The sequence below is a fragment of the Burkholderia sp. RF7-non_BP4 genome, from assembly GCF_001521935.1.
GTDB classification, from domain to species: domain Bacteria; phylum Pseudomonadota; class Gammaproteobacteria; order Burkholderiales; family Burkholderiaceae; genus Burkholderia; species Burkholderia diffusa.
Map to the genome: position 1 here is coordinate 1 of NZ_LOTA01000002.1, position 111,295 is coordinate 111,295.

106 protein-coding genes and 1 pseudogene (1 of these 107 cut by a window edge) are annotated in these 111,295 nt (G+C 68.8%); 47 read left to right on the forward strand and 60 right to left on the reverse strand.

Annotated elements, in window-relative coordinates; translation table 11 throughout:
• The 3 genes and pseudogenes from WS49_RS01570 to WS49_RS35905 all read right to left on the reverse strand — a co-directional run.
• Nucleotides 1-702, reverse strand: a pseudogene (locus tag WS49_RS01570) (glutamine synthetase family protein); the annotation flags it as partial.
• Nucleotides 703-731: 29 nt separating this feature from the next.
• Nucleotides 732-1,517, reverse strand: coding sequence for a gamma-glutamyl-gamma-aminobutyrate hydrolase family protein (locus WS49_RS01575; RefSeq protein ID WP_059523851.1), 786 nt, complete (start codon nt 1,515-1,517; stop codon nt 732-734).
• Nucleotides 1,518-1,802: 285 nt separating this feature from the next.
• Nucleotides 1,803-1,985, reverse strand: coding sequence for a hypothetical protein (locus tag WS49_RS35905; protein ID WP_006402789.1), 183 nt, complete (start codon nt 1,983-1,985; stop codon nt 1,803-1,805).
• Nucleotides 1,986-2,453: 468 nt separating this feature from the next.
• On the opposite strand from WS49_RS35905, the gene WS49_RS01580 reads away from it, so the two are divergent.
• Together WS49_RS01580 and WS49_RS01585 are read left to right on the forward strand one after the other, a co-directional pair.
• Nucleotides 2,454-3,005: a cupin domain-containing protein gene (locus WS49_RS01580; protein WP_014895828.1), complete on the forward strand. Its 552-nt coding sequence runs from the start codon at nt 2,454-2,456 to the stop codon at nt 3,003-3,005.
• Between the two features lie 85 nt (nt 3,006-3,090).
• Nucleotides 3,091-4,581 carry an aldehyde dehydrogenase gene (locus WS49_RS01585; RefSeq protein ID WP_059523853.1) on the forward strand — a complete coding sequence of 497 codons (1,491 nt, stop codon included), beginning with the start codon at nt 3,091-3,093 and terminating at the stop codon, nt 4,579-4,581.
• A 52-nt stretch (nt 4,582-4,633) separates the two neighbouring features.
• Here the strand turns inward: WS49_RS01585 and WS49_RS01590 are convergent, their stop codons facing one another.
• Nucleotides 4,634-4,834 carry a heavy-metal-associated domain-containing protein gene (locus tag WS49_RS01590; RefSeq protein ID WP_006754615.1) on the reverse strand — a complete coding sequence of 67 codons (201 nt, stop codon included), beginning with the start codon at nt 4,832-4,834 and terminating at the stop codon, nt 4,634-4,636.
• Between the two features lie 333 nt (nt 4,835-5,167).
• Here WS49_RS01590 and WS49_RS01595 point away from each other — a divergent pair, with 333 nt between their 5' ends.
• Together WS49_RS01595 and WS49_RS01600 are read left to right on the forward strand one after the other, a co-directional pair.
• Entirely contained in the window at nt 5,168-5,500 is a 333-nt protein-coding gene (locus WS49_RS01595; protein WP_011353437.1) for a cupredoxin domain-containing protein, read from the forward strand.
• Between the two features lie 12 nt (nt 5,501-5,512).
• Nucleotides 5,513-6,349, forward strand: coding sequence for an FTR1 family iron permease (locus tag WS49_RS01600; protein ID WP_059523855.1), 837 nt, complete (start codon nt 5,513-5,515; stop codon nt 6,347-6,349).
• 87 nt (nt 6,350-6,436) lie between these two features.
• Here WS49_RS01600 and WS49_RS01605 read toward each other — a convergent pair whose 3' ends face one another.
• From WS49_RS01605 to WS49_RS01645, 9 genes are all read right to left on the reverse strand, one after another.
• Complete coding sequence (locus tag WS49_RS01605; protein ID WP_059450688.1) at nt 6,437-6,655, reverse strand: hypothetical protein; 219 nt, start codon at nt 6,653-6,655, stop codon at nt 6,437-6,439.
• Nucleotides 6,655-7,125, reverse strand: a complete 471-nt coding sequence (locus tag WS49_RS01610; RefSeq protein WP_059523857.1) for a hypothetical protein — start codon at nt 7,123-7,125, stop codon at nt 6,655-6,657. The genes WS49_RS01605 and WS49_RS01610 overlap by 1 nt, the downstream gene beginning before the upstream one ends.
• 88 nt (nt 7,126-7,213) lie before the next feature.
• Nucleotides 7,214-7,534 carry a helix-turn-helix domain-containing protein gene (locus tag WS49_RS01615; RefSeq protein ID WP_059523859.1) on the reverse strand — a complete coding sequence of 107 codons (321 nt, stop codon included), beginning with the start codon at nt 7,532-7,534 and terminating at the stop codon, nt 7,214-7,216.
• Nucleotides 7,527-7,892 (reverse strand): type II toxin-antitoxin system RelE/ParE family toxin, encoded by a 366-nt coding sequence (locus WS49_RS01620; RefSeq protein WP_059523861.1) that lies wholly within the window; start codon nt 7,890-7,892, stop codon nt 7,527-7,529. The genes WS49_RS01615 and WS49_RS01620 overlap by 8 nt, the downstream gene beginning before the upstream one ends.
• A gap of 130 nt (nt 7,893-8,022) precedes the next feature.
• A complete protein-coding gene (gene glmS / locus WS49_RS01625; protein ID WP_059523863.1) occupies nt 8,023-9,840 on the reverse strand; it encodes a glutamine--fructose-6-phosphate transaminase (isomerizing) in 1,818 nt (605 codons plus the stop codon).
• 54 nt (nt 9,841-9,894) lie between these two features.
• Nucleotides 9,895-11,256: a bifunctional UDP-N-acetylglucosamine diphosphorylase/glucosamine-1-phosphate N-acetyltransferase GlmU gene (glmU, locus tag WS49_RS01630; RefSeq protein ID WP_059523866.1), complete on the reverse strand. Its 1,362-nt coding sequence runs from the start codon at nt 11,254-11,256 to the stop codon at nt 9,895-9,897.
• Nucleotides 11,257-11,390: 134 nt separating this feature from the next.
• Entirely contained in the window at nt 11,391-12,386 is a 996-nt protein-coding gene (ttcA, locus tag WS49_RS01635) for a tRNA 2-thiocytidine(32) synthetase TtcA (protein ID WP_059523868.1), read from the reverse strand.
• The gene (locus WS49_RS01640) at nt 12,383-12,787 is read right to left on the reverse strand and encodes a dihydroneopterin aldolase (protein ID WP_059450683.1); all 405 of its coding nucleotides are present in this window, start codon (nt 12,785-12,787) and stop codon (nt 12,383-12,385) included. The genes ttcA and WS49_RS01640 overlap by 4 nt, the downstream gene beginning before the upstream one ends.
• A 78-nt stretch (nt 12,788-12,865) precedes the next feature.
• The gene (locus WS49_RS01645; protein WP_059523870.1) at nt 12,866-13,609 is read right to left on the reverse strand and encodes an SDR family oxidoreductase; all 744 of its coding nucleotides are present in this window, start codon (nt 13,607-13,609) and stop codon (nt 12,866-12,868) included.
• Nucleotides 13,610-13,622: 13 nt separating this feature from the next.
• Between WS49_RS01645 and WS49_RS01650 the strand changes: the two genes are divergently transcribed.
• Entirely contained in the window at nt 13,623-14,813 is a 1,191-nt protein-coding gene (locus tag WS49_RS01650) for a class I SAM-dependent methyltransferase (protein ID WP_059523872.1), read from the forward strand.
• A gap of 13 nt (nt 14,814-14,826) precedes the next feature.
• Nucleotides 14,827-15,021 carry a DUF2905 domain-containing protein gene (locus WS49_RS01655; protein WP_059523874.1) on the forward strand — a complete coding sequence of 65 codons (195 nt, stop codon included), beginning with the start codon at nt 14,827-14,829 and terminating at the stop codon, nt 15,019-15,021.
• Nucleotides 15,022-15,098: 77 nt separating this feature from the next.
• Here WS49_RS01655 and WS49_RS01660 read toward each other — a convergent pair whose 3' ends face one another.
• The 6 genes from WS49_RS01660 to WS49_RS01685 form a co-directional block, all read right to left on the reverse strand.
• A complete protein-coding gene (locus WS49_RS01660; RefSeq protein ID WP_059523876.1) occupies nt 15,099-15,320 on the reverse strand; it encodes a hypothetical protein in 222 nt (73 codons plus the stop codon).
• 98 nt (nt 15,321-15,418) lie between these two features.
• Nucleotides 15,419-16,327 carry a carbohydrate kinase family protein gene (locus WS49_RS01665; protein ID WP_059523878.1) on the reverse strand — a complete coding sequence of 303 codons (909 nt, stop codon included), beginning with the start codon at nt 16,325-16,327 and terminating at the stop codon, nt 15,419-15,421.
• On the reverse strand, nt 16,324-17,604 hold the full coding sequence (locus WS49_RS01670) for an AGE family epimerase/isomerase (RefSeq protein ID WP_059523880.1): 1,281 nt from the start codon (nt 17,602-17,604) through the stop codon (nt 16,324-16,326). Before WS49_RS01670 ends, WS49_RS01665 begins: the two co-directional genes overlap by 4 nt.
• Complete coding sequence (locus WS49_RS01675) at nt 17,601-18,620, reverse strand: LacI family DNA-binding transcriptional regulator (RefSeq protein WP_059523882.1); 1,020 nt, start codon at nt 18,618-18,620, stop codon at nt 17,601-17,603. The genes WS49_RS01670 and WS49_RS01675 overlap by 4 nt, the downstream gene beginning before the upstream one ends.
• 322 nt (nt 18,621-18,942) lie before the next feature.
• On the reverse strand, nt 18,943-20,781 hold the full coding sequence (locus WS49_RS01680) for an EAL domain-containing protein (protein WP_059523884.1): 1,839 nt from the start codon (nt 20,779-20,781) through the stop codon (nt 18,943-18,945).
• A gap of 231 nt (nt 20,782-21,012) precedes the next feature.
• Nucleotides 21,013-22,056, reverse strand: coding sequence for a bile acid:sodium symporter family protein (locus WS49_RS01685; RefSeq protein ID WP_059523886.1), 1,044 nt, complete (start codon nt 22,054-22,056; stop codon nt 21,013-21,015).
• Nucleotides 22,057-22,402: 346 nt separating this feature from the next.
• Between WS49_RS01685 and WS49_RS01690 the strand changes: the two genes are divergently transcribed.
• The 3 genes from WS49_RS01690 to WS49_RS01700 all read left to right on the forward strand — a co-directional run bounded on the left by WS49_RS01690 (nt 22,403) and on the right by WS49_RS01700 (nt 25,459).
• The gene (locus WS49_RS01690; protein ID WP_059524030.1) at nt 22,403-22,900 is read left to right on the forward strand and encodes a hypothetical protein; all 498 of its coding nucleotides are present in this window, start codon (nt 22,403-22,405) and stop codon (nt 22,898-22,900) included.
• 346 nt (nt 22,901-23,246) lie between these two features.
• Entirely contained in the window at nt 23,247-24,323 is a 1,077-nt protein-coding gene (locus WS49_RS01695; protein ID WP_059523888.1) for a porin, read from the forward strand.
• Nucleotides 24,324-24,496: 173 nt separating this feature from the next.
• Nucleotides 24,497-25,459 (forward strand): LysR family transcriptional regulator, encoded by a 963-nt coding sequence (locus tag WS49_RS01700; protein ID WP_059523890.1) that lies wholly within the window; start codon nt 24,497-24,499, stop codon nt 25,457-25,459.
• Nucleotides 25,460-25,572: 113 nt separating this feature from the next.
• Here the strand turns inward: WS49_RS01700 and WS49_RS01705 are convergent, their stop codons facing one another.
• Nucleotides 25,573-26,532 carry an NAD(P)H-dependent flavin oxidoreductase gene (locus WS49_RS01705; protein WP_059523892.1) on the reverse strand — a complete coding sequence of 320 codons (960 nt, stop codon included), beginning with the start codon at nt 26,530-26,532 and terminating at the stop codon, nt 25,573-25,575.
• 279 nt (nt 26,533-26,811) lie between these two features.
• On the opposite strand from WS49_RS01705, the gene WS49_RS01710 reads away from it, so the two are divergent.
• Nucleotides 26,812-27,708: an alpha/beta fold hydrolase gene (locus WS49_RS01710; RefSeq protein ID WP_059523894.1), complete on the forward strand. Its 897-nt coding sequence runs from the start codon at nt 26,812-26,814 to the stop codon at nt 27,706-27,708.
• Nucleotides 27,709-27,756: 48 nt separating this feature from the next.
• On the opposite strand, the gene WS49_RS01715 is transcribed toward WS49_RS01710, so the two are convergent.
• Nucleotides 27,757-28,251: an Lrp/AsnC family transcriptional regulator gene (locus tag WS49_RS01715; RefSeq protein WP_059523896.1), complete on the reverse strand. Its 495-nt coding sequence runs from the start codon at nt 28,249-28,251 to the stop codon at nt 27,757-27,759.
• A 113-nt stretch (nt 28,252-28,364) separates the two neighbouring features.
• Between WS49_RS01715 and WS49_RS01720 the strand changes: the two genes are divergently transcribed.
• Nucleotides 28,365-29,267 (forward strand): DMT family transporter, encoded by a 903-nt coding sequence (locus WS49_RS01720; protein ID WP_059523898.1) that lies wholly within the window; start codon nt 28,365-28,367, stop codon nt 29,265-29,267.
• Between the two features lie 233 nt (nt 29,268-29,500).
• Here WS49_RS01720 and WS49_RS01725 read toward each other — a convergent pair whose 3' ends face one another.
• Genes WS49_RS01725 through WS49_RS01745 form a run of 5 tightly spaced genes read right to left on the reverse strand, consistent with a single transcriptional unit; the run spans nt 29,501 to nt 32,578 of the window.
• On the reverse strand, nt 29,501-29,707 hold the full coding sequence (locus WS49_RS01725) for a DUF1289 domain-containing protein (RefSeq protein ID WP_059523901.1): 207 nt from the start codon (nt 29,705-29,707) through the stop codon (nt 29,501-29,503).
• Nucleotides 29,704-30,210 (reverse strand): YbaK/EbsC family protein, encoded by a 507-nt coding sequence (locus WS49_RS01730; protein WP_059523903.1) that lies wholly within the window; start codon nt 30,208-30,210, stop codon nt 29,704-29,706. Before WS49_RS01730 ends, WS49_RS01725 begins: the two co-directional genes overlap by 4 nt.
• 22 nt (nt 30,211-30,232) lie before the next feature.
• Nucleotides 30,233-31,165 (reverse strand): hydroxymethylglutaryl-CoA lyase, encoded by a 933-nt coding sequence (locus WS49_RS01735; RefSeq protein ID WP_059523908.1) that lies wholly within the window; start codon nt 31,163-31,165, stop codon nt 30,233-30,235.
• Between the two features lie 29 nt (nt 31,166-31,194).
• Nucleotides 31,195-32,136, reverse strand: a complete 942-nt coding sequence (locus tag WS49_RS01740; RefSeq protein ID WP_059523909.1) for a 2-hydroxyacid dehydrogenase — start codon at nt 32,134-32,136, stop codon at nt 31,195-31,197.
• Between the two features lie 4 nt (nt 32,137-32,140).
• Nucleotides 32,141-32,578 (reverse strand): VOC family protein, encoded by a 438-nt coding sequence (locus WS49_RS01745; protein ID WP_044846155.1) that lies wholly within the window; start codon nt 32,576-32,578, stop codon nt 32,141-32,143.
• 233 nt (nt 32,579-32,811) lie between these two features.
• Between WS49_RS01745 and WS49_RS01750 the strand changes: the two genes are divergently transcribed.
• Entirely contained in the window at nt 32,812-33,435 is a 624-nt protein-coding gene (locus WS49_RS01750) for an RBBP9/YdeN family alpha/beta hydrolase (RefSeq protein WP_059523910.1), read from the forward strand.
• A gap of 54 nt (nt 33,436-33,489) precedes the next feature.
• On the opposite strand, the gene WS49_RS01755 is transcribed toward WS49_RS01750, so the two are convergent.
• The 3 genes from WS49_RS01755 to WS49_RS01765 form a co-directional block, all read right to left on the reverse strand.
• Entirely contained in the window at nt 33,490-35,610 is a 2,121-nt protein-coding gene (locus WS49_RS01755; RefSeq protein WP_059523911.1) for a phosphocholine-specific phospholipase C, read from the reverse strand.
• 51 nt (nt 35,611-35,661) lie between these two features.
• Nucleotides 35,662-35,946: a hypothetical protein gene (locus WS49_RS01760; RefSeq protein ID WP_059523913.1), complete on the reverse strand. Its 285-nt coding sequence runs from the start codon at nt 35,944-35,946 to the stop codon at nt 35,662-35,664.
• Nucleotides 35,947-36,106: 160 nt separating this feature from the next.
• The gene (locus WS49_RS01765) at nt 36,107-37,027 is read right to left on the reverse strand and encodes a LysR substrate-binding domain-containing protein (RefSeq protein ID WP_059523915.1); all 921 of its coding nucleotides are present in this window, start codon (nt 37,025-37,027) and stop codon (nt 36,107-36,109) included.
• Between the two features lie 114 nt (nt 37,028-37,141).
• Between WS49_RS01765 and WS49_RS01770 the strand changes: the two genes are divergently transcribed.
• Nucleotides 37,142-37,780, forward strand: a complete 639-nt coding sequence (locus WS49_RS01770; protein WP_059523917.1) for a glutathione S-transferase family protein — start codon at nt 37,142-37,144, stop codon at nt 37,778-37,780.
• 97 nt (nt 37,781-37,877) lie between these two features.
• Here the strand turns inward: WS49_RS01770 and WS49_RS01775 are convergent, their stop codons facing one another.
• Nucleotides 37,878-39,134 (reverse strand): MFS transporter, encoded by a 1,257-nt coding sequence (locus WS49_RS01775; RefSeq protein WP_059523920.1) that lies wholly within the window; start codon nt 39,132-39,134, stop codon nt 37,878-37,880.
• Nucleotides 39,135-39,242: 108 nt separating this feature from the next.
• Between WS49_RS01775 and WS49_RS01780 the strand changes: the two genes are divergently transcribed.
• The 3 genes from WS49_RS01780 to WS49_RS01790 all read left to right on the forward strand — a co-directional run bounded on the left by WS49_RS01780 (nt 39,243) and on the right by WS49_RS01790 (nt 40,983).
• Entirely contained in the window at nt 39,243-40,289 is a 1,047-nt protein-coding gene (locus tag WS49_RS01780; RefSeq protein WP_059524032.1) for a LysR substrate-binding domain-containing protein, read from the forward strand.
• Nucleotides 40,290-40,393: 104 nt separating this feature from the next.
• Nucleotides 40,394-40,603: a hypothetical protein gene (locus WS49_RS01785; RefSeq protein WP_059523921.1), complete on the forward strand. Its 210-nt coding sequence runs from the start codon at nt 40,394-40,396 to the stop codon at nt 40,601-40,603.
• Nucleotides 40,603-40,983: a type II toxin-antitoxin system VapC family toxin gene (locus WS49_RS01790; RefSeq protein ID WP_059523923.1), complete on the forward strand. Its 381-nt coding sequence runs from the start codon at nt 40,603-40,605 to the stop codon at nt 40,981-40,983. The genes WS49_RS01785 and WS49_RS01790 overlap by 1 nt, the downstream gene beginning before the upstream one ends.
• A gap of 53 nt (nt 40,984-41,036) precedes the next feature.
• On the opposite strand, the gene dapA is transcribed toward WS49_RS01790, so the two are convergent.
• Nucleotides 41,037-41,930, reverse strand: a complete 894-nt coding sequence (gene dapA, locus WS49_RS01795) for a 4-hydroxy-tetrahydrodipicolinate synthase (RefSeq protein ID WP_059523925.1) — start codon at nt 41,928-41,930, stop codon at nt 41,037-41,039.
• Nucleotides 41,931-42,382: 452 nt separating this feature from the next.
• Between dapA and WS49_RS01800 the strand changes: the two genes are divergently transcribed.
• Both WS49_RS01800 and WS49_RS01805 read left to right on the forward strand, forming a co-directional pair.
• Nucleotides 42,383-43,402, forward strand: coding sequence for a sulfate ABC transporter substrate-binding protein (locus WS49_RS01800; RefSeq protein ID WP_059523927.1), 1,020 nt, complete (start codon nt 42,383-42,385; stop codon nt 43,400-43,402).
• Between the two features lie 156 nt (nt 43,403-43,558).
• The gene (locus tag WS49_RS01805; protein WP_059523929.1) at nt 43,559-44,527 is read left to right on the forward strand and encodes an ion channel; all 969 of its coding nucleotides are present in this window, start codon (nt 43,559-43,561) and stop codon (nt 44,525-44,527) included.
• Nucleotides 44,528-44,601: 74 nt separating this feature from the next.
• Here WS49_RS01805 and WS49_RS01810 read toward each other — a convergent pair whose 3' ends face one another.
• Nucleotides 44,602-45,216, reverse strand: coding sequence for a glutathione S-transferase family protein (locus WS49_RS01810; RefSeq protein ID WP_059523931.1), 615 nt, complete (start codon nt 45,214-45,216; stop codon nt 44,602-44,604).
• A 382-nt stretch (nt 45,217-45,598) separates the two neighbouring features.
• Between WS49_RS01810 and WS49_RS01815 the strand changes: the two genes are divergently transcribed.
• The 3 genes from WS49_RS01815 (at nt 45,599) to WS49_RS01820 (ending at nt 51,716) form a co-directional block, all read left to right on the forward strand.
• Nucleotides 45,599-46,156, forward strand: coding sequence for a sugar O-acetyltransferase (locus WS49_RS01815; RefSeq protein WP_059523933.1), 558 nt, complete (start codon nt 45,599-45,601; stop codon nt 46,154-46,156).
• A gap of 470 nt (nt 46,157-46,626) precedes the next feature.
• A complete protein-coding gene (locus tag WS49_RS34675) occupies nt 46,627-47,340 on the forward strand; it encodes a hypothetical protein (RefSeq protein ID WP_156441314.1) in 714 nt (237 codons plus the stop codon).
• Nucleotides 47,341-48,143: 803 nt separating this feature from the next.
• Nucleotides 48,144-51,716: an indolepyruvate ferredoxin oxidoreductase family protein gene (locus tag WS49_RS01820; protein WP_059523935.1), complete on the forward strand. Its 3,573-nt coding sequence runs from the start codon at nt 48,144-48,146 to the stop codon at nt 51,714-51,716.
• 90 nt (nt 51,717-51,806) lie between these two features.
• Here the strand turns inward: WS49_RS01820 and WS49_RS01825 are convergent, their stop codons facing one another.
• The gene (locus WS49_RS01825) at nt 51,807-53,474 is read right to left on the reverse strand and encodes a Na+/H+ antiporter (protein ID WP_059523937.1); all 1,668 of its coding nucleotides are present in this window, start codon (nt 53,472-53,474) and stop codon (nt 51,807-51,809) included.
• A 291-nt stretch (nt 53,475-53,765) separates the two neighbouring features.
• On the opposite strand from WS49_RS01825, the gene WS49_RS01830 reads away from it, so the two are divergent.
• On the forward strand, nt 53,766-55,052 hold the full coding sequence (locus tag WS49_RS01830) for a sensor domain-containing phosphodiesterase (protein ID WP_059523940.1): 1,287 nt from the start codon (nt 53,766-53,768) through the stop codon (nt 55,050-55,052).
• A gap of 76 nt (nt 55,053-55,128) precedes the next feature.
• Complete coding sequence (locus WS49_RS01835; RefSeq protein WP_059523942.1) at nt 55,129-55,854, forward strand: copper homeostasis protein CutC; 726 nt, start codon at nt 55,129-55,131, stop codon at nt 55,852-55,854.
• A gap of 96 nt (nt 55,855-55,950) precedes the next feature.
• Here the strand turns inward: WS49_RS01835 and bioB are convergent, their stop codons facing one another.
• From bioB to aceK, 9 genes are all read right to left on the reverse strand, one after another.
• Entirely contained in the window at nt 55,951-56,970 is a 1,020-nt protein-coding gene (gene bioB / locus WS49_RS01840; protein WP_059523944.1) for a biotin synthase BioB, read from the reverse strand.
• 36 nt (nt 56,971-57,006) lie between these two features.
• The gene (gene bioD, locus WS49_RS01845; RefSeq protein WP_059523946.1) at nt 57,007-57,726 is read right to left on the reverse strand and encodes a dethiobiotin synthase; all 720 of its coding nucleotides are present in this window, start codon (nt 57,724-57,726) and stop codon (nt 57,007-57,009) included.
• Nucleotides 57,723-58,955, reverse strand: a complete 1,233-nt coding sequence (gene bioF / locus WS49_RS01850) for an 8-amino-7-oxononanoate synthase (protein WP_059523948.1) — start codon at nt 58,953-58,955, stop codon at nt 57,723-57,725. The genes bioD and bioF overlap by 4 nt, the downstream gene beginning before the upstream one ends.
• Before the next feature lie 23 nt (nt 58,956-58,978).
• On the reverse strand, nt 58,979-60,325 hold the full coding sequence (gene bioA / locus WS49_RS01855) for an adenosylmethionine--8-amino-7-oxononanoate transaminase (protein ID WP_059523950.1): 1,347 nt from the start codon (nt 60,323-60,325) through the stop codon (nt 58,979-58,981).
• Between the two features lie 524 nt (nt 60,326-60,849).
• Nucleotides 60,850-62,109 (reverse strand): dienelactone hydrolase family protein, encoded by a 1,260-nt coding sequence (locus WS49_RS01860; protein ID WP_059523952.1) that lies wholly within the window; start codon nt 62,107-62,109, stop codon nt 60,850-60,852.
• A gap of 107 nt (nt 62,110-62,216) precedes the next feature.
• Nucleotides 62,217-62,654: a YchJ family protein gene (locus WS49_RS01865; protein ID WP_059523953.1), complete on the reverse strand. Its 438-nt coding sequence runs from the start codon at nt 62,652-62,654 to the stop codon at nt 62,217-62,219.
• A gap of 39 nt (nt 62,655-62,693) precedes the next feature.
• On the reverse strand, nt 62,694-63,371 hold the full coding sequence (locus WS49_RS01870; RefSeq protein WP_059524034.1) for an SDR family oxidoreductase: 678 nt from the start codon (nt 63,369-63,371) through the stop codon (nt 62,694-62,696).
• Between the two features lie 116 nt (nt 63,372-63,487).
• Nucleotides 63,488-64,255 (reverse strand): carbonate dehydratase, encoded by a 768-nt coding sequence (can, locus tag WS49_RS01875; protein ID WP_059524036.1) that lies wholly within the window; start codon nt 64,253-64,255, stop codon nt 63,488-63,490.
• A 67-nt stretch (nt 64,256-64,322) separates the two neighbouring features.
• Entirely contained in the window at nt 64,323-66,143 is a 1,821-nt protein-coding gene (gene aceK, locus WS49_RS01880) for a bifunctional isocitrate dehydrogenase kinase/phosphatase (protein WP_059523956.1), read from the reverse strand.
• Nucleotides 66,144-66,470: 327 nt separating this feature from the next.
• Between aceK and WS49_RS01885 the strand changes: the two genes are divergently transcribed.
• Nucleotides 66,471-67,550 (forward strand): MBL fold metallo-hydrolase, encoded by a 1,080-nt coding sequence (locus WS49_RS01885; RefSeq protein WP_059523958.1) that lies wholly within the window; start codon nt 66,471-66,473, stop codon nt 67,548-67,550.
• Nucleotides 67,551-67,566: 16 nt separating this feature from the next.
• On the opposite strand, the gene WS49_RS01890 is transcribed toward WS49_RS01885, so the two are convergent.
• The 6 genes from WS49_RS01890 to argS form a co-directional block, all read right to left on the reverse strand.
• A complete protein-coding gene (locus WS49_RS01890) occupies nt 67,567-69,207 on the reverse strand; it encodes an ABC-F family ATP-binding cassette domain-containing protein (protein ID WP_059523960.1) in 1,641 nt (546 codons plus the stop codon).
• Nucleotides 69,208-69,397: 190 nt separating this feature from the next.
• Complete coding sequence (locus WS49_RS01895; protein WP_059523962.1) at nt 69,398-70,993, reverse strand: ABC transporter substrate-binding protein; 1,596 nt, start codon at nt 70,991-70,993, stop codon at nt 69,398-69,400.
• Nucleotides 70,994-71,402: 409 nt separating this feature from the next.
• The gene (locus WS49_RS01900; RefSeq protein WP_059465877.1) at nt 71,403-72,176 is read right to left on the reverse strand and encodes an SDR family oxidoreductase; all 774 of its coding nucleotides are present in this window, start codon (nt 72,174-72,176) and stop codon (nt 71,403-71,405) included.
• A 19-nt stretch (nt 72,177-72,195) separates the two neighbouring features.
• Complete coding sequence (locus WS49_RS01905; protein ID WP_059523964.1) at nt 72,196-72,837, reverse strand: thiol:disulfide interchange protein DsbA/DsbL; 642 nt, start codon at nt 72,835-72,837, stop codon at nt 72,196-72,198.
• A 69-nt stretch (nt 72,838-72,906) separates the two neighbouring features.
• Entirely contained in the window at nt 72,907-73,791 is an 885-nt protein-coding gene (locus WS49_RS01910) for an SPOR domain-containing protein (RefSeq protein ID WP_059523967.1), read from the reverse strand.
• Between the two features lie 95 nt (nt 73,792-73,886).
• Nucleotides 73,887-75,668, reverse strand: coding sequence for an arginine--tRNA ligase (gene argS, locus WS49_RS01915; protein WP_059523968.1), 1,782 nt, complete (start codon nt 75,666-75,668; stop codon nt 73,887-73,889).
• A 201-nt stretch (nt 75,669-75,869) separates the two neighbouring features.
• On the opposite strand from argS, the gene WS49_RS01920 reads away from it, so the two are divergent.
• Complete coding sequence (locus tag WS49_RS01920) at nt 75,870-76,193, forward strand: DUF1840 domain-containing protein (RefSeq protein WP_059523970.1); 324 nt, start codon at nt 75,870-75,872, stop codon at nt 76,191-76,193.
• A 116-nt stretch (nt 76,194-76,309) separates the two neighbouring features.
• Here the strand turns inward: WS49_RS01920 and metH are convergent, their stop codons facing one another.
• The 5 genes from metH to WS49_RS01945 form a co-directional block, all read right to left on the reverse strand.
• Nucleotides 76,310-79,027: a methionine synthase gene (gene metH, locus WS49_RS01925; protein WP_059523972.1), complete on the reverse strand. Its 2,718-nt coding sequence runs from the start codon at nt 79,025-79,027 to the stop codon at nt 76,310-76,312.
• A 46-nt stretch (nt 79,028-79,073) separates the two neighbouring features.
• Nucleotides 79,074-80,141, reverse strand: coding sequence for a homocysteine S-methyltransferase family protein (locus WS49_RS01930; protein WP_059523975.1), 1,068 nt, complete (start codon nt 80,139-80,141; stop codon nt 79,074-79,076).
• A gap of 180 nt (nt 80,142-80,321) precedes the next feature.
• Nucleotides 80,322-80,579: a BTH_I0359 family protein gene (locus WS49_RS01935; protein ID WP_006477667.1), complete on the reverse strand. Its 258-nt coding sequence runs from the start codon at nt 80,577-80,579 to the stop codon at nt 80,322-80,324.
• Between the two features lie 245 nt (nt 80,580-80,824).
• Nucleotides 80,825-82,075, reverse strand: a complete 1,251-nt coding sequence (locus tag WS49_RS01940) for a DUF3108 domain-containing protein (RefSeq protein WP_059523977.1) — start codon at nt 82,073-82,075, stop codon at nt 80,825-80,827.
• Nucleotides 82,076-82,192: 117 nt separating this feature from the next.
• Nucleotides 82,193-83,068 (reverse strand): IclR family transcriptional regulator, encoded by an 876-nt coding sequence (locus WS49_RS01945; RefSeq protein WP_059523979.1) that lies wholly within the window; start codon nt 83,066-83,068, stop codon nt 82,193-82,195.
• A gap of 126 nt (nt 83,069-83,194) precedes the next feature.
• On the opposite strand from WS49_RS01945, the gene WS49_RS01950 reads away from it, so the two are divergent.
• The 6 genes from WS49_RS01950 to rfaE2 all read left to right on the forward strand — a co-directional run bounded on the left by WS49_RS01950 (nt 83,195) and on the right by rfaE2 (nt 89,249).
• Nucleotides 83,195-84,187, forward strand: coding sequence for a fumarylacetoacetate hydrolase family protein (locus tag WS49_RS01950; protein WP_059523981.1), 993 nt, complete (start codon nt 83,195-83,197; stop codon nt 84,185-84,187).
• 140 nt (nt 84,188-84,327) lie between these two features.
• Nucleotides 84,328-85,155 (forward strand): enoyl-CoA hydratase/isomerase family protein, encoded by an 828-nt coding sequence (locus tag WS49_RS01955; protein WP_059523983.1) that lies wholly within the window; start codon nt 84,328-84,330, stop codon nt 85,153-85,155.
• A 79-nt stretch (nt 85,156-85,234) separates the two neighbouring features.
• Entirely contained in the window at nt 85,235-85,987 is a 753-nt protein-coding gene (locus tag WS49_RS01960; protein ID WP_059523985.1) for a PhaM family polyhydroxyalkanoate granule multifunctional regulatory protein, read from the forward strand.
• Nucleotides 85,988-86,011: 24 nt separating this feature from the next.
• Nucleotides 86,012-87,238 (forward strand): patatin-like phospholipase family protein, encoded by a 1,227-nt coding sequence (locus tag WS49_RS01965; protein WP_059523987.1) that lies wholly within the window; start codon nt 86,012-86,014, stop codon nt 87,236-87,238.
• 484 nt (nt 87,239-87,722) lie between these two features.
• A complete protein-coding gene (locus tag WS49_RS01970; RefSeq protein ID WP_059451551.1) occupies nt 87,723-88,601 on the forward strand; it encodes a ferritin in 879 nt (292 codons plus the stop codon).
• Nucleotides 88,602-88,763: 162 nt separating this feature from the next.
• Nucleotides 88,764-89,249 carry a D-glycero-beta-D-manno-heptose 1-phosphate adenylyltransferase gene (gene rfaE2, locus WS49_RS01975; RefSeq protein WP_059451616.1) on the forward strand — a complete coding sequence of 162 codons (486 nt, stop codon included), beginning with the start codon at nt 88,764-88,766 and terminating at the stop codon, nt 89,247-89,249.
• Between the two features lie 16 nt (nt 89,250-89,265).
• Here the strand turns inward: rfaE2 and WS49_RS01980 are convergent, their stop codons facing one another.
• From WS49_RS01980 to WS49_RS02000, 5 genes are all read right to left on the reverse strand, one after another.
• Nucleotides 89,266-89,508, reverse strand: a complete 243-nt coding sequence (locus tag WS49_RS01980; RefSeq protein ID WP_059511893.1) for a hypothetical protein — start codon at nt 89,506-89,508, stop codon at nt 89,266-89,268.
• 174 nt (nt 89,509-89,682) lie between these two features.
• Nucleotides 89,683-90,471 (reverse strand): type III pantothenate kinase, encoded by a 789-nt coding sequence (locus WS49_RS01985; protein WP_059523989.1) that lies wholly within the window; start codon nt 90,469-90,471, stop codon nt 89,683-89,685.
• Nucleotides 90,468-91,388 carry a biotin--[acetyl-CoA-carboxylase] ligase gene (locus tag WS49_RS01990; RefSeq protein WP_059523991.1) on the reverse strand — a complete coding sequence of 307 codons (921 nt, stop codon included), beginning with the start codon at nt 91,386-91,388 and terminating at the stop codon, nt 90,468-90,470. Before WS49_RS01990 ends, WS49_RS01985 begins: the two co-directional genes overlap by 4 nt.
• Before the next feature lie 286 nt (nt 91,389-91,674).
• Nucleotides 91,675-92,520 carry a tetratricopeptide repeat protein gene (locus tag WS49_RS01995; RefSeq protein ID WP_059523992.1) on the reverse strand — a complete coding sequence of 282 codons (846 nt, stop codon included), beginning with the start codon at nt 92,518-92,520 and terminating at the stop codon, nt 91,675-91,677.
• Nucleotides 92,521-92,534: 14 nt separating this feature from the next.
• A complete protein-coding gene (locus tag WS49_RS02000) occupies nt 92,535-94,598 on the reverse strand; it encodes a bifunctional 2',3'-cyclic-nucleotide 2'-phosphodiesterase/3'-nucleotidase (protein ID WP_059523994.1) in 2,064 nt (687 codons plus the stop codon).
• Nucleotides 94,599-94,917: 319 nt separating this feature from the next.
• Here WS49_RS02000 and WS49_RS02005 point away from each other — a divergent pair, with 319 nt between their 5' ends.
• The 10 genes from WS49_RS02005 (at nt 94,918) to WS49_RS02050 (ending at nt 104,013) form a co-directional block, all read left to right on the forward strand.
• A complete protein-coding gene (locus tag WS49_RS02005; RefSeq protein WP_059523996.1) occupies nt 94,918-96,042 on the forward strand; it encodes an MlaE family ABC transporter permease in 1,125 nt (374 codons plus the stop codon).
• Nucleotides 96,039-96,980, forward strand: a complete 942-nt coding sequence (locus WS49_RS02010) for an ABC transporter ATP-binding protein (RefSeq protein WP_059523998.1) — start codon at nt 96,039-96,041, stop codon at nt 96,978-96,980. The genes WS49_RS02005 and WS49_RS02010 overlap by 4 nt, the downstream gene beginning before the upstream one ends.
• A 27-nt stretch (nt 96,981-97,007) precedes the next feature.
• A complete protein-coding gene (locus WS49_RS02015; RefSeq protein WP_059524000.1) occupies nt 97,008-97,940 on the forward strand; it encodes an MlaD family protein in 933 nt (310 codons plus the stop codon).
• Between the two features lie 62 nt (nt 97,941-98,002).
• Complete coding sequence (locus WS49_RS02020) at nt 98,003-98,626, forward strand: ABC-type transport auxiliary lipoprotein family protein (RefSeq protein WP_059524039.1); 624 nt, start codon at nt 98,003-98,005, stop codon at nt 98,624-98,626.
• A gap of 19 nt (nt 98,627-98,645) precedes the next feature.
• Nucleotides 98,646-99,797 carry a VanZ family protein gene (locus tag WS49_RS02025; protein WP_059524002.1) on the forward strand — a complete coding sequence of 384 codons (1,152 nt, stop codon included), beginning with the start codon at nt 98,646-98,648 and terminating at the stop codon, nt 99,795-99,797.
• 157 nt (nt 99,798-99,954) lie between these two features.
• Nucleotides 99,955-100,272, forward strand: coding sequence for a (2Fe-2S) ferredoxin domain-containing protein (locus WS49_RS02030; protein ID WP_011694422.1), 318 nt, complete (start codon nt 99,955-99,957; stop codon nt 100,270-100,272).
• A gap of 13 nt (nt 100,273-100,285) precedes the next feature.
• Nucleotides 100,286-100,930, forward strand: a complete 645-nt coding sequence (locus WS49_RS02035) for an alpha/beta hydrolase (protein ID WP_059524004.1) — start codon at nt 100,286-100,288, stop codon at nt 100,928-100,930.
• Between the two features lie 483 nt (nt 100,931-101,413).
• A complete protein-coding gene (locus tag WS49_RS02040) occupies nt 101,414-102,730 on the forward strand; it encodes a D-alanyl-D-alanine carboxypeptidase family protein (RefSeq protein ID WP_059524006.1) in 1,317 nt (438 codons plus the stop codon).
• Nucleotides 102,731-102,778: 48 nt separating this feature from the next.
• Nucleotides 102,779-103,705 carry a D-amino acid aminotransferase gene (locus WS49_RS02045; protein ID WP_059524008.1) on the forward strand — a complete coding sequence of 309 codons (927 nt, stop codon included), beginning with the start codon at nt 102,779-102,781 and terminating at the stop codon, nt 103,703-103,705.
• Nucleotides 103,705-104,013, forward strand: coding sequence for an HP0495 family protein (locus tag WS49_RS02050; RefSeq protein WP_059524041.1), 309 nt, complete (start codon nt 103,705-103,707; stop codon nt 104,011-104,013). Before WS49_RS02045 ends, WS49_RS02050 begins: the two co-directional genes overlap by 1 nt.
• 285 nt (nt 104,014-104,298) lie before the next feature.
• Here WS49_RS02050 and WS49_RS02055 read toward each other — a convergent pair whose 3' ends face one another.
• Nucleotides 104,299-105,270 (reverse strand): transcriptional regulator GcvA, encoded by a 972-nt coding sequence (locus WS49_RS02055; RefSeq protein WP_059524010.1) that lies wholly within the window; start codon nt 105,268-105,270, stop codon nt 104,299-104,301.
• A gap of 102 nt (nt 105,271-105,372) precedes the next feature.
• On the opposite strand from WS49_RS02055, the gene WS49_RS02060 reads away from it, so the two are divergent.
• The 6 genes from WS49_RS02060 (at nt 105,373) to WS49_RS02085 (ending at nt 110,596) form a co-directional block, all read left to right on the forward strand.
• Nucleotides 105,373-105,699: a DUF2917 domain-containing protein gene (locus WS49_RS02060; protein WP_059524043.1), complete on the forward strand. Its 327-nt coding sequence runs from the start codon at nt 105,373-105,375 to the stop codon at nt 105,697-105,699.
• Nucleotides 105,700-105,782: 83 nt separating this feature from the next.
• Nucleotides 105,783-106,538: a lipoyl(octanoyl) transferase LipB gene (lipB, locus tag WS49_RS02065; RefSeq protein ID WP_057928547.1), complete on the forward strand. Its 756-nt coding sequence runs from the start codon at nt 105,783-105,785 to the stop codon at nt 106,536-106,538.
• Entirely contained in the window at nt 106,531-107,523 is a 993-nt protein-coding gene (gene lipA / locus WS49_RS02070) for a lipoyl synthase (protein ID WP_057928546.1), read from the forward strand. The genes lipB and lipA overlap by 8 nt, the downstream gene beginning before the upstream one ends.
• A gap of 257 nt (nt 107,524-107,780) precedes the next feature.
• Complete coding sequence (gene tauA / locus WS49_RS02075; protein WP_059524012.1) at nt 107,781-108,797, forward strand: taurine ABC transporter substrate-binding protein; 1,017 nt, start codon at nt 107,781-107,783, stop codon at nt 108,795-108,797.
• Between the two features lie 48 nt (nt 108,798-108,845).
• On the forward strand, nt 108,846-109,643 hold the full coding sequence (locus tag WS49_RS02080) for a taurine ABC transporter ATP-binding protein (protein WP_059524014.1): 798 nt from the start codon (nt 108,846-108,848) through the stop codon (nt 109,641-109,643).
• Nucleotides 109,643-110,596 carry an ABC transporter permease subunit gene (locus tag WS49_RS02085; RefSeq protein WP_059524016.1) on the forward strand — a complete coding sequence of 318 codons (954 nt, stop codon included), beginning with the start codon at nt 109,643-109,645 and terminating at the stop codon, nt 110,594-110,596. Before WS49_RS02080 ends, WS49_RS02085 begins: the two co-directional genes overlap by 1 nt.
• Before the next feature lie 43 nt (nt 110,597-110,639).
• Here WS49_RS02085 and ggt read toward each other — a convergent pair whose 3' ends face one another.
• Nucleotides 110,640-111,295, reverse strand: partial view of a gamma-glutamyltransferase gene (gene ggt, locus WS49_RS02090; RefSeq protein WP_059524018.1) — the 3' portion only. Its footprint extends 1,228 nt past the window's final position; only the last 656 of its 1,884 coding nucleotides appear in the window; the start codon falls outside the window, past its right edge; it ends in the stop codon at nt 110,640-110,642.

Genomic DNA, 111,295 nt, shown 5'->3' on the forward strand with positions numbered 1-111,295 from the left:
GTGACGCAGCGCGGCCTCGCGCACCGTGCGCTTGAACAGGAACACCTGGTCGGCGAGCGACAGCGCGTCGCCGTGCATGAAGTTGATCTCCATCTGCGCGGCGCCGACTTCGTGGATCAGCGTGTCGATGTCGAGGTTCTGCGCTTCGCAGTATTCATAGATGTCCTCGAACAGCGGGTCGAATTCGTTGACCGCCTCGATCGAATACGACTGGCGGCCCGTTTCGGGGCGGCCCGTGCGGCCGACCGGCGGACGCAGCGGCAGGTCCGGGTCCTTGTTCATGTCGACCAGGTAGAACTCGAGCTCCGGCGCGACGACCGGCTTCCAGCCCTTCGCCTTGTAGAGGTCGAGCACGCGGCGCAGCACGTAGCGCGGCGAGATCTCGACCGGCGAGCCGTCGAAGTGCACGCAGTCGTGGATCACCTGCGCGGTCGGATCGACGGCCCACGGGATCAGGCGAATGGTCGACGTGTCGGGCACGCACACCATGTCGGGATCGGTCACGCCGGTCAGCGAGCCGTCTTCCGGATAGTCGCCGGTGACGGTCTGCACCATCACGGCCTGCGGCAGGCGCATCGATTCGCCGGAAGTGAACTTGTTGCGCGGCGTGATCTTGCCGCGCGCGATGCCGGCCATGTCGGGAATGATCGCTTCGATCTCGGTGATCCGGTGTTGCTTCAGAAAGTCTTCGATGTCTTGCATGTCTGTTCTCGTTATGTGGGTCGGCGCGCTCAGGCGAGCGCGGCGGCGGCCGCGGCGCGCGTGCGGGCGTTGCGGTGCGCGCGGCAGGCGTCGCCGAAGGCGCGGAAGATCGCGCTCGACAGCGGGTCGTGCGCATGCCGCCATTCCGGGTGCCATTGCACGGCGAGGGCGAAGGCCGGTGCATCGACGACGCTGACGGCCTCGATCAGGCCGTCCGGCGCGACGGCTTCGACGGCGAGGCCGGAACCGAGCTGCGCGATGCCCTGCTTGTGCAGCGAGTTCACGTGTACGTCGTCGCGGCCGCCGGCGAGCGTGTGCAGCACGCCGCCGGGCGTCAGGCGCACGACGTGCGCGGGGCCGTATTGCGTGTCCATCGGCGCGTCGTCGTCCTCGCGGTGATCGGCGAGGCCGGGCACTTCGTGCACGCGCTGATGCAGCGTGCCGCCGCAGACGACGTTCAGCTCCTGGAAGCCGCGGCATACGGCCAGCACGGGCACGCCCGCGACGATCGCCGCGCGCAGCAGCGGCAGCGTCGTCGCGTCGCGTGCGGGATCGTGCTTCGTGCCGGGGGCGCTCGGCTCGCCGCCGTACAGGTGCGGCTCGACGTTCGAATAGCTGCCGGTAAACAACAGGCCGTCGACCGTGGCGAGCACGTCGTCGGTCGACTGGCGATCGCCGAGCGCGGGCAGCACCATCGCGAGCGCGTGCGCGCCGTCGACGATCGCCGCGACGTACTTGTCGCCGACCGTGTGCGACGCATGTGCGCCGATTTGCGTGAGGTCGGCGGTGATGCCGACGAGGGGTTTCCTTTCCATGACGTCAATCAGTTGTCCGTAGGGCCATGACGTGCGTTGCGCGGGAAAATCGCGAAATGCAGGCGCGACACGGCCCCGCAGCCTGGCGAAATGCGCAAGGCCGCTGGTGAATGGGCGCAACGGGTTCGCGTGGCGATCCGCGCTGCGCGCGACGGTCAGGCCGTCGTTCGTTTCGTTGTGCTGCGCGACGCGGCAATGGATGCGCGAACGCGTTCCGTCACCGCGCGGACGGCGCGGCTAACGAGCAGGCAATTGAAACGAACGACGAGAAAAGGAGGAGAGGCGCTATGGCAGCAGCGACGCGACTTCGTCGGTATCGACGGCCACGAACGCACGTGCGGAAACGGCGTTGTGACGGCGAACGGAACGACGGGACAGGATGGTGTAGATCGACAGGTGAAGCAGGCGAGGACTATGCCAGCCGCAACTGCCATCGGAAGCGGGAGCAGCGCTGCGCAAACTTCGCACATCGCCTCGATCCCACCTCACCAGAGGGCCACGGACTCTCACGATTACACTCGACTGGTTTGTTGAAAGTATTGAACACCTGATCGTTTCGGCGCGCGAGGCGTTTAAAATAATCGAGGTGCCGGGCCGGCGTCATTTACATCGAAGGGCATCAATTTTTACGTTGGAATAACGTTTTTCGGTGCCGATGAATGGCCAATGACGCTGACCTGAGAGCCAGCATATACGAGCCAAAAACGGCGTCAAATGTTTTTTGACGGTCTCATGTCAGGGCTTTCCCGAGGCACTCCGAACAAAAGATTCGCAAACGGAATGATTCGCGGGGTGTTCATTATTTCGAACGCCTTTCAGGGTTTTCCCCGCTGATGCGCGGCATAAAGTGATTAGAATATTCAACGGCTGCGTAATGCCGTTCAACGCATCGTTTCACTTTTTCACCGCACTCCTATCGTGTCCGAAACCGAATCGATGTCCACCGAAGTCGCCGAGCGCCTGCGTTTCGTGCGCAACAAGCATGGCCTGTCGCAGCGCGAACTCGCGAAGCGGGCCGGCGTGACCAACGGCACGATCTCGCTGATCGAACAGGGGCGTGTGAGCCCGTCGGTCGGCTCGCTGAAGAAACTGCTCGAATGCATTCCGATGAGTCTCGCGGAGTTCTTCACGTTCGAACTCGTCGAATCGCGCTCGGTCGTATCGCGCCGTGACGAGATGCCGAATCTCGGCAACGACGCGCTCGCGTTTCATCTCGTCGGCGCGGGCGTGAAGGACCGCAACATGTGCATCATGCGCGAGATCTACCAGCCGCTCGCCGACACGGGGCCCGAGATGCTCGTGCACGCGGGGCACGAGGGCGGCGTGGTCGTGTCGGGCCGGCTCGAGCTCACCGTCGACGGCGCGACGTGGCTGCTCGACCCCGGAGACGGCTACTACTTCGAAAGCCGTTTGCCGCACCGTTTTCGCAATCCCAGCGCGGAACAGCTCTGCGAGGTCGTGTCGGCGAATTCGCCGGCCACCTTCTGACCGCGCATCACCGCATTCGCCGCCGGCAGCGTTGCCGTTGCGCGGCGTGCCGCAGCGCGAATGCCACGACAATTGAGGCATCCTGATGAACAAGTTGACTTTGGCTGACTGGCAGGACAAGGCGGCGTCGCTCGCGATCGACGGGCGCGCATTCATCGACGGCGCGTCGCGCGACGCGCACGGCGGCAGGACGTTCGACTGCGTGAGCCCGATCGACGGCCGCGTGCTCGCGAAGGTGGCCGATTGCGGCGAGGCCGACGTGAACGCCGCCGTCGCGGCCGCGCGCCGCGCGTTCGACGCCGGCGTGTGGGCCGGACTGAACCCGCGCGCGCGCAAGGCCGTGCTGCTGCGTTGGGCCGCGCTGATGCGCGAGCATCTCGACGAACTGTCGCTGCTCGAGACGCTCGATGCGGGCAAGCCGATCGGCGACACCACGACGGTCGACGTGCCGGGCGCCGCGTATTGCGTCGAATGGTTCGCCGAAGCGATCGACAAGGTCGGCGGCGAAGTCGCGCCGGCCGACCATCATCTCGTCGGTCTCGTCACGCGCGAGCCGGTCGGCGTGGTGGCGGCCGTCGTGCCGTGGAACTTCCCGCTCCTGATGGCCGCATGGAAGTTCGGCCCGGCGCTCGCGGCCGGCAACAGCGTCGTGCTGAAGCCGTCGGAGAAATCGCCGCTGACCGCGATCCGCGTCGCGCAGCTCGCATACGAGGCCGGCATCCCGGCCGGCGTGTTCAACGTCGTGCCGGGCGCGGGTGAGCCGGGCAAGCTGCTCGCGCTGCATCGCGATGTCGACTGCATCGCGTTCACCGGCTCCACCGCGGTCGGCAAGCTGATCATGCAGTACGCCGCGCAGTCCAACTTGAAGCGCGCGTGGCTCGAACTCGGCGGCAAGTCGCCGAACATCGTGCTGCCGGATTGTCCGGACCTCGACCGCGCCGCGCAGGCCGCGGCCGGCGCGATCTTCTACAACATGGGCGAGATGTGCACGGCCGGCTCGCGCCTGCTCGTGCATCGCGACATCAAGGACGCATTCATCGAGAAGCTGGTCGCGGCGGCGCGCGCGTACGTGCCGGGCAACCCGCTCGATCCGTCGGTATCGATGGGCGCGATCGTCGACGGGATCCAGCTCGAGCGCGTGCTCGGCTACATCGATGCCGGGCGCAAGGAGGGCACGCTCGTCACGGGCGGTGCGCGCGTGAAGGAGGAGACGGGCGGCTTCTACGTGGAGCCGACGGTGTTCGAGGTGAAGCCCGACGCGAAGATCGCGCGCGAGGAGATCTTCGGCCCGGTGCTGTCGGTGATCGTGTTCGACGATGTCGACGAGGCCGTGCGGATCGCGAACGATACCGAGTACGGGCTCGCGGCGGCCGTGTGGACGTCCAGCCTCACGACCGCGCACGACGTGTCGCGCCGGCTGCGGGCGGGCACGGTGTGGGTGAACTGCTACGACGAAGGCGGCGACATGAACTTCCCGTTCGGCGGCTACAAGCAGTCGGGCAATGGCCGCGACAAGTCGCTGCACGCGCTCGAGAAATACACCGAGCTGAAGTCGACGCTGATCCGGCTGCGCTGACGCGCGGCCGATGTGCGGGGCGCGGTGCCGACGGGCGCCGCGCCCGCGCGCGTCAGGCCGAGCGCAGTGCCGGGTGGAAGCCCGCGGCTTCGATGATCGACTGCACGCGTTCGGCGCCTTGTGCCGACTCGACCTTGACCGTCTTCGCGGCCACGTCGATGTCGAGCTTCGCGGCGGGGTCCGCTGCCGTCACGGCGCGCGTGATGGCATTGGCGCAGCCGCCGCAGGTCATGTCCTGGACTTCGAATTCCATCGTGTTCTCCTGGGTGGATGGGCGATTGAGAAACATGAGCAGCATGAAGCTTGCCATGGTGGGAAGGTCAAGCCTCTTCGATGCGTTCGGCGCCGCATAAGCAATTTGTAAAACTGAAGTCAGACGAATCGCAATCCGCCCGTCTGCGTCAGTCCGAATTTTTCCCGATTGACGCTCGGGTATTGTCGGCGAAATCTGGCGGAGCCTTGCGCGACAAGGTGCATGTCATGTCGGCGATGCACGATGTCCATGCCGTCAGTAAGGGTACTTGAAGAGGGAAATGCGAATCGATCTTACTATCGGTTCCCCTCGATATTTCATTTCGTTACCCGTATGAATCGCTTCGCTTTCGGTTTCGCACTGGCCCTGCTGGGCGCATCGGCAACGTCCGCATTCGCTGCCGACGACGTCGTCAACCTGACCCTGAAGGACCACAAGTTTTCGCCCGACGGCGTGACGATTCCGGCCGGCAAGAAGGTGAAGTTCGTCGTGAAGAACCTCGACGCGACGCCCGCGGAATTCGAAAGCGACGATTTCAAGGCAGAGAAGGTCGTGCCGGCCGGCAAGTCGGTCGAGATCCTGGTCGGGCCGCTGAAGGCCGGCACCTACGAGTTCCACGACGAGTATCACGAAGCGCAGTCGAAAACGCACCTGACCGTCAAATAAGCGGATATCGCCATGCTGTCTACCGCCCTGATCGTCTTTCGTGAAGTGCTCGAGGCCGCGCTGGTGGTTTCGATCGTGATGGCCGCGACGAAGGGCGTGCCGAGGCGCGGCTGGTGGGTCGGCGGCGGGCTCGTCGGCGGCGTGATCGGCGCCGGCCTGATCGCCGCGTTCGCCGACGTGATTTCGCAGTGGGCCTCCGGCATGGGGCAGGAAGTCTTCAACGCCGGCGTGATGTTCGTCGCGACGCTGATGCTGGCGTGGCACTGCATCTGGATGAGCCGCCACGGCCGCGAGATGGCGCTGCACATGGGCGAGGTCGGCCGGGCCGTCGCGGCCGGCAGCCGGCCGCTGACGGGGCTCGCGATCGTCGTCGGTGTCGCGGTGCTGCGCGAGGGCTCCGAGGCCGTGCTGTTCCTGTACGGCATCGCGGCGGGCGATCCGGGGCAGACGCCGCAGATGATCGTCGGCGGGCTGCTCGGCGTGCTGGGTGGCGCCGGGCTCGGCTACGCGATGTATGCGGGCCTGCTGCAGATTCCGCTCAAGCGCCTGTTCTCCGTCACCAACGCGCTGATCGTGCTGCTCGCGGCGGGGATGGCGAGCCAGTGCGTCGGCTTCCTGCTCGCCGCCGGCCTCGTGCCGTCGTGGGGCGATGCGGTCTGGGATACCTCGTGGCTGCTCAAGGAATCGAGCATCGTCGGCAAGGCGCTGCATACGCTGATCGGCTACACCGCGCGTCCGGCGGGGATCCAGATCGCGGCGTACGTCGTTACGCTGGTCGCGATCGTCGTGCTGGCACGGCTCGTCGGCCGGCCCCGGACGGTGGTGCCGCCGCCGCGGCCCGTTGCGTGAGCGGGCCCAGGCCGAATGCAGAAAGGGGCGTCATGGACGCCCCTTTTTTCTTGCGTTGATGACGGCGCGCGCAGCCGCGCGGCGCGTTCAGCGATGGTTGTCGATCCATGCGCGGGCCCATTCGAGCCCCGCTTCGCGCGCTTCGTCCTCGGTGTCGAACACGCCGAGCACGCCCGACGCTTCGACGAGCCGATTGTTCTGCGTGATCGTGCCGCTCGCCGCGAAGCGTTCGGGCTGCAGGATTTCGTCCTGCTGCAGGATCGAATGGCCCCAGATCTGGTAGCCGTGATAGGTCTGCGCTTCCATTATCGCGTCACCTCCGCGGAACGGCTGCCCGTGCCGACACGCAGCACATTGCCGTCCGGCGTGTATTGCCGCGGGATGTCCGAGAACTTGAGTGCGTGCGGCGTATCGGGCATGGCCGGCTGCATCACCGTGAGCCGGCCCGGCGCGGGCTGCGCGACCGGGCGCGGTGCGGCCGGGGTTTCGACCGTCGCGGCGGTCGGTCGATGCGGCGCGGTTTTCACGGCTTGTGCGACGCGGCGCTTGTGCGGCTTGACCGCAGCCTTCGGCTGCACGCTCGCGTGCTTTTCCACGGTCTTGCCGCCCGCGTGCGCGTCGGCACCCGGGCGCGCTGCCGGCGTACGGGCGTCCGGCGTACGCGCCGCCGGCAACCGTGCCTCGGGCGGGTTCCAGACTTCGACGTAGTGCTCGGCCGCCCAGCCCGTCGACGCGAAGCTCAGCGCCAGCAATCCGCATCCAAACAGTCTTACCATGGTCTCTCCGTCATCTTGCGTGCGGCTCGCGTCGCGTTGCGGTGCCCGGTGAGAAGGCGGCCGCTCATCCGTGCTCGGGGAGCACGTTTCACGAAAATACCTCGAGCCCGTGTTTCTCGACGATCTGCAACATGCGCGCGGCGATACCGCTCGGCCGCTTGTCGCCCTGTTCCCATTGGCGAATCGTCGACGTCGTCGTGTTCAAGTAGAGCGCGAACACGCTCTGGCTGACATTGACCGACTTACGGATGCGTGCGATCGCTTCCGGATCGAACTTCGGCGCCGCTTCGATGCAAAGGACGTCGTATTCGCGCATTGTCTTCTTGTCGATCTGCCGTGCGCGATAGAGACCCGACGCAGCGCTGTGGACCGCCTCCGTCGCGTCGCTCTTGAATCGGCTCTTAGCCATTGCAAATCTCCACCCACTCGTTCAGTGCGACCAGTGTCGCGATGTCGACGTCGGTGCGTCGACCGACATCCGCTGCGAGCTTTTTGAAGGCGCGCAGTTCGTGAGCGTCGATGTTGTCGCGGTCGCACTTGGCGAACAGGAACACGAACACCCACGTATGCCCGACCTTGCCCAGCACGATGCCGCGCTGGCGATTCCCGTCCAGACGCTTCTTCCAGACGTTGCCTCCGAGATCGACGCCCTGGCCCCGTGCCAGCTGTCGCACTGCGCGGCACAGTTCGCCATCGGCGATTCCCGCTTTTCCTGCTGCCTTGTGAAACCACTTCGTCTTGAATACGCGTCGTACGGAAGCAGACATGTCGAGCCAGTCAAGTTAGCACAGGATTATATACCACCAAGTGGTATATATTTTGACCTGGCCGAATGGCCTGCTTCACGCGGATACTCAGCCCCGACGGGCCGCTGGCCTCCCTCGCGGGAGGCACGCGTCATTCCACCGTCACCGACTTCGCGAGGTTGCGCGGCTTGTCGACGTCGGTGCCGCGCGCGCATGCGGTGTGATACGCGAGCAGCTGCAGCGGCACGACGTGCAGGATCGGCGACAGCTGCCCGTAGTGTTCCGGCATCCGGATCACGTGCAGGCCGTCGTCGTTGACGATCTGCGTGTCGGCATCCGCGAACACGTACAGCTCGCCGCCGCGTGCGCGCACTTCCTGCATGTTCGACTTCAGCTTCTCGAGCAGCGTGTCGTTCGGCGCGACCGTCACGACCGGCATCGCTTCGGTGACGAGCGCGAGCGGCCCGTGCTTCAGTTCGCCGGCCGGATAGGCCTCGGCGTGGATGTACGAGATTTCCTTCAGCTTCAGCGCGCCTTCGAGCGCGATCGGGTAGTGCAGCCCGCGGCCGAGGAACAGCGCGTTTTCCTTGCGTGCGAATTCCTCCGACCACGCGATGATCTGCGGCTCGAGCGCGAGCACGCTGTTCAGCGCGGCCGGCAGGTGGCGCAGCTCCTTCAGGAATTGCGCTTCCTGCGCGGCGTCGACGTGCCCGCGCAGCTTGCCGAGCGTCGCGGCCAGCACGAACAGCGCGACGAGCTGCGTCGTGAACGCCTTGGTCGACGCGACGCCGATCTCGGTGCCCGCGTGCGTCAGGAACTGCATCTCGGTGAGGCGCACCATCGCGCTCGTCGCGACGTTGCACACCGCGAGCGTATGCGTGTGGCCGAGCGACTGCGCGTGCTTGAGCGCGGCGAGCGTGTCGGCCGTCTCGCCCGACTGCGAGATCACCAGCACGAGCTGGCGCGGGTTCGGCACCGACTCGCGGTAGCGGTATTCGCTCGCGATCTCGACCTGGGTCGGGATCTTCGCGATCGATTCGAGCCAGTACTTCGCGGTGAGGCCCGAGTAGTAGCTCGTGCCGCACGCGAGGATCAGCAGGCTGTCGATGTTCGCGAACGCGGCGGGGGCCGCCTCGCCGAACAGCGTCGCGTCGAACGCTTCGGTTTGCGGCACGGTGTCGCCGATCGCGCGCGGCTGCTCGAAGATTTCCTTCTGCATGAAGTGGCGGTACGGACCCAGCTCGACCGCGCCGCCGTATGCGCTGACGACGCGGATCTCGCGCTGCGCGAGCGCGCCGTGGCGGTCGACGATCTTCACGCCGTCGAGCGACAGTTCGCACACGTCGCCTTCCTCGAGGAACGTGAAGCGGTCGGTGCTGCCGGCCAGCGCCAGTGCGTCGGATGCGAGGAAGTTCTCGCCGTCGCCGTGGCCGACGACGAGCGGCGAACCCTGGCGCGCGCCGACGACGGTGTGCGGCTGGTCCTTGTGCGTCACCGCGATCGCATACGCGCCGTGCAGCTGCTGCACGGCTTCGCGCACGGCCGCGAACAGGTCGCCGCGATACAGGCTGTGCACGAGGTGCGCGATGACTTCGGTGTCGGTCTGCGACACGAACTCGTAGCCCTTCGCGCGCAGCGCTTCGCGCAGCGTCTCGAAGTTCTCGATGATGCCGTTGTGCACCAGCGCGAGCGCGTTCGACGAGAAGATCGGGTGTGCGTTGTGCGTGACGGGCGCGCCGTGCGTCGCCCAGCGCGTGTGCGCGACGCCGGTCGTGCCTTCGAGATGCGATTCCTGCACCTGCGCGTCGAGATCGGCGACGCGCGCGACGCTGCGCGCGCGCTTCGGCGCGCCCGGCTCGAGCACGGCGACGCCGCACGAATCGTAGCCACGGTATTCGAGGCGCCGCAATCCTTCGATCAGCACCGGAACGATATTACGCTGCGCAACTGCGCCGACAATGCCGCACATGAATGGTCAATCCTGTAAGTCGACGCGGGCGCCGTCCGGGCGCCCGCTAAAGGTTCAGCTCTTCTTCTTGACCGGGCGGACGTAGCCGCTCTTCGCGGTCTGCGTCTTCTCGTTCAATGCGAGGACGCCTTCGGCGACGTCCTTCCAGATCGTCGTGCCGGCCGCGATCGTCACGCCGCGGCCGACGCGCACCGGCGCGACGAGCTGCGTGTCGGAGCCGACGAACACGTCGTCCTCGATCACGGTGCGGAACTTGTTCGCGCCGTCGTAGTTGCAGGTGATCGTGCCCGCGCCGATGTTCACGCGCGCGCCGATGTCGGCGTCGCCGATGTAGGTGAGGTGGTTCGCCTTCGAGCCGTGGCCGATCACCGCGTTCTTCACCTCGACGAAGTTGCCGACATGCGCTTCGTCGGCGAGCTGCGCGCCCGGACGCAGCCGCGCGTACGGGCCGATCACGGTGTTCGCGCCGAGCTCGGCGCCGTCGATGTGCGTGAACGCGTCGATGCGCGTGCCCGCGCCGATCGACGCGTTGCGGATCACGCAGTTCGCGCCGATCGTCACGTTGTCGGCGAGCGTCACGTTGCCTTCGAACACGCAGTTCACGTCGATCGACACGTCGCGGCCGCAGCGCAGCGTGCCGCGCACGTCGAGCCGCGCCGGATCGGCGAGCGTGACGCCGTCGACGAGCAGCGCATCGGCGACGTTGCGCTGATGGATGCGCTCGAGCTCCGCGAGCTGCGCCTTGCTGTTCACGCCGAGCGTTTCCCATTCCTCGTCGGGCTGCGCCGTGACGATCTCGAAGCCGGCCTCGATCGCGAGCTCGACGACGTCGGTCAGGTAGTACTCGCCCTGCGCGTTCTCGTTCTTCAGCGCGCCGAGCCACATCGACAGCTGCGCCGTGGGCGTGACGATGATGCCGGTGTTGATCTCGGCGATCCTCAGCTGCTCGGGCGACGCGTCCTTCTGCTCGACGATGCGCGTGACGAAGCCGGACGCGTCGCGCACGATGCGGCCGTAGCCGGTCGGGTCGTCGAGCGTGACGGTCAGAATTCCGTAGCGGCCGTCGCGCGCGGCGTCGACGAGACGCCGCAGCGTCGACGCGCGGGTGAGCGGCACGTCGCCGTACAGCACCAGCGTCGGTTGCGCGGGATCGAGCAGCGGCAGCGCCTGGCGTACCGCGTGGCCGGTGCCGAGCTGCTCGGCCTGCACCGCGAACTGGACGTCGGGCGCGGCGACGGTGGCCTGGACCTGCTCGGCGCCGTGACCGACGACGACGACGAGCCGCGACGGCTGCAGCGTGCGCGCGGTGGCGATGACGTGGGAGAGGAGCGGCCTGCCGGCCAGGGGATGGAGCACTTTCGGCAGCGCGGAACGCATGCGCTTGCCGGTGCCTGCCGCCAAAATCACGATATTCATGGCGCCAGCTTGTCAGAGGAGTTCGAAGCCGTCCATTTTAGCATGCGGCCCCCGTCGTTCCGGGCCTGTCGCGGCGGGGCGACAGCGCCGGAACGAGGCCGCGGCCCCGGTTCCGGCGGGTGTTCGGACCCCGCTTACAGGTCGTCGAACTGGACGATCGAGATCGGTTTCGCCGAGCCCGGCGCGGCGGTCTCGTCGCCGGACGCGCACGGCTCCTCGTCGAACGCGATGTCGCCCTGCGGATCGGCCTCGCCGGTCGCGCGCAGCGACGCGAACGGGAACTGGGTCGTATCCATCAGGTGCGACGGCACGACGTTCGCGAGCGCGCTGAACATGTTGTCGACGCGGCCCGGGAAGCGCTTGTCCCATTCGCGGATCAGCGCCTTCATTTCCGCGCGCTTCAGGTTCGGCTGGCTGCCGCACAGGTTGCACGGGATGATCGGGAATTCGCGCAGCTCGGCGTATTTCTCGAGATCGGTTTCCTTCACGTAAGCGAGCGGGCGGATCACGACGTTCCTGCCGTCGTCCGACTGCAGCTTCGGCGGCATTCCCTTCAGCTTGCCGCCGTAGAACATGTTGAGCAGCAGCGTCTGCAGGATGTCGTCGCGGTGGTGGCCGAGCGCGATCTTGGTCGCGCCGAGCTCGCCGGCCACGCGGTACAGGATCCCGCGGCGCAGCCGCGAGCACAGCGAGCAGGTCGTCTTGCCTTCGGGCACGAGCCGCTTGACGATGCTGTAGGTGTCCTGGTTCTCGATGTGGAACGGCACGCCGACCTGCGTCAGGTATTCGGGCAGCACGTGCTCGGGGAAGCCCGGCTGCTTCTGGTCGAGGTTGACCGCGACGATGTCGAAGTCGATCGGCGCGCGCTCGCGCAGGCGCAGCAGCACGTCGAGCATCGCGTAGCTGTCCTTGCCGCCCGACAGGCACACCATCACCTTGTCGCCCTGCTCGATCATGTTGTAGTCGCCGATCGCCTGGCCGACCTGGCGCACGATCCGCTTGAACAGCTTGTTGTTCTCGTACGCTTCCTTCTGCTCGCGGCGCGTCAGCGCGCGGCGGCCGGTGTCGGCGGCGGTGGCTTCGATGGCGGCGCCATCGGCCGCCGTGTCGTTCATGTGGGGGGCGTTCATGCGCGCTCCTCGTCCTTGATGCGAAAGACTTCGACGCCGACGGCGTCGCAGTCCGGATAGGCGTCCGGTTTCTCGGTACAGACGCGTACCGCGCGCACGGCGTCGTGCGCCAGCAGGTTCGCGGCGATCGCGTCGCACAGCGTTTCCTGCAGGTGGATGTGGCCGCGCGCCACGCACTGCGCGACGCTCTGCTTCATCAGGTCGTAGTCGACGACTTCATGCAGCCGGTCGTCGACGGGGGTGGACAGCGCGAGCGGCACGAACAGGTCGACGTTGATGACGACGCGCTGCTCGCCGCGCTTCTCGTGTTCGAAGGCCCCGATGTTGATGTGCACCTCGTAGTCGCGCAGGTAGAGCCTGCGGCAGTCCGCGAGGCGGGGGTGCAGGAGAGCGGAAAACATGGTCGTCCCAGTCAAATTGGCGTGCGCGCACGCAAAGCGGCGCGGGCGGCGGCGATCAGGCCGCGCGATCCGCGCAGTTCATTCATTCGGGCCGGCGGCGTGCGGCACCAGGTGCTCGCCGCCGTCGACGGTCAGCGTCGCGCCCGTGACGCCGGGCGCGCTCGCGAGATAGCAGGCCGCCGCCGCGATGTCGTTCGCGTGCGGCGCATGGCCGCGCACGAGCGCCGCGACGCGCACTTTCGGCGCGAGGGCCAGCGCCAGCGCGGCGGTCGCGCGGTTCAGCGCGGCCTGCATCAGCGCATGCGACAGCTGCGCCGGCGCCGGGTGAAACAGGGCCTGATCCAGCACGTGGATCGCGCACGCGCGCAGCGATTCGTCGTCGCGCGCGGCGTCGGGCGTCGCGTCGGCAAGCGCCCGGGCCAGCGCGAGCGGCGCCGTCACGTTGCGCGCGAGCGCAGCGGCGAGCGATGCGCCATCCACGGTGTGCGCGTCGTCGGTGCCGGCGCAGGCACTCACGAACACCGCGCAGGCGGGCCGTCCGAGCGCCGCGCCGCACGCGGCGACGAGCGCGGCCGCGTCGGTTTCCAGGGCCAGATCGGCGTCGAGCACGGCTGCACGGCGGCCGTGGGCGGCGACTTCGGCGACGAGCGCGTCGGCGGCCGCGCGCGGCGCGCCGGGGCTGCGCTGCAGCGCGACGTCCCAGCCGCGCTGCGCGAATCCGGTCGCGAGCGCACGACCGAGCGACGCGGCGTCGGCCGCGCTGCCCAGCGCGCCGGCGACGAGCGCGATGCGCGGGGTCGACGTATCGGCTGAAACGGTCATTTACAATGCCGGGATGAACCCGAAAGCTCACGAACCCGCTAGTTTACCTGCTCCCGGCCCTGACGCGCTCGCGCAGTCCGAAACCCTTGCCGCGCAACTGCGCGACGAGATCGCGGCGGCCGGCGGCTGGCTGCCGTTCGACCGCTTCATGGAGCGCGCGCTGTATGCGCCCGGCCTCGGCTATTACAGCGGCGGCGCGCGCAAGTTCGGCCGCCGCGCCGACGACGGCAGCGACTTCGTGACGGCCCCCGAGCTGTCGCCGCTGTTCGCGCAGACGCTCGCGAATCCCGTCGGGCAAGCGTTGACGGCAAGCGGCACGCGCCGCGTGATGGAGTTCGGCGCGGGCACGGGCAAGCTCGCGGCCGGGCTGCTCGCGGCGCTCGATGCGCTCGGCGTCGAACTCGACGAATACCTGATCGTCGACCTGTCCGGCGAGCTGCGCGAACGCCAGCGCGACACGATCGCGGCGGTCGCGCCGACGCTCGCCGGGAAGGTGCGCTGGCTCGACGCGCTGCCCGAGCACTTCGACGGCGTCGTGGTCGGCAACGAGGTGCTCGACGCGATGCCGGTGCGCCTCTTCGCGAAAGCGGACGGCGCGTGGCTCGAGCGCGGCGTCGCGCTCGACGCGCGGCACGCGTTCGTGTTCGACGACCGGCCCGCCGGTGCGGCCGGCCTGCCGCCGGTGCTCGCGACGCTCGACGTCGACGACGGCTACGTGACGGAGACGCACGAAGCCGCGCTGGCGTTCACGCGTACCGTCTGCACGATGCTCGGACGCGGCGCGGTGCTGCTGGTCGACTACGGGTTCCCCGCGCACGAGTACTACCATCCGCAGCGCGACCGCGGCACGCTGATGTGCCACTACCGCCACCACGCGCATGACGACGCGTTCCTGTATCCGGGGCTGCAGGACATCACCGCGCACGTCGAATTCACCGGCATCTACGACGCGGGCGTCGCGACCGGCGCGGACCTCCTCGGCTACACGTCGCAGGCGCGTTTCCTGTTGAACGCGGGCATCACCGACGCGCTGGCCGCGATCGATCCGTCCGACATCCACCAGTTCCTGCCGGCCGCGAACGCGGTGCAGAAGCTGATCTCGGAAGCCGAGATGGGCGAGCTGTTCAAGGTGATCGCATTCTCGCGCGGGATCGACGGCACGCTCGACGCATTCGCGCGCGGCGACCGCTCGCACGCGCTCTGACGGGGCGCCCGGGATGCTGCGCTGGCTGATGGCGTCGTTCGTCGCGGTGATGATCCTGACGCGCTGCTGGCCGTGGCTCGGCAAGGTCGGCATCGGGCGGATGCCGGGCGACGTCACGCTGACGCTCGGCGGGCGGCGCTACCCGTTCCCGTTCATGTCGACGCTGGTGCTGACGATGCTGGTGTCGATGGTGGCGCGGCTGCTCTGAGCCGCGCCGAATGCGGCGGCGCGCCGCGACCGGGCCGCGGCGCGCGTGTGATGATTCGGCGCGTCACGGTTCGCGCGTCACAGCTCGATTTCGCCGAGGATCCGGTGCGCGAGCGCCTTCGCTTCGTTGAACGCCTCTTCCTCGCTCGGACTCGTCGTGTGGACGTCGTAGCGCATGTTTTCCGTCTCGTCGCCGTCGTCCCGGGCGAGGATCACGTAACCCTGGAACTGTCCGTTGGCGGCGTGCTGCGTGTGCGCCTTGGCCGTGTAGATGCCTTTCGTGAACGTGTTCGTGTCCATCGTGCCTCTCCCGCAATAGGACACTTCATCGTAGCACTGCGGCGCAGCATGTACAGCGCCGCTAATCGGCGACCGATCAGCGCGCCGTCATCGTCCCGTCACCGTTCGAGCAGCGCGACGACCTCGTCGAGCGTCGGCGCATGCGCGCCCGTATGCCGGCACGCGGCGGCGCCCGCCGCGAGCGCGAACGCGAGATGCTCGCGCCACGACCGCTGCGGCGCGGCCATCAGGCTGAACAGCATGCCGCCGATCGACGCGTCGCCCGCGCCGACGGTGTCGACCACCTCGACGCGCGGCGGACTGGCTTCGAGCACGTCGCCGTCCGCGTAAAGCGTCGACGGCTGCGCGCCGCGCGTGACGAGCACCGCCGCGCGCGGATTCAGCGCGCGCACCGCGGCGACCGCATCGGGGCCGTCGCCGCCGAACAGGTGGCGCAGGTCCTCGTCGGACACCTTGATCAGGTCGGCGAGCGCGGCCATCTTCTCGAGCGTCGGCCGGTACGCGGCCGTCATCAGGTTCCGGTAGTTCGGATCGAAGCTGATCTTCACGCCGCGCGCGTGCAGCTCCGCCGCGAGCGCGACGAGCGTGCCCGCGAGCGGTTCGCGCACGAGGCTGATGCAGCCGAAGTGCGCCCACTTCACGTGCCCGGCCCAGCCGGCCGGCAGCCGCGCCGGGTCGAACGCGAGATCGGCGCTCGCTTCGCCGATGAAGAAGTACGCGGGCGGCCGCGTCTCGTGGACGATCGCGAGCAGCGGCGCACGCGGCACGCGCTGCAGGAAGCGCAGGTCGAGCCCGGCCGCCTCGCTGGTGCGCCACAGCACGTCGGAGAAGCAGTCTTCGCCGATCGCGCCTGCGAGCGCGCTCGGCACGCCGAGCCGCGCGACCGCGCGCGCGACGTTCCAGCCGGCGCCGCCCGGCACCGAGGTCCACTGCGCGTCGCCCGCGCGCACCATGTCGGTCAGGATGTCGCCCGCCGACACGAAGGCCGGAAAGGTGCCGCCGCTCATTGCGTCGGCTCGCTGCGCGCCGCGCGCGCGAGGGTCGCGAGCACGTCGTAGCATGCGCCCATCGTGTGATAGTCGGTCTTGCCGGCCGGGCTTTTCTCGTCGCTGTACTTGCGGTTGTCGCAGGTGAGGATCCGGTACCACGCGCCGTAGCGGTGATCGACGAAATGCGCCCAGCTGTAGCGCCAGATCTCGTCGTACCAGTCCCAGAAGCGCTCGCTGCCGGTGCGCGCGCCGAGCATCGCGGCCGCCGCGAAGGTTTCCGCCTGCACCCAGAAATACTTGTTGTGGTCGCAGATCGTGAAGTCGGGGCCGAAGCCGTAGCAGAGGCCGCCGTGATCGGCGTCCCACGCATGCGTGAGCGCCGCATCGAACAGCTCGGCCGCGCGCGGCACGAGCCAGTCGAGCGGGCGGTGCCGCTCCAGGATCAGCAGCAGCTTCGCCCATTCGGTCTGGTGCCCGGGCTGGAAGCCCCACGGACGGAAGATGTTCGAGCTGTCTTCCTTGTTGTAGTCCCAGTCGACCGACCAGTCCGCATGGTAGTGCTCCCACACGAGGCCGCCCGACAGCGAAGCCTGGCGCTGCGTGATGTGGGTCGCGAGTTTTTCCGCGCGATCGAGATAGGTGAGATGGCCGGTCGCCTCGTATGCCGCGAGCAGCGCTTCCGTCATGTGCATGTTCGCGTTCTGGCCGCGGTACGACGACACGTTCCAGTTCGGCGTCGCGTCGTCCGCGTAGAGGCCGGCGGCCGCGTCCCAGAAGCGGTGCTCGGCGAGCTCGTAGGTCGACGCGATCAGCGCGCGCGCTTCGTCGATGCCGGCCATCGTCGCGTGCGCGGCGGCCAGCAGCACGAACGCGAGCCCGTAGCAGTGGCGCGTGCCGTCGAGCGTCGCGCGTTTCGTGCCGTCGCGCCAGTCGAGTTCCCAGTCGTAGCCCTGCAGCGCTTCGTCCCAGTGCGCGTCGCGCAGGAAGCGCAGCCCGTGGCGGGCGTAGTCGAGGTGGCGCGGATCGCCGAAATGCCGGTACGCCATCGCGTAGTTGAAGACGAACCGGCAGCTGCTGACCAGGTGCCGCGACGTGCGGTTGTAGATGCTGCCGTCGTCGCGGAAGTAATGGTAGAAGCCGCCCGTCGGGTCGAACGCGTTCTGCGCGTAGAAGCGCAGCGTGTCCTCGATGTGCGACAGCAGGAACGACGGATCGCGGAAGCTCGCGACGAACGGTGCCGTTTGCGCGTGGGCGGCCGGCGCGGCCGTGCGGGATTGGACCGGGGGCATGTTCATGATTCGGTGACCGTGGCGGTATCGAGTGCCGGTGAGCCGGCGGGCTGGCTGCTGGCCCGTACGATCAGTTCGACGGGCAGGGAGATCTCGGTGTGCTCGGGCGATTCGGCGAGCAGCAGTTCGACGCCGCGGCGGCCGAGCGCTTCCTTGTCGACGGCGAGCGTCGTGAGCGGCGGATTCGCGTGCGCGGCGGCCGGGATGTCGTCGAAGCCGACGATCGCGATGTCTTCCGGAATCCGCACGCCGCGCGCGATGCACACGCGCTGCGCGGCCAGCGCGGCGGCGTCGTTGTACGCGAACACGGCGTCCGGGCGCGGGCCGGGCGCGTCGAGCAGTTGCTGCATCGCGCGCGCGGCGCCGGTGTCGGGGTCGAGCCCGGCGTCGATCGTCACTTCGTACGCGGGATCGAACAGCCGCCCGGCCTCGAAGAACGCGCGGCGATAGCCGATCGCGCGCTGCGCGATGCTGAAGTGCGCGGCCGAGCCGCCGATGAACGCGATCCGCGAGCGGCCGATGGCGAGCAGGTGGCGCATCGCGAGCGCCGCGCCCGTCGCGTTGTCGATGTTCACCGAGCGCAGGCCGGGCGCCCACAGGTCGATCAGCACGAGCGGCCGGCCGGTCGCGGCGAGCGCCTCGATCGTCTCCGGCTCGATGAAGCCGGCCACCGCGATCGCGTCGGGCGCGTGCGGGCGCATCTGGCGCAGCACGTCGTCGTTGGGGCCGACCGTGAGCAGCGTCGGCACGATGCCGCGCTCGCGGCACGCGTCCTCGACGCCGTGCAGCACGTGCGAGAAGAACGGGCTCGCGGGAAAGCGGTTGTGCTGGCGGTGCAGCAGGAAGGTGAGCCGGCGGATGCGCGGGCGCAACTGGGCCGGGTCGTAGCCGAGCTGCTGCGCGATCTCGACGATGCGCGCCCGCGTGGCTTCCGACAGGCCCGGCTGGTTTTTCAGCGCGCGGGAGACGGTGCCGATCGAGACCTCTGCCGCCCGCGCTACGTCGCGAATGGTGGTGCCCATCGTTCGGGTCCGGTTTGTTTAGGGTGACGGCGATTGTATAGTAAAACGCCGAGCCAAATTCGGGCCGGATAACCGGGGAATACCCGGAAATAACGGGTTTTTACGCGCTAATCTGCGAAAACGACGTTACTAAAAATACTAAACAAAACGCGGAAAAGGCAAGGTGATCGCACGGAAAGGGGCGCACGCGTTCGGATGCCTGGTCCGCGAGGGGCGGGCCAGGCGAACGGCAGGCCGTTGCCGGCAATCGGGCGCGCGCGACACCGTCGTCGCCGTTCTTGCCGGCCGGCAGCGCGCTTGCATCCGGCAACCGCCTGCCGGTTCAGCCCGCCGCCGCGTGCGGCGGCCCGCCGCGATCGCGCAGCGCCGCGCGGCCGGCATCGAGATCGACGACCGCGAGCCCGCCCGGCTGCTGTTTCGCGCGCCGCTTCGCGAGCGCCGCGACCGACGCGATCTCGTCGCTGCCGTAGCGCATCGCGCCGTTCGCACCGGCCGGCACGCCGACCGCGCCGATCGCCATCGTGACGAAGCCGAAGAATGCGGGGTTGCCGTGGCGGTCCTCGCCGCGCAGCCCGCCCGCCAGCCGGTCGGCCTGCGTGTAGAAACGCCGCGCGCCGTCGTTGAAGTGCGCGATCGCGTCGGCCGCGCGCGCGTGCCAGTCGTCGCGCTGGAACAGCACGAGGAAATCGTCGCCGCCGACGTGCCCGAGAAAGTCGCGCTGCGGATCGCACACGCCGGCCAGCACCGTCGCCGCGAACTTCAGCACTTCGTCGCCCTGCCAGTAGCCGTACTGGTCGTTGAACGGCTTGAACTGGTTCAGGTCGACGTAGCACGCGTGGAAGCCGGCGTCGCGCGCCAGCAGGCGCTCGATGTGCGCGCTGATCGGGATGTTGCCGGGCAGGAAGGTCAGCGGATTCGCATAGCGCGCGGCCTCGATGCGCATCTCGGTCACCGCGCGCACGAGGCTCTCGCCGGTGCCGAGCCCGACGTAGCGGCCGTGCTCGGTGATCACGAAGCCGTCCGCGAGGTAGCGCTGGTCGTGGCTCGCGAGCAGCATCGCGAGCTGCTCGACCGTCGTCGCGTTGTCGATCATCAGCGGCGCGTCGTTCGCGAACTGCAGGCACGGCTTCTTTCCGAACACCTCGCGGTGGTAAGGCAGCGTGAAGCGGTCGATGAAGCCGCGCCGGTTCACGAGCGCGACCGGCCGCCCGCATTCGACGAGCGCGACCGCGTGCAGGCCGGGCATCCGGTTGAACAGGTCGAGCACGTCGTTGCTGGTCGCGTCGCGCGGCAGCGCCGGCGCGGGGACGAGCATCTTCGCCGCGATCGTGCTTGCGGGCCGCACGGCGCGGGTCGCACCGGGGAACACCGCGATGTGCGGTGCGCGGATCGCGTCGCGCGCGGCCGGCGCGACGACCCGCGACGGTTGCGCGTCCGGCCGGCCGAGCAGGAAGCCCTGCACGCAGCAGATGCCCATGTCGCGCACGACGATCAGGTCGCACTCGTTCTCGATCCCCTCCGCGATCAGCTTCGCGCCGCTCGCGTGCGCGAAGTGCTGCATCGCCCGGACCGCCTCGAACTTGAGCGGATCGCGCGCGATGTCGTGGATGAAGAAGCGGTCGATCTTCACGACGTCCGGGTGCAGGCGCAGCCACAGGTTCATGCTCGCGTTCGCGGTGCCGTAGTCGTCGAGCGCGAACTGGATGCCGGCGTCGCGCAGCGATGCGACCGCCGGCCCGATGTGCGCGACGTCCGGCATCGCGGTCTGCTCGGTCAGCTCGATCACGATGCGCTCCGCGCCGACCCGCGCGCGGCCGAGCAGTTGCCGCGCGCGCTCGCGTTCGCGCGCGAGTTGCAGGATCGTGTTCGCGCTGAAGTTGAGGAACAGCTTGCCGTCGCAGCCGAGCGCCGCGAACGCGTCGAGGCAGGTGAGGGCGGCTGCCTGTTCGAGCGCGACGGTCGCGCCGTCGCGGGCGGCCTGCGCGAACAGCGCGGCCGGCGTCTCGAGGTCGGTGCCGCGCGGGCCGCGGATCAGGCCTTCGTAGCCGACGACCATGCCCGACCCGAGGTCGACGATCGGCTGGAACACGGCCGCGAGCGCACGCTCCGCGATCAGGCGCGTGGTGGAGACGGCGGGCGGGACGGAATGAGGCGCGGGCATGGGCGAGGGCGGCCGAGGCGACGGGACGCCCGACTTTAACGGCAGCGCGCGCGGAGAATTGAATGAAGATTTCGTGACGCGATGCGCGTCGATGGTGCATGCGTCGCTTTGGGAGGGCGGTGGGGCGGCGGAGAAAGCGGACGAAGCGGAAAGCGGAAAGCGGAAAGCGGAAAGCGGAAAGACGCGAATCCACCCGCGCGGCCAGCCATGCCGGCCGCGCAGCCTCCCGCGTCAGCGTTTGCCCGCGCTCAGCGCACCGCGTCCGCGTGCGGCACCGGCCGCACCCTCGTCGCCGTCACGCTCGCCGCGCATGTCGCGCGCGCCCCAGCGCTGCGCGAGCGCCGCGCACGCCATCAGCTGGATCTGGTGGAACAGCATCAGCGGCAGCACGATCGCGCCGACCGCCTGCGCGGAGAAGATCACCTTCGCCATCGGCACGCCGGCCGCGAGGCTCTTCTTCGAGCCGCAGAAGATGATCGTGATCTGGTCGGCGCGGTTGAAGCCGAGCCGCTTGCTGACGAACGTGGTCAGCACCAGCGCGATCGCGAGCAGCACGACGTTGACGACCAGCAGGCCGCCGAGCGCGCGCGCCGGCATCTGGTGCCAGAGCCCCTGGTTCACGGCCTCGCTGAACGCGACGTAGACGACGAGCAGGATCGAGCCCTGGTCGACGAAACGCAGCACGCCGCGATTGCGTTCGATCCAGCCGCCGATCACGGGCCGCAGCAGCTGGCCGGCGACGAACGGCACGAGCAGCTGCATCACGATGCTCCCGACGGTGCTCCACGGCGACGCGGCCGCGGCCGACTGCGACGTGATCATCAGCCCGACGAGCGCCGGCGTCACGAAGATTCCGAGCAGGCTCGACGCGGATGCCGCGCACACGGCGGCCGGCACGTTGCCCTTCGCGATCGACGTGAACGCGATCGACGACTGGACCGTCGACGGCAGCGTGCACAGAAACAGCACGCCGGCGTAGAGCGCCGGCGTGACGAGCGGCTGCAGCACGGGCTTCAGCGCGAGGCCGAGCAGCGGGAACAGCGCGAACGTGCTGAGCAGCACGACCGCATGCAGCCGCCAGTGGGTCGCGCCCGCGACGACGGCTTCGCGCGACAGCTTCGCGCCGTGCAGGAAGAACAGCAGGCCGACCGCGATGTTGGTCGCCCAGTTGAACGCGTGGGCGGCCGGGCCGCGGCACGGCAGCAGGCTCGCGAGCACGACGGTGCCGACCAGCGCGAGCGTGAAGTTGTCGGGAAGGAAACGGGGACGGGCCATCGGGAACTCGATTCGGAAACGGCAGGCGCGCATGTCGCGCGCGCGAAGCCGATATTGTCCCGGTTGGTCATTCAATACACAAATTCATTGTGCGAATCGATTGATGAATCGACGGCATAGGGCGGCGGGCGCCAGAGAGGGGCGGCCGATGCGCAGAACGGCAGAAGAATGTTCTGCCGCGATTGCGCCCTGAAGTGAAAAAACCTAGCAGTAACATGGTGTTACACCGATGCCCGCGACCTAACACTTTTTGGCTCGACACCGTTTCGGGCCGCTCATAAATTACTGCTGAAAGGCTTGCGTCGGCCGGAAACGCCCGGCGGCGAGCGGTAACAGGCACTGAATGATGACGGAACGGGTGAAACGGAAGGTCGGACGATGGGTGGCAGGCGTGCTCGGCGCACTGCTGATGCCGCTCGCGCTCGCGCAACCGCCGCACGGCGGTCAGGCGTTCGGCGGCGGTCACGGCTTCGGTCACGGTTTCGGTGGCGGCGACATGCGCGCTTTCGGCCAGCCGGCCGGCAACGCGCCGGTCTGGCGCCGGACGCTGCCGCCGGGCGGCGCGCGTGCCGGCGGCGTGAGCGGTTACGGTTCCCGCTGGGGGCTGCGGCCGACGCCGTCCTACGGCCATTACGCCGCGCAAAGCCCGTATCGTCCGATCAGCGCCGACTCCCGCCAGATGCCGCGCCCGCAGGCCGGCGGCAACGTACCGCTGCGCGCCGGCTCGATCCGCGCCGACGTCGCGCGCTACAACGAGGAGCGCGGCGGCCGTCCGATGCCGCCCCCCCGCGCGCAGGAAGAACCGTCGCACTCGCCGTTTTTCTCCCCGTTCTACCGAAACTGAGCGCCCCGCGCGTTCGTCCCCCCGCCGGCTGTGATGCGAATTCGCCACAGTCGCGCGCATATTTCCGCTGATTTTCCCGCCGCATTGCGCTATCTTTCGCGCCCGGCACGCGCGCGCCCTGCGGCCGTCCCGTCGCGTGCCCGCTCCGCGCGCGGCCGCTGCGGCGCGCCTGGCCATGTGCCGATGCCGCGAAGTTAATGCCGCTGCTATACCCGCAATAAGTGTGCGCAATTTTGACCGGACGCACGATCCGTAAAGATGGCTGCGCCCCGAACGACGCAAGCAATCGGCTCCAAAAAACAACGCTCGCGCCACTCATCGACATTCGACAAAACCTGGAGATCCCATGAAAGCATTCGCTCGCCGTGCGTCGCGCACGTCCGTCAAGCTGATCGCCGCGGCCGCCTGCGTGGCCGCAACCGCACCCGTCCACGCGCAGTCGAGCGTCTCGCTCTACGGTCAGGTCGACGAATGGGTCGGCGCAACCAAGTTCCCGGGCGGCGATCGCGCATGGAACGTGTCGGGCGGCGGGATGTCGACGTCGTACTGGGGCCTGCACGGCGCAGAGGATCTCGGCAACGGCTACAAGGCGATCTTCACGCTGGAGAGCTTCTTCCGTGCGCAGAACGGCCAGTTCGGCCGCTTCCAGGGCGACACGTTCTTCGCGCGCAACGCATACGTCGGCGTCAGCTCGCCGTACGGCACGGTGACGGCGGGCCGCCTGACGACGCACCTGTTCCTGTCGACGATCCTGTTCAACCCGTTCTACGACTCGTACACCTTCTCGCCGATGGTGTACCACGTGTTCCTCGGCCTCGGCACGTTCCCGACCTATCCGAGCGACCAGGGCGCGGTCGGCGATTCGGGCTGGAACAACGCGCTGTCCTACACGTCGCCTTCGTTCGGTGGCCTGAATTTCGCGGCGATGTACGCGCTCGGCAACACGGCCGGCGACAACCGCTCGAAGAAGTGGAGTGCGCAGTTCAACTACGCGAACGGCCCGTTTGCCGCGACCGCCGTCTACCAGTACGTGAACTTCAACAACGGCCCGCAGGACCTGAGCTCGCTCGTGACCGGCATGAAGAGCCAGGGCATCGGGCTGGTCGGCGCGACCTACGACCTGAAGTACGTGAAGCTGTTCGGCCAGTACATGTATACGAAGAACGACCAGGTTGCCGGCAGCTGGCACGTGAACACCGCGCAGGGCGGCGTGTCGGTGCCGCTCGGCGTCGGCAACGCGATGGCGTCGTATGCATACTCGCGCGACGGCGGCGGCCTCGACCAGACGCGCCAGACCTGGGCCGTCGGCTACGACTATCCGCTGTCCAAGCGCACCGACGTCTACGCTGCCTACATGAACGACCACATCAGCGGCCTGTCGAGCGGCAACACGTTCGGCGCGGGCATTCGCGCGAAGTTCTGACGATTCGTTCGCCGGACGCGCACACGCAGTGCGCGTCCCGCCTGCCGGTCTTCCGCCCCCGAAACGGCGCCGCTTCCCGCGGCGCCGTTTTGCCTTTGTTGACCTTCTTGTTTCCTTGCCTTTGTTACCCTATCTCGTAATTGCATGATTACCAGGAATTGCGAGCTAGTTCGATGGATACCCTCGTCAGCATGAATGTGTTTCGCTACGTCGTCGAAGTGGGCAGCTTCGTCGGCGCGGCCGAGCGCATGCAGATGTCGGCCGCGATGGCGAGCAAGCACGTGATGCATCTCGAGCAGCAGCTCGGCGCGCGGCTGCTGCATCGCACGACACGACGTGTCGCGCCGACCGAGGCGGGACGCGAATACTATGAGCGCCTCGTGCAGGCGCTGTCGGAACTCGACGAAGCCGGACAGGCGGTCGGCGCCGCGAGCGTCGTGCCGCAGGGCCGCCTGCGCGTGACGTCGCTGTCCGCGTTCGGATTGCGGCACGTGATGCAGGCCGTCACCGATTATGCGGGCCGGTTCCCGGACGTGACCGTCGACATGACGCTGTCCGATCGCGTGGTCGACCTGATCGAGGAAGGCTACGACGTCGCGGTGCGCGCGGCGCCGAACGGGCTGAAATCGTCGTCGCTGGTCGCGCGGCAGATCGCCACCGCACACATCCTGCTGGTCGCGTCGCCCGAGTATCTGGAGAAGCACGGCACGCCTCAGACGATTGCCGATCTCGCGCATCACAATTACCTGCGCCGCGATTCGAATTCGACGATGCTCGATTCGCTGGTGATCGACGCGGCCGCCGCGTCGCGCGTGAACCTGAACGGCAACCTGATCGTGAACCATCTCGAGGGGCTGCGCGCGGCGGTGCTCGCCGGCGCGGGCATCGCGCTGCTCGGCACCGAGGTGATCGGCGACGACATCGAATCCGGCCGTCTCGTGCCGGTGCTGCTCGACTCGGTGCCGCCGCACGAAGCGCCGATCTACGCGGTGTATGCGAGCCGCCGTCATGTATCGGCGAAGGTGCGCTCGTTCGTCGACTTCCTCGCCGCACGTTTCGAAGGTCAGTCGCTGTGCCCGTCGATCGAGGCGCGCCTGCGCGTGCTGCCGATCACGCGGATCAAGCGCGCGGGCTGACCGCCGTCTGCCGCCCGCGCGGCGGACATGAAAAAAGCGCGAGCCGTTGCGGTTCGCGCTTTTTTGTTTTTGCCCGACGTCATGCGCGGCGGCGGCGCAACCCGCCGCCCGCATCAGCGTGCGATGCCGAGCCGTGCCTTCGCGTCGTCGTATTCGCGCTTCAGCCGCTCGACGAGCGCGCCGACGCTCGGCAGGTCGTCCATCAGGCCGACGCCCTGGCCGGCACCCCAGATGTCCTTCCACGCCTTCGCCTTGTCGCCGCCGAAATTCATCTTCGACTTGTCCGATTCCGGCAGCGCGTCCGGATCGAGGCCGGCCTTCTCGATGCTCTCGCGAATGTAGTTGCCGTGCACGCCGGTGAAGAGGTTCGTGTAAATGATGTCGGACGATTTCGCATTGACGATCGCGCGCTTGTAGTCCTCGGCCGCGTGCGCTTCCTGCGTCGCGATGAAGCGCGTGCCCATGTACGCGAGGTCGGCGCCCATCGCCTGCGCGGCGAGGATCGAGCCGCCGTTCGCGATCGAGCCCGACAGCACGATCGGCCCGTCGAACATCTTGCGCACTTCGCCGACGAGCGCGAACGGCGACGTCGTGCCCGCGTGGCCGCCGGCGCCGGCCGCGACGAGGATCAGCCCGTCGACGCCGGCTTCGAGCGCCTTCTGCGCGTGGCGCAGGTTGATCACGTCGTGCAGCACGATGCCGCCGTAACCGTGCACCGCGTCGACGATCTCGCGCGCCGGCGCGCGCAGGCTCGTGATGAAGATCGGCACCTTGTGGTCGACGCACACGCGCACGTCATGCTCGAGCCGTACGTTCGACTGGTGGACGATCTGGTTGACCGCGATCGGGCCGATCACCGCATCCGGGTGCTTCGCCTTGTGGTCGGCGAGCTCGGACTGGATCTGCGTGAGCCACTCGTCGAGCAGTTCGGCCGGACGGGCGTTGAGCGCGGGAAATGATCCGACGATACCCGCCTTGCACTGCGCGAGCACGAGTTCGGGGTAGCTGACGATGAACATCGGCGACGCGATGACGGGCAGCGTCAGGTTCTGCAGGACGGCGGGCAATGCCATGTGATGTCTCCAGTCTCGAGGGGCGGCCGGATGCGGCGCGGTCGCGCCGATGCCGGCATCAATGCGTGGCGGTCGAACGGTGCTTCGAGTGTAGCGGTGCAGCGATGCGCTCATATTAATACGAACGGTCGTGCGATTCTACGCGAGCTTAGCAAACGGCGCGGCATGGCGACAATCGAGTGAGTGTTCTCTTTCTACGCATTCGGGCATCTGCCGCGCGCAGCAGTCGGCCGGGCGCTCCTACAATAGCCGCCATAACAAACCAATGAGAAACAAACCATGTCGTTTGAGGCGTTTGCACCGTTTCGCGTGACGGTGCAGGACACCGACATCTTCGGTGTCAAAGGAGGCGCGGGGCCGCCGCTTCTGTTGCTGCACGGCCATCCGCAAACCCACATGATCTGGCATCGCGTCGCCGCGACGCTGGCGAATCATTTCACCGTGATCGCGACCGACCTGCGTGGCTACGGCGCGTCGGGCAAGCCGCCGAGCGACGCGCGGCATGCGCCGTATTCGAAACGCGCGATGGCGGCCGACCAGGTCGCCGTGATGCGGCATTTCGGCTTCGAGCAATTCCACGTCTGCGCGCACGATCGCGGCGCGCGCGTCGCGCACCGGCTCGCGCTCGATCATCCGGCGGCCGTCGAACGGATGATGCTGCTCGACATCGCGCCGACGCTCGCGATGTACGAGCAGACCGACCGCGCGTTCGCGACCGCATATTTCCACTGGTTCTTCCTGATCCAGCCGGCGCCGCTGCCCGAAACGCTGATCGAAGGCCGCACCGATGCGTACATCGAGCGCGTGATGGGCAACCGGTCCGCCGGGCTCGCGCCGTTCGCGCCGGAGGCGCTCGCCGCGTATCGCGCCGCGCTCGCGCAGCCGGGCGCGGTGCATGCGATGTGCGAGGACTACCGCGCGTCGGCGACGATCGATCTCGAGCACGACCGCGCTGATCTCGAGCGCGGCAACAAGGTCGCGTGCCCGCTGCGCGTGCTGTGGGGCGAAAACGGGATCGTCGGGCGCTGCTTCGATCCGCTCGACGAATGGCGGCGCGTCGCGCGCGACGTCAGCGGCCGCGCGCTCGATTGCGGGCACTACATTCCGGAGGAGGCGCCCGTCGCGCTGATCGACGAGCTGCTGGCGTTCTTCGAGGCGCGCGACGCGGCCGCGTGAGCGACGCCGGCCGCCGCGGCCCGCGCGATGCTTGCCGCGCGGCGACGATCAGCGGCGCGTGGCGGCATCGTCGTCGACGAGCGGCGGCAGGCGGCGCGGCACCGGCGTCGATTTCACGATCGCCGTGCTCGTTTCGGCGCGCTCCGTCACCTTCGACAGGATGTCGTCGAGGTGCTCGATCGTGCGTAGATAGAGCCGGCAGATGAAGCAGTCCTCGCCGGTCACCTTGTCGCATTCGACGAACTCCGGAATCCGCCGCAACACTTCCTCGACGAGATGCAGCTGCCCCGGCAGCGGCTTCACGCGCACGATCGCCTGCAGCGTGTAGCCGAGCGCGCGCGGGTCGAGCTCCACGGTGAAACCCGCGATCACGCCCTGCGCTTCGAGCCGTCGCACGCGGTCGGCGGTCGCGGGCGCCGACAGCCCGATCTGGCGCGCCAGTTCGCTGGTGGCGATGCGCGCATCCTCGGCGAGCGCCGCGAGGATCGCGCGGTCGGTCGCGTCCAGCGACGCGACGGCGGGCGGGGAAAGGCGTTTCGACATGATCGCTTTGCTTTCGAAGGTGAATCGGTGTTTTCGCTTCAGTTTAGTCGTGGATGCGCGGAAAGCAAGTTCCTAGAATCGAAGTCATCCCCTCTCGTCAAACGGAGTCCATGATGGCCTCGAACGAAATCCGCCGCGGTGCCGCCGCGATGGTCGTCGCGATGATGATGTCCGGCACGATCGGCTGGCTCGTGATGTCGTCGCAGCAACCGCTCACCAACGTTGTGTTCTTCCGCTGCCTGTTCGGCGCCGCGACGCTCGCGATTGTCTGCGCGGCGCTCGGCTTCCTGCGCCGCGCGCTGTTCTCGCCGCGCATGCTCGTGCTCGCGGCGCTCGGCAGCGTCGCGATCGTCGCGAACTGGCTGCTGCTGTTCGCCGCGTATTCGCGCGCGTCGATCTCGATGGCGACCGCCGTCTACAACACGCAGCCGTTCATGCTCGTCGCGCTCGGCGCGATCGTGTTCCGCGAACGGATCAGCGCGTCGACGATCGCGTGGCTCGCGCTCGCCTTCATCGGGCTCGTGTGCGTGGTGCGCGTCGAGCCGGCCGTGCTCGCGGTGCCCGGCGAATATCTCGAAGGTGTCGCGCTGTCGCTCGGCGCGGCGTTCCTGTACGCGGTGTCGTCGATCGTCACGAAGCATCTGAAGGGCACGCCGCCGCACCTGCTCGCGCTGCTGCAGGCTGGCCTCGGCATCGTGCTGCTCGCGCCGTTCGCGCACTTCGACACGTTGCCCGCGACGGCCGCGCAGTGGGTCGATCTCGTCGTGCTCGGCGTCGTGAACACCGGCGTGATGTATGTGCTGCTGTACGGTGCGATCCAGAAGCTGCCGGTCGCGATGACGGGCGCGCTGTCGTTCGTCTATCCGGTCGTCGCGATCGTCGTCGATCGCGTCGCGTTCGGGCAGACGCTCGCGTGGACGCAGGTGCTCGGCGCGCTGCTGATCCTGCTCGCGGCGGCCGGAGTGAACCTCGGCTGGCGTATCGTGCCCGCGCGTCGCGCGGCGGTCGGCAACTGAAACGGTCGTGCGATTCGGCTTGCCGCTACGGCCTGCCGCTCCGGCAGGTTGCCGACACCTGTCGGCGGCGCGTCCGGGAACGAAGGTTGCGCACGCAAACCGCTGTAAGAAGTTGTAGGGAAACACCCGATGCGACGCTGCAGCGTCGCTCGTATGATGCGGGCTGTGACGTTGATCACGTTCACAGGATTCCGATCTCATGCCGTTCGCCAAGCAGGCCGAACGGCATTTTTTTATGCGCCGCTCCGCGCGAGCAGGCGCCGCCGCGCGTCGAGCCGTGCGAGCAACGCGCGCCTCGCGTCGTCGTCCGACGCGCGCCATCCCTTGATCTCGTCGCGCGTGCGCAGGCAGCCCGCGCACCAGTCGGTGCGCGGATCGATCCTGCATACGTCGGTGCACGGCGACGCGACCGTGCCGACCGGTATCGGCACGTCGCTCATGCGTCGTTGCGCAGCGCGACGTCGGCGACCGGCGCGCCGGTCAGCGAGACGAGTTCCTGCGGCGACAGGTTGAACACCGCGTGCGGATGGCCGGCGGCCGCCCACAGGCTGTCCAGTTCGAGCAGGTCGGCGTCGATCAGCGTGACCGGTTCGACGAGATGGCCGATCGGGCAGACGCCGCCGATCGCATAGCCGGTGTTGTCGCGCACGAACTTCGCATCGGCGCGGCCGACCGCGCCAACTTGCGCGGCGACCTTCTTCTCGTCGACGCGGTTCGCGCCGCTCGCGACGACGAGCACCGGCAGGCCGTCCGATTCGCGGCGAAACAGGATCGACTTCGCGATCTGCGCGACCTCGCAGCCGAGCCCGGCCGCGGCTTCGGCGGAAGTCTTGCCGGTTTCGGCGAGCATCACGATCCCTTTCGCGTGCCCGCGTTCGCGCAGCAGCAGCGCGACGCGTCGCGCGGAATCGGGGAGAGAGTCGAATGAAGCGGGTGTCGTCATGGAGAATCCGTCAGTGTCGGGGTCAGACGCAGCTCGGCGTGTCGGCCGCGCTCTGCGCCTTGGCGAGCAGTGCGCGACCGGCGCGCGACACGTTCGCGCGGCCGATCGCATTGGAGATGAAGTCGCCGGCGGCGACCACCTGCGCGAGGTCGATGCCGGTGTCGATGCCGAGGCCCTGCATCAGGTACAGCACGTCCTCGGTCGCGACGTTGCCGGTCGCGCCCTTCGCATACGGGCAGCCGCCGAGGCCGGCGACCGACGCGTGAAAGATCTCGATCCCTTCGAACAGCGCCGCGTAGATGTTCGCGAGCGCCTGGCCGTAGGTGTCGTGGAAGTGGCCCGACAGCCGCTCGCGCGGAAACACCCGCGTGACGGCCGACAGCACTTCGCGCGTGCGCTTCGGCGTGCCGACGCCGATCGTGTCGGCGATGTCGATCTCGTCGCAGCCGAGCGCGGCGAAGCGTTCGACGACGTCGACGACCGAGGCGACCGGCACCTCGCCCTGATACGGGCAGCCGAGCGTGCACGACACGCTGCCGCGCAGCCGCAGGCCGGCATCCTTCGCGGCCTTCGCGACCGGTTCGAAGCGCGCGATGCTCTCGGCGATGCTGCAGTTGATGTTCCGCTGCGAGAACGCCTCGCTCGCCGCGCCGAAGATCACCACTTCGTCGGCGCGTGCGGCGAGCGCGTTCTCGAAGCCCTTGAGGTTCGGCGTGAGCACCGAATACACGGTGCCCGCGCGCCGCTCGATGCCGGCCATCACGTCGGCGCCGTCGGCCATCTGCGGCACCCATTTCGGCGACACGAACGACGCCGCCTCGATATTGCGGAAACCGGCGCGCGACAGCCGGTCGACGAGCGCGATCTTCACGTCGGTCGGCACGAAGGTCTTTTCGTTCTGCAGCCCGTCGCGCGGGCCGACTTCGACGATCTTGACGGCGGTGGGGAACGTCATGGTTGTCTCCAGTTTCGTATAGGCGGAATTCAGTAGCCGCGCGCGTAGTCGACGATGCCGCCGACGCGCTCGCCGCGCTCGAGCGCGCGGATCTTGCCGGCGATCTGCTCGACGGCTTCGTCGCGCAGCGTCTCGGCCGAGCTGTGCGGCGTGATCGTGATGCGCGGCGCGTGCCAGAACGGGTGATCGACGGGCAGCGGCTCGTGCTGGAACACGTCGAGCGTCGCGGCGGCGATTCGGCCGCTCGCGAGCGCGTCGAGCAGGTCGGCCTCGACGAGATGCGCGCCGCGTGCAACGTTCACCAGGTACGCGCCCGGCGCCAGCCTCGCGAAGGTCCGTGCCGACAGGATTCCGTCGGTATCGCGCGTGCTCGGCAGCAGGTTCACGAGCACCTTCGCGCCGTCGATGCACGCGTCGAACGCGCCGTCGCCCGCGAAGGTCTCGACACCGTCGAGCCGTTTCGGGCTGCGGCTGTACCCGCGCACCGGCAGGCCGAGCGCCGCGAGCGCCTGCGCGACCTGCGCGCCGAGCACGCCGAGACCGAGCACCGCGACGGTGAAACTCGCGCGCGGATGCGGCTCGAGCACCTGCCAGCGGCGCTCGCGCTGCAGCGCGTCGTATTCGTCGAAGCGGCGCAGGTAGCGCAGCACCGCGTGCGTCACGTATTCGATCATCTGCCGCGCCATGCCCGAATCCTCGAGACGCACCAGCGGCACGTCGCGCGGCAGCGTGCCGGGATGCGCGCGGTCGAGCGCGAGCAGCGCGTCGACGCCCGCGCCGAGATTGAAGATCGCGCGCAGGCCGTCGCGCGGCGCGAACAGCTCGCGCGGCGCGCGCCAGACGAGCGCGTAGTCGGCGGCGCCCGCGTCGCCCGGCTGCCACGCGCGCAGCTCGGCCTCGGGCAGCGCCCGCGCGATCGCGTCGCGCCATGCGTCGGCTTCCTGATGCGGCGAGTAGAACAGGATCTTCATGCGCCTACTTCGCGAACAGCTGGCCGATGTCGGCGAACGCCTTGAACTCCAGCGCATTGCCGCACGGATCGAGGAAGAACATCGTCGCCTGCTCGCCGACCTCGCCCTTGAAGCGGATGTGCGGCTCGATCACGAAGCGCGTGTGCGCGGCCTTGAGCTTGTCGGCGAGCGCATGCCATTCATCCATCGACAGCACGACGCCGAAATGGCGCACGGGCACGTCGTCGCCGTCGACTGGGTTCACCGCGCTCTTGCCGGTTTCGTCCGGCGCGAGGTGCGCGACGAGCTGGTGCCCGAAGAAATCGAAGTCGACCCAGTGTTCCGAGCTGCGGCCTTCGGGGCAGCCGAGCAGGCCGCCGTAGAACGCGCGCGCGCCGGCGAGGCTCGACACGGGAAAGGCGAGATGGAACGGGCGCAGCGCGCCGGCGGGCGTAGCGGACATCGGGCGTCTCCTGTCGATCGGAACCGGCGCGGCGGCGCCCGGTTCGATCCGATGCAAGGCAAGCGGGAAGCCCACATTCTACGGTTTCGTGGCGCGTTGCGCCGCCGCGAGGCGGCCGGCTCGCGCCGCGCGGCCGTCCCGCGCAAAAGCAAAGCACAAAATATTGGTTCGGCCGCCGCGCGCGGCACGCCACAATCGAATCCCGTCTTCAAGCAAAGCAAGCGAGGGCAATCATGCGCGCATGCAGCAAATCGGCGTGGCCGCCGCGGCTCGTGACCGTTCCGGGCCTGCACGGCAGCGAAGGCGCCCACTGGCAGACCTGGCTCGAGCGGCAGTTCCCGCGTTCGCTGCGGGTCGAACAGGCCGACTGGGATGCGCCGGATCTCGCGCGCTGGGCGCAGTCCGTACGCGCGCTGCTCGACCGCGAGCGCGGCCCGTTCGTGCTGGCCGCGCACAGCTTCGGCTGCCTCGCGGCCGCGCATGCGCTCGCGCAATGGCCGCCGACGGCCGACGTCGCGGGCGTGCTGTTCGTCGCGCCGGCCAGTCCGAAGAAATTCACCTTTGCCGGACCGTTCGACGCGCGCCGGCTCGCGGTGCCGTCGATCGTGATCGGCAGCGAGACCGATCCGTGGATGCCGCTCGCCGATGCGCGCACGCTCGCGCGGCGGCTCGGCAGCGCATTCGTCAATCTCGGCGACGCGGGACACATCAACACCGCGGCCGGCTTCGGGCCCTGGCCGCGCGCGAAGTACTTCATCGACACATTGGTGCATTGCGCGGCGCCGCTGCGCTTTCGCGACGCGGACGACGGCTTCGACGCCGCGCTCGTCGACCGCGCGCTCGCGCACGCGATCTGACACTCACGCGCACGCGCTGCGCGGCCGTGGCCGCGCACCGCCGTGCCGCCGCGCTTACGACGCGGAAACGGGCCGCACCGCGGCCGGATCCGAGTAGCTCGGCCGGCCGTTCTCGACGTGGCCCGCGAAGCGGCGCGAGAACGTGCCGTTCGCGCCGTCGCTCACCGTCACGTCATACCAGTGATGGCTCGACGCGAGCGCCCATTGCTCGACGTGTTCGTCGCCGCCGTGCAGCGTCACCTGGCGCGCGGGCGTGCCGTATGCGTTGTCGGCCAGCGTCAGCGTCACGTGGCCCGCGCCATGGTTGCGCAGCTTCAGGTACAGGTTGCCGTTCGCGATGTCGTAGCCGGCCTTCACTTCCGGCTGCGCATGGTTGCGGCGGCGCGCCGTCGCGGCCGACACGTTGCCCGCGAACATCCGCACGAAGCCGTTCGGCCCGTACACCGAGAACGCATACGCGCCGTTCGTCTCCGTCAGGTCGAAGTCCGCGTGCAGCACGCGGCGCGCGCCGACCGTGTAGCGCCACGGGCCGTCGGTGCGGTTCGTCGCGTACACCTGGAAGTGCGCGCCCTGGTTGCCGCGGTTCGCGAACTCGATGCGCAGCGTGTTGCCGCCGTAGAGGCTCGCGTTCACGTGCAGTTCGTACGGCAGCGCGCGCGCGGGCCGCACGCCGGGTTCCTGCGGATCGATCGGCGACGGCGTCGCGGGCACGGTCGGCGCGGGTTGCGACGTGCATTGCTGGTCGGCGATCGAGCGGTACTGGCTCGTGTCGGGCAGCGTCGGGAACGACGCGTCGGACGAGCGGAAGTCGAACGCGGCGGTGAGGTCGCCGCAGACGGTCCGGCGCCACGGCGTGATGTTCGGTTCGTCGACGCCGAAGCGCTCGCCGATGAAGCGGATCACCGACGTGTGGTCGAACACCTGCGAGCACACGAAGCCGCCCTTCGACCACGGCGACACGACCGTCATCGGCACGCGCGGCCCGAGGCCGTACGGCAGGCCGTCGGCCGTGTAGCTGCCGCCGCGGCCGGGATTCACGACCGTGTGCAGCTCGCCGTCGGTGGTCACGGTCGATGCGCCCTGCGCGGCCGACGTCGGCGGCTGCGGCGGCACGACGTGATCGAAGAAGCCGTCGTTCTCGTCGTACATGATGAACAGCACCGTCTTCGCCCACACGTCCGGATTCGCCGTGAGCGCGTCGAGGATCTGCGACGTGTAGTTCGCGCCGTATGCCGGCGTGTATTTCGGGTGCTCGGAGAACACGGCGGGCGGCAGCAGCCACGACACCTGCGGCAGGCGGTCGTTGATCACGTCGTCCTTCAGGTTGTCGAGCGTGCGCACCGTCTGCGCGCGCTGGTACAGCGACGAGCCCGGCTTCGCGTTGATGAAGTTCGTGAAGTTCTGCAGGATGTTCGTGCCGTAGTTGCCGTTGTACGGATCGGCCCACGTCAGCCCCTGCTGGTAGATCTGCCACGACACGCCGCGCGCCTCGAGCCGTTCGGGGAAGGTCGTCCACGACAGCAGCTGGTACGCGGGCGGCAGGTCGCCGTCGACGTAGTCGGCGTTGTCGAGCAGCGGGCCGCCGAACTTGCCGGTCGGGTCGACCGTGCCCGTCATCAGGTACGAGCGGTTCGGGTGCGTCGGCCCCGGCAGCGAGCAGAAGTAGTTGTCGCACACGGTGAACGCATCGGCGAGCGCGTAGTGGAACGGGATGTCCTCGCGCACGTGATAGCCCATCGTCATGTCGGTCTTGTTCGCGGGCCACTGGTCGTAGCGGCCGCCGTCGATCGCCGCGTGGGTCTTCGCCCACGAGTGGTCGAGCGCGCCGAGGCACTGCGCGCTGGTCGTCTTCGTGTCGAGCCGGAACGGCAGCACGGGCTTCGCCGGGTCTTCCTTCGACGGCTGGTACCACACCGGCTTGCCGTTCGGCAGCGGGATCGGGAAGCGGTCGTTGTAGCCGCGCACGCCGCGCAGGTGTCCGAAGTAATGGTCGAACGAACGGTTTTCCTGCATGAACACGACGATGTGCTCGACATCGCGGATCGTGCCGGTGCCGCGCGCGGCCGGAATCGCGAGCGCGCGGCGGATCGACTCGGGGAACGCGTTGAGCGCGACGGCCGCGCCCGCGGATTGTGCGACGGTATGCAGGAAACGGCGGCGGCTGGATGACGTCATGTTATTTCACCTCGGTTCTGCGATCGGGGGGCAGGGACGGGAACGGCGGGATCAGTGCGCCGACGATGCGGCGACGCCGGACGCGCCCGCGTTCGCCGCGGGCTTCGTGTCGTCGTCATCGTCCGGCGGGTAGTGGACGACCGGCGGCGCGAGCGGTGCGGCATCGGACGCGGCGGCGTGCGCGCCCGCATCGCTGTTGAACGCGCTCGCGGAGCCGGGCGATGCACCGGCCTGTTGCGAGGCGTCGGCCGCGTGCGCGTCGTGCGGCGCGTCGTCGCTGCAGGCGGCGACGACGGTGGCGGCACATAGAACGACGACGAGGGCAACGCGACGCATGACTTCTCTCCTGGCAGGCGGATCGGGAAACGTTTTCGAGTATGCCGGTGCGATGCGACGATTCGGTGAATCGTTTGCGACCGGAGCATGATCGCGAACGGCTTTCGTCGAGCCGACTAAATGCTTTCGCGCGCTTCGCCGCGCAGGCGGGCGCCGTGTGTCAGCGGCGCGGCGTCCGGCGCCGCACTTCGCTGCGCAGCCAGTCGAGCCACGTACGGATCGCCGCTTCGCGCGGATGATCGGGGCGCCACACCACATAGTGCGCATACACGTCGGTCACGCGCACCGTCGACACGCGCACGAGCGTGCCGGCCGCGAGTTCGGGTTCGATCAGCGAGCGGCGTGCGAGCGCGACGCCGCGTCCTTTCAGCGTCGCGTCGATCAATGCGTTCGCGTCGGTGAAGCGCGGCGCGCGCGCGGATTCGGTCAGGTCGAGCCGCGCGGCCTGGAACCACGGTTCCCAAGGCTGCGCGGGATGGCGCAGCAGCGTCGCGCGCACGAGATCGGCAGGCGCGCGCGGCGCGATGCCGTCGCGATTGCGATACGCGGGGCTCGCGACCGGGAATACCGTCTCGTTCATCAGCTTCTCGGCGACGACGCCCGGCCAGCTGCCGGGCCCGTAGCGCAGCGCGACGTCGATGCGGTCGCGCTTGCGCAGCGGCGCGAGCGCCGCGTCCGGATGCAGCACGATCGAGATGTGCGGATGCGCGGCCGCGAAGCGCGGCAGGCGCGGCACGAGCCAGCGCTCGGCGACGCTCGGCAGCACGCTCACGTTCAGCGTGACGTCGCAGGTACGCGGGCGGCTGCGCGCGGCGAGCGCCGGCTCGAACGCGCGTTCGAGCACACTCAGGCCCTGGCGCACCTGCAGCACGAGCGCATGCGCGGCATGTGTCGGCGTCGCGCCGCTGCGCTCGCGCGTGAACAGCGGATGGCCGAGCTGCGCTTCGAGCGCGCGGATGTGCTGGCTGACCGCGCCCTGCGTGAGCGCGAGTTCGTCGGCCGCGCGCGTGAAGCTCTGCAGCCGCACGGCGGCTTCGAACGCACGCAACGTCTGCAGCGGGGGAAGGTGAATGCGTCGCATCGCGCATTAGTATCACTAATACCCGAGCACGACAATTCATCGTTTGCGGCGGCGGTCGATGCGTTCCTACACTCGGTGCCGTCTTTCAACAGGGGCCCACCGGGCAACGCCATCATGAACGCCTATCGTCTCTATCTTTCTCCGGGCGCATGTTCGCTCGCCGCTCACATCGCGCTCGAGGAAACCGGCGCGCCGTTCGACATCGAGATCGTGTCCGTGCGCGAGCAGCAGAACCTCGATGCGCGTTATCTCGCGATCAACCCGAAGGCGCGCGTGCCCGTGCTCGCGATTCCGGGCGAGCCGCGCGTGCTGACCGAAACGCCCGCGATCCTCACGTATCTCGCGCGTCGTCATCCGGACGCGCGGTTGCTGCCGCTCGACGATCCGTTGCGCGAGGCGCGCTGTCACGAATGGCTCGCCTGGCTGGTCGGCTGGGTGCATGGCGTCGGCTACGGCACGCTGTGGCGGCCGGGGCGCTTCATCGGCGATCCGGCGCTGCACGGTGCGGTCAGCGCGCACGGGCGTGACGTGATCGACGCGGCGAACGCCACGATCGAAGCCGCGCTCGCCGACGGACGCACGTGGGCCGAGCCGGGCGGCCATTCGATCGTCGATCCGTTCCTGCTGGTGCTGTATCGCTGGGGCGTCGCGATCGGGCTCGACATGGCGCGGCATCCCGCGTGGACCGCGCACGCGCAGCGCGAGGCCGAGCGGCCGGCCGCGCGGCGTGCGCTGGCGCGCGAGGCGGCATGACGGTGGGCGGACGTCGTGGCATGCGCGCGATGGGCTGCACGCATGTGCCGCAAGCGGGACGGCGTCCGCGCGTGCCGCGCGCTGGCGATCGTGGTCGTTACCGCGCGAACAGCGGCCAGGTCGCAGCCGCGATCAGCGCGGCCGCGAGCCAGACCACGCTCCACGAGCTGACGGCGAGCAGCGGCGGAATCGCGAGCGGCGTCGCGAACAGCCCGAGATAGACGATCGTGTTCGCCATCCCGAGCGCGGTGCCGGCGTGGTTCGCGCCCGCGAGCGTCGCGAGTTCGGTGTACGCGACGCCGTGCCACGCCGACACGCAGATGCCGGCGAACACGAGGATCGCCACGATCGCGGCGAGCGGCACGTGCGGGCTGCCGGCGGTGGCGGCCGCGAGCAGCGCGAACGAACCGGCCGCGACGCACACCGACCCGCGCAGGTACGCCCGTCGGTTGCCGTGCCGGTCGGTATGGCGGCCGCTCCACACGCGCATCACCATCGCGCCGAGCTGCAGCGCGACCATCGCCGCGCTGATGCCGGCCAGTCCGAGCCGGCCGAAATCGTGCAGGAACACGGTCGCGAACGTGAGCACCGCGAACTGCGGCGCACACAGCGCGCCGATGCCGAGCACGATGCGCCACACGCGGCCGCTCGCAAGCGGGCTGCGCGCGGGCGCGGCCGGCGGTTGCTGCGCGACGGGGCGGTGCGCGCCGGCCGGCGCCTCGGGCGGTTCGTGCAGCCAGCGCCACGTCAGCGCGGCCGATCCGGCGCACAGCAGCATCAACGCGCCGTACACCGCGGCGAAGCCCGCATGCGACGCGAGCGACGGCAGCAGCGCCGCGCCGACGCCGCCGCCGAGCGGCACGGCCGTCTGGCGGATGCTCATCGCGAGGCCGCGTTCGCGCTCGCCGAACCAGCGCATCACCGCGCGTCCGCTCGATCCGTTCACGCTGCCGCCGAGCAGGCCGACGCAGCACATCGCCGCGACGACCCGCATGAGCGGCGGCACCGCGTGCGCGGTCGGGACGATCGTGGCCACCATCAGCGCAAGCATCGCGGCCGTCGCGACGAGGCCCGTGAGGAGCACGCGGCGATCGCCGAAGCGGTCGGCGGCGATGCCCCACGGCAACTCCGACAGCGCGACGCCGAAGCCGAGCGCGCCGAGCACGAGGCCGAGCGCGCCGTTGTCGAGGTGATAGGCCGAGCGCATCCACACGGCGGTGGTCGGAATGCCGGCCGCGGCTGCGGAAAAGCTCATGTTCGCGGCGACGCCGGCCGCGAGCACGCGCCAGCGATGGGCCGGGCCGCGCGCGGCGTGCGCGGGCGAGGACGGGGAAGCGAGGCAGGAGGTATCCATGGCGACAGGGCCCGTTCGGGAAATTGACATCGCCAGTGTGGCGACCTACATTCATCCTGAAAATCGGAAAGTTTTTGATGAATAGTTCGATAAAACGGGATGATTGAAATGTCCGGACAAGACAATGCCCACGGCGCGGCGGCGCTCGCGGCATCCGACGCCACGCTGGGCCGGCCGAACTTCGACGTCGCGGCGTTGCGCAGCCTGGTGGCGGGCGTGGATCTCGGCAGCTTCGCGAAGGCCGCCGATCGCGTCGCGCGTTCGTCGTCGGCGGTGAGCGCGCAGATCCGCAAGCTCGAGGAACAGGCCGGCACGCCGTTGTTCGTGAAGGCCGGACGCAGGCTCGCGCTGACCGACGCCGGCGACGCGATGCTGCGCTATGCGCGGCGGATGATCGAGCTGAACGACGAAGCGGCCGCGGCGGTGCGCGGCGTGAATCTCGACGGCTGGGTGCGGGTCGGCCTGCAGGAGGACTTCGGCGAAGCGATCCTGCCCGACGTGCTCGGGCGTTTCGCGCGGGCGCATCCGAAGGTGAGGATCGAGGCGCGCGTCGCGCGCAACGCCGAGTTGCTCGAGCGGCTGGACGCGAACCAGCTCGATCTCGCGCTCGTGTGGGGCGACCCGGCGTCGGCGACGCTGGTGTCGCGCGCGGGCATCGACAGCGACGCGATCGCGCAGGTGCCGATGCAGTGGATCGCGGCGGTCGGCGCGAGCGGCTTCGGGATGCCGGACGGCGACGGGCCGGCGGACGCGGCCGACGACGACGGCGCGCGTCTTCGTGCGATGCGCGCGTCGGGCGAGCCGCTGCCGCTCGTGGTGTTCGACCGGCCGTGCCGCTTCTTCGGCGCGGCGACCGATGCGCTCGATCGCGCGGACGTGCCGTGGCGCGTTGCGTTCACGACGCCGAGCCTGGCCGGGCTGTGGGCCGCGGCGGCGGCCGGCCTCGGGTTGACGGTGCGCTCGCACTACGGGCTGCCCGCGTCGGTGCGCGTGCTCGACGCGGCGGCGTCCGGGCTGCCGGCGCTGCCGAGCCTGCCGTTGATGCTGCTGCGGCGTACGTCGTCGGCGACGCCGACCGTCGAGCGGCTCGCGCGGATCGTCACGCAGGCGGTGCGGGACGCGACGGCGGGGGAGGGGGTGGCGCTGGCGGCGTGACGAAACCTTTCGTGGCAGCGCGTCGGCGTCCCTCTGCTGATCGGCCGAATGGAACGATCGGGTGAACCCGACTACAGTGATGGACACCTGTACCGGAGGTCATCATGCAAAACGCGAAGCTGCCTAATGGATTTTCGATCGCCTCGTCCCAACTGGGCGACGTATCGAGCCCGGCTGACGGAATTCCCGTCGATCCCGTCGAATCGGCGAAGCTGCCGGTGCGATTCGGCGTCCTGCAAGGTCAGGCCTGGATCGCGAACGACTTCGATGCACCGCTGCCGGATTATCTGCTGGACGCATTCGAGGGACGCTGATGCGCTTGTTGCTCGATACGCACATCTTTCTATGGATCGTGACCAATGACCCGAAGCTGAGCACGCGGGCGCGCAAACTGATTTCCGCAGCCGACGAGCGCTTCGTCAGCAGTGCGAGCATCTGGGAGGCCGCCATCAAGGCGGGCCTCGGGAAGCTCGACATCGACGTGGGGCGATTGATCGGCTCGATCGGCACGAGCGGGGTGCGCGAACTGCCGGTTCGTGCCGTGCACGGGGCCGCAGTGCGTGATTTGCCGCACCATCATCGCGACCCGTTCGATCGCTTGCTCGTCGCGCAGGCGCGGCATGAACCGCTGAAACTCGTGACGGCCGACGCCCAGCTTGCACGCTACGGCCTGTCGGTGGTTCTGACTGTTTGAAACAATTCGGGTGCAGAACTCGTTGGTTGCCGAGCCGCGCAGCGCGTCGCTGCCTATGCCACGGCAATGTCCGGCTCGATCTCGTCGAGTGCAGCAAGCGTTGCTGCCAGCCTCTCCCGCAACCCCTCGCTCGCCGGCACGAACGGCAACCTCAGCCCGTCCTCGCACCACCCCTGCGCAGCCAATACCGCCTTCACCGGCGCCGGATTCGGCTCCGCGAACAGGGCCGCGACGAGCGGCTGCAGCGCGACCGACAGCCGTCGCGCGTCGGCGAGGCGGCCGTCGCGCAGCAGCGCGTGAATGCGCACATGCCATTCGGGCAGCACGTGCGCACTGCTGGCGATCGCGCCGTGCGCGCCGGCACATAGCGCGGCGAAGTTCTGGTTGTCGTCGCCGGAGAGGATCGCGAGCGGCGTGTCGTGCACGAGCCGGCTCATCCGGTCGAGCGTCCCGCCGCACTCCTTGATGCCGGCGACGCGCGGATCGCGCGCGAGCGCCTGCAGCGTTTCCAGTTCGACGTTCACGCCGGTGCGGTACGGGATGTTGTAGACGAGGACCGGCAGGTCGGCCGCATCGACGATCGTTTCGACGTGGCGGCGGATTCCGTCCTGCGTCGGCCGAACGTAGACGGGCGGCGTGACGAGCAGCCCGTCGGGTCGCAGCGCGGCGAGTTCGCGTGCGCGGGCGGCCGCGAAGTGCGTCGCGCTCGCGGTGAGCCCGACGACGATCGGCAGGCCGGGCACGGCATCGCGCAGCGTCGCGAACACGGCGTCCTGTTCGCGCGCGTCGAGCAGCACGCCTTCACCGGTCGTCGCGCCCGCGACGAAACCCGCGATGCCCGCCGCCGCATAGTGACGCGCGAGCCGTGCGAGCGCACCGTGGTCGACCTCGCCGTCGTGGAACGGCGTGATGATCGGCAGCCAGATACCTTCGAAACGTGTGTGCATGAAAAGCCTCAAGGTGGAAACGGAGTGGGAAGGAACCGTTCCGCCGGCGGTGTGCCGGAGCGAGGCATGCGAGCAAGGAGAATGAAACGGCCTGCGTGCATCCCGTCCGGCATTCGCCTGACGGGACGCGACGTCCCCGTCAGTCGAGGAGTCGTTTTTTCAGTTTCAGCCCGGCCGCGCGCGCACCGGCCGCGATGGCGGCAAGGATCGAGGGCGAGCGCAGGGCAGCGGACATGGATGAACCGTGAAATGGGCTGAGCGGCGATCTTAACATCGGATCCGGCGCGTACGCGAGCGACGCGCGCCGTTTAGCAGAATTCGAGATTTGCTTTGCACGACAGATTGGAAAGCGCGCGGCGCCCGGCCGCTAGAATGCCCGCTTACGTTTCGATGACAGCGCGTACGCGTGCCGTCACGCACATTCACCACCACTGGAAACGGGGCATATCACGATGGCAAGCATCAACGGGATCGGCCGCTGGCTGCATACGGGCGCCGCGGCGGCGCTGGTCGTGGCGGCAACGGCCGCGCACGCGGACACGTCGATCCTGAACGTGTCGTACGACGTGACGCGCGAGCTGTACAAGGACATCAACACGAGCTTCGCCGCCGCGTACAAGCAGCAGACAGGCGAAACCGTGACGATCAAGCAGTCGCACGGCGCGTCGAGCGCGCAGGCGCTGTCGGTGCTGCAGGGGCTGCAGGCCGACGTCGTGACGATGAACCAGCCGAACGACATCGACCTGCTCGCCGAGCGCGGCCAGCTGCTGCCGAAGGACTGGCGCGCGCGCTTCCCCGACGGCAGCTCGCCGTACTCGACGACGATGGTGTTCCTCGTGCGCAAGGGCAATCCGAAGGCGATCAATGACTGGAGCGATCTCGCGAAGCCGGGCGTGCAGGTGATCATCGCGAACCCGAAGACGTCGGGTAACGGCCGCTACGCGTATCTCGCCGCGTGGGGCTACCAGAAGCAGAAGGGCGCGACCGACCAGCAGGCGCTCGACTTCGAGAAGGCGGTGTTCCGCAACGTCCCGGTGCTGGACTCGGGCGGCCGCGGCGCGACGACGACCTTCACGCAACGCGGCATCGGCGACGTGCTCGTCACGTTCGAGAACGAGGTCGCGCTGATGGACACGGGCGCGTCGGGGGCGGAATTCGACGCCGTGTACCCGTCGGCGAGCATTCTCGCGGAGCCGCCCGTCGCCGTCGTCGACAAGGTCGTCGACAAGAAGGGCACGCGCAAGGTCGCGCAGGCGTATCTCGACTACCTGTACACGCCGCAGGCGCAGGAGATCATCGCGCGGCACCATCTGCGTCCGCGCGACGCGAACGTGCTGAAGAAGCATGCGGCCGAGTTCAAGCCGCTGAAGACGTTCAGCGTCGAGCAGGTTTTCGGCAGCTGGGCGAACGCGCAGAAGACCCACTTCGCCGACGGCGGCACGTTCGACCGCGTGATCGTCGACCGCAAGTAAGCACGCCGCGCGCCGCGCGCGTGCCGGCGGGACGACCACGAAACCGGCCGCCCATGCGGCCGGCTTTTTGCGCCTCAGGCGAAAAGCCTGCGCCGCATCCCCGGCCGCCGCCTTCGCGTGCTACGCTCATCGCCTTCCTGCTTCAGGCCTCGCGCGATGAACGACGATCCGTCCACCCCAGCTTCCCGCGGCCGCGGCCGCAAGATCTGGTCGGGCACCCGCCCCGTGGTTGCATACGGGATGCCGCCGCTCGGCTGGCGCGACCTCTATCACCGCGCGCTGACGGTGAGCTGGCCCGTATTCTTCCTGTCGCTCGCGGTGCTGTTCCTGCTGCTCAACGGCGGCTTCGCGACGCTTTACCTGCTCGGCCACGCGCCGATCGCGAACCAGTCGCCGCCCGGGTTCGTCGGCGCGTTCTTCTTCAGCGTCGAGACGCTCGCGACGGTCGGCTACGGCGACATGCATCCGCAGACCGTCTACGCGCACCTCGTCTCGACCTTCGAGATCTTCATCGGGATGTCGGGCATCGCGCTGGCGACCGGCCTCGTGTTCGCGCGCTTCTCGCGGCCGCAGGCGAAGATCCTGTTCGCGCGTTACGCGATCGTGCGCCCGCTGAACGGGCAGATGACGCTGATGGTGCGGGCCGCGAATGCGCGCCAGAACGTGATCGCCGAAGCGCAGGCAAAACTGCGGCTGATGCGTCTGGAAGGCACGCACGAGGGCTATACGCTGCGCAAGATCCACGACCTGCCGCTCGTGCGCAGCGAGCATCCGATCTTCCTGCTCGGCTGGAACCTGATGCACGTGATCGACGAAACGAGCCCGCTGTTCGGTGAAACCGCCGAGTCGCTCGCCGCGCACGACGCGTCGCTGCTGATCACCATCGAGGGTTCCGACGAGACGACCGCGCAAGTCATGCAGGCGCGCTACTCATGGGCGCATGCGGAAATCCGCTGGCGTCACCGTTATGTCGACCTGATGCACGACGAAGGCGGCATCACGCACATCGACTACACGCATTTTCACGAAATCGTGCCGGTCGACGCCGATACGGACGAGCGCGGCTCGCCGGGCGTGGTGGTCGGGGCCGATGCGGCGACGCAGGCGCCCGGGCCGGCTGCATGACACTGGCGAGCGGCGCGAACCGGCGCCGGCATTCGGTCGCGGCAGCCGCGATCGAATGCCGTGCCGTTCATGCGTCACGCATGCAGCAGACGCGCCGCTTCCCGCTGTTCGACCGCGACCGCGCGGCGATGGCCGTCGCGATCCTCGGCGCGCGCGACATAGTCGCCGAGCACGCCTTCGTGCGGCAGCAGGTGCGCGTCGAACGCGATCTTCAGCGTGCTGGCGAGCAGCAGGTCGGCCGCGGTGAAATGATCGCCGACGAGCCAGCGGCTGTGGGCGAGCGTTTGCGCGAGCGCACGCTGCACGCGCGTGATGTTGCCCCAGCCGAAGGCGACGGGATTGCCCGACGCACCGGTGAATTTCTCGGCCATGGCGGGTTCGAGGCAGGTGGGTGTGAAGAACATCCATTGCAGGAAGCGACCGCGCAGCGGATCGTCCGGCGCGATGCCGAGCCCGGCGTCCGGGCAGCGATCGGCGAGATAGAGCAGCACGGCGCCGGATTCGGCGAATGGTTCGCCGCCGTCGTCGAGCGCGGGCAGCTTGGCCATCGGATTGACCTGGACGAACGCGTCGCTGCCCTGTTCGTGCGAATGCAGGTCGATCGGCACGAGCTCGTAGACGGCGCCGATTTCCTCCAGCATCCACAGCGCCCGGAATGCCCGGGTCTTCGGCCAGTAGTAGAGCTTCATCGCGCCTCCGCGTCTCGGTGTGCGTGTCGGGTCGGTGGATGCTCAAGCGTACCCGAGCGGGAGAGGTTCGGACAGGGGCGAAAGGCGGAAGCGGGTAACGAATTTCCCGCAAAGCCCGGTGCTGCCGAAGTTCATGAAATAACTAGTTATTGATTAACTAGTTATGAATTGATGTGTGGGCGCCCGGCCGATGCGGCAGCATCAGTGACGGGGCGCGCGAGCCCGGACGAGGTTCGTCGACCGCGCGCGAAACACGAAAACCGGGTCACCCCGCGCGGGGCGACCGAGGGATTGAATTCAGGCCAGGCGATCGCATTCGGCGAGTCAGGTGCTGCGTGATGCGCAGCGTGCCGGTGCGATCGCGCACGGAGAACAGCAACGAATGGCGAACGACGATCGCACCACGATCATTCCGCGACGCACGCCGGAATCGGCCGCGATGCGCGCGGAGCTCAAGCGGACGATGGCGATCACCGCGCGGCTCAACCGTCTGACCTTCGACGATGCGGACGAAGTCCGGGCATTGTTCGGAGAACTGATCGGCAAGCCGTTGGACGACGGCTTCCTGCTGATCCCGCCGTTCTATGCGACGGGTGGTGCCGATACGCGGATCGGCCGCAACGTGTTCGTCAACCAGAACTGCACGTTCTACGACCTCGGTGGCCTCGACATCGGCGACGACGTGATGATCGGCCCGAACGTCAGTCTCATCACGTCGGGTCATCCGGTCGAGCCGTCCCGCCGACGCGACGCCGTCGTCGCCCGGCCGATCGCGATCGGCCGCAACGTATGGATCGGCGCGGGCGCGACGATCATCGGCGGCGTGACGGTTGGCGAGAACGCGGTCGTCGGCGCGGGTTCCGTCGTGACACGCGACGTTCCGCCGAATACGCTGGTCGGCGGAAACCCGGCGCGGATCATCCGTTCGATTGCCGAATGACGGCGCTTGCGGGTGCGGCCCGCTGCGCAGCGAATGTGGACAACCGGCCGCGCCGTTCACTCGAAATGCTGTGGATTCGACCGGTGAGCGTGCACCCGGAGGTCGAATTTGCAGGGCTTTCCGGCATGTGACGCCGATCGCTGGCAGGGGCAGGAGCCGACGCGTTGTGAATGCGCCGGCGGAAAAAGTTCGCGCCGGGCCGGTTGTGGATATCCCGGCCTCGAAACCACTCGGCATGCTGTGCATTCCACCGGTGAGTGCGACGTCGTGCGACCGGATGCGCGGGGCAGGGTGTGGACAACCGGGCTCCCGACGACGAAAAAAGCTGTGCCCTCGAACGGTGAGTGCCGTCGACCGATTGCGCGTGAGGCTTGCCGGGTGTGGACTTCCGGGCGTCGCGCGAAATCCGGAACGCCGCGCATTCTAACGGCGCGTGCGGATCGGCGATAGCTCCGCACGCGTATCGCGGTGTGGATATCCTGCCGCACGATCCACTCGAAGCGCTGTGTATTTCAATGGTGAGCGTCGCGCCCGGTCGAACCGGGTGTCGGCTTGCGCGCTTGTTCGTGATCGTCGATCGCGGCTTCGAGGGTCGCGCATTCTACCCGCACTCGCGATCGCGCGTTTCATTCGAGTATGTGCCGCGATGTGGATATCCGGTCGCCGAAACCAGTCGACGTGCTGTGTATTTCAGCGGTGAGCGCGGGCGCGTACGGCTCGGCCATGTCGGTGCGAGCCCCGACCGACGGGCCTCGGCGGGGTTGCGGGCACCGCTGTTCACGCCCGAATCGGCGACTGCGTGCGACACCGTGCCGACGCTCACCATTGAAATACACAGCGTTTCGAGTGGTCGTGGGTCGGGCCATCCACACCCGGGGCGGCGTCCTCGCTCGATCGCCATGCATCGCTCACCATCGGAATTCACAGCGTTTCGAGTGGTCGTGGATCGCGCTGTTCACACCGGGATCGGCGCGCTTTTTCGATCGAGGGCCGTCGCTCACCGTCGAATTTCACAGCGTTTCGATTCGTCGCGAGTTGGGCTGTCCACACCTGAATCGGCATATTCGTTCGGTCGCGTGCCGGCGCTCACCATCGAAATTCACAGGGTTTTTAGTGTCTGGCGGCGACGATATCCACACGCGGATCTGCGCCGCGTTCAGTTGCGCGACGGCATGTTCCGGTGAACGCCAAAGCCGCGCCAGTGCTCGCGCAGGGACGCCCATCCGCGCAGAAGCCGGCACCCGACGCGAGCCCGCCGCACCCATGCCTGCATTGCCGTGACGACCGGACCGCCGTTCCCGAGCAACGCGAGTGCGGACAGCGGTGTGGATATCGCACCGCCGAATCGACTCGCAAATCTGTGCATCCGACAGGTGAGAGCGAACGTCGCAGTGGCCGGGCGGGAATCCGGCGGTGTGGATATCTCCCGCCGACATCGACTCGTCGCGCTGTGAATTTCAACGGTGAGCGTCGGCATCCGCTCGAACCGCGGAGCGATCGAGGTGTGGACATCCGGCCTCCGACGCGACTCGAAACCCTGTGCAATCGACCGGTGAGCACGCCCACCCGCTTCGCCCGCAGCCCGCGGTCCCCGGCATTGTGGACATCCCGCATCCGCGACCAATCCGAACGCTGTGCATCCGACGGGTGAGGACGCGCCCGTTCCGCCGCGCGAACCCCTGCCGCGCGGCCCGCGAGCGCCCATCGCCGGGCCCGCGGGCCGCCTCCCGCATGTCCCCGCGTTTTCGACGCAACCGCTTCGTCCACGCCGATGCGCTTCCGGAAGCCGTCCGCCACCCCGCGCGAAAACTCACTCAATTCCCGGCCAAAACCTGCGCAGTTTTTCTCACTCCGGCGTCGCCCGAGCAAGATGAGAAAAAAATTTCTCGCCTTCCCGCGAAAAAATAGAGCCATCCAGTTGCTCCCCGGCCGGCGTCGCCCGACGCCCCGGTGCACGGCATAGAACACACAATCAGGAGACATCCCCATGACCGCCCGACTGCCTGTCGACGGCACGCCCGCTCTGTCCGACTACCGCCTGACCGACAACCTGACCGCCACGCGCGGCCGGATCTTCCTGACCGGCACGCAGGCGCTGGTGCGCCTGTTGCTCATGCAGCGCGCGTCCGACACCGCGCAGGGCCTGAACACGGCCGGCTTCGTCAGCGGCTACCGCGGCTCGCCGCTCGGGATGGTCGACCAGCAGCTGTGGAAGGCGAAGAAACTGCTCGACGGCGGCGGCGTGCGCTTCCTGCCCGCGATCAACGAGGAACTCGGCGGCACGGCCGTGCTCGGCACGCAGCGCGTCGAGGCCGACCCGGAGCGCACCGTCGATGGCGTGTATGCGATGTGGTACGGCAAGGGCCCCGGCGTCGACCGCGCCGGCGACGCACTGAAGCACGGCAACGCATATGGCTCGTCGCCGCACGGCGGCGTGCTGGTGGTGGCGGGCGACGACCACGGCTGCGTGTCGTCGTCGATGCCGCACCAGAGCGACTTCGCGATGATCGCGTGGCACATGCCGGTCGTGAACCCGTCGAACATCGCCGACATGCTCGAGTTCGGCCTGTACGGCTGGGCGCTGTCGCGCTTCTCGGGCGCGTGGGTCGGCTTCAAGGCGATCTCGGAGACCGTCGAGTCGGGCTCGACCGTCGATCTCGACGCGCTGCAGACGCAATGGCCTGCGCCGGCGGGCTTCACGCCGCCGGCGGGCGGCCTGCACAACCGCTGGCCCGACCTGCCGAGCCTGACGATCGAGGCGCGTCTCGCGGCGAAGCTCGCCGCGGTGCGCCATTTCGCGCGCACCAACAGCATCGACAAGTGGATCGCGCCGAGCGCGCACGCGAACGTCGGCATCGTCACGTGCGGCAAGGCGCACCTCGACCTGATGGAAGCGCTGCGCCGGCTCGACCTCACCGTCGCCGACCTGGAAGCAGCCGGCGTGCGGATCTACAAGGTCGGCCTGTCGTATCCGCTCGAGATGACGCGGATCGAAACCTTCGTCGACGGCCTGTCGGAAGTGCTCGTCATCGAAGAGAAGGGCCCGGTGATCGAGCAGCAGATCAAGGACTACCTGTACAACCGCGCGGACGGTGCGCGCCCGCGCGTGCTCGGCAAGCACGATGCCGAAGGCGCGTGCCTGCTGTCCGAGCTCGGCGAACTGCGCCCGTCGCGCATTCTGCCGGTGTTCGCCACGTGGCTCGCGCGCCACAAGCCGGCGCTCGATCGCCGCGAGCGCGTCGTCGATCTCGTCGCGCCGCAGATCCTGTCGAACGAGGCGGACGCGGTGAAGCGCACGCCGTACTTCTGCTCGGGCTGCCCGCACAACACGTCGACGAAGGTGCCGGAAGGCTCGATCGCGCAGGCCGGCATCGGCTGCCACTTCATGGCGTCGTGGATGGAGCGCGACACGACGGGCCTGATCCAGATGGGCGGCGAGGGCGTCGACTGGGCCGCGCACGCGATGTTCACCAACACGAAGCACGTGTTCCAGAACCTCGGCGACGGCACCTACTTCCATTCGGGCATTCTCGCGATCCGCCAGGCGGTCGCTGCGAAAGCGAACATCACGTACAAGATCCTCTACAACGATGCGGTCGCGATGACGGGCGGCCAGCCGGTCGACGGCAGCATCTCGGTGCCGCAGATCGCGCGGCAGGTCGAGGCGGAAGGCGTGTCGCGCTTCGTCGTGGTGTCCGACGAACCGGAGAAGTACGACGGCCATCACGGCCTGTTCCCGAAGGGCACGACGTTCCATCACCGCAGCGAGCTCGACGCGGTGCAGCGCGAGCTGCGCGAGACGCCGGGCGTCACCGTGCTGATCTACGACCAGACCTGCGCGGCCGAGAAGCGCCGCCGCCGCAAGAAGGGCGAGTTCCCCGACCCGGACAAGCGCCTGTTCATCAACGACGCGGTGTGCGAAGGCTGCGGCGACTGCGGCGTGCAGTCGAACTGCCTGTCCGTCGAGCCGCTCGAGACGCCGCTCGGCCGCAAGCGCCGCATCGACCAGTCGTCGTGCAACAAGGACTACTCGTGCGTGAACGGCTTTTGCCCGAGCTTCGTGACGGTCGAAGGCGCGGCGCTGAAGAAGGCCGCGGGCGCGGCGTTCGACGAGGCGGCGCTCGCCGTGCGCGTCGACGCGCTGCCCGTGCCCGCGACGCATCTCGGCGCGGCGCCGTACGACATGCTCGTCACAGGCGTGGGCGGCACGGGCGTCGTGACGGTTGGCGCGCTGATCAGCATGGCCGCGCACCTCGAAGGCAAGAGCGCGTCGGTGCTCGACTTCATGGGCTTCGCGCAGAAGGGCGGCTCGGTGCTGTCGTTCGTGCGGATCGCGTCGAGCGACCGGTGGCTGAACCAGGTGCGCATCGACACGCAGCAGGCCGACGTGCTGCTCGCGTGCGACATGGTCGTCGGCGCGAGCGCCGAGGCGCTGCAGACGGTGCGCCACGAGCGCACGCGGATCGTCGTCAACACGCACCGGATTCCGAACGCGTCGTTCGTGCAGAACCCGGACGCGAACCTGCACGCGGATGCGTTGCTCGAAAAAATGCACCATGCGGCCGGTGAAGGCTACCTGTCGAGCTGCGACGCGCAGGCGCTCGCCGCGAAATTCCTCGGCGATTCGATCGGCGCGAACATCCTGATGCTCGGCTACGCATGGCAGCTCGGCCTCGTGCCGGTGTCGCTCGCCGCGATGATGCGCGCGATCGAGCTGAACAACGTCGCGGTGCCGATGAACAAGCTCGCGTTCGCGATCGGCCGGATGGCGGCCGGCGACGCGGCGGGCCTCGATGCGTTGTGGAACGCGCGTCACGCGGTGGCCGCGGCGGTCGCGCCCGAGACGCTCGCCGAACTGATCGCCGATCGCGAAGCGCGCCTCGACGCATACGGCGGCGCGCGATACGTCGAGCGCTACCGCGCGCTGGTGAGCGCGGCGCGCGCGAAGGGCGACGATGCGCTGACGCGTGCCGTCGCGACGACGTTCTACCGGCTGCTCGCGGTGAAGGACGAATACGAAGTCGCGCGGCTGTATGCGGACGGCGCGTTCCGCACGGCGCTCGAAGCGCAGTTCGAAGGCGTGCCGGGGCAGGACTATCGCGTGAAGTTCAACCTGGCGCCGCCGACGGTCGCGAAGGCCGGGCGCGACGGCAGCGCGCCGAAGAAGCGCGTGTTCGGCCAGTGGATGTGGCCGGTGCTCGGCACGCTCGCGCGCGTGCGCGGCCTGCGCGGCACGTGGCTCGATCCGTTCGGCCGCACCGCCGAGCGCAGGATGGAGCGCGCGCTCGCGGACGACTACGAGACGACGCTCACGCGCGCGCTCGCCGCGACGACCGCCGGCAACGCGGCGCAGGTCGCGGAGCTTGCGGATCTTCACGCCCGCGTGCGCGGCTTCGGTCACGTGAAGGTGCGCAACCTCGCGGGCGTGAAGCGCGCGGAGCGCGAGCTCGCGCTGCAACTCGGCATCGACGCGGCGACGAGCGCGGCCGTGCAGCACGCGCTCGACGAGATGAAGGGCGCGGGAATGCTGAAGGGAATCCCGGTCGTGATCGCGAAGTGACGCGAACACGTGCGGATGTGAAAACGGCGACGCCTGCGCGTCGCCGTTTTTTTATCGGCAAGCCGTGCAATCGCGCCGCGGCGCGGCCGCTCAGATGATCCCTTTCTTGCGCGTCGACAGCGCCGTTTCCGACAGATCGATCTCGCGGATCAGCTTCGTCAGCGTCTCGTCGGAAATCCTGCTTTCGCTGCGCAGCCGGTACAACACCGAACGTTCCGCGCGCACCGCCGCGATCCGCATCTGCAGCTCCATCGTTTCGGTCTGCTTGGCTTCCGCGCGCGGCGTCGGGCCGTCCTCGGCGAGCGCGGCCAGGCGGCGGCGATACTGGTCCATCACGCGCGCGGAGATGTCCGCGCAGCGCGCGGCGCCCGATTCGTCGAGATCGGCCGAGATCGCGTCGTGCGACGAGTCGATCGCGCGGATCGCGGCCTGCGCGGCGGCCGCGCGCGCGGTGCGCTCCTCGTCGGCGAGCGGATTGCGCGTCGAGCGCACGCCGCGCAGCAGCAACGGCAGGCCGATCACCGCGACGACCAGCGAACCGAGGATCACCGCCGACGCGACGAAGATCGCGGTGTCGCGCCCGGGCAGCGGCGCGCCGTCGGACAGCGCGACGGGGATCGACAGCACGCCCGCGAGCGTGACCGCGCCGCGCACGCCGCCGACCGTCATCACCGCGATCGTGCGCACGCCGGCCATCGTGCCCGCGAGGCCGTGGCGGGCGGCGCGGCGGCTCGCGATCCAGCGCAGCAGCCAGACCCACAGGAAGCGGATCGCGTACAGCGCGAGCATCATCGCGCAGACGTTGAAGATCATCCGGCCGACGAGCGCGTCGCTCGTGTGATGCGCATCGACGAGCGCGCGGCCGATGATGTGCGGCAGCTGCAGCCCGAGCATGATGAACACCATGCCGTTGAACACGAACTCGATCATCGCCCACGTGCTCTCGGCGCGCACGCGCGACGCGACCGTGCTTTTGCGGGAGAAGCTCGTGTAGTTCATCATCATCCCGGCCGACACGGCCGCGAGCACGCCCGACAGCTCCAGGTGCTCGGCGAACAGATAGGCGGCGAACGGCACGAGCAGCGTCATCACGATGCCGGGGGCCGGGTCGCCTTCCTGCTCGGCGTTCAGGAAGCGCGTCGACAGCGCGCTGAACACCCACGACACGATCGCGCCCGTCGCGAGCCCGCCGGCGGCGACGATCACGAACGTGATCGACGCATCGCGCAGCGAGAACACGCCGGTGAGCGCGGCCGCGACCGCGAACTTCAGCGCGACCAGGCCGGACGCGTCGTTCATCAGCGCCTCGCCTTCGAGGATGTGCATCAGTTGCGGCGGAATCCGCCCCTTGCCGGCGATGCCCGACAGCGCGACCGCGTCGGTGGGCGACAGCACGGCCGCGAGCGCGAACGCGATCGGCAGCGGCAACTCGGGTATCAGCCAGTGCGCGAAGTAGCCGACTGCGAGTACCGTCATGAACACGAGCCCGAACGCGAGCATCAGGATCGCGCGGCGCTGCAGGTACAGCTCGCGTTTCGGAATCCGCCAGCCGTCCGCGAACAGCAGCGGCGGAATGAACAGCAGCATGAAGATTTCGGGATCGAACGCGACGTGCAGGTTCAGCTTCGGCCATGCGAGCATCGCGCCGAACGCGATCTGCATCAGCGGCAACGGCAATTGCAGTGGCAGGATGCGCGTGACCGCGCCGGACAGCGCGACGGTCAGCAGCAGGATCAGGACTGTGAAGACGATTTCCATCGATACGGCGATTGCGGAGAATGAAACGACCGTACGGAGTTTAGCGTGGCGACGCGACGGGTGCGTTCGAGTGCGCCGGTGCGCATGCACGCGAACGGTGCATCCGGCCTGCGCCACGCTGGTGCGGCGGCGCCGCACGCAGGCGTGGCGCGCGTGTTCGGCCCTTGCACGGACCTTGCTTGATGCTTGCCTACCGTCCGGCACCGGCCGGACAACCGAGGATTCCACCATGACATTGCGCGCGCCGTTTCAAGCACTCGCTGCGTTCGGCTGCATCGCCAGGAGGGCGCCATGACGATCGTGCAACAGGAGCGTCCGGCCACCGCTTCGCCGTATCGTTTCGAGCGGGAGATGAGCTCCGGCCTCGAACGCCTCGCGACGCAGCATCGCGACCTGACGCTCACGACCGTGTTCCAGCCGATCTTCAGCCTGTCGCACCAGCGTGCGGTGGGCTACGAGGCGCTATTGCGGGCCCATGACGCGCTCGACCGGGCGGTGTCGCCGCTCGACGTGTTCGGCGAGGCCGCGCGCCAGGGCGAACTGCTGCAGCTCGACCGGCTCGCGCAGGCGCTGCATCTCGAGAACTTCGCGCTGCTCGGCGCCGAGCGCGAGTGGCTGTTCCTCAACGTGCATCCGGGCGTGCTCACCGACCCGTTCCAGGCCGCCGCGCTGCTCGCGAACCTGAAGCGGATCGGCATGCCGCCGCGCCGCGTCGTGCTCGAAGTGCTCGAGCAGCGCGCGGAGGACATCGAGCGGCTCGCCGAAGCCGTGCGCGAATTCCGCGCGCAGGGTTTCCTGATCGCGCTCGACGATTTCGGCGCCGGCCACTCGAACCTCGAGCGGATCTGGCAGCTGAACCCGGACATCGTGAAACTCGACCGGATCATGCTGTCGCACGCGGCGCACCGCACGGGGCTCACCGCGATCCTGCACGGGCTCGTCACGCTGCTGCACGAGGCCGGCAAGCTCGTGCTCGTCGAGGGGATCGAGACCGAGCACGACGCGCAGATCGCGCTGTCGTGCGAGGCCGATTTCGTGCAGGGCTATTACTTCGGCCGTCCGGCGCCCGGGCTGCCCGACAGCGCGACGGCGACCGGCTGCATCGGCGAGCTGACCGAGCGTTTTCGGCAACAATCCGAAGCGCGCGAGCGGCGCGACGCGCAGCGGCTCGCGCCGTACCTGCGCGCGTTCGAGCGTGCGGCCGAGCGGGTGGCGGCCGGCGAGCCGCTCGACGAGGTGTGCTGGAACTTCCTCGCGCTCGACGCCGCCGCGCGCTGCTTCCTGCTCGATGCGCGGGGCCGCCAGGCGGGCCGCAACGTCGTGCTGCGCGCGGACCGCGCGCTCGCCGAGGCGCGTTTCTCGCCGCTGTCCGATGCGCAGGGGGCGAACTGGTTGCGCCGGCCGTATTTCCGCACGGCGATCGCCGAGCCCGGACGCGTGCAGGTGACGCGCCCGTACTTGTCGATCAACGAGGCGCAGCCCTGCGTGACGCTGTCGGTGGCCGTGCGCATCGGCGATGCGCAGCACGTGCTGTGCGGCGATATCGACTGGTTCGACGACGAAGCGGACGGCGCATAGCGACGGCGTCGCGCTGGCGCCGTTCACGCCGCTCGGCTAGGATGCGCGAATTGTCCTGACGATTCGCGAGCCGCCGATGAACCGAACCGCCGCTTCCTCCGTCCTCCTCGAAGTGATCGCCACCACCGTCGGCGACGCGAAGGCCGCCGCCCGCGCGGGCGCCGACCGCCTCGAACTCGTGACCGCGATCAGCGAAGGCGGGCTGACGCCGAGCGTCGGCCTGATCGAGGCCGTCGTGGCCGCCGTGGCGATTCCGGTGAACGTGATCGTGCGGCCGCACAGCCGCTCGTTCGTCTACGATGCCGACGACCTGCGCGTGATCGAGCGCGACGTGCGCGCGGCCGTTGCGGCCGGTGCGAACGGCGTCGTGTTCGGTGCGCTCGATGCGCGCGGCGACGTCGATCTCGATGCGCTCGCGCGCGTCGCGGCGGCAGCGGACGGACGCGACCTGACGTTCCATCGCGCATTCGACGTATCGCGCGACCTCAACGCCGCGTTCGACGCGCTGCTGCGCGTGCCGGCCGTCACGTCGGTGCTGACTTCGGGCGGCCATCCGTCGGTGCTCGACGCGGTCGCGACGATCACGCGGCTGGTCCGGCAGGCGGCGGGCTCGACCTGCACGGTGCTGGCCGGCTCGGGGCTCACGATCGACGCGGTCGGTGATTTCGTTCGCGCCACCGGCGTGCGCGCGGTGCATTTCGGCTCGGGCGTGCGGCCGCGCGGCGAAGTGCTGGCGCCCGTCGACGAACAGCGCGTCGAGCGCGTGCGCGCGGCGCTCGACGGTGCGGCGGCGCATGTGTGACGGGCGGCGCTGAAAGCCGCGCGCCGACGAGCGGGCGAAAAAAAGCCGGGGCATGCCCCGGCTTTTTCGTCTGCAAGCCAAACGCGCTGCAGTCGCTTACGCGTTCTCCGCCAGCGCGTCGGCCTGGCTCGCGCGGATGCCGAGGCGCTCGAACAGCGCGCGGTCGCGCTGCGTCTGCGGGTTGCTCGTGGTCAGCAGCTGGTCGCCGTAGAACATCGAGTTCGCGCCCGCGAGGAAGCACATCGCCTGCATCGCGTCGTCGAGCTGCTCGCGGCCGGCCGACAGGCGCACGACGGCCTTGGGCATCGTGATGCGCGCCACCGCGATCGTGCGCACGAACTCGAACGGGTCGAGCGGTGCGGTGCCTTCGAGCGGCGTGCCTTCGATCGCGACGAGGTTGTTGATCGGCACCGACTCCGGATACGGATTCAGGTTCGCGAGCTGCGAAATCAGGCCCGCGCGTTCGCGGCGCGATTCGCCCATCCCGATGATGCCGCCGCAACACACGTTGATGCCGGCATCGCGCACGCGGTCGAGCGTGTCGAGACGATCCTGGTACGTGCGCGTCGAGATCACCTGGCCGTAGAACTCCGGCGACGTGTCGAGGTTGTGGTTGTAGTAGTCGAGGCCCGCGTCGGCGAGCTGCTGCGCCTGCTCGTTTTCCAGCATGCCGAGCGTCATGCAGGTCTCGAGGCCCAGTTCCTTCACGCCGCGCACCATCTCGGTCAGCGCCGGCATGTGGCGCTCCTTCGGGTTGCGCCAGGCGGCGCCCATGCAGAAGCGGCTCGCGCCGTTCGCCTTCGCCGCGCGCGCGGCGTCGAGCACCGTGTCGACGTCCATCAGCTTCTCGGCCTTCAGGCCCGTTTCGTGATGCGACGATTGCGAGCAGTAGCCGCAATCTTCCTCGCAGCCGCCCGTCTTGATCGACAGCAGCGTCGACAGCTGCACCGCGTTCGCGTCGAAGTGCTCGCGATGCACCTGCTGCGCGCGGAACATCAGGTCGTTGAACGGCAGCTCGAACAGCGCGACGACGTCGGCGACGCGCCAGCGCTGCGGCGCCGGAGCGGCCACGGGGATCGCGTCGGGTTGCACGGCGGCGGTCTGGGCTTGGGTCATGGTGGTTTTCCTGTCGTGGATGCGGGGATCGTGAGGTCAATGCCGCGCGTGGCGCAGCGTGTCGACGAGCGTGGCGATGTCGAGCATCGCCGCCGCGGATTCGGGGGCGGCCGGCGCCAAGTGCGCGATGCGGCCGAGGAGCGGCGCGCGGTGCTCGCGCGCGAGCCAGTCGCGGATCGTCGCGACGTTCTCGTCGGCGTACGACATGGCCGGGTCGACGTGGTTCGCGACCCAGCCGGCGAGCGTGAGGCCACGCTGGCGAATCGCGTCGGCCGTCAGCAGCGCGTGGTTGATGCAGCCGAGCCGCATGCCGACGACGAGCACGACGGGCAGGCCGAGCGCGACCGCGAGATCGGCCGTGTCCTGCGTGTCGTTCAGCGGCACGCGGAAGCCGCCGACGCCTTCGACGACGACGACGTCCGCGCGCGTCAGCGCTTCGCGGTGGCTCGCGACGATCGTGTCGAGGTCGAGCGTCACGCCTTCCTGCGCGGCGACGATGTGCGGTGCGGCGGGCGCCTTCAGCAGGAACGGCGTGCGCAGTTCGGGCGGCAGCGCGACGTTCGCGGCCGCGTCGAGCTGGTCGGCGTCCTCGTTATGCCAGACACCGTCGCGTTCGTACGCGCCGGCGGCGACGGGCTTCAGCGCGGCCGCGCGCAGCCCGTGCCGCGCGAAGCCGTGCAGCATCGCGGCCGACACGAAGGTCTTGCCGATCTCGGTGTCGGTGCCGGTGACGAAGAGGGAAAGCGGGGCCGTCATGCCGCGGCTTCCTCGGGGGGCAGCGAACGCGCGTGAGCGTCGGGGTGGTCCGCCGCGTCGCTGGCCTCGATCAGCGCGGTTTCGAGCCGTGCGAGATCGTCGAACGAATGCGCGGCCGACAGCGAGATGCGCAGCCGCGACGTGCCGGCGGACACCGTCGGCGGCCGGATCGCGGGCACCCACAGGCCGTGCGCGTCGAGCGAGCGCATCGCCGCGAGCGTCGCGTCGTTGCTGCCGATCACGAGCGGCTGCACGGCCGTGTGCGAGTCGACCGGCTGCCAGCGCGTCATGCGCAGCAGCGCGCGCGTGCGCTCGATCAGCGCGGCGAGGTGCGCGCGTCGCGCATCGCCTTCGTCGCCGCCGATCACCTTCAGGCTCGCCGAGACCGCGTGCGCGACGGCCGGCGGCGCGGCCGTCGTGAAGATGTAGCTGCGCGCGCGCTGGATCATCCATTCGATCACGGTCTCGTGCGCGACGACGAACGCGCCCGCGACGCCGGCGGCCTTGCCGAGCGTGCCGACGTACACCAGGTTCGGCGAGCGCAGCGCGGCGGCCGCGAGCGCGCCGCGGCCTTGCGGGCCGAGCACGCCGAAGCCGTGCGCGTCGTCGACGACGAGCCACGCGCCGTGGCGTTCGGCGAGCGCGACGAGTTCTGCGAGCGGCGCGATGTCGCCGTCCATGCTGAACACGGTGTCGCTGACGATCAGTTTCGTTTCGGCGTCCGATGCATCGAGCAGCGCGGCGAGCGCGGCCATGTCCGCATGCGGGTAGACCTGCACGGTCGCGCGCGACAGCCGGATCCCGTCGATCAGCGACGCGTGGTTCAGCGCGTCCGAGAAGATCGTCGCGTGTTTGCCGGTGAGGGCCGTCATCGCGGCGAGGTTCGCCATGTAGCCGGTGCTGAAGTACAACGCGCGCGGTGCATCGGAGAAGCCGCCCGCGAAGGCGGCGAGTTCGTCCTCGAGCGTCGCGTGCGCGCGCGAATGGCCGCCGAGCAGATGCGAGCCGCCGCTGCCGGAGCCGTAGCGCTGCGCGCCTTCGGCGAACGCGGCGACGAGCGCGGGGTGCGCGGCGAGGCCGAGGTAATCGTTGCTCGCGAAACCGACGATGTCGCGGCCGTCGACGCGCATGTGCGCGTCGCACGCGGTGTCGGCGGTGCGGCGCACGCGTCGCAGGCCCTGCGCGTCGAGTTCGGCGAGGCCGCGCTGCAGCGTGTCGAGCAGGGGCATGGTCGTTTCCCGTGAGGATTGCTTCATCGCGCCACCTCCGCGAGCGTCGCGTCGAGCGTGTCGCGCGTGCGTTGCGCGAGCCACGCGATATCGTCGTCGCTCATCACGTATGGCGGCATCAGGTACACGGTCGTGCCGATCGGGCGCAGCAGCAGCTCGCGTTCCAGCGCGCGTTCGAAGAAGCGCCGCGAGAAGCCGCGTGCCGCGTCGCCGTCGAGCGCGACGTCGAAGGCGAACAGCGTGCCGCGCTCGCGCAGGTGACGCACCTGCGGGTGCGCGTCGAGCGGCGCGAGCGCGGCGCGCATCGCGGCCGACTTGCGCGCGTTGCTCGCGAGCACGTCGTCGCGCGCGAACAGGTCGAGCGTCGCGACCGCCGCGCGGCACGCGAGCGGGTTGCCGGTGTACGAATGCGAATGCAGGAAGCCGCGCGTCGTGTCGTCGTCATAGAAGGCCGCGAACACGTCGTCGCGCGTGAGCACGAGCGACAGCGGCAGGTAGCCGCCGCTGATGCCCTTCGACAGGCACAGGAAATCGGGCCACACGCCGGCCTGCTCGCAGGCGAAGAAGGTGCCGGTGCGGCCGCAGCCGACCGCGATCTCGTCGGCGATCAGGTGCACGCCGAATTCGTCGCACAGCGCGCGCAGGCCGCGCACGTACGACGGATCGTGCATCGCCATGCCGGCCGCGCATTGCACGAGCGGCTCGACGATCAGCGCGGCGATCCGGTCGGCGCGTTCGGCGAACAGGCGCCGCACGTCGTCGAGCGCGCGGCCCGCGACGTCGGCGGCCGTCTCGCCCGGCAGCGCGCCGCGCGCGTCGGGCGACGCGACCACGTGTGCATGGCGGATCAGCGGGTCGTACGCATCCTTGAACAGCGCGACGTCGGTCACGCCGAGCGCGCCGATGGTCTCGCCGTGATAGCTGTTCGCGACGCACACGAATTCGCGCTTGTCCGCGCGGCCGCGGTTGCGCCACGCGTGGAAGCTCATCTTCAGCGCGATCTCGACCGCCGACGCGCCGTCCGACGCGAAGAACGCATGGCCGAGCGTGCGCGCGGTGAGCGCGTGCAGCCGCTCGGCGAGCTCGATCGCCGGCTCGTGCGTGCAGCCGGCGAGCATCGCGTGCTCGAGCGTGTCGAGCTGGTCCTTCAGCGCCGCGTTGATGTCCGGATTCGCATGGCCGAACAGGTTCACCCACCACGAGCTGATCGCGTCGAAGTAGCGGCGCCCGTCGCGGTCGTACAGCCACAGGCCCGCGCCGCGCGCGACGGGAATGAGCGGCAGGCGCTCGTGGTGCTTCATCTGGGTGCAGGGATGCCAGACCGCGCGCAGGCTGCGCGCGACCCAGTCGTCGGTGGCTGGCGTACTCAAGGCAACTCCGGGGGTAAAACGGCGGCGGGCATCGAACGGGATGCCGCGCGGCGACGGACGGAAAACGCGCTGAGATTAGCGTGTTCCGCCGCACGTTGCACTACCGGTTACAAACACCGCAAAGCCTTGCCGGACGGGAGTTCGGCGCAGATGCGGGGTGCTCGGGACGGTACGCGCCAGAAGCCCAGAAATGACCGCAGATGACGACGTTCGAGTGAGACCCCCCGACAGAAAAAAATCGTGGGCAGGCGGATGCCGACGGGCGAAAAATCGGGGCGGGAAGCGCGATGCGACGTGCACGGTCGCCGGCGAATGGCACGCAGACTCCGGCGCGGCCGAGGTTCAGGAAACGCCCGAAAACGACCCCGGACGGCGTTGCGGGCCAGGCGCTCGTCGGCGGCTCATGCAGCCGCGTGAGCGGGCGTGCGAACGCCGCCGCGGGCCGCGGCGCGCGTTCATGAAACGGAGAAGGGAGAAGGGGGAGACGCGGGCAGCGCCCGCCCCGGAGCGCCGCGGCTCGCGCGTCAGCGCGAAGCCAGTGCGCGCGGGTTGGCGCTGCCGTCGTCGGCCGTCTGCGTCGCGTTCGCGTTCCACACGACGCGGTCGTTGACCGCATACAGCCGGCATGCGCCCGCACCCTGCTTCGAGCAGTTGTCGAGCGCGAGCGCCATCGGATCGTCGCCGCCTTCGGCCCACGACCATGCGCCTTCGGCGGACACCGCGAATGCACGGCTCGGATGCTGGTTCAGGAAGCGGCGATAGCCTTCGCGGCCGGCCTCGTCGAGGAACGGCACCGCATCGACCGCATCGATCGACGCATAGCCGGTCGCATTCGGTTCGTGCGGGTTGGCGACCGCGTAGCGCACCGAGGTCGGCAGGTTCAGATCCGCGAGGAACGCATTGACGGCCGGCCACCACACGGGCACGCCGTCGCGATCGACGATCAGCCGGTGCGCGTCGTCCTTGTAGCGGCCGAAATCGATGAACTGCGCCTGCGTGCCGTGCGACACGTACGCGTCGTGCATCTGCGCGACGAGCGCGGGCGTCCATACCGAATCGTTGTCGCCGTACAGCCACAGCGAACGTACGGCCGTATGCGCGCCGTAATGGTCGAACGCATCGACGAGATTGCGCTGCCAGCCGTCGCACAGATCCTGGCGCAGCCCGCCGGAGAAGTTGATGATGCCGCGCACGCCGGGCGCCGCTTCGGTGCCGTACGCGACCGACACGAGGCCGCCGTGCGACGTGCCCGCGACGACGATGCGCGACGCATCGACGTACGACTGGTGCGACATGTAGCGAACCGTCGCGTCGACGTCGGCGGCCTGCGTGAGCCCGTTCTTGCCGACGTTGCAGCCTTCCTGCTGGTACGAGCCGCCCGACCCCGCGAAACCCTGGCGGTTCGGCGCGATCACCGCATAGCCGCGGCGCACGAATTCGCGCGCGAACGCGAGCGGCCGGCTGCGCGGCTGCTGATGGAGGTCACCGGTGTTCTTGCCGTGGTTGAAGACGACGAGCGGGAAGGGGCCGGGGCCGTTCGGCTTGAACAGCGTGGCCTCGAGCATCACGGCGCCCGAGGCATCGGCCGGAATGCTGACGATTTGTTCGTTGAGGTTGGCGGCGACCTGCGGGAGGCCCGAATCGCCGTAATCGAAGCGCTCGGCGTGGGCGAGCGAGCCGCCGGCCGTGGCCGCGCCGGCGTTTGCGCCCGGCAGCGCACCGGCCTGAGCGGCCGACAGCGCACAGGCCGCCATCCATCCCACCAATACCTTGCTGAACGCCATTCGTAAGCCCTGCCATGCAACATGACCAATCTGAGGGCCATCCTAGCCCGACAAATTCAGGTTGTGCAATGCGGGAATTACCCGGCGTCTGACATGGCAACTATTTGTCAGCGTTCACTTACTTCTCCGTCGACATAGCGCCAGAAACCGTGCTCGTCGCGGGTGAACCGGCTCGTCTCGTGGAGCCGGTACGCCCGCCCGCCGACCTTGTAGCGGGCCACGAATTCGACCTCTGCGTGCCGTTCGTCGAGCGGCGCGTAGCGCTTGATCGCGAGGCCGAGCCAGCGCGGCGCGTCGGGCGCATCCGGGTCCGCATCGAGATCGGCCGGGCAGGTGCGCGCGTCCCAGGTCGCGCGCAGGTAGTCGGTCGCGCCGAGCACGTACGCGCTGTACCGCGAGCGCATCAACTCGAGCGCGGTCGGCGCGGCTTCGCCGCCGTCGATGAAGCGGCCGCAGCAGGCCGCATAGCGCGGCGCCGGGGCTTTGCCGGCAGGCGCGGGGGACGCGCCGCCGCACGGGCACGCGTCAGGTCGGTTCAAAATCATGCGAATCGTGAATTAACGACGTCGGGTTGTGACGCCGGCTCACCAGCTGAGCTCGACGCCGTCGTACTGGAAGAAACGGCCGTTGGCCTGCGACACGTCCGCGCCGGCTTCGGCGATCACGCGGCGCATGCCGGTCACACTGGTTTCCGGATCGATCGCGGCCTGCGCGCCGCCCATGTCGGTGCGCACCCAGCCGGGATGGAGCGAGATGCATGCGGCGTGGCGCGTCTGCAGCGACGCGATGCGCAGCACGTCGTTCAGCGCGGCCTTGCTCGCGCGGTACAGCCAGCCGGTCGTGCCGGTCGCCTCGGCGATGCTGCCCATCCGGCTCGAGACGACGGCCAGCACGCCGCGCGCGTCTTCGACGAGCGGCAGCAGGATCGGCAGCAACTGCATCGGCCCGCGCACGTTCGTGTGCATCACCGCGTCGAAATCCTCGGCGCCGATGGTTTCGACGCCTTCGGTGCGCGGCCCGTACACGCCCGACACGAGCACGGCGGCGTCGAGCCGTTCGCCGTCAAGCTTCCAGCCGAGCGCCGCGATCTGTTCGGGTTGCGCGATGTCGAGCGCGTGCGCGTGCGCGCCGAGTTCGCGCAGCGCGGCGAGCGACGCGTCGTCGCGCGCGGTCGCGATCACGTTCCAGCCGTCGCGCCGGTATTGCCGGACGAATTCGCGTCCGAGGCCGCGCGATGCGCCGACGATCAATACGGTTTTCATGTTCGCCGCTCCTTCGCAGTGCACCGCCGTCGCGGCAGTGTCGGTGTCAGATCAGTTCGATGCCCGTCGCGGCCGGGCGCGCGATGCGTCTTCGGCCGCGACGGCGCGGGCGCACGTTACTTCGCGTCGTCGCACGGCTTCAGCGTATCGGCGACCGCCTGCGCGACGTCGTCGAGCCGCGCGGCATCCGCCGCGACCATGTCGTTGTCGGGCGCGTGCTGGCCCCGCGCGGTCAGCGCAGCGACGCAGCGCTTGTAGGTCGCATCGAGCGCGTTGAAGTTCGACACCGACATCCCGAGGTTGCGCATCCGCCCGTCGTGCACGCCGTACACGAGCCCGTGCACCGTGAGCGACTGGCCGCGCGCCCACGCGTCGTTGACGATCGTCGTGCGGCACACGTTGACGACCTGCTCGATCGAGTTCAGCTCGATCAGGCGGCGATAGCGCGCCTCGCCGACCGGCCATTCGTCGAGCAGCGCCGCGTGGCGCTCGCGCACGTCCTGCACGTGATGCAGCCAGTTGTCCGCGAGGCCGACGCGGCGGTTGTGGAGCGCCGCGTTCACGCCCGAGCAGCCGTAGTGGCCGACGACCATGATGTGCTTCACGCGCAGGATGTCGACCGCGAACTGGATCACCGACAGGCAGTTCAGGTCGCTATGGACGACGACGTTCGCGATGTTGCGGTGCACGAACACTTCGCCCGGCGGCAGGCCGATGATCTGGTTCGCGGGCACGCGCGAATCCGAACAGCCGATCCACAGATATTCCGGCGCCTGCTGGTCGGCGAGACGCGCGAAGAAGTCGGGATCGTCGGCGAGCTGGCGCTTGACCCAGGCGTCGTTGTTGTCGAACAGATGTGAAAGCGGATTGTCTTGGGTATTCATCGGTGTGGATTCCGTTGGCGGAAAGCGGGTCGATAACGGGTTCGATTCGATTGGATCCGGTCGCGTGTCACGCGGCGCGCTGCGCGTCGCCTGCGTCGTCACCGGCGTCCGGCGTCGCGTCGAAGCGCGCGGGGTAGCGCACGCTGAAGCGCAGCGACGCGTCGTACGGGAAAAAGTCGGGCAACTCGCCCTGCAGCAGCTTGTCCTTGCTGGCCTGCCACAGCGCGGGCTCGAAAAAGTCCGCGTGATGCTTCATGAAGACCGTCCGCACGCGCGGGTCGCCGAGCAGGAACGGTCCGTAGGTTTCCGGAAAGATGTCGTGCGGGCCGACGGTATACCACGGCTCGCCGGACAGTTCGTCTTCCTCGTTGCGCGGCGGCGGTACGCGCCGCACGTTGCAGTCGGTCAGGTATTCGATCTCGTCGTAGTCGTAGAACACGACGCGGCCGTGACGCGTGACGCCGAAGTTCTTGTACAGCATGTCGCCCGGGAAGATGTTGGCCTTCATCAGCTCCTTCACCGCGTTGCCGTATTCCTTCACGCCGTGCTCGATGTCCGCGTCGGTGCCGTTCTGCAGGTACAGGTTGAGCGGCGTCATCCGGCGCTCGATGTACAGGTGCTTGATCACGAGATTGCCGTCCTCGTATTCGAGCAGCGACGGCACTTCCTTCTCCAGCTCGCGCACCAGCGCATGGTCGAGCCGCGACAGCGGCAGCGCGACGCTCGAATACTCGAGCGTGTCGGCCATCCGCCCGAGACGGTCGTGGCGCTTCACGAGCTGGTACTTCTCCATGATCTGCGCGCGCGTCGTTTCCTTCGGCGGCGGGAAGTGATCCTTGATGATCTTGAACACGTACGGGAACGACGGCAGCGTGAACACGAGCATCACGAGGCCCTTGATCCCGGGCGCGATGATGAAGCGGTCGCTCGAATGCGACAGATGGTGCAGCAGGTCGCGGTAGAAGAGGTTCTTGCCTTGCTTCTGCAGGCCGACCGACGTGTAGATCTCGGCCTTCGGCTTGCCCGGCATGATCGTGCAGAGGAAGTCCACATACGCGGACGGCACGCCCATGTCGACGAGGAAATACGAATGCGAGAAGCTGAAGATGATCTGCAGCAGGTCGCGGCGCAGCAGCACGGTGTCGAGCGCGAGCAGGCCCGGGCGCACGTGGCGGATCGGCACCGCGAACGGCAGCACGCGATCGGCGTTGATGATGCGGCCGACGATGTACGCGCTCTTGTTGCGGAAGAAGAGCGACGACAGCACGTGGATCTGGAAATTCGGCGCGGCGTCGAACTCGCCGAATTCGTCGGTGATCGCCTGCATCACGCAGCCGATGTCGCGCGTGAGATCCTCGAACGGCGGCTCGAGCTGGAAGTTCGTGACGATGCGCTCGAGCGTGGCCGCGAGCCCGTCGGTGCCCGGGTAGTACGCGCGATAGGTCGGCTTCGCGGCCGGCTCGTCGTTCTCGAGGTATTCGGTCGAGATCGCGGGGCGCACGAAAATGAAATCGTTGCTGAAATACGAGCGGTGCAGGATCTTGCAGCACACCGAATTGAAGAACGTCTCCGCGCACTCGGGCTGGCGGTGCGACGTGAGCAGGCCGATGTAGTGCAGCTTGATCTGCTGCCATACTTCGTCGTCGATGTTCTCCGCGTCGTATTCGTCCTCCAGCACCTCGACGCATTCCTGCACGCGATCGTCGTACGACGTGATCCGCTCGCGCGCCAGCCGCTGCAGGCCGTGCCAGTCGCCGCGCTCGAATAGCGTCTTCGCCTCGACGGCGGCTTCCCGGAAGATCCGGTAGTGGCGGTCGAAGTATTCGAGCATCGTCTGTGCGACGTCGAAACCGATCTGCGACGACAGCAGTTTGGGGAAGTGATTCATCGCGTGCAGGCTCGTTCGAGAGGGACTGTAAGCACTCGCCATTTTAGCGCCCAAGTCGGCGTTTCAATGACTTTCGGGGGCCGGCGCCAAGCGCCTTCAATGCGCGGGTTGTGCGCCGTTACATGCCGTTCGGTGCATCTTCGCGTAAAGATACGGGTACGGAATCGATTCTGGCACGAACTTTTTTTGACCGTCCGGCGCCCCGCCGGGCACGCGTTTCGCGCGACGGCGATAGAATCGACGCGATGCCCGCCGCGGCCTGCCGCCCGCGCGCGCGCCCCGCATTCGCACGGGCATTTGCCCTGACAACGACGAGACGCCCCACCGATGAACGCACTGGAACACCAACTCGACTATCCCTTCGCCGACACGCTGCCCGCCGCGGGCGACACGTTCGAGGTCGCGCCCGGCGTGCGCTGGCTGCGCATGCCGCTGCCGTTTTCGCTGGATCACATCAACCTCTGGCTGCTGCGCGACGAGATCGACGGGCAGGCCGGCTGGACGATCGTCGACTGCGGGATCTCGTCGGATGCGATCCGTACGCACTGGGAACGGATTTTCGACACGCATCTCGACGGGCTGCCGGTGCTGCGCGTGCTCGTCACGCATTGCCATCCCGATCACTTCGGCCTCGCGAACTGGCTCTGCGAAGGCGGCGACAAGGGCCGCTGGAACGTGCGGCTGTGGATGACGCTCGGCGAATACATGTTCGGCTGCCTGATGGCGGCCGGCAACGGTTCGAACGCCGGCGGCGCGGCCGCGGCCGATCATTTCGCGCGCCACGGCCTGACCGATCCGGTCGCGCTCGAGAAGCTGCGCAGCCGCCGCAGCTACTACTCGGACCTCGTGCCGGCCGTGCCGCCGCGCTACCGGCGCCTGCGCGAAGGCGACGCGGTGAAGATCGGCGCGCGCACGTGGCGCGTCGTCACCGGCTACGGTCATTCGCCTGAACATTGCGCGCTTCACAGCGAAGCGGACGGCGTGCTGATCTCCGGCGACATGGTGCTGCCGCGCATCTCGACCAACGTGTCCGTGTTCGACCTCGAGCCGGAAGCCAACCCGCTCGCGCTGTACCTGGAATCGCTCGGCCGCTACGAGACGATGGCGCCCGATACGCTCGTGCTGCCGTCGCACGGCAAGCCGTTCCGCGGCGTGCGCACGCGCATCGCGCAACTGCGCGCGCATCACGACGCGCGGCTCGACGAAGTGCGCGTCGCCTGCGCGGAAAAGCCGGCGAGCGCGGCCGACATCGTGCCGATCATGTTCCGCCGCCGCGAGCTCGACATCCACCAGATGACCTTCGCGCTCGGCGAGGCGCTCGCGCACCTGAACCTGCTGTGGCTCGCGGGCGAGCTCGTGCGCGAGCAGGGCGACGACGGCGTGCTGCGTTTCCGTTGCGCGCGCTGAGCGCGCGTCGTCGCCGTCACGCGACGGGTTCGTAACGCCACCCGTCGCGCTGCCATTGCATCGTGTGCGTCGGCGCGAGCGCCGCGAGAAACGCGTCGTCGTGCGACGCGACCACGAGCGCACCGGGGAAGCCGGCCAACGCGGCTTCGATCGCGCGCACCGATTCGAGATCGAGGTGATTGGTCGGCTCGTCGAGCAGCAGCAGCTGCGCGGGCGTGCCGCGCCACAGCGCACACGCGAGCGCGGCCTTCAGCCGTTCGCCGCCGCTCAGGCGGTGCACCGGCTGCGTCGCGCGCGCGGCATCGAGCTGCAGCAGCGCGAGCCGGCTGCGCAGGTCGCCTTCGGCGAGCGGCGTATCGAGGCGTCCCAACTGCTCGACGATCGAGCGTTCGGGATCGAGCAGCGCGAGCCGCTGATCGAGATACGCAGCGCTCACGTGCGTCGTGCATGTCCCGGCGCGCGGCGCGAGTTCGCCGGCGAGCATGCGCAGCAGCGTCGATTTTCCGCAGCCGTTCGGGCCCGTCAGCGCGATGCGCACGGGGCCGCTGGCCGACCACGTGATCGCGTCCGCGCGGCCCGCGGTGCGCCACGGCAATTGCGCGCGCTCGAGCGCGAACAACTGGCGGCGCGCGCTCACCTCGGTGCCCGGCAGCGACACGAGCACCGGCGCGTCGGCTTCGACGCGCGCGGCGGCTTCCTGCACGCGCGCATCGAGCGTCGCCTTGCATTCGCTCTGGTGACGGCGGACCGTCCCCATGATGCTGCGAGCCGCCCCCTTGCGGCTCTGTCGCGCCATCGACGACAGGTTGGCCGTTTTCGCGTCGCGCAGCGAGCCGGCCGCGTGGCGCTGGATCGTGTCGTGTTCCTGTTCGAGCCGGCGCCGCGCGCGCCCGCGCTCGGTGCGCGCATGCTCGAGCGCGGCCTGCGCGGCATCGTGTTGCGCATCGCGTTGCGCGCGATACAGCGCGTAGTTGCCGCCGTATGCGCGCACGCCGTGCGGCGTCAGCTCGACGATGCGTTGCACGTGCGCGAGCAACGCACGGTCGTGACTGACGACGACGACACCGCCGCGCCAGCCGTCCAGCGCGCCGCGCAGCCATGCACGGCCCGGCGCATCGAGGTGGTTGGTCGGTTCGTCGAGCACCAGCAGCCCGGCTTCCGACAGCAACGCGCCGATCAGCGCGACGCGCGCCATCTGGCCGCCGCTCAACGCATGCGCGGGCGTGTCGGCGCGCACGTCGTGCAGGCCGGCCGCGTCGAGCGCCGCGCGCAGCCGCTCGGCCAGGTCCCAGCGATCGCCGATCAGGTCGATGTCGTGCGCCGTCGCGCGCCCGTCCGCGAGGCGCGCGAGGGCCGCGAGCGGCGCGTCGAGCGCGGCGATTTCCGCGACGCTCCGCGTGCCGGCCCGCGCGTCGTCGTGTTGCTGCGCGACGTAGACGACCGGCGTCTGCCGGTCGATCGTGCCCGCGCTCGGCGTGCGCCGGCCCGCGATCAGTTGCGCGAGCAGGCTTTTGCCGACGCCGTTGCGGCCGACGATGCCCGTCGGCGTGCGATCGATGGAAAGGTCGAGCGAATCGAACAGCGTGACGCCGTCGTCGAAGCGGAAAGAAACGTGATGAAGCGCGACGAGCGCGCCGGTCGGCGTGGCAGCAGCCATAAGCACCTCCGAAAATGCGTGAAACCCTTCGCGCGGCGTGCGTGGCACGGCGGCGAAAACATTTTTTGGAAGGCTTAGTTGTTCACTTTGGCTGGCGTCCGGTATGAGGAATAAGCGCGCAGTGTAGCAAGCGCGGCGCGCGGGCCGCAAGCGACGGGCGGGCGTGCCGTCGCTTGCGCGCCACGTGCGGTTACTGCACGGCGACCGCCGCGAAGTTCTGGCGGCCGAACGGGCTGACGTGATAGCCGCTTACGTTCGCGCGCGTGAGCGCGGCCGCGGTCGGGTAGCCGAGCGGAATCCACAGCGCCTGGTCGTGGATGATCTTCTGCGCGGATTCGTACAGCTTCGCGCGCCTGGCCTGATCGGCGGTCGCCTTGCCGTCGGCGATCAGCTTGTCGAGCTGCGCGTCGCAGAAGCGCGCGAAGTTGATGCCCGACTTCACCGCGTTGCAGCTGAACAGCGGCGACAGATAGTTGTCCGGATCGCCGTTGTCGCCGGCCCAGCCCATGAACAGCATGTCGTGCTGGCCGAGCTTCGCCTGCTTGATCAGCTCACCCCATTCGATCACCTTCACCTCGGCCTTCACGCCGATCTTCGCGAGGTCGGCTTGCAGCAGTTCCGCGCCGGCCTTCGGGTTCGGGTTCAGCACGCTGCCTGTCGGGCGCGTCCAGATCGTCGTCGAGAAGCCGTTCGGGAAACCGGCCTGCGCGAGCAACTGCTTCGCCTTCGCGGGATCGTACGCATACGGCGCGACGTCCTTCGCGTAGCTCCACGTGTTCGGCGGATACGGGTTGTTCGCGGCCGTCGCCGTGTTGTCGAACACCACCTTCAGGTAGGTCGCGCGATCGAACGCGAGGTTCAGCGCCTCGCGCACCTTGTTGTTGTCGAGCGGCTTCTTCTGCGTGTTCAGCGCGACGAACGCGGTCATGAACGCGGGCGTCTGCACGACCTTCAGCGCGCTTTCGCCCTTGGCCGCGAGCACGTCCTGCGGCTTCGGCGACAGCGCGATCTGGCATTCGCCGGCCTTCACCTTCTGCATGCGCACCGACGCGTCGGGCGTGATCGCGTAGATCAGCCGGTCGACCTTCGGCTTCGTGCCCCAGTAGGCCGGGTTCACGTCGTAGCGGATCAGCGCGTCCTTCGTGTAGCTCTTCAGCACGAACGGGCCGGTGCCGATCGGCTTCGCGTTCAGGTCGGCCTGCTTGCCGGCCTTCAGCAGCTGGTCCGCGTATTCGGCCGAGTAGATCGACGCGAAGCCCATCGTCAGGATCGGCACGAACGTCGCATTCGGCTCGTTCAGCACGAACTTCACCGTGCTGTCGTCGACCTTCGCGACCGACTTCACGAGCTTCACGAGGCCCATCGACTGCGCGTGCGGGAAGCCGCTCGCGCCGGCGACCTTGTGCCACGGGTTCGCATCGTCGAGCATCCGCGAGAACGTGAACACGACGTCGTCCGCGCTCAGCGGGCGGCCCGGCTTGAAGTAGTCGGTGGTCTGGAACGCGACGTTCGGGCGCAGGTGGAACGTGTACGTGAGGCCGTCGGCGCTCGCTTCCCATTTGTCGGCGAGCGCGGGTACGACCTTCTTCGCGGCTTCGTCGTACGACACGAGCGTGTTGAAGATCACGTCGGCCGATGCGTTGGTCGTGACGAGCGAGTTGTACTGCACGACGTCGAAGCCGTCCGGGCTCGATTCCGTGCAGACGGTGAGCGGCTTGGCGGCGGCGAGGCCGGGAGCGGCGAGGGCGGCGGCGAGCGCGGCCGCGGCGAACAGCTTGACCTGCATAGGTTCTCCCATGTGACTTGTGATTTTTTGCCGGGTGTCGGAATGCGGGCGCGGCCCGACAGCGAGCAGGCCGGCGCGGCTGGCGGATAGCATACCGTCAAAGCGTGCCGCGCGTGAAAAAAGGCGCCGGAACGCGGCGAGTTGAGCGAAAAACGGCTGCGTTCGCGACGGAATGCGTGTTGGGGCGGCGCAGCGGCGGGGGAGGCGAAGGCAGGTGCGGCAGTGAATGGCGGGCGGGCGAGGCGGTTGCGGGGAGACTGCAAATTGAGACGGGCCGGCGCGAATTTGCTGGGGCGGCGGAAGCGGAGAAGCGGAAGGATCGCGGCGTGCGATCCGTGATACGGCCGACAGAAGGAAGCGCCGCACGCGGGCGGGGCGGCGCGACAGACGCGCCGGACACCCGATGCACTCAGTGCGCGCCGGCCTTCGGCTTGCGCGGCGCCTTTTCGAACAGACGGTCGTAGAGCCAGCGCGGCAGCACGTGCAGCACCTTCGCGACGACGCCCATTTGCCACGGAATCACGCGGAACGCGTGCTGCCGGGCGATCGCGCGTGCGGCGCGGGCCGCGAAGCGGTCGGCGTCCATCAGGAACGGCATCCGGTACGGGTTGTGCGCGGTCATCGGCGTGCGGATGTAGCCGGGCGCGATCGTCACGACGCCGACGCCGGCCGGGCGCAGCTCGACGCGCAGCGCCTCGAGATACTTGATCGCGGCCGACTTGGACGCGCTGTACGCGCCGGAACCGGGCAGGCCGCGCACGCCCGCGACGCTCGCGACGCCGACCAGCGTGCCGTGGCGCGCGGCCGTCATCGGGCCGACGAACGGCTCGAACGTCGCGACCATCCCGTAATAGTTGATGTCCATCACGTTGCGGAACGTGGCGAGATCGCCTTGTCCCGTGACGGCGCCCTGGCTGATGCCGGCGTTCGCGATCACGACGTCGGGGCAGCCGTGCGCGGCGATGAACGACGCGGCGGCCGTGGCGAGCGCATCGGCGTCGCGCACGTCGGCGGAGTAGACGGAGACGGACAGCTTGGGAAAGCGTCGCGCGAACGCATCGAGGGCCTCGGTGCGGCGCGCGACGAGGGCGAGCGTGGCGCCCTGGCGGGCGTATTCCTCGGCCATCGCGAGGCCGAGGCCGCTCGACGCGCCGGTGATGAAGACCTTCAGCGGAGTAGTCATGCCGGCGCGCGGGCGGGGATCAGAGCTTCTTGTCCTGAACCTGCTTCACGAGGTAATCGAGCACCTGCGCGGTACCCGGAATGCTGTTCGTGTAAGCCGGGCCCGTCTTGTACTTGCCCTGGACGATGACCGTCGGCACGCCGTCGATCGCGTAGTTCTTCAGCAGCTCGGCCGACTGCTTCACCTGGCCCTGCACGCTGAACGAGTTGTACGCGTCCATGAACTGCTTCTTGTCGACGCCTTGCGTCGCCAGGAAGTCGGCTTGCGCCTGCGGCGTCAGCAGGTAGTTCTTCTGCTTGTGGATCGCGTTGAAGATCGCCGGCGTGACCTTCTCCGAGATGCCGAGCGCCGACACCGCGTAGAACAGCTTCGAGTGCGGGACGAAATCGTCGCGGAAGGCGACCGGCACGCGCTTGAAGTCGATGTTGTTGCCCTGCTTCTTCACCCAGGCCTCGATCGTCGGCTCGAATTCGTAGCAGTGCGGGCAGCCGTACCAGAAGAACTCGATGACCTCGACCTTGCCGGCCGGCGCGGACACCGGCTGCGGCGACTTCATCACCTCGAAGTCCTTGCCGGACACCGGTGCGGCCGGCGTTGCCTGGGCGAAGCCGGCGGCGGCCAGGCCCAGGGACAGAAGGAGCGTGCTAAGCAGTTTTTTCATGTTGTAGACGTCGAATCAGTTGCTCGGGTTACGAAACGTAACGGGTTCTGCGTGGGCGCGGCCGGTTGCTTACTGCTTCGTGAAACGGATCACCGCCGTGTCGACACCTGCATCGGACAGGCGCTGACGGGCCGAGTTCATATCCTCGAATTTCGAGAACGGGCCGACGCGCACGCGGAAATAGGTCACGCCGCTGACATCGCGCTTCGACACCTTCGACTCGAAGCCCTGGAAGCCCAGGCGCGCGCGCTGCTGCTCGGCGTCGCCTTCCGTCTTGTACGCGCCGACCTGCAGGAAGTAGCCGGTGTTCGCGTCGTTCGCGGTCGGCGGCTTCGCTGCCGCGGAGGACGTCGCGGACGGCGCCGGCTTCGGCGTGTTCGCGGCCTGTTGCTGCTGTTTCTGCGCGGCAGCCTGCTGCGCCTGCTTCTGCGCGGCGAAGCGCGCGAGGTCGTCCTCGCCGCCTTGCTGCTGTTGCTGCGCCTGCTGCGTCTTCTTCGGCGGTGGCGTGTTGTCGGCCGGCTTCGGCGCGACGGCGACGCCGTTGCCCGACGACGCATTGTTCGACGCGGTGGTGTTGCTCGAGCCGGTCGTGCCGTTCGTGTTGCCCGACGGCGGCACTTCGACGATCTGCGGCTCGGGCAGCAGGCCACCCTGGGTCTGGTTCGCGGCCTGGCCGGGCGCGGTATTGGGCGGCGCGGGCTGCGCGGCCTGCGGCACCGGCTGGCCGGGCGTCTTGCCTTGCAGCGCGCGGTTCGGGTCGAACTGCTGCGGCTGGCTCGCGCCGTTGTCGGCGGGCGGCGGCGCGACCTTCGACACGAACGGCGACGGCGAACGCGTGATGTAGAGCGCCACCACCACCGCGATCGCGAGGCCGACGATCAGGCCCAGCACGATTCCAAGAAATGTCCCTCCGGCTTGTTTCGATTGCTTCGAAGTTCGGCGTGGTTGTGCCATTGCTTGAGTCACCTGCAAAAAGAATCGTGAAAAGGCCGCGGCGGGCATCCGACGGCGGCGCCCGCCGCGGCCATTCGCAGCCCGGTTCGGGCCGCTTACATCTTGGCGGGCGCGGACACGCCGAGCACCGCCAGACCATTCTCGAGCACCTGCCGGGTCGCGGCGAGGAGCGCGGCGCGCGCGTTGCGCGGCGCTTCGTCGTCGACCAGCACGCGCTCCGCATTGTAGAACGAGTGGAATTCACCAGCGAGATCGCGCAGGTAGAACGCGACCGCGTGCGGCGCCAGTTCGTTCGCCGCGTGCGTGAGCATGTCCGGATACTCGGCGAGCTTCTGCATCAGCGACACGGCCTGCGGGCTCGTGAGCTGCGACAGGTCGGCGCCCGGCAGCTGCGCCGCCTCGACGTTGTAGCGCGACTTCAGTTCGTTGAGCACCGAGCAGATCCGCGCGTGCGCGTACTGGACGTAATAGACCGGGTTCTCGTCGTTCTGTTTCAGCGCGAGGTCGATGTCGAACACGAATTCGGTGTCGGCCTTGCGGGAGATCAGGAAGAAACGGACCGCGTCGCGGCCGCGCGTGATGGTCGCCTCGTCGATCAGGTCGGGTGCCGCTTCCTGGCCCGGCGCCGCGCCGCCCGACCATTCGATCAGGTCACGGACCGTCACGTAGCTGCCCGCGCGCTTCGACAGCTTCACTTCCTGGCCGTCGCGCATCACGGTGACCATCTTGTGCAGCACGTAGTCGGGATAACCCTTCGGAATGCCGACGTGCAGGCCCTGCAGGCCCGCGCGCACGCGCGCGATCGTGCCGTGGTGGTCCGAGCCCTGGATGTTGATCACCTTCGTGAAGCCGCGCTCCCATTTCGTCACGTGGTACGCGACGTCCGGCACGAAATACGTGTACGTGCCGTCCGACTTGCGCATCACGCGATCCTTGTCGTCGCCTTCGTCGGTCGTGCGCAGCCACAGCGCGCCGTCCTGCTCGTAGGTCATGCCGGCCTTGATCAGCGCGTCGACCGTCTTCTCGACCCGGCCTTCGCTGTACAGCGACGACTCGAGGTAGTACTGGTCGAATTTCACGCCGAACGCCTGCAGGTCCATGTCCTGCTCGTGACGCAGGTACGCGACCGCGAACTTGCGGATTGCGTCGAGATCGTCGATGTCGCCCGCGCCGGTGACCGGCTCGCCGTCCTTCGCGGCCACCGTCTCGCGGTTCAGGTAATCGCGTGCGATGTCGGCGATGTATTCGCCGTTGTACGCGGCTTCCGGCCAGCCCGCGTCGCCCGGCTTCAGGCCGCGCGCGCGCGCCTGCGTCGAGATCGCGAGGTTGCCGATCTGCACGCCGGCGTCGTTGTAGTAGAACTCGCGGTGCACCGCGTAGCCCTGGCTCGCGATCACGTTCGCGAGCACGTCGCCGAGCGCCGCCTGGCGGCCGTGGCCGACGTGCAGCGGGCCGGTCGGGTTGGCCGACACGAACTCGAGCAGCACCTGCTTGCCCTTTTCGCGCTCCGACGTGCCGAATGCGCGGCCCTGGTCGAACACGGCGGCGATCACCGCCTGTTTCGCGGCGGCCGTCAGGCGCAGGTTGATGAAGCCGGGGCCGGCGATTTCGGCCGCGTCGACGAGCCCTTGCGCGGCCGGCTGGGCCGTGAGGGCGGCGACGATCTTCTCGGCGAGCTGGCGCGGGTTCGTGCCGAGCGGCTTGGCGAGCTGCATCGCGACGTTGCACGCGACGTCGCCGTGCGCGGCGACCTTCGGGCGCTCCAGCGTGATGGCCGGGGTGACGAATGCCGCGTCGGCGCCTTTCAGCGCGTGTGCGACCTGCGTGACGCTATCCGCGAGCAGGGCTTCGAGGGTCTGTTTGTGTGCTGGCAGCATGCTGGTAGAAGGCTTCGTTGGTGGCGGCCGGAAACGCCGGCCGGCCGGCGCGCTTTTTAAGCGCGCGTTTCAGGGATCGCAGAATTTTAACAGGTGCTAATATGCCGCTCAGGCGCCCCGCGTCCGCGAGGCCGGACGCCGGTCTGCCGGCGTCCCCCCAACTGCGCCGCGCGGGCACAACAAGATGAAAAGGGAATTGTCATGATTACGTTCAAGAGCAAGGCGGCACAGGATCTCGACGTGCTGAAGGATTTCGCCGTATACGTGCTGGGCCTCGTCGGCAAGCAGCTGGGCGAACGCGGCGTCATTACGCACGACGAACTGGACCACGCGATCGCCAAGCTGGAAGGCGCCGTCGCGCAGGCGAAGCAGGAGCGCGCCGAGCACGCGGGCCATTTCCACGAGGACGAAGACGACCACGCGCACCACGAAGTGCCGCCGAGCCTGGCGCAGCGCGTCGCGCCGTTCCTCACGATGCTGCGTGAAGCGAAGGCCGGCGAGGCCGACGTGCACTGGGGCTTCTGAGCTTCGTTGCCCGGCCGACGCGGCCGCAGGATTGATCAGGCAAGAAAAAGCCCGCGCGACGCGGGCTTTTATTTGTCTGATCAAAAGGCGCCGAGGCCGCCCCGGTCGCGCATCGATCAGAGCTGCGGCGCGAGCGCGCGGCGCGCGTCGTCGAGTGACAGGGCCATGCGTTGCGCGTAGTCCTCGAGCTGATCCTGACCGATTTTCCCGACCGAGAAATACGTGCTGTCCGGGTGCGCGAGGTAGAAACCCGACACGCTGGCCGCCGGCAGCATCGCCAGCGAATCGGTCACGCTCATGCCGATCTCGTTCGCCTGCAGCACGTCGAACATGTCGCGCTTCACCAGATGGTCGGGGCACGCCGGGTAGCCGGGCGCCGGGCGGATGCCCGCGTACTTTTCGGCGATCAGCGCATCGTTGTCGAGCGTCTCGCCGCTCGCATAGCCCCACAGCTCGCGGCGCACACGCGCGTGCATCGCCTCGGCGAACGCTTCCGCGAAGCGGTCGGCCAGTGCCTTCAGCATGATCGCGCTGTAGTCGTCGTGGTCGGCTTCGAACTGTTTTTCCTTCACGTCGACGCCGAGCCCGGCCGTGACCGCGAACATCCCGATGTAGTCGGCGACACCCGATTCCTTCGGCGCGATGAAGTCGGCGAGCGAGCGGTTCGGGCGCATCACGCCATCGACCACCGGACGCACGCTCTGCTGGCGCAGGTTGCGCCACGTCATCAGCACTTCCGATCGCGACTCGTCGGTGTAGATCTCGATGTCGTCGTCGTTGACCGTGTTCGCCGGCAGCAGCGAGATCACGCCGTTCGCGGTCAGCCAGCGGCCCTGGATCAGGCGCGCGAGCATCGATTTCGCGTCCGAGAACACGCGCCGCGCCGATTCGCCGACGATCTCGTCGTTCAGGATCGCCGGGTACGGGCCCGCGAGGTCCCAGGTCTGGAAGAACGGGCCCCAGTCGATGTAGTTCGCGAGCTCGTTCAGGTCGTAGTTCCGGAACACGCGGCGGCCGATGAACTTCGGCTTCACGGGCTGGTAGCCGGCCCAGTCGATCTTCGTCTTGTTCGCGCGCGCTTCGGCGAGCGTGACCATCGGCTGCGCCTTGCGGTTCGCGTGCTGGTCGCGGATCCGTTCGTAGTCGGACTTCAGTTCGTCGAGGTACTTCGCCGCGCCTTCGTCCGACAGCAGGTTCGACGCGACCGACACCGAGCGCGAGGCGTCCGGCACGTAGACGACGGGGCCTTCGTAGTGCGGCGCGATCTTCACGGCCGTATGCACGCGCGAGGTCGTCGCGCCGCCGATCAACAGCGGAATCTTCTTCACGCGGAAGTAGTCGTCGCGCTGCATCTCGGACGCGACGTATGCCATTTCCTCGAGGCTCGGCGTGATGAGGCCCGACAGCCCGATGATGTCCGCGCCCTCGACCTTCGCCTTCGCGAGGATCTCGTTGCACGGGACCATCACGCCCATGTTGACCACTTCGAAATTGTTGCACTGGAGCACGACCGACACGATGTTCTTGCCGATGTCGTGCACGTCGCCCTTCACGGTCGCGATGACGATCTTGCCCTTCGCGCGCACGTCGCCGCCCGCTTCGGCGAGCAGGCGCTTCTCTTCCTCGATGAACGGAATCAGGTGCGCGACCGCCTGCTTCATCACGCGCGCCGATTTCACGACCTGCGGCAGGAACATCTTGCCCTGGCCGAACAGGTCGCCGACGATGTTCATCCCGTCCATCAGCGGGCCTTCGATCACGTTGATCGGGCGGCCGCCGGCCGCGGCGATGGCCGCGCGCGCTTCTTCCGTATCTTCGACGATGAAGTTCGTGATGCCGTGCACGAGCGCGTGCGCGAGGCGTTTCTCGACCGGCTGGTTGCGCCACTCGAGGTTCTCCTCCTTCTTCGCGGCGCCGGTCTTGAACTTGTCGGCGATCTCGAGCAGGCGGTCGGTGGAATCCGCGCGGCGGTTCAGGATCACGTCCTCGACGCGCTCGCGCAGTTCCGGGTCGAGATCGGCATACACGCCGAGCTGCCCCGCGTTCACGATGCCCATGTCCATGCCCGCCTGGATCGCGTGATACAGGAACACGGTGTGGATCGCCTCGCGCACCGGGTCGTTGCCGCGGAACGAGAACGACACGTTCGACACGCCGCCGCTCACCTTCGCGTACGGCAGGTTCTGCTTGATCCAGCGGGTCGCCTCGATGAAGTCGACCGCGTAGTTGTTGTGCTCCTCGATGCCGGTCGCGACCGCGAAGATGTTCGGGTCGAAGATGATGTCTTCCGGCGGGAAGCCGACTTCGTTCACGAGGAAGTCGTACGAGCGCTTGCAGATCTCGGTCTTGCGCTCGTAGGTATCGGCCTGGCCCGTCTCGTCGAACGCCATCACGACCGCGGCCGCGCCGTAGCGGCGGATCAGGTTCGCGTGGTGGCGGAACGCTTCCTCGCCTTCCTTCAGCGAGATCGAGTTCACGATCGCCTTGCCCTGCACGCACTTGAGGCCCGCCTCGATGACTTCCCACTTCGACGAGTCGATCATGATCGGCACGCGCGCGATGTCCGGCTCGGATGCGATCAGGTTCAGGAAGCGCACCATCGCCGCCTTCGAATCGAGCATCGCCTCGTCCATGTTGATGTCGATCACCTGCGCGCCGTTCTCGACCTGCTGGCGCGCGACGGCGAGCGCCTCGTCGAACTGGCCGTTGAGGATCATCCGCGCGAATGCCTTCGAGCCGGTGACGTTGGTGCGTTCACCGACGTTGATGAAGAGCGTCCCGGACGTGACGTTGAACGGCTCGAGGCCGGCAAGGCGCATCATGTGATCGGTCATGGCGGTGCGAATTCGTATGAGGTAGGGCGGGCGTTGGGGCGGTCGGTCAGGCGGCGTCGCTGTACTGGCTCGGCCAGCGGCGCGGTTTCACGTCGGCGAGCGCCTTCGCGATTTCGGCGATGTGCTCGGGCGTCGTGCCGCAGCAGCCGCCCGCGAGGTTCACGAGCCCGGCCTGCGCGAATTCCTTCAGCAGGCCCGACGTGACGTCCGGCGTCTCGTCGAAGCCGGTGTCGCTCATCGGGTTCGGCAGGCCCGCGTTCGGGTAGCACGACACGTAGGTGTCGCACAGCTTCGCGAGCTCGGCGATGTACGGGCGCATCAGCGCCGCGCCGAGCGCGCAGTTCAGGCCGAACGTGAGCGGCTTCGCGTGACGCAGCGAATTCCAGAACGCCTCGACCGTCTGGCCCGACAGGATGCGGCCCGACGCGTCGGTCACGGTGCCCGAGATCATGATCGGCAGGCGCTCGCCGGTGTCCTCGAACAGTTCGTCGAGCGCGAAGAGCGCGGCCTTCGCGTTCAGCGTGTCGAAGATCGTCTCGACGAGGAACAGGTCGACGCCGCCGTCGAGCAGCGCCTTCGCCTGCTGGTAATACGCGTTGCGCAGCTCGTCGAACGTGACGTTGCGCGCGCCCGGGTCGTTGACGTCCGGCGAGATGCTCGCCGTCTTCGGCGTCGGCCCGATCGCGCCCGCGACGAAGCGCGGCTTGGCAGGCGTGCTGTAGCGGGCGGCGGATTCGCGCGCGAGCCGCGCCGATTCGACGTTCATCTCGACGACGAGGTCTTCCATCCCGTAGTCGGCCTGCGCGACCGTCGTCGCGCCGAACGTGTTGGTTTCGACGATGTCCGCGCCGGCCGCGAAGTACTGGTCGTGGATCTCGCTGATGATCTGCGGCTGCGTGAGCGACAGCAGTTCGTTGTTGCCCTTGATGTCGCGCGGGAAATCCTTGAAACGCTCGCCGCGATACGCGGCCTCGTCGAGCTTGTAGCGCTGGATCATCGTGCCCATCGCGCCGTCGAGGATCAGGATGCGCGATTTCAGCAGCGCGGGCAGGTCGGCGCCGCGCGTGTAGGGCGCGTCGAGCGGGGCGGAAGCGGCGAGAGGGGTCGCGGACATGGCGGAAGAGCGGCGAAGACGGGAAAACCGTCATTGTAGCCGGTGCGCCGGGGCGCCGCCCGGCCCGCGCCAACAAACGAAAACCCCCGCCCGGCGAACCGGACGGGGGCTTGGATCGGAGTGCTCGCGGCGCCGCTCGAACGCGGCGAATGGCCCGGCGATGCGCCGGGCCGCGGGTCGTCAGTGCAGGACGACGGGCATCATCATCAGACTGTCGAACTGTCCGAGGAATTCGTCCACTTCGTCGAGCGACGGTTCATCCTCGATCAGTTGCTTCACGTGTGCGCGGAATCGCTCGGCGAGTTCGCCGTCGATGAAGATCTCGCGCTGCGCGTTCTTGTCGACGATTTCGTATCCGCCGGCATTCATCAGATGGTGGCCGGCCTGCGGCGCAAACTCGACGACGCAGTAGTTGGGGCTGTTGTAGATCATTTGCATGGCGGCACTCCTCTTCGCAGTGGCATCTGGCCTTGTTGTCCCGTAGGTGGGGCAGGCCTTGCCGGTTTCAAGGGGCTTGCGCTGCACACCCCGTTCTCCCGTTTGCGTGGGGTGTATCGGGTTAGAAGCCGATATCTGTCAAACGTTTCTTATTGTGATCCGGTGCACCGAAATAGTTGTTAAAGAGTGTCATCGGCCATTTTGGCGAGAGCTTTAATCGGTCGAAATTGCCGATTGGTCGATCGTCACTGCTCGGGCTGCGACGCTGCCGGCGGCGCAACCGCTGGTGCCTGCTCGGCGGGCGCCGGCGCGGGTTGTGCCGGCTCCGCGGCCGGTGCGCTGGCAGGCGCGTTCGTTGCGCCTTGCGTCGCGCCATCGGCAGGCGCATCGGGCGGGGCGAGCCGGCCGTGCCACAGCAGCTCGATCTGCGAGCCGTTCGGTTCCGATTGTACGAGCCGCGCGGGCAGCCAGCCGAGCGACGGCGCGAGCCACATGTCGATGCGGCGCGTGTCGCCGTCGCGGCGCGGCAGCCGCATGAAGTGGCGTGCGCGGACGATGCCGGCCTGCGTCTGCACGTCCTCGTCGCCGATCACCGTGATCGGCCAGGTCTCGCCGTTGTTGTTGTCGATCACGAAAAACTGCTGCGTGACGCCCGGCTGATACGCGGACGGATTGCCGCGCACGAGCCCCGACAACTGCATCAGCATGCTGAAGCGGTCCTGCACGCCGTCGGGCAGCGGCGCGTTGTTCGGCGTGCGCGTGAAGACGACCTGACGGATCTCGCGGTTGAAGATCGCGATGTCCTCGGGCCGTTTGCCGCGCTTTTCGACATAGCGGTCGGGCGCGACGCCGAATGCGTCGATGCGGCCTTCGCTGCGATAGCTGAACGGGCCGACGAACGGCACGGGCATCGACACCGACAGGTCGTAGGTGCGGCCGTCGGTGCGCCAGTGGATCGTGCCGATCATGTTCTGCATTCCGTTGTAGAACGTGTCGTACTGCAGGTCGCCGGGCGGCGGTGCGGCGAACTTCACGCCGCTCGCCGCGGGGCCCGGTGTCGCTGCACCGCCGGCTTCGCCGGCCGATGCCGCCTGCGTGCCGGATGCGCCTGCCGCGCCGCTCGCAGCAGAGGCCGCGGAGGCGGCGGCCGGCGGCGGCTCGCCTTGCTCGGCCGTCTGCGTCGACGTGAGGACCGGCTCGGGCGACGGCGCGGGTTTCGCCGCAGGCTTCGGCGCGGCGGGGGCCGGCTTCGCCGGCGCTGGCTCGGCGGGATGTTCGGTGGGCTTCGGCGCGGGCTGGCGTTCGATCGGCCGCGGCTTCAGCAGCTCGATCTGCACCGGTATCTCGGCGGGCGCGGGCGGCGTGAACGCATCGCGGCTGCGCGTCAGCCACAACGCCGCGAGCGCGTGCAGCACCAGCACGACGACGAGCGCGACGCCCACGCGCAGCCAGTGGCGGGGCAGGGCGTGACGAGGACGGGTGTCGGCAGGCGGCATCGGCGAAACGGAACAGGGTTGGGGCAGTCGCGGCGCGCGGCGCGCGTCACAGCCATCGGACCGCCGGGTGCGCCGCGCGTTCGCGGTACATCGCGCGGGTGTCGCACGCCCCGCGTGTCAGGCGTCGCGCGCGTCCGGACTATAGCCGAGTTCGTAAGACAGTTTCTGCGCGCATGCACGCAGCGCGGTGTCCATCTCGCCGCCCCACGCGATGTCGAACATGCCTTCCTGGCCGAGCGCGACGATCGCGAGCGCGAGTTCGCCGACCGCATCGAACACCGGCATGCAGAACGCATGGATCGTCGGCAGCAGCATCCCTTCGACGCGCGCGGCCTGATGCGCGCGCACGTCGGCGAGCACCGCCTCGACCTCGTCGAGCGTGCGCGGGCCGCCGTGATGCGGCGAGCGGCGCGTATCGGCGAGCTCGCGTTCGAGCATCGCCGCGGTCTTGCTGCGCGGCAGGTACGCGGCGAACAGCAGGCCCGTCGCGGAGCCGAGCAACGGCATCACGTCGCCGAGCTTCAGCGACGCCTTCGCGGGGTGGCTCGATTCCATCCAGTGCACGATCGTCGGCCCCTGGTTGCCCCACACCGCGATGCCGACCGTCTGGTCGACGCGGTCGCGCAACTCGGTCAGCGCGATCCGCGCGAGCTTCACGCCGTCGACGCGCGCGAGCCGCGCGAGCCCCATCTGCAGCGCGAAGCCGCCGAGTTCGTAGCGGCCCGACACGGGATCCTGCGACACGACGCCGAGCCGCGAGAAGCTGACCAGATAGCGGTGCGCCTTCGCCGGGCTCATGCCCGCGCGCTGCGCGAGATCGCGCAGCATCATCGCGCGCGGCTCGCTCGTCAGCACGTCGAGCAGGCGGAAGCCGACCTCGATCGACTGGATGCCGGAGCGGACCTTCTCGCCGCCTTCGCCGTGCTCGCCGGAGCCGGTGTCGTCGGTGTCGGAATCGGCGAGATCGTCGTCGGGAAGCGGGCTGGCGGGCATGGGCAACGGGGCGCGACAAGGCGGCAAGGGTCGGGACGAAAACGGCGCGCACGATCGTGGCGCGCCGCACGGATTCACCATCGTAAAATAGATTCCCTCCATCGTCACTACAACGGCAGATACCCCATGAAACTTGCATCGCTGAAGGACGGCACGCGCGACGGCCAGCTGATCGTCGTGTCGCGCGACCTGCACACCGCGGCGATCGCCGATGCGATCGCACCGACGCTGCAGCGCGTCCTCGACGACTGGGCGTTCTACGCGCCGCAACTGCGCGATCTGTACGACGCGCTGAACCACGGCCGCGCGCGCAACGCGTTCGCGTTCGATCCGGCGAACTGCATGGCGCCGCTGCCGCGCGCGTTCCAGTGGGCCGACGGCTCCGCGTACGTGAACCACGTCGAGCTCGTGCGCCGCGCGCGCGGCGCCGAGATGCCGCCTGAGTTCTGGACCGATCCGCTGATGTACCAGGGCGGCAGCGACGATTTCCTCGGCGCGCGCGACGACATCGTGTGCCCGTCCGAGGAATGGGGCATCGACTTCGAGGCCGAGGTCGCGGTGATCACCGGCGACGTGCCGATGAGCGCCTCGCCCGACGACGCGCTGAAGGCCGTGCGGCTCGTCACGCTCGTGAACGACGTGTCGCTGCGCAACCTGATTCCGGCCGAACTCGCGAAGGGCTTCGGTTTCTTCCAGAGCAAGCCGGCCACCGCGTTCGCACCGGTCGCGGTGACGCTCGACGAGCTCGGCGACGAATGGCGCGAGGGCCGCGTGCACCGGCCGATGATCGTCCACTGGAACGGCAGGAAGGTCGGCCAGCCCGACGCGGGCACCGACATGGTGTTCCACTTCGGCCAGCTGATCGCGCATGCGGCGAAGACGCGCAACCTGCGTGCCGGCTCGATCGTCGGCTCGGGCACGGTGTCGAACAAGGACGCGAAGCGCGGCTACTGCTGCATCGCCGAGAAGCGCTGCCTCGAGACGATCGAGCACGGCGCGCCGCAGACCGAATTCATGCGCTACGGCGACACCGTGCGCATCGAGATGTTCGACGCGGCCGGCAAGTCGATCTTCGGTGCGATCGAGCAGTCGGTCGCCCCGCCCGACGGCGCGGCCTGACGTCTGCGCGAAACCCGGCGCGAACCCGGCGCGAAGCCCGGCTCCGGCCCGCGCGCCGGGTTTCGCCTGATGTTTGCCCGCGCGGGCTTGGCTACACTCGATTCAGGCGTTTCAGCATTTCAAGAACCCGGGAGCTGCGCATGACCGATCTCGCCGCGTACGGCGGTTACGAAGCATTGAAGGTGACGCGCCGCGATCATGGCGTGCTCGACATCGTGATGAGCGGCGAGGGCGCGAACCGCAGCGGCCTCGCGACCGCGAACGAGCGCATGCATCGCGAGCTCGCCGACATCTGGCGCGACGTCGACCGCGATCCCGACACGCGCGTCGCGGTGATCCGCGGCGAGGGCAAGGGCTTTTCGGCGGGCGGCGATCTCGCGCTCGTCGAGGCGATGGCGAACGACTTCGACGTGCGCGCCCGCGTGTGGCGCGAGGCGCGCGACCTTGTCTACAACGTGATCAATTGCAGCAAGCCGATCGTGTCCGCGATGCACGGCCCGGCCGTCGGCGCGGGGCTCGTCGCCGGGCTGCTCGCCGACGTCTCGATCGCCGCGAAGGATGCGCGCATCATCGACGGCCATACGCGGCTCGGCGTCGCGGCCGGCGATCACGCGGCGATCGTGTGGCCGCTGTTGTGCGGGATGGCGAAGGCGAAGTATTACCTGTTGCTGTGCGAACCCGTGAGCGGCGAGGAGGCCGAGCGGATCGGCCTCGTGTCGCTCGCGGTCGAGCCGGCCGACCTGCTGCCGAAGGCGTACGAGGTCGCGGAGCGGCTCGCGCACGGGTCGCAGTCGGCGATCCGCTGGACCAAGTACGCGCTGAACAACTGGCTGCGCAGCGCCGGGCCGACCTTCGATACGTCGCTCGCGCTCGAATTCATGGGCTTCTCGGGGCCCGACGTGCAGGAAGGCATCCGCTCGCTGCGCGAGCGGCGCCCGCCCGATTTCCCCGGCGACGCACCGTTCTGACGCGCGTTATGATCGGATCAAGGGCGGCCGCGCGACTCGTGCCGGCCGCATCGCCCACCCAGTCAACCAGGATGCCCGTATGACGACCGATGCCTCCGGCTCCAATCCTTTCGCCGGCTTTGCCGGTTTCAAGCCTGCCGACATGCTCGACCGGATGTGGGACATGATGCGGATGTCGCCGTTCGGCGGGATGGCGTCGTTTCCCGGCGCCGCGTCGGGCCTGCCGCCGTCGCTGTCGAGCATGTCCGACATGATGGCGCCGCTCACGAGCGTCGAGGAGCTCGACAAGCGGATCACCGATCTGCGCGCGGTCGAGCAGTGGCTCAAGCTCAATCTCGGCATGCTGCAGTCCGCGATCCAGGCGCTCGAGGTGCAGCGCGCGACGCTCGCGACGCTGCGCGCGTTCGGCGCGTTCGCGCAAAGCTCGATGTCGGCGGCCGAGGAGGCGGCGGCCGCGGCCGCGCAAGCGGCGTCCGCGCCGCGCGCCGATGCGCCGCAAGCACCGGATGCCGCTGCCGCGGCTGACGAACCGCCCGCAGGCGACGCCGCGCAGCAGGCGTTCGATCCCGCCGGCTGGTGGAACCTGCTGCAGGCGCAGTTCAACCAGCTCGCGAGCCTCGCGATGACGCAGCCGGGCGCGCAGCCCGCGGAGGCGGGCGCCGCGCCGTCCGGGCAGGCCGCATCGACGGCGCGGGCGGAGCAGCCCGCACCGGCCGCGGCCGCCGCGCCGCGCAAGCCGGCCGCGAAGCGTGCGAAGCCGGCCGGCTCGGCCGCGGCGCGCGCGGCGGCCGCCTCGTCGCCCGAAACGCGTCCGCCGAAGCGCTCGACGTGACGCCAACCGGATAGCAGGTCGATCATGCGGCTCGCGCTCGTGCTGATGGGAGGCGGCGCACGTGCCGCCTATCAGGTCGGCGTGCTGAAGGCGCTGGCCGAGATCGCGCGCGAGGCCGATCCGAACCGGCACACCGTGCCGTTCACGGTCGTCTGCGGCTCGTCGGCCGGCGCGATCAACGCGACGTCGATCGCGAGCCACGCGGACGACTTTTCGCATGGCGTGCGCCGTCTGCTCGAATTCTGGGAACCGCTGCGCGCGGACTACGTGTATCGCACCGACTGGCTCGGCATCGCGGCGGCGGGCGCACGCTGGCTCGCGACGATGACCTTCGGCTGGGCGGCGCGCCGGTCGCCGCGCGGGCTGCTCGACAACGCGCCGCTCGCACATCTGCTGCAGCGCGAGCTGAGCTTTCACCGGATCGAGCAGATGCTCGAGAGCAGGCTGCTGCACGCGCTCTCGGTGACGGCGCTCAGCTATTCGAGCGGCCGGCACCTGACGTTCTACCAGGCCGCCGAGCCGATCCAGGCATGGCGGCGCGCGCAGCGCACCGCGCGGCTCGTCGATCTGTCGGCATCGCACCTGCTTGCGTCGTCGGCCATTCCGTTCGTGTTTCCGGCCGTGCCGCTCGTGCTCGACGGCCAGATCGAATATTTCGGCGACGGCTCGATCCGGCAGGTCGCGCCGCTGTCGCCGGCGATCCACTTCGGCGCGAACCGGATCGTCGTCGTCGGCGCGGCCGACCCGCGGCCCGAGATCCCGGCCGCGAACGGTTCGGGACGGGTGCGCGGCTACCCGACGCTCGCGCAGATCGGCCAGCAGGTGCTCGCGAGCGTGTTTCTCGACTCGATCGGCTCGGACATCGAGCGGATCGAGCACATCAATCAGATGATCGAGCACTTGCCGCACCAGGTCGAAGTGGACAGCGGCTGGCGGCACGTCGACGTGCTCGCGATCGCACCGTCCGAGCGCATCGAGCTGATCGCCGCGAAACACCTGAAGCAGATGCCGGCGACGATGCGCGGGCTGCTCGGCGCAATCGGCGGCAGCCAGCCGGCCGGCGCGTCGTTCGCGAGCTATCTGCTGTTCGAGGAGGCCTTCACGCGCGAGCTGATCGAACTCGGCTATCGCGACGGGCGCGCGCAGCGCGACACGCTGGCGAACTGGATCGCGGGGGCCGACGGCGGCAGCGGGCCGGCATCCGGCCTGCCGCCGGAGAGCGGTCGCGCGACCGGCGAAATACGGGTCTGATGCGCGCGGAGCGGGGCCGAAACGGATGAAACTTACATATCGGTTGCGTTTTCGCGACGGCCGCCCGCGACCGATCGCCGCACCGGCGTTGGCGGCACGCGACCGGCTCCACGTCTCGGAACCGTCATGCGCGCGTGCTATCATGGCCGCCGCCGTATACACCATATCGAGCAGCCCGCCGGTCCGGCGGTCGCACGGGAACCCGTCCGGGAACCGCGTGGCGCCGGGCGGGCTCGCCACCGAGCCGGCCTGCGCCGGCCCCCACATCAGGCACGCGCGGCCGGTACCGTTCGAGCAGAGCGGGGCCGCGGCGTGCTTCAAGGCGGCGGCGCGGCCGCCCGGTTGCCGGACGCGGAAACTGCGTCCGGGGGCTGGATACACGCGTAAAATTAGAGTCTTGGCTGCAAAAGGCGCGCTCGCGCGCCCACGCGGCAACAGTCACGTTTAGAGAAGTCGCATTGCGCAGAACAGGGGTGGGACCATCATGAACACCATGCTTTATCCGGAACTTTACAGGTCGCTCGAAGCTGTCCGCTGGGACATGGAGAAGGACATTCCGTGGGACAAGTTCGACGCTTCGCTGCTCACCGACGAGCAGGCGAAGACGATCAAGATGAACGCGATCACCGAATGGTCGGCACTGCCCGCTACGGAGATGTTCCTGCGCGACAACCAGCACGACAGCGACTTTTCCGCGTTCATGAGCGTGTGGTTCTTCGAGGAGCAGAAGCATTCGCTCGTGCTGATGGAATACCTGCGCCGCTTCCGGCCGGAAATGGTGCCGACCGAAGAGGAACTGCACGCGGTGCGCTTCGAATTCGATCCGGCGCCGCCGCTCGAGACGCTGATGCTGCATTTCTGCGGCGAGATCCGCCTGAACCACTGGTATCGCTGCGCGGCCGACTGGCACACCGAGCCCGTCATCAAGCACATCTACGAAACGATTTCGCGCGATGAAGCGCGCCATGGCGGCGCATACCTGCGCTACATGAAGAAGGCGCTGAACAATTGCGGCGACGTCGCGCGCGCGGCGTTCGCGAAAATCGGCGTGCTGATGGCGTCGGCGCGCCGCACCGAGAAGCCGCTGCACCCGACCAACCTGCACGTGAACCAGGCGCTGTTCCCGCGCGACACCGTGCAGTCGCGCCTGCCCGATCCGGAATGGCTCGAGCGCTGGCTCGACGAGCAGATCCGCTTCGACGGCGAGTGGGAAAAGAAGGTCGTCGAACGGATCCTGCACAACCTGTCGATCCTGTTCGAGCGCACGTTCGCGACCGCCCAGGAGCTGAACCGCTACCGCAAGGAAGTCACCGGCCGCCTGCAGTCCGAAAGCGGCCCGTCGTCGGCCGCGCAACCGGCCTGAGGCCGCGCGGCATCGCAGCCGGCGTGAAGCGCCGCCGGTCGCGATCGCCGCAGTGTATTCCCGCATGAAGCCCGCCCGGCCATCCGGCGGGCTTTTTATCTGGCGCCGCCGTGTTTCGTCGCGACGTGCACCGCGCGCCGCTCACGCCATCCGAAATTCATCATGTCCGCTACCTTCGAACGCAAGCTGATCACCCGCGACGCCCTCGTTGCCCTGCGCGCTTCGCTGCCTTCGCCCGTCGTGTTCACGAACGGCGTGTTCGACATCCTGCACCGTGGCCACGTCACGTATCTCGCCGATGCGAAGGCGCTCGGCGCGTGCCTGATCGTCGGCGTGAACAGCGATGCGTCGGTGCGCATGCTCGGCAAGGGTGACGACCGTCCGATCAACCGCGAGGAAGACCGGATGGCGCTGCTCGCGGCGCTGGAAAGCGTCGACTGGGTCGTGAAATTCGAGGAAAAGACGCCGGTGTCGCTGATCGAGGCCGTCCGTCCGGACATTCTCGTGAAGGGCGGCGACTACGACATGGACGCGCTGCCGGAATCGGCCATCGTGCGCGGCTGGGGCGGGCGGGCGCTCGCGATTCCGTTCGAGCACGACCGCTCGACCACCGCGCTGTTGAAGAAGGTGCGCGCGCAGCAGTCGTGATCCGGGTGCCGCGCCGTCAGGGCGCGGATGCCGCGAGCGGCTCGGCCGTCACGGCCGGCGCGCCGATCGGACCGCCGATCACGGGCTGATCGCTCGCCTGCGCGAGCGGCATCGCATGCAACGCATCGGGCCGAACCTGCCGGGACAGCACGCCCGGTTCGCGCGGGCCGGCCGCCGGCAGCGGCCCGAACACGCCGCGCACGGCGACGAACGCAAGCAGGTTCGCGAGAATGAGAACAGCGATCAGCCAGCGCAGCATCGTCGACACTCCTCGTCGTTGTTCAGTCGTTCAACCGTTCGCTCGGGCCGCAGGCACGTGCGGCCGGCTGTCTGCACGGGCGCACGCGCCGGCGCCCGTTTTCCATCCCCACCGTGACGAAGCCCGCAGTCGGGCCTCCGTCGACGCGGCCGGCGCGATGCCGACCGGTTTCCGTCAGTTCCGCGCCGCCGCGTCCGCGGCGATCAACGCAAGCCCCGACAGGATCAGCGCGTCGTGCCGCGTATGCGGCAGCGTCAGCGCGCGCGCGACATCGTCCGCCGCGCCACCTGCCAGCACGAGCCGCACCGGTGCCTGCCACGCATCGGCGAGATCGCGCCATGCGCGCTCGATCAGCCCCGCCTGCGCGTACAGGCAGCCCGCCGACAGCGAGCGCGGCGTATCGACCTGGAACGGCTCGGCCTGCGCGCCCGCGAGCAGCCCGCTCGCGATGTCGGTGGTCAGCGTCGGCAGCTGCGCGGTGTGCGTGCCGAGCGCGCGCATCATCAGCGCCCAGCCCGGCGCGATCAGCCCACCGGTGAAACGGCCGTCCGCGCGCAGCGCTTCGAGCGTCGTCGCCGTGCCGAACGTCGCGATCAGCAGATGCTCGCCCGGAAACGCCGCCCGTGCGCCGATCAGGCCGGCCCAGCGATCGCTGCCGAGCTGCTCGGGCGTCGTATAGCCGTTCGTCACGCCGCATTGCGCGGGCCGCGAGCGGATCGTCGTGCGCGCCAGGCCCGGCCAACGGGCGTCGAGCAGCGCGTCGAGCCGCGCGGCCACGTCGGCGCCCGCGACGTTCGAGATCCATGCGCCATGCGGACGCGGCAGGGCCGACCAGTCGGGATCGGCACCGCCGTCGCGCGTATGGCCGAACGCGCCGGTGTCGACGAGCGTGCGCTGCGCGTCGGCGAGCGCCCACTTGATCCGGCTGTTGCCGGCGTCGATCAGCAGATGCGGTTCGTTCATTGCGCTTCGCGCAGCGATATGTCGCCGGCCGCGATCGCCTGGATGCCGTCGGGCGTGTCGAGCAGCAGCTGGCCGGTCGCGTCGATGCCCGTCGCGATGCCGCGCACGCGTTCGACGCCCTGTTCGAGCAGCACGACTTCGCGCCCCGCATAAGCGTGCAGCGCGTGCCAGCGCGGCAGGAACGGCGCGAGCCCGTCGGTGCCGAACTGCGCGAGTGCGGGCGTGAGCGCGTTCAGCGCCGCGGCGAGCGTATCGGTGAGGTTCGCCGATGCGCACGCGGCCGACAGCGCCGCCGGCGGCAGCCCGCTCGCGAGCGTTGCTTCGCGCGCACGCAGCGCATCGACCTGCGCGGCGACGGCTTCCGCGCCGCGCACGTTGATGCCGAAGCCGATCACGACGGCGGTCGCGTCGGCGGTGGTCCAGACGGTTTCGATCAGGATCCCGGCAAGCTTGCCGACGATGCGCGACGTGCCGTCGTCGGCGGTCGTCAGCAGCAGGTCGTTCGGCCATTTGAGCGCGACGCGCGCGCGGTCGTCGAGCGGCAGCGTGGCGAGCCCTTCCGCGAGCGCGACGCCGATCGCGATGCTGAGGCCGCCCAGTGCGTCGACGGGGCGCGGCACGATGCAGCCGACCGAGCACAGCAGCGCGTTGCCGGGCTGCGCGAACCAGGGGCGGCCTTGCCGGCCGCGGCCCGCCGTCTGCTCGAACGCGACGCGCACGAGCGGCGCGGGCAGCGCGTTCGCGGTGCGCGGGAGCGCCTTGAGGCGCGTCGCGACGTCGGCGTTGGTCGAGCCGGTGGCGGCGACGATGTCGAGCGGCCACGCGCGCGGCGCGGCGTCCAGGTGGGCCTCGAGCCGGTTGCGCGCGATGTGCGCGTCGCCGGAATCGGGCGTGTCGGAGGAGGTGGGGGCGTTCATGGCGCCTATTGTAGCGACAGGGGGCCGTGCGTGACGGGCGGCGCGCACGACGGGCGGGGCCGGGGCGGCGGCCCGCACGCGACCTGCGCAAAGCCGCCGCCCGCGCGGCTCGGTGCTTCTCGATCTGCACCAGCGCCTTGACGCCCTCTTCGGACGTTTTCGCGGGCAAGCAGCGTCCTGCCCCTTCAGGGCCGGCGTGGCGGGCCGATTCCCGTTGCGGGCGGTCGATGCGCGGGGAGTCAGCTCGCTCTGCCGCCGCGTCTGTGCCCGCGCGGCCGACGCACCGTCACGGCGCGACGACCGGATGCTTCAACGCATGCGCGGTCTCGATCCACTGCGCATGGAATTCGTCCGCGTCGGGCTTGAGCCCCAGCTCGCCGTTGCGATAGGCCATTGCGAGCGTTTGCACGGCTTCCGGCAGCTCGTGTTCCGCCGCACGGCGATACAGCGCGAGCGCGCGCGCTTCGTCGCGCGGCACGCCGCTGCCTTCGCGGTACGCGTTCGCGAGCATGAAATCCGCGGCCGGGATGTCCGCGCGCGACGCGATCTCGAACCAGTGCGCGGCCTGCACCGGGTCGGCAGCGATGCCGTAGCCGCTGCGATGGATCAGCCCGAGGTAATACGCGGCGGCCGGATCGCCGTGTCCGGCCGCTTCGCCGAGCAGCGTGCGGGCGCGTGCGTAGTCCTTCGGGAGGTCGCCGCTGCCGAGCAGCAGCGCCTTGCCGAGCGCCAGCTGCGCACGCCGCGCGGCCGGCGTGTCGGCTTTCGGGTCCGCCTGCGCGGCGGTTTCGAGCCAGCCGCGTCCCTCGTCGCGCAGCCCCGGCTCGCGCGCATCGACGAGCGCGATGCCGAGCGCCGCCTGCGCGTCGCCCGAGCCGCGCCGCGCAAGGATGCGCAATTGCGCGAGCGCGTGCGGCTCGACGGCCTGCGCGACCATCGCCTGCCATTCGTCGAGCTGCGCGGCGCTCGGCGCGGGGCCGGCGGCGCGCCAGCCCGTCGCCGCGACGACGGCCGCAACGGTCACGGCCGCCGCCGCGAGCAGCGCGGCCGGCGGGAGTTTCGCGCGCAGCAGGCGCCGCGCGGCGGCGGCGAAGCCGGCCTCGGCGGGCCGCATCGTCCGGATCGGTTGCATCGCGGGTCTCGTGGTCATTGCGTGAGGTCGATCTCGTAGAGGGCGAGGTTCTTGCCCGAGCCGTCGTCGGCCGCGACCTGCGTGAGGCCGGTCAGGCCGGCTGCCGCCGCGTCGCCGAGCCGGTTCGGCGCGGACGTGAACTGCACGTGCGCGACCGAGCTCGCCAGCTTCGTGAAGCGCCAGCTGCGCTGCGCGCCGTCCGCCGCGCGCGTGATCGCGCCGCGCTTCTTGATGAACGCGATCAGCACGTCGCGGTTCGCGTCGGGCGACGCGAAGATCGTCTTGCTGCCGTCGAGGCCCGGGAAGTTGCCGCCGCCGCTCGCGCGGTAGTTGTTGGTCGCGACGATGAACTGCGCGTTCGGGTCGATCGGCGCGCCCTTGTACGTCAGGTTCCTGATCCGGCTGCCGACCGGCTGCGTGACGTCGATCTCGTACGCCAGATCCGCGGACGTGAACATGTCGAAGTTGTAGCCGGGGAAGCTGCTGACGAGCGGCTGCACGGTCGCCTTGGTCGGATCGATCGTGTTGAAGCGCTTCGCGGCCGTCTCGAGCCAGTTCTTCACGTCGCTGCCGCTCACCTTCACCGCGTACACGGTGTTCGGATACAGGTACAGGTCGGCCGCGTTGTTGATCGCGAGCGCGCCCGGCGCGACGTCGGTGTAGTCGCTGCCGCCGCCGAAGCCGCTCTTGAACGGCGCGCTGACCGACAGCACCGGCAGCGACGCGTATTGCGGCAGGTTCGCCTGCACGTAGGTCTTCACGTAGTCGGCCTGCGCCTCGTTGACAATCTGGATCGCGCCGGGATCGCCGACGTCCGCGAAGTACGAGTTCATCCGGTAGTCGGTCGAGCCGATCGGCGTCTTCACGTAGTCGATCGTCGCCTGGTGCTCGGCGGCGATCGCGGCGGACACCGACGGATCGGCGGCGACGTAGCTCTTGTCGGCGTTCTGGATCGGCCGCGCCTCGACGGTCGTCTGCGACTTGTCGACGCTCCACGCGTTGCCGTCGAACTTCAGGCCGAGCTTGATCACGCCGAGATGCTTGCCCCAGTAGTTCGCCATCACGGTCGGCACGCCGTTGACGGTGCCCTTCGCCTTGTCGACGCCCGGCAGGTTGAACTGCGCGACGGTGCTGTTCGCGTCCGGGAACACCTGGTGCGAGTGGCCGATCAGCATCGCGTCGATGCCGGGCACCTTCGACAGCCACCAGCTGCCGTTTTCCATCGTCGGCGAATACGCGGCATTGTCGAGGCCGCCGTGCGAGATCGCGACGACCAGATCGGCGCCCTTCGCGCGCATCTCCGGAATGTACTTCTCGGCCGCTTCCTTCAGGCCGGTCGTGTAGACCTTGCCGTCGAGCCAGCGCTTGTCCCAGCTCATGATCGCGGGCGGCGTGAAGCCGATGATGCCGATCTTCACCGGCGCGCTGACGGTCTTGCCGTCGGGCGCGACGGCCGTCACGGTGCGGGTCAGGATCGTGTACGGCGTGAACAGCGGCGCGTTGGTCCGCGCGCTGATCACGTTCGCGAGCACCTGCGGGAAGTTCGGGCCCGCGCACTTCTTCTGCTGCGCGGGGGCCGGCAGCCCGTCGACGTCGAACGTGTTGCCGGTCACCTGCGACAGGTACGGCAGGCCGTAGTTGAACTCATGGTTGCCGATCCCGCCGCCGTCGAACTTCGCCGCGTTCATCACCTTGTAGATCGCGAGCGTCTGGTCGCAGCCGATCGGGTTCACGAGCGCCTGGTAATCCGACAGCGCGGTGCCCTGGATCGTGTCGCCGTTGTCGAGCAGCAGCGTGTTCGGATACTGCGCGCGCGCCTGCGCAATCAGCGTCGACACCCGCTCGAAGCCGAGCGACTTGTCGGCGGCGAGCTTGAAATAGTCGTACGACAGCACGTTGGTGTGCAGGTCGGTCGTTTCGAGCAGCGCGAGCGTGGCCGTCGTGCCGGCGGGCGCCTGCGTCTGCGACGACGGCGGAGCGGTGACGTCGTCGCCGCCGCAACCGGCGAGGGCGAAGGCGAGGCTGGCGAGCGCGGCGGCGGCGGTCGCGCGGCGGCGGGAAAGCGGGGGGAGACGCATCGATTGTCCTGTTTGGTGTTCTGTTCTATGAATCGCGAGGAGCGCAGCGAAATGGCGGCGCGGGCGCCGACGGCCTGACGTGCGGCGCGTGAGAGTATCGAAAGGAAACGTGACGGAAGAATGAAAGGTCGCGTGCCCGGCACGCCGCTGCGGCGGCGAACGCCGCGCCGTGGCGGGCCGGGCGCCCTCGACGAGGCGCCTTTGGCCCGGCGTCGGCGCCGGGCGCGCCCGGCTGCGCGCCCCGGCGGCAATCCTCACGTCGCGGCGCCGGACGGTTCGATACAATGGCCGCTGTCATCCTTTTGCAAACAACCCGCCCTTGGACTTCGACACACCTCCCGGCCTGTCGGTCGACGCCGGCGGCCAGGGCCAGACGGTGCGCCTGACCGGCCAGTGGACCGCGCTCGCGCTCGCGCGCAATCGCGGCGAGGTCGCGCGCCGCATCGCGGGCATCGCGTCCGGGCGCGTGAACGAATGGGATCTGTCCGGCATCGAGCGGCTCGATCACGTCGGCGGCCAGGCGCTGTGGCGCGTATGGGGCCGCAAGCTGCCGGCCGGCGTCGAGCTGACCGCCACGCAGCGCACGATCTTCGAGCGGATCGAACGTCTCGACAGCCAGCGCGAGGCGCCCGAGCGCGTCGCGCGCTTCGATCCCGTCACGCGCCTCGGCCAGGCGATCTTCGCGTTCGGCGAACACCTGCAGGGCGGCATCGCGATGTTCGGCCTCGTGATTCTCGACGCGCTGTCGGTGCTGCGCCGGCCGCAGACGATGCCGTGGAAGGAAACCTCGGCGAACATCTACAGCGCCGGCGCGCAGGCGCTGCCGATCACCGCGCTGGTCGCATTCCTGATCGGCATCGTGCTCAGCTATCTGTCCGCGCAGCAGCTGCAGATGTTCGGCGCGAACCGCTACATCGTGAACATCCTCGGGCTGTCGGTGATTCGCGAACTCGGGCCCGTGCTGTCGGCGATCCTCGTCGCGGGCCGCTCGGGCTCGGCGATCACCGCGCAGATCGGCGTGATGCGCGTGACCGAGGAGCTCGACGCGATGCGCGTGATGGGCATTCCGCACGGGCTGCGGCTGATCCTGCCGCGCGTGCTCGCGCTCGGCGTCGCGATGCCGCTGCTGGTGATGTGGACCAACATCGTCGCGCTGACGGGCGGCGCGCTTGCCGCGAAGTTCGTGCTCGGGATCGACGTCAACTATTTCGTGCGCTCGCTGCCGGGCGTCGTGCCGATCGCGAACCTGTACATCGGCCTCGGCAAGGGCGTCGTGTTCGGCATGCTGATCGCGCTGGTCGCATGTCATTTCGGCTTCAGGATCAAGGCGAACTCGCAAAGCCTCGGCGAAGGCACGACGACGTCGGTCGTGTCGTCGATCACGGTCGTGATCCTCGCCGATGCGGTGTTCGCGATCCTGTTCCAGAACGTGGGGCTCGGATGAACGCGTCGAAACAACCCGCGGCCGGTGCCGTGCCGGCCGATGCCGCCAGCGCACATGCCGCGGCAGTCGGCGCGGGCACGGTCGGCACGCCGCCGGCGGCCGCGCACGGCGACGACCTCGTGATCGAGGTGCGCAACCTGACGAAGCGCTACGGGCGCAACATCATTCACCAGAAGCTCGATTTCGACGTGCGGCGCGGCGAGATCGTCGCGATCGTCGGTGGCTCGGGCTCGGGCAAGACGACGCTCGTGCGGCAGATCCTCGGCCTCGAGCGGCCGACGTCGGGCACGATCAAGGTGTTCGGCGAAGACACGTCGAAGATCGACGACGCGAGCGCGCGGATGATGCGCACGCGTTCGGGGATGCTGTTCCAGCAGGGCGCGCTGTTCTCGTCGATGACGGTGTTCGACAACGTCGCGCAGCCGCTGCGCGAGCTCGGCCGCGTACCGCCCGACCTGCTGCACGACATCGTGATGCTGAAGCTCGAGATGGTCGGGCTGCCGTGCAAGCACGCGTCGAAGATGCCGGCCGCGCTGTCGGGCGGGATGGTGAAGCGGGTCGGCATCGCGCGCGCGATCGCGCTCGAGCCCGAGCTGCTGTTCCTCGACGAGCCGACCGCGGGGCTCGACCCGCAGGCGTCCGACGAATTCGTCGAGCTGATCGCGACGCTGCACCGCACGCTCGGGCTGACCGTCGTGATGGTGACGCACGATCTCGACACGATGGTCGCGTTGTCGACGCGCGTCGCGGTGCTGGCCGATCGCAAGGTGCTTGTGGCGGCGCCGGTCGAGGAGGCCGCGAACGTCGACCATCCGTTCATCCACGAATATTTCCTGGGGCTGCGCGGGCGCCGCGCACTGCAGGCGCTGCCGCCCGAGCGGCGCGCGAAGCTGCCGAAGGCGGCCCTCGAACCGGCGCTGTCGAGCGTCGAATTGTAGGAAAGGCAAGAAGCAAGGAACCCGCGAATGGAAAACAAATCACATGCGTTCTGGGCCGGCCTGTTCACGATCGCGCTGACGCTGGCGATCGCGGGCACCGTGTTCTGGTTCAACGTCGATCGCACCGTGCGCGTGCCGTACGACCTGCTCGCGCGCACCAACGTGACGGGCCTGTTCCCCGATGCGGCCGTGCGCTTTCGCGGCCTCGACGTCGGCAAGGTGCAGTCGATCGGCTTCGACCGCTCGCATCCGGGCCAGATCCGGATCCGGATCCTCGTCGACCATGACGCGCCGATCACGCAGTCGACCTACGGCAGCCTCGGCTTCCAGGGCGTGACGGGCATCGCGTTCGTGCAGCTCGAGGACACGGGCCGCGACCTGGCGCCGCTGCCGTCGTCGCCGAAGGCGATCGCGCAGATCCCGATGCGGCCGAGCCTGTTCGACCAGATCCAGGAGCGCGGCGACGTGTTGCTGCGGCAGCTCGAGCTGGCGGCGAAAAGCGCGAACGCGCTGATGTCGCCGGAGATGCGCGAGCAGCTGCGCGCGACGGCCGAAAGCCTGCAGCACGCGGCGGACGGCGCGACGACGCTGTCGAAGCAGCTCGCGCCGGCGGTGGCCGCGCTGCCGGAAACGATGCACCAGGTCGATCGCGCGATGGCGTCGGCGAACACGCTGCTGCAGCCGAACGGGCCGCTCGTGGCGAACCTGAACAAGGCCGGCTCGGCTGCCGAGCAGGTCGGCGTCGCGCTGAACGACCTGAACGCGCGGGTCCAGTACGACACGCTGCCGCGCTTCAACGTGCTGGCCGGCAGCGTCGGCGATGCGTCGCGGCAGTTGAAGGACGTCGCCGGTGAACTCGGCCGCAACCCGAGCAGTCTGTTGTTCGGTTCGCCCGGCTCCGCGCCCGGCCCCGGCGAGGCGGGCTTCGTCTGGCCGGGGGCAGGGGCCGCCGGGAAATGAAGCAGATCGCCAGCCCGGACCACGACGCCATCGAAACCGGAAACATCATGCAGGAACATGCCATGCCACGAATCCTTGATCGCGCGCTGCGTCCCGCCGCGACCGCGCTCGCGATGCTGACGCTCGTGTTCGCCGCCGGCTGCGCCGGCAACGGCGCGGCGCTGTCGAACGTCCGCTATGACCTCGGGCCGGCCACATCGGCCGTCACGGCCGGCACGGGCCCCGCGCTGAAGGTGCTCGACGTCGCCGCGCCCGACGCGCTCGACACGGACAAATTCGTCTATCGCCTCGCGTATGCGGATGCGCAGCGCACGGCCGTCTATCGCGACAGCCGCTGGACCGCGCCGCCCGCGCAATTGCTCACGCAGCGGCTGCGCGGCGCGCTGTCGTCGCGCGGCGCGGTGCTCGAAGGCTCCGACGGCGTGCGCGCGCCGACGCTGAAGGTCGACCTGAACGAATTCGAGCAGGTGTTCGACGGGCAGTCGCAGAGCCACGGCGCGGTCACCGCGCGCGCGACGCTGATGCAGGACGGCAAGGTGCTCGGCCAGCGCACGTTCGTCGCGCGCGCGCCGTCGAGCACGCCCGACGCGGCCGGCGGTGCGCGCGCGCTCGCGGCCGCGAGCGACGAGCTCGTGTCGCAGATCGCGGCGTGGGTCGGCGTGCAGGCGTACGCGGGCAACCCGTGACGCAGCGCGCGCAGCCGCGATGAGCGCGCCGGGCACGTCGCGCGCGTCGTCGCTGGCACGGCAGGCGTTCGCCGCGTATGCGGCGCTCATCGTCTATGCATCGCTGTATCCGTTCGACGGCTGGGTATCGCTCGGCATCGGGCCGTTCGACTACCTGTTCGCGCCGATGCAGCGTTATGTGACCGCGTTCGACGTCGTCACCAACGTGCTCGGCTACATGCCGTTCGGCGCACTCGGCGTGCTTGCGCTGCATCCGCGCTGGCGCGGGGTGGCCGCGACGCTGATCGTGGGCGGCCTCGGCGTGCTGCTGTCGGGATCGATGGAGGCGCTGCAGACCTACCTGCCGACGCGCGTCGCGTCGAATCTCGACCTCGCGGCCAACGCGCTCGGCGCGCTGCTCGGCGCGGCGCTCGCGGCACCGGCCACCGGCGCGCTGCTCGACCGTGGCGCATTGCGCCGGCTGCGCTTCGCGTGGTTCGAGGCCGACGGCGCGACGCCGCTGCTGCTTGCCGCGCTGTGGCCGTTCGCGATCCTGTTTCCGTCGCCGTTCCTGTTCGGCATCGGCGACTGGCCGGCCGCGCTGTGGGAGCGCGCCGACGGCTCGATGCAGGACGCGCTGCTCGCATGGCTGCCGGCCGCGTGGCGCGTGAGCGAATGGCCCGAGCGCGTCGACGGCTGGCTGTCCGATTCCGCGTGGGAAGCCGCGCTCGGCGGGTTGATGCTGTTCGCCGCGCTGGCGATCGCGTCGCTCGCGATGCGCGCCCGCGCGCCGCGCGTGCGGCTCCTGATCGCGTTCGTCGCCGCGACGCTCGCGCTGAAGGCGGCCGCGACCTTCATGCAGTCGAGCACCGGCCTCGTCGTCGTGTGGGCGACGCCCGGCGCGCGGCTCGGCATCGAGCTCGGCTTCGCGGCGGCGCTGCTCGCATTGCGCGTGCCGGCCGCATGGCGCGCGCTGCTCGCGGCGCTCGCGCTGCTGGCCGGTGTGGCGCTCGTCAACCTGCTGCCCGTCAACCCGTTCTTCGACTTCACGCTGTCGGGCTGGCGGCAGGGCCGCTACGTGCACTTCAACAGCATCGCGCGCTGGCTCGCGTGGATCTGGCCCTACGCGGCGCTGATCTGGCTCGGTCAGCGAGTCGAGCACGCGTGGCTGCCGGCCGCGCGGCGGCGCTGACGCGTCGGGAGAGGCAACGGGGCGGCGCGGCCGCGCCTCGTCGGTCGCGGGCAGCCGCGCGCGCCGGTCGCTATAATCGTCCGCACATCCGTTGCCGCGCGCAACGGCAATCGCCCTTCTTTCCGCCCGGCGCCGCGCCGGGCCGCACGTCATCATCATGGATTCCTACTACCAGCACCACGTCTTCTTCTGCCTGAACCAGCGCGAACCGGGCGCCGAGCGTCCGAGCTGCGCGCAATGCGACGCGCAGACCATGCAGGAGTACGCGAAAAAGCGCGTGAAGGAACTCGGCCTCGCGGGGCCGGGCAAGGTGCGCATCAACAAGGCCGGTTGCCTCGACCGCTGCGAGGAAGGGCCCGTGATGGTCGTGTATCCGGAAGGCACGTGGTACACGTATGTCGACCAGGCCGACATCGACGAGATCGTCGAATCGCACCTGCGCGACGGCAAGGTCGTCGACCGCCTGAAGATCTGAGCGGGCCGGCCGAATGAACGTTCATACGCAGAAGTCGCTGATCCCCGGCCCGGTCGGGCAGATCGAAATCGCGGTCGACCTGCCCGACGCCGTGCGCGAAGGCGGCGCCGCGCCGCGCGGCATCGCGCTCGTCGCGCACCCGCATCCGCTGTTCGGCGGCACGATGGACAACAAGGTCGCGCAAACGCTCGCGCGCACGCTGGTCCAGCTCGACTACGTGGTGTACCGGTCGAATTTCCGCGGCGTCGGCGCGACCGAGGGCGTGCACGACAACGGCATCGGCGAGGCCGACGACCTGCTCGCCGTGCTCGCGCACATGCGCGCGCAGCCCGCCTATGCGGACCTGCCGCTCGTGCTCGCGGGCTTCTCGTTCGGCACCTTCGTGCTGTCGCACGTCGCGAAGCGGTTGCGCGACGCGGGCGAGACGATCGAGCGGATGGTGTTCGTCGGCACGGCCGCGAGCCGCTGGCAGGTCGCCGACGTGCCCGAGAACACGCTCGTGATCCACGGCGAAACCGACGACACGGTGCCGATCGGTTCGGTCTACGACTGGGCGCGGCCGCAGGAACTGCCGGTCGTCGTGATCCCCGGTGCCGAGCATTTCCTGCATCGCAAGCTGCACGTGCTGAAGCGCATCATCGTCGACGCGTGGCGCTGATCCGCTGAACCCGGCGTGCGGCGCCGCTGCCGCACGACCGCGATGTCGCCGCGCGCGACATCGCGCCGCATCGTGTCCCGACGCGATCGCAGATGCCCGTTCCAGCGCGGCGCAATCCGGCTTGCACGGCGCCTGCGCACGCCTTTCGCGCGGCTTCGAGCACGATTCTCCGCAGCGAAGCCGCGCTATCCTCCCGAAGCCTGTGTGTGGCCACCTGAGCCCTGGTTCGCGAAAACGCCGTTCGCGGCCACGTATAATGGCCGCATTTCGCGTCGCCCGCGGCCCGGCCGGGCCCATGCGGCGCTCGTTTCGCCGCCTGTCCGCCCGCTCGCGACGGCCGCGAACCGAACGCGTCCGCACGAGTCCAACCGGCGCGTTTCGCGCCGTCCGACGCAGTCGGACGAACGCCGGAACGCTCGCCGCCTTGCCGTTCAACCCCTGCGCGTTTCGCGCCGCACTTTCTGCCACCAGCCTGAATCGATCATGCGTCTGTCTCCCCAAGGCCTCAAGTCCCTCGCTTCTTCCATCGCCTTCGGCACCGCCGCGCGCAACGTCGCGCTGGGCGTGATGCTGCCCGTCGCACTCGCGTCGACGATCGTCGTCGCCGAGGCGAAGCCGGCCGTCAAGGCCAAGGCCGCGCATGCCGCGCCGGCCGCCGCCACCGAGCAGTTCACCGGCGCGCCCGCGACCTTCATGCCGGGCGCGGTGCCGCCGCCGGGCGTGAACGCGCGCTCGTGGGTGCTCGTCGATGCGACGAGCAACACCGTGCTCGCATCGGGCAACGCGGACGAACGCGTCGAGCCCGCGTCGCTGACGAAGCTGATGACGGCCTACCTGGTGTTCGAAGCGCTCGACAAGAAGAAGATCTCGATGGAGCAGATCGTCACGCCGAGCGTTGCGGTTCGCCGTGTCGGCACCGACGAGTCGCGCATGTTCATCGAGGCGAACAAGCCGGTGTCGGTGCACGACCTCGTGTACGGGATGATCATCCAGTCGGGCAACGACGCCGCGATCGCGCTGGCCGAACTGGTCGGCGGCAGCGAAGGGCAGTTCGTCACGCTGATGAACGACGAGGCGGCGCGCCTCGGCATGAAGGGCACGCACTTCGCCGACGTGAACGGCATGCCCGACCCGAACCACTACACGACGGCCGGCGACCTCGCGAAGCTGTCCGCGCACCTGATCCGCGATTTTCCGCAGTACTACAGCATCTTCTCGGAGAAGGAATTCAAGTACAACAACATCCGCCAGGGCAACCGCAACCGCCTGCTGTGGCTGGATCCGACGGTCGACGGCCTGAAGACGGGCCATACGCAAGCGGCCGGCTATTGCCTGATCGCGTCGGCCAAGCGCGCGATCCCGGGTGTCGACAGCCAGCGCCGTCTCGTGTCGGTGATGATGGGCGAGCAGAAGGAAAGCGAGCGCACGCAGGACAGCATGAAGATGCTGAACTACGGCTATAGCGCGTTCGACGCGGTGCGCCTGTTCAAGGGCGGCCAGGCGATGTCGACGCCGCGCATCTACAAGGGCAAGGAAAACACCGTGCAGGTCGGCGTGAAGGGCGACCAGTGGGTGACCGTGCCGCGCGGCCTGGGCGACAAGGTCAAGCCGGAAGTCGAGGTCAACGCGCCGCTGATCGCGCCGCTCGCGGAAGGCCAGCAGGTCGGTACCGTGAAGATCGTCGCCGACGGCAAGACGCTGTCGGAGTTCCCGGTCGTCGCGCTGCAGGCGGTGCCGGAAGCGGGTATCTTCGGTCGTATCTGGGACTCGATCCTGCTGATGTTCAGCAAGAAGAAGTAAGCGCGACGGGCCTTTGTTTTCACGACTTCATCCCCATCTGGTACAGCCATGAGCCAAGCCGAATTCGAACCGATTGTCTACCTCAGCGTGTCGTCGCAGGAGGAGCTGGTGCCGTTGTCGCAAGCCCGGGTCCCGGTGCTCGACCGCGGGTTCATCTTCGGCGATGGCGTGTATGAAGTCGTCCCCGTTTATGCGCACGACGGCGCGCACGTGCCGTTCCGGATCGAACAGCATCTGGAACGGCTCGCGCGCAGCCTGAAGAAGATCGGCATCGACGATCCGCATGACGCGGCCGGCTGGCGCGCGCTGATCGAGCGCGTGGTCGCCGCGAACGCGGAAGGCCTCGGCGACGGCAATGCGCTCGTCTACCTGCAGGTGACGCGCGGCGTCGCGAAGCGCGGCCATGCGTTCCCGGCGAACGCGGTGCCGACGGTGTTCGCGATGACGAGCCCGCTGCGCCTGCCGTCGGACGAGGAGCGCGCGCGGGGCGTGCGCTGCGTGACGGCCGAGGATCGTCGCTGGCTGCATTGCGACATCAAGTCGATTTCGCTGCTCGGCAACGTGCTGATGGCGCAGCATGCGGCCGAACGCGATGCGTTCGAGACGATTCAGCTGCGCGACGACAACGTGACCGAAGGTTCGTCGTCGAACGTATGGATCGTGAAGAACGGCGAGCTGATGGCGCCGCCGCGCAGCAACAGGATCCTCGAAGGGATCCGCTACGCGCTGGTCGAGCAACTGGCCGAGGAATGCGGCATTCGGTTCGTCGCGCGCGAAATCAGCGAGGTCGAGCTGCGCTCGGCGGACGAGATCATGATCACGTCGGCCACGAAAGAGATTTTGCCCGTCACGTCGCTCGACGATCTGCCCGTGCAGGGCGGCAAGCCGGGCCCCGTGTTCGCGGCGTTGTACGACGCGTACCAGCGTGCGAAGGCACGCGAGTTTGAACAGTTTGACCTAACCCGGAGAAAATGATGAGCGAACCGACCAAAACCATCGAGGTCACCGGCGCGATCGATACCCGGAAGGAGTCGCTGCTGGAGTTTCCGTGCGATTTCCCGATCAAGATCATGGGCAAGGCGCACCCGGAGTTCAAGGACACGATCTTCAAGGTCGTGGCCGTCCACGACAACGAGATCGACGTCGAGAAGATCGAGGAGCGTGCATCGAGCGGCGGCAACTACACCGGCCTCACGATCACCGTGCGCGCGACGAGCCAGGAACAGCTCGACACGATCTACCGTGCACTGACCGGCCATCCGATGGTCAAGGTCGTGCTCTAGGGCCTGTTCCCGCCAATAACGGGCTTGCGAACGAGCCTTGCCGGCTGCAGTGCAAGGAGCAAGGAGCGCCGTTTGGCCGAGCCAAACAAGCGACGCGCGACGCCGCAATGCGGCCGGCAAGGCCCGTTCCCCTGTTTGGAAAAAATCACTCGTGGGGCTGGCCCCCAGAAGGGCCGATCGCCGCGTCATGCTCCTTGCGAATACGTCGAGTATTCGCTTCGTCGCATTCCTTGCGCTCGGCCCTTCTGGGGGCCAGCGCAAGCCCGTTATTGGCGGGAACAGGCCCTACGTTCTCCATCCGCCTTCCTGCGCGCACTCGGCGGGGGTCTTCCCCGCCGCGCGCCGCGCGTCCAGCTCGTCGCACAGCAGCTTGTATTCGGCGACTTCCTGAAGCAGCCACGCCCTGAACGCCTGCACGCGAGGCGTGTTCAGGAGCGGCGGCGGACACACGAAAAAATAGTGCCACGGGCTCTGCCCGTCGATGTCGAACAGGCGCACGAGGCGCCCGTCCAGCAGGTCGTGCACCGCAAGCGAGCGGCGCACCAGCGCAATGCCCTGGCCGTCGATCGCGGCCAGCAGCAGGTTCGACGAATCCTGGTACAGAATCCCCCGTTTCGGCTCGGTCAGCGTATCGAGCCCGGCCGCGTCGAACCACGGCCGCCACAACTCGTCGTCCGAGCGCAGCAGGTTGTAGTGCACGAGATCGGCGGGCGTCCGCGGCAGGTTACCGCCGTTCAGCGTCGGCGAGCACGCCGGAAAGAACACCTCCTCGAACAGCGGCTCGACGTGCAGCCCCGGATAGGTGCCGGAGCCGAAGCGGATCGCGAGGTCGACGTCGTCGCGCGCGAAATCGGTGAGCGAGTTGGTCGACTGCAGCTCGACGTCGATTTCCGGATGCCGCTCGATGAACGTGCCGATGCGCGGCGTGATGAAGCGCGCGGCGAACGACGACAGCATCGACACCACCAGCCGTCGCCCGCGGTCGCTTGCGCGCACCTCGCGCGTCGCGTCGGCGATCACCATCAACGCGGTGCGGACCTGCTGCGCGTAGCGCATGCCGGCGTCGGTCAGGCACAGCCGCTTGCCGTTGCGCGTGAACAGCTGCACGCCGAGCTCCTCCTCGAGCGCGCGAACCTGGTGGCTGACCGCGCCGTGCGTGACGTACAGCTCGTCGGCGGCGCGGGAGAAATTCTCGTGGCGGGCGGCGGCTTCGAACGCGCGAATCGCGTTCAGCGCAGGCAGCTGGCGGAGGTCCATTTGCTAATTTTCCTCACATCGACGTGAAAATTGGTCGTTTTGTCGGACGCCTTGAAGTGACTACGATTGTAGCCATCGAAGCATTTATTGGCGGAGACGATCATGCAAGAAATTTCTTCAAGCATCACGTTCGAAATTCCCGCGGGCGAAACCGTGCCGATGAAGGTGCAGCGCAGCACCCGTCTGACGGTGCAGTGCGGGCCGGTGTGGGCGACGCGCAGCAACGACGTCGAAGACTACTTCCTGGTCGACGGCGAAACGCTCCGGCTGCGCCGCGGCGAGCGGCTGTGGCTCAGCGCGGAAGGCCGGCAGGGCGCGCATGTGGCGTTCTCGGTGTCGCGGCCGGCCGGGGAGATCGCGCGCGGCGCGCTCGCACGGCTGCGCGATCGTGTGAATGCGCTGCTCCACGACGGCTGGCGCACCGTCTAACGGGCCTTTCCTCCGACGGATACGCGCGATCCGTCCCCTTCCATAGCCGGCGAGACGCATGGGTTTTCGGTAAACTACCGCCCATGTCCGTCTCGCCGGTTGCCATCGTGTCCACGCCTGTCGCTGTTTCCGAATCGCCCGCCGGGTCTCCGGTTCAGCCCGTCGCGCCGGTCACCGTGCGCTGGCGGGGCAGCGAGGCCTACGAGACGAGCTTCGACGCGATGCGCGCGTTCACCGACACGCGCACGGCCGACACCGGCGACGAAATCTGGGTCGTCGAGCATCCGCCCGTCTACACGCTCGGCCAGGCCGGCGACCCGGCCCACCTGCTGGTGGCCGACAGCGGCGTGCCGCTCGTGAAGGTCGACCGCGGCGGACAAATCACCTACCACGGCCCCGGCCAGATCGTCGTCTACCTGCTGCTGGACCTGCGCCGGCGCAAGTTGATGGTGCGCACGCTCGTGACGAAGATCGAGGAAGCCGTGATCGAAACCCTCGCGGCGTATAATCTCGCTTCGGTCCGCAAGGCGGGCGCGCCGGGAATCTACGTGGCATCCGGCGTGCACGAAGGCGCGAAGATCGCGGCCCTCGGCCTGAAGATCCGCAACGGCTGCAGCTATCACGGGCTGAGCCTGAACGTGAAGATGGATCTGCGCCCGTTTCTCGCGATCAACCCGTGCGGCTATGCCGGACTGGAAACCGTCGACATGGCGAGCCTCGAGGTTGCCGCCGACTGGAACGACGTCGCCCACACGCTGGTGGGGCGTCTGATCGCCAACCTCGACGGCGAATCCGCGGCCGCCGACAAGCCGCAGGCACTGGAACATTCGAATGACTGACGTTACCGCTTCCCCCGCACCGGCCGATTCGGCCGCGACCCCTGCCTACGATCCGACCGCCAAGCAGAAGGCGCAGGCGAAGACGGCGCGCATCCCGATCAAGGTCATTCCGATCGAGAAGCTGAAGAAGCCGGAATGGATCCGCGTGAAGGCGGCCACCGGCAGTTCGCGCTTCAACGAGATCAAGACGATCCTGCGCGAGCACAACCTGCATACCGTGTGCGAGGAAGCGAGCTGCCCGAACATCGGCGAATGCTTCGGCAAGGGCACCGCGACGTTCATGATCATGGGCGACAAGTGCACGCGCCGCTGCCCGTTCTGCGACGTCGGCCACGGCCGTCCCGATCCGCTCGACGCGGACGAACCGAAGAACCTGGCCCGCACGATCGCCGCGCTGAAGCTCAAGTACGTGGTGATCACGAGCGTCGACCGCGACGACCTGCGCGACGGCGGCGCCGCCCATTTCGTCGAGTGCATCCGCGAAGTGCGCGAGCAGTCGCCGGAAACGCGCATCGAGATCCTGACGCCGGACTTCCGCGGCCGTCTCGACCGCGCGATCTCGATCCTGAACGCGGCACCGCCCGACGTGATGAACCACAACCTCGAAACGGTGCCGCGCCTGTACAAGGAAGCGCGCCCGGGTTCGGACTACGCGCACTCGCTGAAGCTGCTGAAGGACTTCAAGGCGCAGCATCCGGACGTCGCGACGAAGTCGGGCCTGATGGTCGGCCTCGGCGAGACCGAAGAGGAAATCCTGCAGGTGATGCGCGACCTGCGCGCGCACGACGTCGACATGCTGACGATCGGCCAGTACCTGCAGCCGTCCGAGCACCACCTGCCGGTGCGTGCGTACGTGCATCCGGACACGTTCAAGATGTACGAGGAAGAGGCGTACAAGATGGGCTTCACGCACGCGGCCGTCGGCGCGATGGTGCGGTCGAGCTATCACGCCGATCTGCAGGCGCACGGGGCCGGGGTGGTCTGAGCGCCGCGTTCGCGCAACAGCCTCACATCTCATGCAGTTGAAGAAGCCCGCAGCGATGCGGGCTTTTTCGTTGGTGCGGCCGCCGCCCGCGCGTTCGCACGACAATCGCCATCCGACCGGACGCGTGTTCCGGTCGAACGTGGAAAGCAAAGCTGAAACGGCATCGATAGCTTCGCAGGATAAGTTCGCTCCCGCCGCGCGCAAAGCTCGTAAAGTCGGCTCTCCCGCAGCAATGCCCGCATTCGAAGGAGAGCCGCATGTCCCGTTTCAGCTTCGTCCGCCGCGCCGTCGTCGCGCTGACCGCCTTTGCCGCGCTGGGCGCGGCGCACGCCGAATCGCGCGAAGTCGTGATCGCGTACCAGGATATGGTCGTGCCGTGGCGCTACGCGCAGGCGAGCGGTGAAGTCGAAAAGGCGACCGGCTACAAGGTCACGTTCCGCAAGCTCGACAGCGGCGCCGACGTGATCCGCGCGCTCGCGTCGGGCTCCGTGCAGCTCGGCGAGGCCGGGTCGAGCCCGATCGCGGCCGGACTGTCGCAGGGGCTCGACATCTCGCTGTTCTGGGTGCTCGACAACATCAACGACGCCGAGGCGCTCGTCGCGCGCAACGGCTCGGGCGTGACCAGCGTCGCCGCGCTGAAGGGCAGGAAGATCGGCGTGCCGTTCGTGTCGACGTCGCATTTCCATACGCTCGTCGCGCTGCAGGCCGCCGGCGTGAATCCGAACGACGTGAAGATCGTCAACCTGCGTCCGCCCGAGGTCGCGGCCGCGTGGACGCGCGGCGACATCGACGCGACCTACATCTGGGATCCGGTGCTCGCGAAGGTCAAGCAGTCGGGCACCGTGCTGACGACGTCGGGCCAGGTCGCGAAGCAAAGCGGCAAGGCAACCTTCGACGGCTTCGTCGTGAGCCGCAAGTTCGCGCGCGAGAACCCCGAGTTCGTCGCGCGCTTCGTGAAGGTGCTTGCGTCCGCCGATGCCGACTACCGCGCGCATGCGGCCGCCTGGAAGGCTGGTTCGCCGCAGGTCGCGGCGGTCGCGAAGGTGTCGGGCGCGGACGTGCAGGACGTGCCCGCGAGCCTCGCGCTCTACGCGTTCCCGACGCCGGCCGAGCAGGCGTCGCCGACGTGGCTCGGCGGCGGTGCGCAGTCCGGCGCCGCGAAGTCGCTCGCGGCCACCGCCGCGTTCCTGAAATCGCAGGGCACGATCCAGACGGTGCTCGCCGACTATTCGGTCGGCGTCGATCCGCAGTTCGTGCAGAAGGCCGCACGCTGAACGCGGCGCGTCAGGCGACTCAGGCCACTCATCGCGGAGCCCTCGATCATGAGCACGCTGGAAGTCCGTCAGGTATCGGTCGCCTATCCGGGCGAACGCGGTCGGCCGACGACGCAGGCGCTCGCGCGCGTCGACCTGCGCATCGATTCCGGTGAATTCGTCGTCGCGCTCGGCGCGTCCGGGTGCGGGAAGACGACGCTGCTGAACTGCATGGCCGGCTTCGTCGCGCCGACGACGGGCGACGTGCGCGTCGACGGCGTGCCGGTCGCGGGCCCGGGCGCCGATCGCGGCGTCGTGTTCCAGAAATATGCGTTGCTGCCTTGGCTCGACGTGCTCGAGAACGTCGCGCTCGGGCTGCGCTTCGCACGCGTGTCGAAGGCGGAGCGCGAAGCGCGCGCGACGGAGATGCTCGCGCTCGTCGGCCTCGAGCGCCATGCGCATGCGCGCGTGTACGAGCTGTCGGGCGGGATGCAGCAGCGCGTCGGCATCGCGCGTGCGCTCGCGAGCGATCCGCGCGTGCTGCTGATGGACGAGCCGATGGGCGCGCTCGACGCGATGACGCGCGGCACGATGCAGGCGCTCGTCCTCGACGTGTGGGCGCGCACGGGCAAGACGGTGTTCTTCATCACGCACGACGTCGAGGAGGCGCTGTTCCTCGCGACGCGTCTCGTCGTGATGACGCCCGGCCCCGGCCGCATCGCGGAAACCTTCGAGCTGCCGTTCGCGCGGCGCTACGTCGAATCGCGCGATGCGCGCGCGGTGAAGTCGTCGCCGGAATTCATCGCATGGCGCGAGCGGCTGATCGCGTATCTGCATCGCGACGAGGCGGTCGCGGAGGTCACGTGATGCACGAATTCGCGCGGCAGGGCGCGTCCGTCGGGCGCGGCCGGATCAGTACTTTGCACAGGCAGGACGACATGAGCACGCAGGATTCCTGGGCGGCCGATCGAGCGGCCGGAAGGGTCGAGCAGGACGAGCGCACGACGCGGCGCAAGGCGGCGCGGCCGTCGCGCCGCTACCGCTTGCCGGGCCAGGGCAAAACCGCGGGGCTCAGCGCGGCGACGGTCGCGGCGCTGGCCGTGCTGTGGTGGAGCGCGACGCATTGGCAGTGGTTGCCGCCGCTGTTCCTGCCCGCGCCGGAAGCGGTGTGGGCGGCATTCGTCGATGCGTGGCACGGCCGCATCCAGGGCGGCCTGCCGCTGCCCGAGCATCTGCTGTGGAGCGCCGCGCGCGTGTTCGGCGCATTCCTGCTCGCCACCGCGATCGGCGTGCCGGCCGGCGTCCTGATGGGCGTGAGCCGTGTCGCGCGCGGCGTGCTCGATCCGCTGCTGGAATTCTACCGGCCGCTGCCGCCGCTGGCGTACCTGCCGCTCGTCGTGATCTGGTTCGGCATCGACGAGACGGCGAAGCTGGTCGTGATCTTCCTCGCGTGCTTCGCGCCGATCGCAATGGCCGCCCGTGCGGGCGTGCGCGCGGCGACGGTCGAGCAGATCAACGCCGCCTATTCGCTCGGCGGCAGCTTCGCGCAGATCGTGCGCCACGTCGTGCTGCCGGCCGCGCTGCCGGAAATCCTCACCGGCCTGCGGATCGCGATCGGGTTCGGCTGGACGACGCTCGTCGCGGCCGAGATGGTCGCCGCGACGGCCGGGCTCGGGCAGATGGTGCTCAACGCGTCGAGCTTCCTGCGCACCGATATCGTCGTGATGGGCATCCTGATCATCGGCGCGATCGCGTGGCTGTTCGATCTCGCGATGCGATGGGTCGAGCGGCGGATCGTGCCGTGGAAAGGGCGCGGATGACACGCAGCAGGCGGCGCATTCACGCCGCCTCTGCCGGCCGCTTTCAATCCCCCATCGCGATCCCTTCACGCCGCGGGTCGGCCCCGCCGAACCACACCGTCTGCCCCTGCACGTTCAGCCGCTGGATCCCCTGCAGTCCGGAATTCATCTCGACGACTTGCACGTCGTGCCCGCGTCCCTTCAGGCCGTCGACGAGCGCGTCCGACACGCGGCCGCGCTCGAGCTGCGTCGGCCCGTTCATCGACCCGACGTTCGGCAGCGCGATCGCCTGCTGCATCGTCATCCCCCAGTCCATCACGCCGATCAGCGTCTTCGCGACATGGTTGATGATCGCGGGGCCGCCGGCCGAGCCGACGATCATCGTCACCTGCTTCGTCTTCTTGTCGAACACGAGTTCCGGCGCCATCGACGAGCGCGGCCGCTTGCCCGGCTGCACGCGGTTCGCGACGGGCCGGCCGTTCTCGCTCGCCACGAACGAGAAATCGGTGAGCTGGTTGTTCAGCATGAAGCCGCGCACCATCAACCGCGAACCGAACGCGTCCTCGACGCTGGTCGTCATCGACAGCGCCTGGCCGTAGCGGTCGACGATCGCGATGTCGGACGTCGACGGCAATTCGGGGCTGCGGTCGTCGGCCAGCGCGAGCGTCGCGCCCTGCGGCGTGCCGGCCTGCGCGACGCCCATGCTCGTGTCGCCGATCA

Excerpts from the sequence above, each read along its gene's own strand:
- WS49_RS01595 (WP_011353437.1), top strand. The coding sequence starts at position 5,168 with ATGAATCGCTTCGCTTTCGGTTTCGCACTGGCCCTGCTGGGCGCATCG.
- WS49_RS02025 (WP_059524002.1), top strand. The coding sequence starts at position 98,646 with ATGAGCGCGCCGGGCACGTCGCGCGCGTCGTCGCTGGCACGGCAGGCG.
- WS49_RS01820 (WP_059523935.1), top strand. The coding sequence starts at position 48,144 with ATGACCGCCCGACTGCCTGTCGACGGCACGCCCGCTCTGTCCGACTAC.
- WS49_RS01720 (WP_059523898.1), top strand. The coding sequence starts at position 28,365 with ATGGCCTCGAACGAAATCCGCCGCGGTGCCGCCGCGATGGTCGTCGCG.
- WS49_RS01745 (WP_044846155.1), bottom strand. The coding sequence starts at position 32,578 with ATGTCCGCTACGCCCGCCGGCGCGCTGCGCCCGTTCCATCTCGCCTTT.
- WS49_RS02055 (WP_059524010.1), bottom strand. The coding sequence starts at position 105,270 with ATGGACCTCCGCCAGCTGCCTGCGCTGAACGCGATTCGCGCGTTCGAA.
- metH (WP_059523972.1), bottom strand. The coding sequence starts at position 79,027 with ATGACCGATCACATGATGCGCCTTGCCGGCCTCGAGCCGTTCAACGTC.
- WS49_RS01950 (WP_059523981.1), top strand. The coding sequence starts at position 83,195 with ATGAAACTTGCATCGCTGAAGGACGGCACGCGCGACGGCCAGCTGATC.
- WS49_RS01780 (WP_059524032.1), top strand. The coding sequence starts at position 39,243 with ATGTCCGGACAAGACAATGCCCACGGCGCGGCGGCGCTCGCGGCATCC.
- WS49_RS01980 (WP_059511893.1), bottom strand. The coding sequence starts at position 89,508 with ATGCTGCGCTGGCTGATCGCTGTTCTCATTCTCGCGAACCTGCTTGCG.
- WS49_RS01705 (WP_059523892.1), bottom strand. The coding sequence starts at position 26,532 with ATGGCATTGCCCGCCGTCCTGCAGAACCTGACGCTGCCCGTCATCGCG.
- rfaE2 (WP_059451616.1), top strand. The coding sequence starts at position 88,764 with ATGTCCGCTACCTTCGAACGCAAGCTGATCACCCGCGACGCCCTCGTT.
- glmS (WP_059523863.1), bottom strand. The coding sequence starts at position 9,840 with ATGTGCGGCATTGTCGGCGCAGTTGCGCAGCGTAATATCGTTCCGGTG.
- WS49_RS01935 (WP_006477667.1), bottom strand. The coding sequence starts at position 80,579 with ATGCAAATGATCTACAACAGCCCCAACTACTGCGTCGTCGAGTTTGCG.
- WS49_RS01740 (WP_059523909.1), bottom strand. The coding sequence starts at position 32,136 with ATGAAGATCCTGTTCTACTCGCCGCATCAGGAAGCCGACGCATGGCGC.
- WS49_RS01610 (WP_059523857.1), bottom strand. The coding sequence starts at position 7,125 with ATGGTAAGACTGTTTGGATGCGGATTGCTGGCGCTGAGCTTCGCGTCG.
- WS49_RS01865 (WP_059523953.1), bottom strand. The coding sequence starts at position 62,654 with ATGATTTTGAACCGACCTGACGCGTGCCCGTGCGGCGGCGCGTCCCCC.
- WS49_RS02015 (WP_059524000.1), top strand. The coding sequence starts at position 97,008 with ATGGAAAACAAATCACATGCGTTCTGGGCCGGCCTGTTCACGATCGCG.
- WS49_RS01910 (WP_059523967.1), bottom strand. The coding sequence starts at position 73,791 with ATGGCACAACCACGCCGAACTTCGAAGCAATCGAAACAAGCCGGAGGG.
- WS49_RS01715 (WP_059523896.1), bottom strand. The coding sequence starts at position 28,251 with ATGTCGAAACGCCTTTCCCCGCCCGCCGTCGCGTCGCTGGACGCGACC.
- aceK (WP_059523956.1), bottom strand. The coding sequence starts at position 66,143 with ATGAATCACTTCCCCAAACTGCTGTCGTCGCAGATCGGTTTCGACGTC.
- WS49_RS02035 (WP_059524004.1), top strand. The coding sequence starts at position 100,286 with ATGAACGTTCATACGCAGAAGTCGCTGATCCCCGGCCCGGTCGGGCAG.
- WS49_RS01905 (WP_059523964.1), bottom strand. The coding sequence starts at position 72,837 with ATGAAAAAACTGCTTAGCACGCTCCTTCTGTCCCTGGGCCTGGCCGCC.
- WS49_RS01765 (WP_059523915.1), bottom strand. The coding sequence starts at position 37,027 with ATGCGACGCATTCACCTTCCCCCGCTGCAGACGTTGCGTGCGTTCGAA.
- WS49_RS01805 (WP_059523929.1), top strand. The coding sequence starts at position 43,559 with ATGAACGACGATCCGTCCACCCCAGCTTCCCGCGGCCGCGGCCGCAAG.
- bioD (WP_059523946.1), bottom strand. The coding sequence starts at position 57,726 with ATGACGGCCCCGCTTTCCCTCTTCGTCACCGGCACCGACACCGAGATC.
- WS49_RS01800 (WP_059523927.1), top strand. The coding sequence starts at position 42,383 with ATGGCAAGCATCAACGGGATCGGCCGCTGGCTGCATACGGGCGCCGCG.
- WS49_RS01680 (WP_059523884.1), bottom strand. The coding sequence starts at position 20,781 with ATGCCCGCGCCTCATTCCGTCCCGCCCGCCGTCTCCACCACGCGCCTG.
- WS49_RS01990 (WP_059523991.1), bottom strand. The coding sequence starts at position 91,388 with ATGAACGCCCCCACCTCCTCCGACACGCCCGATTCCGGCGACGCGCAC.
- WS49_RS01770 (WP_059523917.1), top strand. The coding sequence starts at position 37,142 with ATGAACGCCTATCGTCTCTATCTTTCTCCGGGCGCATGTTCGCTCGCC.
- WS49_RS01710 (WP_059523894.1), top strand. The coding sequence starts at position 26,812 with ATGTCGTTTGAGGCGTTTGCACCGTTTCGCGTGACGGTGCAGGACACC.
- WS49_RS01860 (WP_059523952.1), bottom strand. The coding sequence starts at position 62,109 with ATGGCGTTCAGCAAGGTATTGGTGGGATGGATGGCGGCCTGTGCGCTG.
- WS49_RS01695 (WP_059523888.1), top strand. The coding sequence starts at position 23,247 with ATGAAAGCATTCGCTCGCCGTGCGTCGCGCACGTCCGTCAAGCTGATC.
- WS49_RS01585 (WP_059523853.1), top strand. The coding sequence starts at position 3,091 with ATGAACAAGTTGACTTTGGCTGACTGGCAGGACAAGGCGGCGTCGCTC.
- bioF (WP_059523948.1), bottom strand. The coding sequence starts at position 58,955 with ATGCCCCTGCTCGACACGCTGCAGCGCGGCCTCGCCGAACTCGACGCG.
- argS (WP_059523968.1), bottom strand. The coding sequence starts at position 75,668 with ATGCTGCCAGCACACAAACAGACCCTCGAAGCCCTGCTCGCGGATAGC.
- WS49_RS01955 (WP_059523983.1), top strand. The coding sequence starts at position 84,328 with ATGACCGATCTCGCCGCGTACGGCGGTTACGAAGCATTGAAGGTGACG.
- dapA (WP_059523925.1), bottom strand. The coding sequence starts at position 41,930 with ATGCACACACGTTTCGAAGGTATCTGGCTGCCGATCATCACGCCGTTC.
- WS49_RS01965 (WP_059523987.1), top strand. The coding sequence starts at position 86,012 with ATGCGGCTCGCGCTCGTGCTGATGGGAGGCGGCGCACGTGCCGCCTAT.
- WS49_RS01825 (WP_059523937.1), bottom strand. The coding sequence starts at position 53,474 with ATGGAAATCGTCTTCACAGTCCTGATCCTGCTGCTGACCGTCGCGCTG.
- WS49_RS02030 (WP_011694422.1), top strand. The coding sequence starts at position 99,955 with ATGGATTCCTACTACCAGCACCACGTCTTCTTCTGCCTGAACCAGCGC.
- WS49_RS01685 (WP_059523886.1), bottom strand. The coding sequence starts at position 22,056 with ATGGCCCGTCCCCGTTTCCTTCCCGACAACTTCACGCTCGCGCTGGTC.
- WS49_RS01890 (WP_059523960.1), bottom strand. The coding sequence starts at position 69,207 with ATGGCTGCTGCCACGCCGACCGGCGCGCTCGTCGCGCTTCATCACGTT.
- WS49_RS02080 (WP_059524014.1), top strand. The coding sequence starts at position 108,846 with ATGAGCACGCTGGAAGTCCGTCAGGTATCGGTCGCCTATCCGGGCGAA.
- can (WP_059524036.1), bottom strand. The coding sequence starts at position 64,255 with ATGAATACCCAAGACAATCCGCTTTCACATCTGTTCGACAACAACGAC.
- WS49_RS01970 (WP_059451551.1), top strand. The coding sequence starts at position 87,723 with ATGAACACCATGCTTTATCCGGAACTTTACAGGTCGCTCGAAGCTGTC.
- WS49_RS01930 (WP_059523975.1), bottom strand. The coding sequence starts at position 80,141 with ATGTCCGCGACCCCTCTCGCCGCTTCCGCCCCGCTCGACGCGCCCTAC.
- WS49_RS01985 (WP_059523989.1), bottom strand. The coding sequence starts at position 90,471 with ATGAACGAACCGCATCTGCTGATCGACGCCGGCAACAGCCGGATCAAG.
- WS49_RS02000 (WP_059523994.1), bottom strand. The coding sequence starts at position 94,598 with ATGCGTCTCCCCCCGCTTTCCCGCCGCCGCGCGACCGCCGCCGCCGCG.
- WS49_RS01735 (WP_059523908.1), bottom strand. The coding sequence starts at position 31,165 with ATGACGTTCCCCACCGCCGTCAAGATCGTCGAAGTCGGCCCGCGCGAC.
- WS49_RS01690 (WP_059524030.1), top strand. The coding sequence starts at position 22,403 with ATGACGGAACGGGTGAAACGGAAGGTCGGACGATGGGTGGCAGGCGTG.
- WS49_RS02045 (WP_059524008.1), top strand. The coding sequence starts at position 102,779 with ATGAGCCAAGCCGAATTCGAACCGATTGTCTACCTCAGCGTGTCGTCG.
- WS49_RS01885 (WP_059523958.1), top strand. The coding sequence starts at position 66,471 with ATGAACGCACTGGAACACCAACTCGACTATCCCTTCGCCGACACGCTG.
- WS49_RS01785 (WP_059523921.1), top strand. The coding sequence starts at position 40,394 with ATGCAAAACGCGAAGCTGCCTAATGGATTTTCGATCGCCTCGTCCCAA.
- WS49_RS01830 (WP_059523940.1), top strand. The coding sequence starts at position 53,766 with ATGACGATCGTGCAACAGGAGCGTCCGGCCACCGCTTCGCCGTATCGT.
- WS49_RS01760 (WP_059523913.1), bottom strand. The coding sequence starts at position 35,946 with ATGCGTCGCGTTGCCCTCGTCGTCGTTCTATGTGCCGCCACCGTCGTC.
- WS49_RS01615 (WP_059523859.1), bottom strand. The coding sequence starts at position 7,534 with ATGGCTAAGAGCCGATTCAAGAGCGACGCGACGGAGGCGGTCCACAGC.
- WS49_RS01755 (WP_059523911.1), bottom strand. The coding sequence starts at position 35,610 with ATGACGTCATCCAGCCGCCGCCGTTTCCTGCATACCGTCGCACAATCC.
- WS49_RS01960 (WP_059523985.1), top strand. The coding sequence starts at position 85,235 with ATGACGACCGATGCCTCCGGCTCCAATCCTTTCGCCGGCTTTGCCGGT.
- WS49_RS02040 (WP_059524006.1), top strand. The coding sequence starts at position 101,414 with ATGCGTCTGTCTCCCCAAGGCCTCAAGTCCCTCGCTTCTTCCATCGCC.
- WS49_RS01575 (WP_059523851.1), bottom strand. The coding sequence starts at position 1,517 with ATGGAAAGGAAACCCCTCGTCGGCATCACCGCCGACCTCACGCAAATC.
- WS49_RS01945 (WP_059523979.1), bottom strand. The coding sequence starts at position 83,068 with ATGCCCGCCAGCCCGCTTCCCGACGACGATCTCGCCGATTCCGACACC.
- WS49_RS01835 (WP_059523942.1), top strand. The coding sequence starts at position 55,129 with ATGAACCGAACCGCCGCTTCCTCCGTCCTCCTCGAAGTGATCGCCACC.
- ttcA (WP_059523868.1), bottom strand. The coding sequence starts at position 12,386 with ATGAACGCCCCCCACATGAACGACACGGCGGCCGATGGCGCCGCCATC.
- WS49_RS01940 (WP_059523977.1), bottom strand. The coding sequence starts at position 82,075 with ATGCCGCCTGCCGACACCCGTCCTCGTCACGCCCTGCCCCGCCACTGG.
- tauA (WP_059524012.1), top strand. The coding sequence starts at position 107,781 with ATGTCCCGTTTCAGCTTCGTCCGCCGCGCCGTCGTCGCGCTGACCGCC.
- WS49_RS02010 (WP_059523998.1), top strand. The coding sequence starts at position 96,039 with ATGAACGCGTCGAAACAACCCGCGGCCGGTGCCGTGCCGGCCGATGCC.
- WS49_RS01675 (WP_059523882.1), bottom strand. The coding sequence starts at position 18,620 with ATGGGCACCACCATTCGCGACGTAGCGCGGGCGGCAGAGGTCTCGATC.
- WS49_RS01810 (WP_059523931.1), bottom strand. The coding sequence starts at position 45,216 with ATGAAGCTCTACTACTGGCCGAAGACCCGGGCATTCCGGGCGCTGTGG.
- bioB (WP_059523944.1), bottom strand. The coding sequence starts at position 56,970 with ATGACCCAAGCCCAGACCGCCGCCGTGCAACCCGACGCGATCCCCGTG.
- WS49_RS02020 (WP_059524039.1), top strand. The coding sequence starts at position 98,003 with ATGCCACGAATCCTTGATCGCGCGCTGCGTCCCGCCGCGACCGCGCTC.
- WS49_RS01775 (WP_059523920.1), bottom strand. The coding sequence starts at position 39,134 with ATGGATACCTCCTGCCTCGCTTCCCCGTCCTCGCCCGCGCACGCCGCG.
- WS49_RS02050 (WP_059524041.1), top strand. The coding sequence starts at position 103,705 with ATGAGCGAACCGACCAAAACCATCGAGGTCACCGGCGCGATCGATACC.
- WS49_RS01620 (WP_059523861.1), bottom strand. The coding sequence starts at position 7,892 with ATGTCTGCTTCCGTACGACGCGTATTCAAGACGAAGTGGTTTCACAAG.
- WS49_RS01645 (WP_059523870.1), bottom strand. The coding sequence starts at position 13,609 with ATGACCGTTTCAGCCGATACGTCGACCCCGCGCATCGCGCTCGTCGCC.
- WS49_RS01670 (WP_059523880.1), bottom strand. The coding sequence starts at position 17,604 with ATGAACATGCCCCCGGTCCAATCCCGCACGGCCGCGCCGGCCGCCCAC.
- WS49_RS01750 (WP_059523910.1), top strand. The coding sequence starts at position 32,812 with ATGCGCGCATGCAGCAAATCGGCGTGGCCGCCGCGGCTCGTGACCGTT.
- WS49_RS01580 (WP_014895828.1), top strand. The coding sequence starts at position 2,454 with ATGTCCACCGAAGTCGCCGAGCGCCTGCGTTTCGTGCGCAACAAGCAT.
- WS49_RS01660 (WP_059523876.1), bottom strand. The coding sequence starts at position 15,320 with ATGGACACGAACACGTTCACGAAAGGCATCTACACGGCCAAGGCGCAC.
- WS49_RS01815 (WP_059523933.1), top strand. The coding sequence starts at position 45,599 with ATGGCGAACGACGATCGCACCACGATCATTCCGCGACGCACGCCGGAA.
- WS49_RS01730 (WP_059523903.1), bottom strand. The coding sequence starts at position 30,210 with ATGACGACACCCGCTTCATTCGACTCTCTCCCCGATTCCGCGCGACGC.
- WS49_RS01650 (WP_059523872.1), top strand. The coding sequence starts at position 13,623 with ATGAACCCGAAAGCTCACGAACCCGCTAGTTTACCTGCTCCCGGCCCT.
- WS49_RS02060 (WP_059524043.1), top strand. The coding sequence starts at position 105,373 with ATGCAAGAAATTTCTTCAAGCATCACGTTCGAAATTCCCGCGGGCGAA.
- glmU (WP_059523866.1), bottom strand. The coding sequence starts at position 11,256 with ATGAATATCGTGATTTTGGCGGCAGGCACCGGCAAGCGCATGCGTTCC.
- WS49_RS01995 (WP_059523992.1), bottom strand. The coding sequence starts at position 92,520 with ATGCAACCGATCCGGACGATGCGGCCCGCCGAGGCCGGCTTCGCCGCC.
- WS49_RS01900 (WP_059465877.1), bottom strand. The coding sequence starts at position 72,176 with ATGACTACTCCGCTGAAGGTCTTCATCACCGGCGCGTCGAGCGGCCTC.
- WS49_RS01920 (WP_059523970.1), top strand. The coding sequence starts at position 75,870 with ATGATTACGTTCAAGAGCAAGGCGGCACAGGATCTCGACGTGCTGAAG.
- lipA (WP_057928546.1), top strand. The coding sequence starts at position 106,531 with ATGACTGACGTTACCGCTTCCCCCGCACCGGCCGATTCGGCCGCGACC.
- WS49_RS01590 (WP_006754615.1), bottom strand. The coding sequence starts at position 4,834 with ATGGAATTCGAAGTCCAGGACATGACCTGCGGCGGCTGCGCCAATGCC.
- WS49_RS01600 (WP_059523855.1), top strand. The coding sequence starts at position 5,513 with ATGCTGTCTACCGCCCTGATCGTCTTTCGTGAAGTGCTCGAGGCCGCG.
- WS49_RS01605 (WP_059450688.1), bottom strand. The coding sequence starts at position 6,655 with ATGGAAGCGCAGACCTATCACGGCTACCAGATCTGGGGCCATTCGATC.
- WS49_RS01700 (WP_059523890.1), top strand. The coding sequence starts at position 24,497 with ATGGATACCCTCGTCAGCATGAATGTGTTTCGCTACGTCGTCGAAGTG.
- WS49_RS01655 (WP_059523874.1), top strand. The coding sequence starts at position 14,827 with ATGCTGCGCTGGCTGATGGCGTCGTTCGTCGCGGTGATGATCCTGACG.
- WS49_RS01870 (WP_059524034.1), bottom strand. The coding sequence starts at position 63,371 with ATGAAAACCGTATTGATCGTCGGCGCATCGCGCGGCCTCGGACGCGAA.
- WS49_RS02085 (WP_059524016.1), top strand. The coding sequence starts at position 109,643 with ATGCACGAATTCGCGCGGCAGGGCGCGTCCGTCGGGCGCGGCCGGATC.
- WS49_RS01640 (WP_059450683.1), bottom strand. The coding sequence starts at position 12,787 with ATGTTTTCCGCTCTCCTGCACCCCCGCCTCGCGGACTGCCGCAGGCTC.
- WS49_RS01790 (WP_059523923.1), top strand. The coding sequence starts at position 40,603 with ATGCGCTTGTTGCTCGATACGCACATCTTTCTATGGATCGTGACCAAT.
- lipB (WP_057928547.1), top strand. The coding sequence starts at position 105,783 with ATGTCCGTCTCGCCGGTTGCCATCGTGTCCACGCCTGTCGCTGTTTCC.
- WS49_RS01665 (WP_059523878.1), bottom strand. The coding sequence starts at position 16,327 with ATGAGCGGCGGCACCTTTCCGGCCTTCGTGTCGGCGGGCGACATCCTG.
- WS49_RS01725 (WP_059523901.1), bottom strand. The coding sequence starts at position 29,707 with ATGAGCGACGTGCCGATACCGGTCGGCACGGTCGCGTCGCCGTGCACC.
- WS49_RS01895 (WP_059523962.1), bottom strand. The coding sequence starts at position 70,993 with ATGCAGGTCAAGCTGTTCGCCGCGGCCGCGCTCGCCGCCGCCCTCGCC.